Annotated in this window: 117 protein-coding genes and 3 tRNA genes (2 of these 120 cut by a window edge); 75 read left to right on the top strand and 45 right to left on the bottom strand. The window is 68.8% G+C overall.

All coding sequences use genetic code 11. The annotated features are described in order from the left end of the window. Positions 1-384, bottom strand: the 5' end (the start) of a protein-coding gene (gene earP / locus EZ216_RS05760) for an elongation factor P maturation arginine rhamnosyltransferase EarP (RefSeq protein ID WP_135248648.1). The gene continues 663 nt to the left of window position 1, outside the view; only the first 384 of its 1,047 coding nucleotides appear in the window; its start codon is at positions 382-384; its stop codon lies beyond the left edge, outside the window. Between the two features lie 22 nt (positions 385-406). On the opposite strand from earP, the gene uvrC reads away from it, so the two are divergent. From uvrC to EZ216_RS05710, 10 genes are all read left to right on the top strand, one after another. Continuing rightward, the gene (uvrC, locus tag EZ216_RS05755) at positions 407-2,452 is read left to right on the top strand and encodes an excinuclease ABC subunit UvrC (RefSeq protein ID WP_135248646.1); all 2,046 of its coding nucleotides are present in this window, start codon (positions 407-409) and stop codon (positions 2,450-2,452) included. Next, positions 2,439-2,912, top strand: a complete 474-nt coding sequence (locus tag EZ216_RS05750) for a hypothetical protein (RefSeq protein ID WP_135248644.1) — start codon at positions 2,439-2,441, stop codon at positions 2,910-2,912. The genes uvrC and EZ216_RS05750 overlap by 14 nt, the downstream gene beginning before the upstream one ends. A gap of 48 nt (positions 2,913-2,960) precedes the next feature. Then, positions 2,961-3,527, top strand: coding sequence for a CDP-diacylglycerol--glycerol-3-phosphate 3-phosphatidyltransferase (gene pgsA / locus EZ216_RS05745; protein WP_135248642.1), 567 nt, complete (start codon positions 2,961-2,963; stop codon positions 3,525-3,527). A 47-nt stretch (positions 3,528-3,574) separates the two neighbouring features. Continuing rightward, entirely contained in the window at positions 3,575-4,456 is an 882-nt protein-coding gene (locus tag EZ216_RS05740) for a DMT family transporter (protein WP_135249125.1), read from the top strand. A gap of 11 nt (positions 4,457-4,467) precedes the next feature. Beyond that, positions 4,468-5,349, top strand: a complete 882-nt coding sequence (locus tag EZ216_RS05735; protein WP_135248641.1) for an alpha/beta fold hydrolase — start codon at positions 4,468-4,470, stop codon at positions 5,347-5,349. Next, on the top strand, positions 5,349-6,434 hold the full coding sequence (locus EZ216_RS05730) for a tartrate dehydrogenase (protein WP_135248639.1): 1,086 nt from the start codon (positions 5,349-5,351) through the stop codon (positions 6,432-6,434). Before EZ216_RS05735 ends, EZ216_RS05730 begins: the two co-directional genes overlap by 1 nt. Before the next feature lie 303 nt (positions 6,435-6,737). Further along, positions 6,738-7,010 carry an HU family DNA-binding protein gene (locus tag EZ216_RS05725; RefSeq protein WP_013901776.1) on the top strand — a complete coding sequence of 91 codons (273 nt, stop codon included), beginning with the start codon at positions 6,738-6,740 and terminating at the stop codon, positions 7,008-7,010. A gap of 17 nt (positions 7,011-7,027) precedes the next feature. After that, positions 7,028-7,103 (top strand) — tRNA-Val (locus EZ216_RS05720). Between the two features lie 78 nt (positions 7,104-7,181). Then, positions 7,182-9,104, top strand: a complete 1,923-nt coding sequence (locus EZ216_RS05715; RefSeq protein ID WP_135248637.1) for a SurA N-terminal domain-containing protein — start codon at positions 7,182-7,184, stop codon at positions 9,102-9,104. 45 nt (positions 9,105-9,149) lie between these two features. After that, positions 9,150-9,225, top strand: a tRNA-His gene (locus EZ216_RS05710). Between the two features lie 91 nt (positions 9,226-9,316). On the opposite strand, the gene EZ216_RS05705 is transcribed toward EZ216_RS05710, so the two are convergent. Together EZ216_RS05705 and EZ216_RS05700 are read right to left on the bottom strand one after the other, a co-directional pair. After that, positions 9,317-9,781, bottom strand: a complete 465-nt coding sequence (locus tag EZ216_RS05705; protein WP_135248635.1) for a universal stress protein — start codon at positions 9,779-9,781, stop codon at positions 9,317-9,319. 111 nt (positions 9,782-9,892) lie between these two features. Continuing rightward, on the bottom strand, positions 9,893-10,345 hold the full coding sequence (locus tag EZ216_RS05700; RefSeq protein ID WP_135248633.1) for a universal stress protein: 453 nt from the start codon (positions 10,343-10,345) through the stop codon (positions 9,893-9,895). 129 nt (positions 10,346-10,474) lie between these two features. Here EZ216_RS05700 and EZ216_RS05695 point away from each other — a divergent pair, with 129 nt between their 5' ends. Next, complete coding sequence (locus EZ216_RS05695) at positions 10,475-11,008, top strand: flavodoxin (RefSeq protein WP_135248632.1); 534 nt, start codon at positions 10,475-10,477, stop codon at positions 11,006-11,008. Between the two features lie 74 nt (positions 11,009-11,082). Beyond that, entirely contained in the window at positions 11,083-12,093 is a 1,011-nt protein-coding gene (dmeF, locus tag EZ216_RS05690) for a CDF family Co(II)/Ni(II) efflux transporter DmeF (protein ID WP_135248630.1), read from the top strand. 346 nt (positions 12,094-12,439) lie between these two features. Here the strand turns inward: dmeF and EZ216_RS05685 are convergent, their stop codons facing one another. Further along, positions 12,440-13,417, bottom strand: coding sequence for an NADPH:quinone oxidoreductase family protein (locus tag EZ216_RS05685; RefSeq protein ID WP_135248628.1), 978 nt, complete (start codon positions 13,415-13,417; stop codon positions 12,440-12,442). A 108-nt stretch (positions 13,418-13,525) separates the two neighbouring features. Between EZ216_RS05685 and surE the strand changes: the two genes are divergently transcribed. The 5 genes from surE to EZ216_RS05660 are packed head-to-tail and all read left to right on the top strand — an operon-like array spanning position 13,526 to position 17,755. After that, on the top strand, positions 13,526-14,284 hold the full coding sequence (gene surE / locus EZ216_RS05680; protein WP_135248626.1) for a 5'/3'-nucleotidase SurE: 759 nt from the start codon (positions 13,526-13,528) through the stop codon (positions 14,282-14,284). After that, positions 14,281-15,033, top strand: a complete 753-nt coding sequence (locus EZ216_RS05675) for a protein-L-isoaspartate(D-aspartate) O-methyltransferase (RefSeq protein ID WP_135248624.1) — start codon at positions 14,281-14,283, stop codon at positions 15,031-15,033. Before surE ends, EZ216_RS05675 begins: the two co-directional genes overlap by 4 nt. 16 nt (positions 15,034-15,049) lie before the next feature. Further along, on the top strand, positions 15,050-15,940 hold the full coding sequence (locus EZ216_RS05670; protein ID WP_439126714.1) for a peptidoglycan DD-metalloendopeptidase family protein: 891 nt from the start codon (positions 15,050-15,052) through the stop codon (positions 15,938-15,940). 5 nt (positions 15,941-15,945) lie between these two features. Next, positions 15,946-16,950 carry an RNA polymerase sigma factor RpoS gene (rpoS, locus tag EZ216_RS05665; RefSeq protein WP_135248622.1) on the top strand — a complete coding sequence of 335 codons (1,005 nt, stop codon included), beginning with the start codon at positions 15,946-15,948 and terminating at the stop codon, positions 16,948-16,950. Positions 16,951-16,969: 19 nt separating this feature from the next. Beyond that, on the top strand, positions 16,970-17,755 hold the full coding sequence (locus EZ216_RS05660) for a 3'-5' exonuclease (RefSeq protein WP_135248620.1): 786 nt from the start codon (positions 16,970-16,972) through the stop codon (positions 17,753-17,755). Here EZ216_RS05660 and EZ216_RS05655 read toward each other — a convergent pair whose 3' ends face one another. Then, positions 17,756-18,172, bottom strand: a complete 417-nt coding sequence (locus EZ216_RS05655; RefSeq protein WP_135248618.1) for a VOC family protein — start codon at positions 18,170-18,172, stop codon at positions 17,756-17,758. Between the two features lie 46 nt (positions 18,173-18,218). Between EZ216_RS05655 and rlmD the strand changes: the two genes are divergently transcribed. Together rlmD and EZ216_RS05645 are read left to right on the top strand one after the other, a co-directional pair. Next, the gene (rlmD, locus tag EZ216_RS05650) at positions 18,219-19,598 is read left to right on the top strand and encodes a 23S rRNA (uracil(1939)-C(5))-methyltransferase RlmD (RefSeq protein ID WP_135248616.1); all 1,380 of its coding nucleotides are present in this window, start codon (positions 18,219-18,221) and stop codon (positions 19,596-19,598) included. Between the two features lie 171 nt (positions 19,599-19,769). Continuing rightward, positions 19,770-20,453: a hypothetical protein gene (locus tag EZ216_RS05645; protein ID WP_135248615.1), complete on the top strand. Its 684-nt coding sequence runs from the start codon at positions 19,770-19,772 to the stop codon at positions 20,451-20,453. A 65-nt stretch (positions 20,454-20,518) separates the two neighbouring features. On the opposite strand, the gene EZ216_RS05640 is transcribed toward EZ216_RS05645, so the two are convergent. Continuing rightward, on the bottom strand, positions 20,519-21,214 hold the full coding sequence (locus EZ216_RS05640) for a Bax inhibitor-1/YccA family protein (protein WP_135248613.1): 696 nt from the start codon (positions 21,212-21,214) through the stop codon (positions 20,519-20,521). Between the two features lie 125 nt (positions 21,215-21,339). Here EZ216_RS05640 and EZ216_RS05635 point away from each other — a divergent pair, with 125 nt between their 5' ends. Then, positions 21,340-21,747 (top strand): GlcG/HbpS family heme-binding protein, encoded by a 408-nt coding sequence (locus EZ216_RS05635; protein WP_135248611.1) that lies wholly within the window; start codon positions 21,340-21,342, stop codon positions 21,745-21,747. Between the two features lie 9 nt (positions 21,748-21,756). Here the strand turns inward: EZ216_RS05635 and hemP are convergent, their stop codons facing one another. The 10 genes from hemP to EZ216_RS05585 all read right to left on the bottom strand — a co-directional run bounded on the left by hemP (position 21,757) and on the right by EZ216_RS05585 (position 29,018). After that, positions 21,757-21,960 (bottom strand): hemin uptake protein HemP, encoded by a 204-nt coding sequence (gene hemP / locus EZ216_RS05630; protein ID WP_135248609.1) that lies wholly within the window; start codon positions 21,958-21,960, stop codon positions 21,757-21,759. Continuing rightward, positions 21,957-22,370: an ExbD/TolR family protein gene (locus EZ216_RS05625; RefSeq protein ID WP_135248608.1), complete on the bottom strand. Its 414-nt coding sequence runs from the start codon at positions 22,368-22,370 to the stop codon at positions 21,957-21,959. Before EZ216_RS05625 ends, hemP begins: the two co-directional genes overlap by 4 nt. Before the next feature lies 1 nt (position 22,371). Then, complete coding sequence (locus EZ216_RS05620; protein ID WP_135248607.1) at positions 22,372-23,085, bottom strand: MotA/TolQ/ExbB proton channel family protein; 714 nt, start codon at positions 23,083-23,085, stop codon at positions 22,372-22,374. A 9-nt stretch (positions 23,086-23,094) separates the two neighbouring features. Then, entirely contained in the window at positions 23,095-23,769 is a 675-nt protein-coding gene (locus EZ216_RS05615) for an energy transducer TonB (RefSeq protein WP_135248605.1), read from the bottom strand. A 79-nt stretch (positions 23,770-23,848) separates the two neighbouring features. After that, entirely contained in the window at positions 23,849-24,082 is a 234-nt protein-coding gene (locus EZ216_RS05610) for a (2Fe-2S)-binding protein (RefSeq protein WP_135248604.1), read from the bottom strand. Positions 24,083-24,182: 100 nt separating this feature from the next. Next, positions 24,183-24,734, bottom strand: coding sequence for a cytochrome b/b6 domain-containing protein (locus EZ216_RS05605; protein ID WP_135248602.1), 552 nt, complete (start codon positions 24,732-24,734; stop codon positions 24,183-24,185). Further along, positions 24,731-25,009: a PepSY domain-containing protein gene (locus tag EZ216_RS05600; RefSeq protein WP_239024275.1), complete on the bottom strand. Its 279-nt coding sequence runs from the start codon at positions 25,007-25,009 to the stop codon at positions 24,731-24,733. Before EZ216_RS05600 ends, EZ216_RS05605 begins: the two co-directional genes overlap by 4 nt. Before the next feature lie 5 nt (positions 25,010-25,014). Continuing rightward, positions 25,015-26,076, bottom strand: a complete 1,062-nt coding sequence (locus tag EZ216_RS05595; protein ID WP_135248599.1) for an alpha-hydroxy acid oxidase — start codon at positions 26,074-26,076, stop codon at positions 25,015-25,017. Positions 26,077-26,080: 4 nt separating this feature from the next. After that, on the bottom strand, positions 26,081-26,758 hold the full coding sequence (locus EZ216_RS05590) for a Fe2+-dependent dioxygenase (RefSeq protein WP_135248597.1): 678 nt from the start codon (positions 26,756-26,758) through the stop codon (positions 26,081-26,083). Positions 26,759-26,789: 31 nt separating this feature from the next. Next, entirely contained in the window at positions 26,790-29,018 is a 2,229-nt protein-coding gene (locus EZ216_RS05585) for a TonB-dependent receptor (RefSeq protein WP_338050531.1), read from the bottom strand. A 255-nt stretch (positions 29,019-29,273) separates the two neighbouring features. Here EZ216_RS05585 and EZ216_RS05580 point away from each other — a divergent pair, with 255 nt between their 5' ends. Together EZ216_RS05580 and feoB are read left to right on the top strand one after the other, a co-directional pair. Continuing rightward, entirely contained in the window at positions 29,274-29,534 is a 261-nt protein-coding gene (locus EZ216_RS05580; RefSeq protein WP_135248596.1) for a FeoA family protein, read from the top strand. Beyond that, complete coding sequence (feoB, locus tag EZ216_RS05575; RefSeq protein WP_135248594.1) at positions 29,531-31,414, top strand: ferrous iron transporter B; 1,884 nt, start codon at positions 29,531-29,533, stop codon at positions 31,412-31,414. The genes EZ216_RS05580 and feoB overlap by 4 nt, the downstream gene beginning before the upstream one ends. Positions 31,415-31,418: 4 nt before the next feature. Here feoB and bfr read toward each other — a convergent pair whose 3' ends face one another. The 4 genes from bfr to ppsR all read right to left on the bottom strand — a co-directional run bounded on the left by bfr (position 31,419) and on the right by ppsR (position 35,255). Continuing rightward, positions 31,419-31,895, bottom strand: coding sequence for a bacterioferritin (gene bfr, locus EZ216_RS05570; protein ID WP_135248592.1), 477 nt, complete (start codon positions 31,893-31,895; stop codon positions 31,419-31,421). A gap of 106 nt (positions 31,896-32,001) precedes the next feature. Next, positions 32,002-33,564: an alkyl hydroperoxide reductase subunit F gene (gene ahpF / locus EZ216_RS05565; RefSeq protein ID WP_135248590.1), complete on the bottom strand. Its 1,563-nt coding sequence runs from the start codon at positions 33,562-33,564 to the stop codon at positions 32,002-32,004. Positions 33,565-33,709: 145 nt separating this feature from the next. Next, positions 33,710-34,273 (bottom strand): alkyl hydroperoxide reductase subunit C, encoded by a 564-nt coding sequence (gene ahpC / locus EZ216_RS05560; RefSeq protein WP_135248589.1) that lies wholly within the window; start codon positions 34,271-34,273, stop codon positions 33,710-33,712. 154 nt (positions 34,274-34,427) lie between these two features. Further along, positions 34,428-35,255: a posphoenolpyruvate synthetase regulatory kinase/phosphorylase PpsR gene (gene ppsR / locus EZ216_RS05555; RefSeq protein ID WP_135248587.1), complete on the bottom strand. Its 828-nt coding sequence runs from the start codon at positions 35,253-35,255 to the stop codon at positions 34,428-34,430. A gap of 182 nt (positions 35,256-35,437) precedes the next feature. Between ppsR and ppsA the strand changes: the two genes are divergently transcribed. The 10 genes from ppsA (at position 35,438) to dnaB (ending at position 45,734) form a co-directional block, all read left to right on the top strand. After that, complete coding sequence (gene ppsA / locus EZ216_RS05550) at positions 35,438-37,831, top strand: phosphoenolpyruvate synthase (RefSeq protein ID WP_135248585.1); 2,394 nt, start codon at positions 35,438-35,440, stop codon at positions 37,829-37,831. 55 nt (positions 37,832-37,886) lie between these two features. Then, positions 37,887-38,147, top strand: a complete 261-nt coding sequence (locus EZ216_RS05545) for a DUF4212 domain-containing protein (protein WP_135248584.1) — start codon at positions 37,887-37,889, stop codon at positions 38,145-38,147. Beyond that, on the top strand, positions 38,140-40,236 hold the full coding sequence (locus EZ216_RS05540) for a VC_2705 family sodium/solute symporter (protein ID WP_135248583.1): 2,097 nt from the start codon (positions 38,140-38,142) through the stop codon (positions 40,234-40,236). The genes EZ216_RS05545 and EZ216_RS05540 overlap by 8 nt, the downstream gene beginning before the upstream one ends. A gap of 75 nt (positions 40,237-40,311) precedes the next feature. Beyond that, positions 40,312-42,000 carry an MFS transporter gene (locus EZ216_RS05535; protein WP_135248581.1) on the top strand — a complete coding sequence of 563 codons (1,689 nt, stop codon included), beginning with the start codon at positions 40,312-40,314 and terminating at the stop codon, positions 41,998-42,000. Between the two features lie 146 nt (positions 42,001-42,146). Further along, positions 42,147-42,602 carry a hypothetical protein gene (locus EZ216_RS05530; protein ID WP_135248580.1) on the top strand — a complete coding sequence of 152 codons (456 nt, stop codon included), beginning with the start codon at positions 42,147-42,149 and terminating at the stop codon, positions 42,600-42,602. A 121-nt stretch (positions 42,603-42,723) separates the two neighbouring features. Further along, the gene (rpsF, locus tag EZ216_RS05525; RefSeq protein WP_135248578.1) at positions 42,724-43,089 is read left to right on the top strand and encodes a 30S ribosomal protein S6; all 366 of its coding nucleotides are present in this window, start codon (positions 42,724-42,726) and stop codon (positions 43,087-43,089) included. Between the two features lie 16 nt (positions 43,090-43,105). After that, positions 43,106-43,399 carry a primosomal replication protein N gene (gene priB, locus EZ216_RS05520; protein WP_135248576.1) on the top strand — a complete coding sequence of 98 codons (294 nt, stop codon included), beginning with the start codon at positions 43,106-43,108 and terminating at the stop codon, positions 43,397-43,399. 12 nt (positions 43,400-43,411) lie between these two features. After that, positions 43,412-43,693 carry a 30S ribosomal protein S18 gene (gene rpsR, locus EZ216_RS05515; RefSeq protein ID WP_135248574.1) on the top strand — a complete coding sequence of 94 codons (282 nt, stop codon included), beginning with the start codon at positions 43,412-43,414 and terminating at the stop codon, positions 43,691-43,693. Between the two features lie 15 nt (positions 43,694-43,708). Beyond that, positions 43,709-44,161: a 50S ribosomal protein L9 gene (gene rplI, locus EZ216_RS05510; protein WP_135248572.1), complete on the top strand. Its 453-nt coding sequence runs from the start codon at positions 43,709-43,711 to the stop codon at positions 44,159-44,161. Between the two features lie 163 nt (positions 44,162-44,324). Further along, positions 44,325-45,734 (top strand): replicative DNA helicase, encoded by a 1,410-nt coding sequence (gene dnaB / locus EZ216_RS05505; protein WP_135248570.1) that lies wholly within the window; start codon positions 44,325-44,327, stop codon positions 45,732-45,734. 16 nt (positions 45,735-45,750) lie between these two features. Here dnaB and EZ216_RS05500 read toward each other — a convergent pair whose 3' ends face one another. The 5 genes from EZ216_RS05500 to EZ216_RS05480 form a co-directional block, all read right to left on the bottom strand. Beyond that, the gene (locus EZ216_RS05500) at positions 45,751-47,001 is read right to left on the bottom strand and encodes a DUF3443 family protein (protein ID WP_167772834.1); all 1,251 of its coding nucleotides are present in this window, start codon (positions 46,999-47,001) and stop codon (positions 45,751-45,753) included. Continuing rightward, a complete protein-coding gene (locus EZ216_RS05495) occupies positions 46,998-47,408 on the bottom strand; it encodes a DUF2844 domain-containing protein (protein WP_135248566.1) in 411 nt (136 codons plus the stop codon). Before EZ216_RS05495 ends, EZ216_RS05500 begins: the two co-directional genes overlap by 4 nt. 84 nt (positions 47,409-47,492) lie before the next feature. Beyond that, entirely contained in the window at positions 47,493-49,172 is a 1,680-nt protein-coding gene (locus EZ216_RS05490) for a PhoH family protein (protein ID WP_135248564.1), read from the bottom strand. Between the two features lie 187 nt (positions 49,173-49,359). Further along, positions 49,360-49,836: a peroxiredoxin gene (locus tag EZ216_RS05485; RefSeq protein WP_135248562.1), complete on the bottom strand. Its 477-nt coding sequence runs from the start codon at positions 49,834-49,836 to the stop codon at positions 49,360-49,362. A 92-nt stretch (positions 49,837-49,928) separates the two neighbouring features. Next, positions 49,929-50,306, bottom strand: coding sequence for an Mth938-like domain-containing protein (locus tag EZ216_RS05480; RefSeq protein WP_135248560.1), 378 nt, complete (start codon positions 50,304-50,306; stop codon positions 49,929-49,931). Between the two features lie 118 nt (positions 50,307-50,424). On the opposite strand from EZ216_RS05480, the gene EZ216_RS05475 reads away from it, so the two are divergent. The 7 genes from EZ216_RS05475 to EZ216_RS05445 are packed head-to-tail and all read left to right on the top strand — an operon-like array spanning position 50,425 to position 56,891. Next, entirely contained in the window at positions 50,425-51,651 is a 1,227-nt protein-coding gene (locus EZ216_RS05475; RefSeq protein WP_135248558.1) for a pyridoxal phosphate-dependent aminotransferase, read from the top strand. Further along, a complete protein-coding gene (locus EZ216_RS05470) occupies positions 51,648-52,958 on the top strand; it encodes a homoserine dehydrogenase (protein ID WP_135248556.1) in 1,311 nt (436 codons plus the stop codon). The genes EZ216_RS05475 and EZ216_RS05470 overlap by 4 nt, the downstream gene beginning before the upstream one ends. A gap of 18 nt (positions 52,959-52,976) precedes the next feature. Then, the gene (gene thrC, locus EZ216_RS05465) at positions 52,977-54,392 is read left to right on the top strand and encodes a threonine synthase (RefSeq protein WP_135248554.1); all 1,416 of its coding nucleotides are present in this window, start codon (positions 52,977-52,979) and stop codon (positions 54,390-54,392) included. Between the two features lie 7 nt (positions 54,393-54,399). Beyond that, positions 54,400-54,933 (top strand): molybdopterin-guanine dinucleotide biosynthesis protein B, encoded by a 534-nt coding sequence (gene mobB / locus EZ216_RS05460; protein WP_135248552.1) that lies wholly within the window; start codon positions 54,400-54,402, stop codon positions 54,931-54,933. Beyond that, complete coding sequence (locus EZ216_RS05455; RefSeq protein WP_135248550.1) at positions 54,930-56,156, top strand: molybdopterin molybdotransferase MoeA; 1,227 nt, start codon at positions 54,930-54,932, stop codon at positions 56,154-56,156. The genes mobB and EZ216_RS05455 overlap by 4 nt, the downstream gene beginning before the upstream one ends. Continuing rightward, entirely contained in the window at positions 56,153-56,404 is a 252-nt protein-coding gene (locus EZ216_RS05450) for a MoaD/ThiS family protein (protein WP_135248548.1), read from the top strand. The genes EZ216_RS05455 and EZ216_RS05450 overlap by 4 nt, the downstream gene beginning before the upstream one ends. A 1-nt stretch (position 56,405) precedes the next feature. Then, positions 56,406-56,891, top strand: coding sequence for a molybdenum cofactor biosynthesis protein MoaE (locus EZ216_RS05445; RefSeq protein ID WP_135248546.1), 486 nt, complete (start codon positions 56,406-56,408; stop codon positions 56,889-56,891). Positions 56,892-56,900: 9 nt separating this feature from the next. Here the strand turns inward: EZ216_RS05445 and EZ216_RS05440 are convergent, their stop codons facing one another. Continuing rightward, positions 56,901-57,383: a MarR family winged helix-turn-helix transcriptional regulator gene (locus EZ216_RS05440; protein WP_239024274.1), complete on the bottom strand. Its 483-nt coding sequence runs from the start codon at positions 57,381-57,383 to the stop codon at positions 56,901-56,903. Positions 57,384-57,481: 98 nt separating this feature from the next. Here EZ216_RS05440 and EZ216_RS05435 point away from each other — a divergent pair, with 98 nt between their 5' ends. After that, positions 57,482-58,447: a Bug family tripartite tricarboxylate transporter substrate binding protein gene (locus EZ216_RS05435; protein WP_135248542.1), complete on the top strand. Its 966-nt coding sequence runs from the start codon at positions 57,482-57,484 to the stop codon at positions 58,445-58,447. A gap of 4 nt (positions 58,448-58,451) precedes the next feature. Beyond that, a complete protein-coding gene (locus EZ216_RS05430; protein ID WP_135248540.1) occupies positions 58,452-59,696 on the top strand; it encodes a flavin-dependent oxidoreductase in 1,245 nt (414 codons plus the stop codon). Between the two features lies 1 nt (position 59,697). Here EZ216_RS05430 and EZ216_RS05425 read toward each other — a convergent pair whose 3' ends face one another. After that, a complete protein-coding gene (locus EZ216_RS05425) occupies positions 59,698-60,279 on the bottom strand; it encodes a hypothetical protein (protein ID WP_135248538.1) in 582 nt (193 codons plus the stop codon). Positions 60,280-60,384: 105 nt separating this feature from the next. On the opposite strand from EZ216_RS05425, the gene clpB reads away from it, so the two are divergent. The 4 genes from clpB (at position 60,385) to EZ216_RS05405 (ending at position 64,824) form a co-directional block, all read left to right on the top strand. Next, the gene (gene clpB / locus EZ216_RS05420) at positions 60,385-63,006 is read left to right on the top strand and encodes an ATP-dependent chaperone ClpB (protein ID WP_135248536.1); all 2,622 of its coding nucleotides are present in this window, start codon (positions 60,385-60,387) and stop codon (positions 63,004-63,006) included. 162 nt (positions 63,007-63,168) lie between these two features. Continuing rightward, on the top strand, positions 63,169-63,441 hold the full coding sequence (locus EZ216_RS05415) for a hypothetical protein (protein WP_135248535.1): 273 nt from the start codon (positions 63,169-63,171) through the stop codon (positions 63,439-63,441). Between the two features lie 76 nt (positions 63,442-63,517). Further along, the gene (gene acuI / locus EZ216_RS05410) at positions 63,518-64,498 is read left to right on the top strand and encodes an acrylyl-CoA reductase (NADPH) (protein WP_135248533.1); all 981 of its coding nucleotides are present in this window, start codon (positions 63,518-63,520) and stop codon (positions 64,496-64,498) included. A gap of 83 nt (positions 64,499-64,581) precedes the next feature. After that, positions 64,582-64,824: a hypothetical protein gene (locus EZ216_RS05405; protein WP_135248531.1), complete on the top strand. Its 243-nt coding sequence runs from the start codon at positions 64,582-64,584 to the stop codon at positions 64,822-64,824. Positions 64,825-64,836: 12 nt separating this feature from the next. Here EZ216_RS05405 and EZ216_RS05400 read toward each other — a convergent pair whose 3' ends face one another. Further along, a complete protein-coding gene (locus EZ216_RS05400) occupies positions 64,837-65,256 on the bottom strand; it encodes a J domain-containing protein (RefSeq protein ID WP_135248529.1) in 420 nt (139 codons plus the stop codon). Positions 65,257-65,450: 194 nt separating this feature from the next. On the opposite strand from EZ216_RS05400, the gene EZ216_RS05395 reads away from it, so the two are divergent. The 4 genes from EZ216_RS05395 (at position 65,451) to EZ216_RS05380 (ending at position 70,569) form a co-directional block, all read left to right on the top strand. Continuing rightward, entirely contained in the window at positions 65,451-65,819 is a 369-nt protein-coding gene (locus tag EZ216_RS05395; protein ID WP_135248527.1) for a hypothetical protein, read from the top strand. Between the two features lie 81 nt (positions 65,820-65,900). Continuing rightward, the gene (locus EZ216_RS05390) at positions 65,901-67,781 is read left to right on the top strand and encodes a TOL_0244 family TonB-dependent receptor (protein WP_135248526.1); all 1,881 of its coding nucleotides are present in this window, start codon (positions 65,901-65,903) and stop codon (positions 67,779-67,781) included. 11 nt (positions 67,782-67,792) lie between these two features. After that, positions 67,793-68,335 carry a TOL_0243 family YfiR-like periplasmic protein gene (locus EZ216_RS21280; RefSeq protein WP_167772833.1) on the top strand — a complete coding sequence of 181 codons (543 nt, stop codon included), beginning with the start codon at positions 67,793-67,795 and terminating at the stop codon, positions 68,333-68,335. Beyond that, positions 68,332-70,569, top strand: a complete 2,238-nt coding sequence (locus tag EZ216_RS05380) for a sensor histidine kinase, YfiR-like protein-associated (RefSeq protein WP_135248525.1) — start codon at positions 68,332-68,334, stop codon at positions 70,567-70,569. Before EZ216_RS21280 ends, EZ216_RS05380 begins: the two co-directional genes overlap by 4 nt. Before the next feature lie 6 nt (positions 70,570-70,575). Here EZ216_RS05380 and EZ216_RS05375 read toward each other — a convergent pair whose 3' ends face one another. The 3 genes from EZ216_RS05375 to EZ216_RS05365 all read right to left on the bottom strand — a co-directional run bounded on the left by EZ216_RS05375 (position 70,576) and on the right by EZ216_RS05365 (position 72,155). Then, entirely contained in the window at positions 70,576-71,040 is a 465-nt protein-coding gene (locus EZ216_RS05375; RefSeq protein WP_135248524.1) for an NUDIX hydrolase, read from the bottom strand. A 10-nt stretch (positions 71,041-71,050) separates the two neighbouring features. Beyond that, positions 71,051-71,230, bottom strand: a complete 180-nt coding sequence (locus tag EZ216_RS05370; protein ID WP_135248523.1) for a hypothetical protein — start codon at positions 71,228-71,230, stop codon at positions 71,051-71,053. A 91-nt stretch (positions 71,231-71,321) separates the two neighbouring features. Further along, positions 71,322-72,155, bottom strand: a complete 834-nt coding sequence (locus EZ216_RS05365; protein ID WP_135248522.1) for an AraC family transcriptional regulator — start codon at positions 72,153-72,155, stop codon at positions 71,322-71,324. A gap of 74 nt (positions 72,156-72,229) precedes the next feature. Between EZ216_RS05365 and EZ216_RS05360 the strand changes: the two genes are divergently transcribed. The 3 genes from EZ216_RS05360 to EZ216_RS05350 all read left to right on the top strand — a co-directional run bounded on the left by EZ216_RS05360 (position 72,230) and on the right by EZ216_RS05350 (position 75,906). Beyond that, positions 72,230-73,465: an MFS transporter gene (locus EZ216_RS05360; RefSeq protein WP_135248521.1), complete on the top strand. Its 1,236-nt coding sequence runs from the start codon at positions 72,230-72,232 to the stop codon at positions 73,463-73,465. A gap of 105 nt (positions 73,466-73,570) precedes the next feature. Continuing rightward, on the top strand, positions 73,571-75,199 hold the full coding sequence (locus EZ216_RS05355) for an AAA family ATPase (protein WP_135248520.1): 1,629 nt from the start codon (positions 73,571-73,573) through the stop codon (positions 75,197-75,199). 2 nt (positions 75,200-75,201) lie between these two features. Then, a complete protein-coding gene (locus EZ216_RS05350; RefSeq protein WP_135248519.1) occupies positions 75,202-75,906 on the top strand; it encodes a general secretion pathway protein GspB in 705 nt (234 codons plus the stop codon). On the opposite strand, the gene EZ216_RS05345 is transcribed toward EZ216_RS05350, so the two are convergent. Then, positions 75,900-76,571, bottom strand: coding sequence for a DUF1444 domain-containing protein (locus EZ216_RS05345; protein WP_135248518.1), 672 nt, complete (start codon positions 76,569-76,571; stop codon positions 75,900-75,902). The two genes, EZ216_RS05350 and EZ216_RS05345, sit on opposite strands and share 7 nt — an antisense overlap. 193 nt (positions 76,572-76,764) lie before the next feature. Between EZ216_RS05345 and EZ216_RS05340 the strand changes: the two genes are divergently transcribed. Further along, a complete protein-coding gene (locus EZ216_RS05340; RefSeq protein ID WP_135248517.1) occupies positions 76,765-77,277 on the top strand; it encodes a bactofilin family protein in 513 nt (170 codons plus the stop codon). Between the two features lie 132 nt (positions 77,278-77,409). Here the strand turns inward: EZ216_RS05340 and EZ216_RS05335 are convergent, their stop codons facing one another. The 4 genes from EZ216_RS05335 to EZ216_RS05320 all read right to left on the bottom strand — a co-directional run bounded on the left by EZ216_RS05335 (position 77,410) and on the right by EZ216_RS05320 (position 81,490). Further along, positions 77,410-78,288, bottom strand: a complete 879-nt coding sequence (locus EZ216_RS05335; RefSeq protein WP_135249121.1) for a sugar phosphate isomerase/epimerase family protein — start codon at positions 78,286-78,288, stop codon at positions 77,410-77,412. Positions 78,289-78,375: 87 nt separating this feature from the next. Next, on the bottom strand, positions 78,376-79,560 hold the full coding sequence (locus EZ216_RS05330; protein ID WP_135248516.1) for a dihydrodipicolinate synthase family protein: 1,185 nt from the start codon (positions 79,558-79,560) through the stop codon (positions 78,376-78,378). A 7-nt stretch (positions 79,561-79,567) separates the two neighbouring features. Next, positions 79,568-80,743 (bottom strand): Gfo/Idh/MocA family protein, encoded by a 1,176-nt coding sequence (locus tag EZ216_RS05325; protein ID WP_135248515.1) that lies wholly within the window; start codon positions 80,741-80,743, stop codon positions 79,568-79,570. 84 nt (positions 80,744-80,827) lie between these two features. Then, positions 80,828-81,490 carry a TetR/AcrR family transcriptional regulator gene (locus EZ216_RS05320; protein ID WP_135248514.1) on the bottom strand — a complete coding sequence of 221 codons (663 nt, stop codon included), beginning with the start codon at positions 81,488-81,490 and terminating at the stop codon, positions 80,828-80,830. Positions 81,491-81,528: 38 nt separating this feature from the next. Between EZ216_RS05320 and EZ216_RS05315 the strand changes: the two genes are divergently transcribed. Next, positions 81,529-83,232, top strand: a complete 1,704-nt coding sequence (locus EZ216_RS05315) for a thiamine pyrophosphate-binding protein (protein WP_135248513.1) — start codon at positions 81,529-81,531, stop codon at positions 83,230-83,232. Positions 83,233-83,296: 64 nt separating this feature from the next. Here EZ216_RS05315 and EZ216_RS05310 read toward each other — a convergent pair whose 3' ends face one another. Beyond that, the gene (locus EZ216_RS05310; RefSeq protein WP_135248512.1) at positions 83,297-83,743 is read right to left on the bottom strand and encodes an SWIB/MDM2 domain-containing protein; all 447 of its coding nucleotides are present in this window, start codon (positions 83,741-83,743) and stop codon (positions 83,297-83,299) included. A gap of 161 nt (positions 83,744-83,904) precedes the next feature. After that, positions 83,905-84,807, bottom strand: coding sequence for a drug/metabolite exporter YedA (gene yedA, locus EZ216_RS05305; protein WP_135248511.1), 903 nt, complete (start codon positions 84,805-84,807; stop codon positions 83,905-83,907). Positions 84,808-84,899: 92 nt separating this feature from the next. On the opposite strand from yedA, the gene EZ216_RS05300 reads away from it, so the two are divergent. Continuing rightward, positions 84,900-85,394, top strand: a complete 495-nt coding sequence (locus EZ216_RS05300) for an Lrp/AsnC family transcriptional regulator (RefSeq protein WP_135248510.1) — start codon at positions 84,900-84,902, stop codon at positions 85,392-85,394. Position 85,395: 1 nt separating this feature from the next. Here EZ216_RS05300 and EZ216_RS05295 read toward each other — a convergent pair whose 3' ends face one another. Next, the gene (locus EZ216_RS05295; protein ID WP_135249120.1) at positions 85,396-86,238 is read right to left on the bottom strand and encodes a DMT family transporter; all 843 of its coding nucleotides are present in this window, start codon (positions 86,236-86,238) and stop codon (positions 85,396-85,398) included. A 348-nt stretch (positions 86,239-86,586) separates the two neighbouring features. Between EZ216_RS05295 and aceA the strand changes: the two genes are divergently transcribed. From aceA to EZ216_RS05230, 13 genes are all read left to right on the top strand, one after another. Beyond that, positions 86,587-87,912, top strand: coding sequence for an isocitrate lyase (aceA, locus tag EZ216_RS05290; RefSeq protein ID WP_135248509.1), 1,326 nt, complete (start codon positions 86,587-86,589; stop codon positions 87,910-87,912). 149 nt (positions 87,913-88,061) lie between these two features. Beyond that, positions 88,062-88,250 carry a hypothetical protein gene (locus EZ216_RS05285; protein ID WP_135248508.1) on the top strand — a complete coding sequence of 63 codons (189 nt, stop codon included), beginning with the start codon at positions 88,062-88,064 and terminating at the stop codon, positions 88,248-88,250. Positions 88,251-88,442: 192 nt separating this feature from the next. Next, a complete protein-coding gene (gene thrS / locus EZ216_RS05280; protein ID WP_135248507.1) occupies positions 88,443-90,350 on the top strand; it encodes a threonine--tRNA ligase in 1,908 nt (635 codons plus the stop codon). Between the two features lie 83 nt (positions 90,351-90,433). Continuing rightward, on the top strand, positions 90,434-91,042 hold the full coding sequence (infC, locus tag EZ216_RS05275) for a translation initiation factor IF-3 (RefSeq protein ID WP_135248506.1): 609 nt from the start codon (positions 90,434-90,436) through the stop codon (positions 91,040-91,042). A gap of 189 nt (positions 91,043-91,231) precedes the next feature. Then, positions 91,232-91,435 (top strand): 50S ribosomal protein L35, encoded by a 204-nt coding sequence (gene rpmI / locus EZ216_RS05270; RefSeq protein WP_135248505.1) that lies wholly within the window; start codon positions 91,232-91,234, stop codon positions 91,433-91,435. Between the two features lie 19 nt (positions 91,436-91,454). Beyond that, entirely contained in the window at positions 91,455-91,811 is a 357-nt protein-coding gene (gene rplT, locus EZ216_RS05265) for a 50S ribosomal protein L20 (RefSeq protein WP_135248504.1), read from the top strand. Between the two features lie 92 nt (positions 91,812-91,903). Then, positions 91,904-92,947, top strand: a complete 1,044-nt coding sequence (pheS, locus tag EZ216_RS05260) for a phenylalanine--tRNA ligase subunit alpha (RefSeq protein ID WP_135248503.1) — start codon at positions 91,904-91,906, stop codon at positions 92,945-92,947. Positions 92,948-92,972: 25 nt separating this feature from the next. Continuing rightward, positions 92,973-95,390 carry a phenylalanine--tRNA ligase subunit beta gene (pheT, locus tag EZ216_RS05255; RefSeq protein ID WP_135248502.1) on the top strand — a complete coding sequence of 806 codons (2,418 nt, stop codon included), beginning with the start codon at positions 92,973-92,975 and terminating at the stop codon, positions 95,388-95,390. A gap of 40 nt (positions 95,391-95,430) precedes the next feature. Continuing rightward, positions 95,431-95,763, top strand: coding sequence for an integration host factor subunit alpha (locus EZ216_RS05250; RefSeq protein WP_135249119.1), 333 nt, complete (start codon positions 95,431-95,433; stop codon positions 95,761-95,763). 108 nt (positions 95,764-95,871) lie between these two features. Next, the gene (locus tag EZ216_RS05245; RefSeq protein WP_135248501.1) at positions 95,872-96,324 is read left to right on the top strand and encodes a MerR family transcriptional regulator; all 453 of its coding nucleotides are present in this window, start codon (positions 95,872-95,874) and stop codon (positions 96,322-96,324) included. 23 nt (positions 96,325-96,347) lie between these two features. Further along, positions 96,348-96,424 (top strand) — tRNA-Pro (locus EZ216_RS05240). A gap of 120 nt (positions 96,425-96,544) precedes the next feature. Beyond that, positions 96,545-97,435 (top strand): adenylate/guanylate cyclase domain-containing protein, encoded by an 891-nt coding sequence (locus EZ216_RS05235; RefSeq protein WP_135248500.1) that lies wholly within the window; start codon positions 96,545-96,547, stop codon positions 97,433-97,435. A gap of 22 nt (positions 97,436-97,457) precedes the next feature. Beyond that, positions 97,458-99,380, top strand: a complete 1,923-nt coding sequence (locus EZ216_RS05230; RefSeq protein WP_135248499.1) for a serine/threonine-protein kinase — start codon at positions 97,458-97,460, stop codon at positions 99,378-99,380. 9 nt (positions 99,381-99,389) lie between these two features. On the opposite strand, the gene EZ216_RS05225 is transcribed toward EZ216_RS05230, so the two are convergent. The 5 genes from EZ216_RS05225 to EZ216_RS05205 form a co-directional block, all read right to left on the bottom strand. After that, positions 99,390-99,941, bottom strand: coding sequence for an NUDIX hydrolase (locus tag EZ216_RS05225; RefSeq protein ID WP_135248498.1), 552 nt, complete (start codon positions 99,939-99,941; stop codon positions 99,390-99,392). Positions 99,942-100,009: 68 nt separating this feature from the next. Next, a complete protein-coding gene (locus EZ216_RS05220) occupies positions 100,010-100,705 on the bottom strand; it encodes a fumarylacetoacetate hydrolase family protein (RefSeq protein WP_135248497.1) in 696 nt (231 codons plus the stop codon). After that, a complete protein-coding gene (gene gtdA / locus EZ216_RS05215; RefSeq protein WP_135248496.1) occupies positions 100,702-101,757 on the bottom strand; it encodes a gentisate 1,2-dioxygenase in 1,056 nt (351 codons plus the stop codon). The genes EZ216_RS05220 and gtdA overlap by 4 nt, the downstream gene beginning before the upstream one ends. 16 nt (positions 101,758-101,773) lie before the next feature. Beyond that, positions 101,774-103,120, bottom strand: a complete 1,347-nt coding sequence (locus tag EZ216_RS05210; RefSeq protein ID WP_135248495.1) for an FAD-dependent oxidoreductase — start codon at positions 103,118-103,120, stop codon at positions 101,774-101,776. Beyond that, the gene (locus EZ216_RS05205) at positions 103,117-104,316 is read right to left on the bottom strand and encodes a 3-hydroxybenzoate 6-monooxygenase (protein WP_135248494.1); all 1,200 of its coding nucleotides are present in this window, start codon (positions 104,314-104,316) and stop codon (positions 103,117-103,119) included. The genes EZ216_RS05210 and EZ216_RS05205 overlap by 4 nt, the downstream gene beginning before the upstream one ends. Before the next feature lie 63 nt (positions 104,317-104,379). Between EZ216_RS05205 and EZ216_RS05200 the strand changes: the two genes are divergently transcribed. Genes EZ216_RS05200 through pgeF form a run of 6 tightly spaced genes read left to right on the top strand, consistent with a single transcriptional unit; the run spans position 104,380 to position 107,454 of the window. After that, complete coding sequence (locus tag EZ216_RS05200; RefSeq protein WP_135248493.1) at positions 104,380-104,817, top strand: MarR family winged helix-turn-helix transcriptional regulator; 438 nt, start codon at positions 104,380-104,382, stop codon at positions 104,815-104,817. A gap of 47 nt (positions 104,818-104,864) precedes the next feature. Further along, positions 104,865-105,029, top strand: a complete 165-nt coding sequence (locus EZ216_RS05195; protein ID WP_205959618.1) for a hypothetical protein — start codon at positions 104,865-104,867, stop codon at positions 105,027-105,029. Continuing rightward, the gene (locus EZ216_RS05190) at positions 105,026-105,721 is read left to right on the top strand and encodes an AzlC family ABC transporter permease (protein ID WP_135248492.1); all 696 of its coding nucleotides are present in this window, start codon (positions 105,026-105,028) and stop codon (positions 105,719-105,721) included. Before EZ216_RS05195 ends, EZ216_RS05190 begins: the two co-directional genes overlap by 4 nt. After that, the gene (locus EZ216_RS05185; protein ID WP_135248491.1) at positions 105,711-106,022 is read left to right on the top strand and encodes an AzlD family protein; all 312 of its coding nucleotides are present in this window, start codon (positions 105,711-105,713) and stop codon (positions 106,020-106,022) included. Before EZ216_RS05190 ends, EZ216_RS05185 begins: the two co-directional genes overlap by 11 nt. 26 nt (positions 106,023-106,048) lie before the next feature. Then, complete coding sequence (gene maiA, locus EZ216_RS05180) at positions 106,049-106,690, top strand: maleylacetoacetate isomerase (RefSeq protein WP_135248490.1); 642 nt, start codon at positions 106,049-106,051, stop codon at positions 106,688-106,690. Then, positions 106,690-107,454, top strand: coding sequence for a peptidoglycan editing factor PgeF (pgeF, locus tag EZ216_RS05175; protein ID WP_135248489.1), 765 nt, complete (start codon positions 106,690-106,692; stop codon positions 107,452-107,454). The genes maiA and pgeF overlap by 1 nt, the downstream gene beginning before the upstream one ends. Here the strand turns inward: pgeF and EZ216_RS05170 are convergent. Then, positions 107,386-107,676, bottom strand: a complete 291-nt coding sequence (locus EZ216_RS05170) for a hypothetical protein (RefSeq protein WP_135248488.1) — start codon at positions 107,674-107,676, stop codon at positions 107,386-107,388. The genes pgeF and EZ216_RS05170 overlap by 69 nt on opposite strands. 97 nt (positions 107,677-107,773) lie before the next feature. Between EZ216_RS05170 and EZ216_RS05165 the strand changes: the two genes are divergently transcribed. Next, positions 107,774-108,892: the 5' portion of a PHA/PHB synthase family protein gene (locus EZ216_RS05165; RefSeq protein WP_135248487.1), read on the top strand. It continues 597 nt past the right edge of the window; the window shows 1,119 of its 1,716 coding nt (coding positions 1-1,119); it begins with the start codon at positions 107,774-107,776; the stop codon falls past the right edge of the window.

Raw genomic sequence — 108,892 nt, 5'->3', positions numbered from 1 at the left:
GAGGGCGGGGCCGGCCATCACGGGCGAGGGCAGGCCGTGGCAGCGGTCCACCCACGGTTCCGCGGACAGGTATTCGAGATTGATCCACGCGGGCTGGTGGCCGGTTGCGCGGGTGCGCGCCGCGATGGCGGCCTGCACCGGCTCGTCGAGCTCGCAGCCGAAGGCTTCGATCACCGCGTCGCCGGGCAGGGCATCGCGCGCCTGGGCCCATGCGTGCACCGCCACCTGCGGGTGCCCCTGCGGCGCCATCCAGGCCAGCGCCGACGCGTCGTCCACGTACAGCCGCACCTGGTGACCCAGCGTGCCCAGCTGGGACGCCAGCCGCCAGCACACGCCGATGTCGCCGTGGTTGTCGATGACCTTGCAGAAGATGTCCCAGCGCATGCTGCCGGGATAATACGGGTCGATGTCCGCCGCGCATTCCGAACAACTGCTGGCCGAGGTGGCCGCGCTGCCGCAGCTGCCCGGTGTCTACCGCTACTTCGACGCCGAAGGGGGCGTGCTGTACGTGGGCAAGGCGCGCAACCTGAAGAAGCGCGTCTCCAGCTACTTCCAGAAGAACCACGGCGGCACGCGCATCGGGCACATGATCTCGAAGATCGCCCGCATGGAGACCACGGTGGTGCGCTCCGAGGCCGAGGCGCTGCTGCTCGAGAACAACCTCATCAAGGCGCTCGACCCGAAGTACAACATCCTCTTCCGGGACGACAAGAGCTACCCCTACCTGAAGATCCACGGCGCGCCCGACAAGGTGGGCTTCGACGACGCGGCCGCGCACGGCCCGCACAGCGCGGCCGACTTCCCCCGCGTCGCCTACTACCGCGGCGCGGTGGACCGCAAGCACCGCTACTTCGGCCCTTACCCCAGCGCCTGGGCGGTGAAGGAATCCATCCAGCTGCTGCAGAAGGTGTTCCGCCTTCGCACCTGCGAGGACACCGTTTTCGCCAACCGCACGCGGCCCTGCCTGCTGTACCAGATCAAGCGCTGCTCGGGCCCTTGCGTGAACCTGGTCGCACCCAAGGACTACCAGCAGGACGTGCGCAACGCCGAGGCTTTCCTGCGCGGCGACACGCAAACCGTGCTGGCGCAGCTGGAAAAACGCATGACCACGCATGCGGAGCGGCTGGAATTCGAGCAGGCCGCCGAATTGCGCAACCAGATGTCGGCACTGTCTAAAGTGCTGCACCAGCAGTCGGTGGACACCGGCTCCGACAAGGACGCCGACGTGCTGGCGGTGAAGGTCCAGGGCGGCAAGGCGTGCGTGAACCTGGCCATGGTGCGCGGCGGCCGCCACCTGGGCGACCGGCCTTACTTCCCGTCGCACATCGAAGACGCCACGGTGGTGCAGGATTTCGACGACGCGCAGGACGCGGCGCCATCGCAGCCGGTCGAGGTGCAGATTCTGGAGGCGTTCATCGCGCAGCACTACATCGGCGTGCCGGTGCCGCCCACGCTGATCACCAGCGTGCAGGTGTCGCGCGAGCTGATCGACGCGCTGTCCGACCAGAGCGGCGTGCGTATCACCGCCGTGCACCAGCCGCGCGAGCAGCGCCGGCTGTGGCTGGAGATGGCGCAGAAGAACGCCGACCTGCAGCTGGCGCGCCTGCTGGCGGAGGAAGGCTCGCAACAGTCGCGCACGCGCGCGCTGGTCGATTCGCTGCACCTGGAACCCGACGAGCTGGAGGGCTTCCGCGTCGAGTGCTTCGACATCTCGCACACGGCGGGCGAGGCGACGCAGGCCTCGTGCGTCGTGTACCACCACCACAAGATGCAGAACGGCGAGTACCGCCGCTACAACATCGACGGCATCACGCCCGGCGACGACTACGCCGCGATGCGGCAGGTGCTCACGCGCCGCTATTCGCGGCTGGCCGAAGTGGGGCGCGATTCGCCCGAAGCCTCGCCGCCGGATGGCGAAGCGGAAGTCCCGGCCGCGGCCGAGCCTGACACCGGAGCGGAAGCCGCGCCGAAGAAAAAGGCTTCCACGCGCGGCGGCGCGACGCGCCTGCCCGACCTGGTGCTGGTGGATGGCGGCCGCGGCCAGGTGAGCATGGCGCGCGAGGTGTTCGCCGAGCTGGGGCTGGACCTGTCGGTGATCGTCGGCGTGGAAAAAGGCGAGGGCCGCCGCGTCGGCCTGGAAGAACTGGTGTTCGCCGACGGCCGCGAGAAGGTGTACCTGGGCAAGGACTCCGCCGCGCTGATGCTGGTGGCGCAGATCCGCGACGAGGCGCACCGCTTCGCCATCACCGGCATGCGGGCGCGGCGCGCGAAGGTGCGCGTGGGCGGCAGCAAGCTGGAAGAGATCCCGGGCGTGGGCGCGAAGAAGCGCGCGCGCCTGCTGCAGCGCTTCGGCGGCATCCGCGGCGTGGCTTCCGCGGGCGTGGACGACATCGCTTCGGTCGAGGGCATCGGCCGTGAATTGGCAGAGGAGATTTACCGTGCGCTTCACTAGATGGTTCACCGCCGGCTGGGCGGCCTTGCTGGCGGCTTGCGGCTCGCAGGGGCCCGCGCCTTCCCCGGCGGTGGTGTCACCCGGCGCGCAGCAGGCCACCGTGGCGGCCGCGCATCCCACCGGGCCGTCTCGCAGCTGGGACGACTACAAGATGCGCGCCGCGCGCCGCATCCACGAGACCAGCCCTGCCGAGACCTTCGCCGGGCCCTTGCCCGATCCGCTGCGGTCCATCCCCGTGCTGCAGGTGCAGTTGAATCACGATGGCTCGGTGCGGCACATCAACGTGCTGCGCATGCCGCGCCAGTCGCCCGAGACGGTGGAGATGGCCATGCGCGCCATCCGCCGCGCCGCGCCGTTCGAACCGGTGGGCCACCTGCCGCAGCCCTGGCAGTTCAACGAGACCTTCCTCTACAACGACGACCTCAAGTTCCAGCTCCGCACGCTGGCCGAAGCGCCTTGACGCCGCGGCGGCCCATGGCGTCACGGGCGCCATGACAGAATCGCGCCCATGTTCTTCACCGTCCCCACGATCCTGACCTGGACGCGCATCGTCGCGATCCCCCTGATCGTCGGCGTGTTCTACCTGGGATTGCCGCACCCGGTGCAGAACCTGGTGGCCACGGTGATGTTCATCGTGTTCGCGCTCACCGACTGGCTGGACGGCTTCCTGGCGCGCCAGCTGAAGCAGACGTCCGCGTTCGGCGCGTTCCTGGATCCGGTGGCCGACAAGTTCCTGGTCTGCGCCTCGCTGCTGGTGCTGGTGCACCTGGGGCGGGCCGACGTGTTCGTGGCGCTGATCATCATCGGCCGCGAGATCGCAATCTCGGCGCTGCGCGAGTGGATGGCGCAGATCGGCGCTTCGCGCAGCGTGGCGGTGCACATGCTGGGCAAGGTGAAGACCACGGTGCAGATGGTCGCCATCCCCTTCCTGCTGTTCGACGGCCCGCTGTTCGGCACCATCGACACCGGCTACTGGGGTCACATCCTGATCTGGGTCGCGGCCATCCTGACCGTGTGGTCCATGGTCTATTACCTGCGCAAGGCCCTGCCCGAGATCCGCCAGCGGGTGAAGTAAGGATTCCCGTGAGCGACAACGGCCGGCAGGCCCTGCTGGTGCGGGCGATGCCCGCGGTCTTCGTCCTGATCTGGAGCACCGGCTTCATCGTCGCGCGCTACGGCATGCCGCACTCGCCGCCGATGAAGTTCCTGGCGATGCGCTACGCGCTGTCCGTGGCCTGCTTCCTCGCCTGGGCTGCGGCGGCCCGCGCCGCCTGGCCGCGCAGCCGCGCGCAGTGGGGCCACTTGGCGGTGACCGGCGTGCTGATGCACGCGGGCTACCTGGGCGGCGTGTGGGCCGCAGTGAAGGATGGCATGGGCGCCGGCCTCACGGCGCTGCTGGTCGGCCTGCAGCCGGTGCTGACGGCGTTCTGGGTTTCGGGCCGCGGTGGCGAGGTGGGGAAGCGCCAATGGGCCGGGCTGTCGCTGGGACTGGCCGGGCTGGTGCTGGTGGTCTGGCAGAAGCTCGGGATGGGCGAAGTGCATGCGCGCAACCTGATGTTCGCGCTGGTCGCGCTGCTGGCCATCACGGCGGGCACGCTGTACCAGAAGCGTTTCGTCCAGCCGTGCGACGTGCGTACCGCCAACCTGGTGCAGCTGTCGGCGGCGCTGCTCGTCACGCTGCCGGTCGCGCTGCTGGAACCGGAGGCGATGCACTGGGTGACGGAAGCGGGCGTCAACACCGAGCTGATCGGCGCCATGGCCTGGTCGGTGCTGGGCCTCACGCTGGGCGGCAGCTCGCTGCTGTACCTGCTGATCCAGCGCGGCGCGGCCACCACCGTCACCAGCCTCATGTACCTGGTGCCGCCCAGCACGGCGCTGATGGCCTGGGCGCTGTTCGGCGAGCCGATCACCGCGGCCATCGTCGCGGGCGTGGCGCTCACCGCGATCGGCGTCAGCCTGGTGGTGCGGGCGCCGGTGCCGGTGCCGATCCCCGCGCGCCGGTAGAGAATCCGCGCATGCTGGAAGGCTTCGAATCGCGGGAGTTGCAGCGGGACGGCGTGCCGCTGAGGGTGCGCCGCGGCGGCGAAGGTCCGCCGCTGTTGCTGCTGCACGGCCATCCGCAGACTTCGTGCATGTGGCACCGCGTCGCGCCTGACCTGGCGAAGTATTTCGAACTGGTGCTGGTGGACCTGCGCGGCTATGGCGATTCGGGCCGGCCGGCGGCGGGCGAGGGCAGCGCCGCGTACTCGAAGCGCGAGATGGCGCTGGACGCGCTGCACGTCATGCGATCGCTGGGGCACCAGCGGTTCGGCGTGCTGGCCCATGACCGCGGCGCGCGCGTGGCGCATCGCCTGGCGGCGGACCATCCACAGGCGGTCAGCCGCATGCTGCTGCTGGACATCGCGCCCACGCTGGCGATGTATGAGCAAACCTCGCGCGACTTCGCGCTGGCGTACTGGCACTGGTTCTTCCTGGTGCAGCCGCCCCCGCTGCCGGAAGCGCTGATCGAATCCGATCCCTCGCGCTACGTGCGCAGCGTGATGGGCGCGCGGCACGCCGGGCTGGCCGCGTTCGCGCCCGAAGCGCTGGCGGAGTACCAACGCTGCGCGGCCATTCCCGGGACAGCCGCTTCCATCTGCGGCGACTACCGCGCGTCCGCCGGCATCGACCTGGCGCACGACCGCGATGACGTCGCGGCGGGCCGCAGGCTGGACATGCCCTTGCGCGTGCTGTGGGGACAGCACGGTGCGGTGGGCCGCAACTTCGACGTGCTGGCGTTGTGGCGCGAGCGCGCATCGCAGGTCGAGGGGCAGGCGCTGCCCTGCGGCCACTACATCGCGGAGGAGGCGCCGCAGGCGCTGCTGCGCGAAGCTTTGGAATTCTTCAGGAGAACGTGATGAGCAAGAAAAGAATCGCGGTCATCGCCGGCGACGGCATCGGCAAGGAAGTGATGCCCGAGGGCGTGCGCGTGATGGAAGCCGCCGCCACGAAGTTCGGCATCGACCTGCACTTCGACCGCTTCGATTTCAGCAGCTGGGACTACTGCGAGAAGCACGGCAAGTACCTGCCCGACGACTGGAAGGACCAGATCGGCGGCCACGACGCCATCTTCTACGGCGCGGTGGGCTGGCCCGCGAAGATCCCCGACCACGTGTCGCTGTGGCAGTCGCTGCTGCTGTTCCGCCGCGAGTTCGACCAGTACGTCAACCTGCGCCCGGCGCGCCTGATGCCCGGCATCGTGGCGCCGGTGGTGCGCAAGGACGGCAGCAAGCGCGAGCCCGGCGAGATCGACATGTACATCGTGCGCGAGAACACCGAAGGCGAGTACTCGGCCATCGGCGGGCGCATGTACCCGGGCACGGACCGCGAGATCGTCATGCAGGAGACAGTGATGTCGCGCGTGGGCGTTGACCGCGTGCTGAAGTTCGCGTTCGACCTGGCTCAATCGCGGCCGAAAAAGCACCTGACCAGCGCGACGAAGTCGAACGGCATCGCCATCACCATGCCGTACTGGGACGAGCGCGTGGCCGAGATGGCCAGGGCGTACCCGGGCGTGAAGGTGGACAAGTTCCACATCGACATCCTCACCGCGCACTTCGTGCAGCGTCCCGACTTCTTCGACGTGGTGGTGGCCAGCAACCTGTTCGGCGACATCCTGTCCGACCTGGGGCCGGCGTGCACCGGCACCATCGGCATCGCGCCCAGCGCCAACCTGAACCCGGACCGCAAGTTCCCTTCGCTGTTCGAACCCGTGCACGGCTCCGCGCCGGACATCGCGGGGAAGAACATCGCCAACCCGATCGGCCAAATCTGGTGCGGCGCGATGATGCTGGAGTTCCTGGGGCACAAGGACGCGCACGACGCGGTGCTGCGCGCGATCGAGAAGGTGCTGGAGCCCGGATCGGGCGCGCCGCGCACGCCGGACATCGGCGGCACCGCATCGACCGGCGACCTGGGCAAGGCCATCGCCGCTGCCCTGTGAGAGCCACGCCGCGGCGCGTGTCGTGACAAAGTTGCGCGGCGCCGCATGCGTGGCGGGCGGCAACCGGTGGAGCCGCACCTAGAATGCGCGGCCACGCCCGTGGCGCCTGTTGTAAACCTGCGAGCCTTATTGACACGCCCCGGGGGGGTGGCTCTAATCCTCGCAGTGGCCCGCGGCCGCGCAAGCAAGTCTCCCTTCCCCTGGCATCCGGCACCGCCCGAAGGCGTGCGCCAAGGGGCGGGAGACAAAAATTTTTAAAGAGAAGACGTCCTGTCCAACTCCATCTCTCTTCGAGGGGCACCTGTGAACAAAACCGAACTGATCGAGCACATCGCGAAGCACGCCGACATCTCCAAGGCGGCCGCCACGCGTGCGCTGGAATCGATGATCGGCGCCGTGAAGACGACGCTGAAGAAAGGCGGCTCCGTGTCGCTGGTGGGCTTCGGCACCTTCGCCGTGGGCAAGCGCGCCGCCCGCAGCGGCCGCAATCCCCGCACCGGCGCACAGATTAAAATCAAGGCTGCCAAGGTGCCCAAGTTCCGTCCCGGCAAGGCGCTGAAGGATGCGCTGAACTGAAGTCGGTTAGCCCGGTGGGGTGCTTAGCTCAGCTGGTAGAGCGGCGCCCTTACAAGGCGTAGGTCGGCGGTTCGATCCCGTCAGCACCCACCACCCAAGCGAAGGCGAACGGCAAGTTCGCCTTTGTTTTTTTCCGGGGCCATGTTCCGCCCCCTTTCACTAGAGTCGCGCATGTTCGATTTCGTCCGCAAGCACAACAAGGTCATGCAGCTGCTGCTGTTCGTGCTGATCGTGCCTTCCTTCATCGCGCTCGGCGTGAGTGGCTATGACCGCATGCAGGAGAAGGGCCCGACCGTGGCCAAGGTGGACGGCCACGCCATCTCGCAGTCGCAGTGGGACAACGAGCACAAGACCGAGGTGGACCGCCTGCGCCAGCAGATGCCCAACATCGATCCCAAGCTGCTCGATTCGCCGCAGGCGCGCTACGGCACGCTGGAGCGCATGGTGCGCGACCGCGTGCTGGCCGCCGCCGCCGCCAAGGAACGCCTGACGGCTTCCGACCAGCGGCTGGCGCGTGAACTGCAGGGCAACGAGGTCATCGCCTCGCTGCGCGGTCCGGACGGCAAGCTGGACATGGCTGCCTACAAGGAAATCCTGGGCCGCCAGGGCCTGACGCCCCAGACCTTCGAAGAGCAGATGCGCAGCGAGATCGCGCAGCGCCAGGTGCTGGCCGGCGTCACCAACACGGCGCTGGCCGGGCCGGCGCAGGCCGGCGTGGCGCTGGACGCCTTCTTCGGCAAGCGCCAGATCCAGGTGGCCCGCTTCAGCCCCGCCGACTACGCGGCCAAGGTGAACCCCACGGCCGCCGAGCTCGAGGCCTACTACAAGGACCACCCGCAGCAGTTCCAGGCGCCCGAGCAGGCGAACGTCGAGTACGTGGTGCTGGACCTCGACTCGGTGAGGAAAAGCATCAACGTCAGCGAGCAGGACCTCAAGACCTACTACGAGCAGAACCGCGAGCAGCTGGCCCGCCAGGAAGAGCGCCGCGCCAGCCACATCCTGATCCCGGTCGCCAAGGGCGCTTCGCAGGCCGACAAGGACAAGGCCAAGGCGAAGGCGCAGGAACTGCTGGATGCCGCGCGCAAGGCGCCGGCTTCGTTCGCCGAACTGGCGAAGAAGAACTCCGGCGACAGCGTGTCGGCGGCCAACGGCGGCGACCTCGACTGGTCGGCGCGCGGCGGCTACGCCAGCAAGGCGCTGGAAGACGCCGTGTTCGGCCTGAAGAAGGGCGAGATGACGCTGGTCGAAACCGAGTTCGGCTGGCACGTGGTGAAACTGGACGACACGCGCGCGCCCAAGCAGCGCAGCTTCGAGGAGATGAAGCCCGAGCTGGAAGCGCAAGCTCGCAAGGAGCAGGCGCAGAAGAAGTACGCGGAGACCGCCGACGCCTTCAGCAACGCCGTGTACGAGGCGGCCGACGGCTTCAAGTCGGTGGCCGAGCGCTTCAAGCTGGACGTGAAGACCGCGCAGAACGTGCAGCGCACGCCGGCGCCCGGCGCCACCGGCCCGCTGGCCAACCCGAAGCTGCTGGGCGCGCTGTTCTCGCCCGACAGCATCGAGAAGAAGCGCAACACCGAAGCGGTGGAAACCGCGCCCAGCCAGCTGGTGTCGGCGCGCCTGGTGCAGTACAGCCCCGCGCGCACGCTGCCGCTGGCCGAAGTGCAGGACGCGGTGCGCAAGCGCGTGGTCGCGGACAAGTCGGCCGAGCTGGCGAAGAAGGACGGCGAGGAGAAGCTGGCCGCCTGGAAGGCCAACCCCGCTTCGGCCACGCTGCCGGAAAAGGTGGTGGTGTCGCGCGAGGACCCGGCCAAGCAGCCGCAGGAAGTGGTGGAGGCCGCGCTGCGCGCCGACACTTCCGCGCTGCCCGCTTTCGCCGGCGTGGACCTGGGTGCGCAAGGCTATGCCGTCGTGAAGGTGGACCAGGCCGTCGCGCGCCAGGCGCCCGCGCCGGCCGCCGCCAAGCAGGAGCAGGACCTGTACCGCCGCATGTGGACGGGCGCCGAAGCGCTGGCCTACTACAACGTGCTCAAGGACCGCTTCAAGGCGCAGATCCTGGTGCCGAAGCCGGCCGCCGCCGAAACGCCGGCCCGCTGAGCCCGGGCCGCCGCTGCGGCGCGGCTATAATCACGCGCTTCGACGGTGGCTGTAGCTCAGTTGGTAGAGTCCCAGGTTGTGATCCTGGTTGTCGTGGGTTCGAGTCCCATCAGCCACCCCAGTTTCTGACCCGCGCCCAGCGGGCGCGCCACAAGGCCCTGCGGTTCCGCGGGGCCTTTGCTTTTGCGGCGGCCATCCATGTCGCGACGTGTTCAAGCCGCCATGCGTTGCGCTTTCATCGCTTCGCGGACCACCAGCACGGGCACCGTCGCCAGCCGCAGGATCTGCTCGGCCCCGCTGCCCAGCACCAGGTGCTGGAGTCCACGCCGCGCATGCGTGCCGACCACCACCACGTCGGCGCCCCAGGCCGCCGCCTCGTCGGCGACGGCTTCGCCGAGGCGGCGGCCTTCGCGGTCCAGCAGGCGCGTGTCGTGCGGGATGCCCGCCGAAGCGCAGACCGCTGCGGCGTCATCGAGGATCAGCTGGCCGGCGATGCGCATCTCGCGCAGCATCGCGTGCGAATAGAGGAAGCCGGTCGCCCGCTCCATGCCATCGACGACGTGGACCACGCGCACGTGCGCGCCGCGGCCGCGGGCCAGCTCCAGCGCCGACACGAGCGCCTTGGTTGCGGGTGGCGAGCCGTCGCACGGCACCAGGATCCGACCGATCGAGTTCATGCGTTCTCCTCGCGCGGCGCGCCGTTCAATCGAGCACCAGCCACTTCAGGATGAGGTTCGCCACCACGGCGGCGAGCGCCACCGCGGCCATGAGCAGCAGCCAGGCCATCGTCAGTCCTTTCGCTGCTGTCCGCGCAGGACCAGCACGGGCGCGGACGCGAACCGCACGATCTGCTCGGCGCCGCTGCCCAGCAGCACGCGGCCCAGGCCGCGCCGCCCGTGGCTGCCCACGACGACGAGGTCGGCGGGCCAGGCGGCGGCCTCGCGCGCGACCACTTCGCCGAGCCGGCTGCCGGGCTCTTCGAGCAGGCGGGCGTCGCATTGCACGCCTTGCGCGGCGCATTCCGTGGCCCAGCGGTCCAGGAAGGCGCGCGCCTGCCGGCGGCTTTCTTCCACCACCTGCGCGGAGAACTCCCACGCGCTGGCGTACTCCAATTCGTCGAGCACGTGCGCCATGCGAACTTGGCCCCCGGACTCTTTCGCGAGGCCGATCGCCGCCATGAGCGCGTGCTTCGAGGACTCGCTGCCGTCCACCGGCACGAGGATGCATTGAAAGCCTGCCATACGGACCTCCTGTTTGCGTGCAGGCCCAGTCTGGTTCGCGCGGCGCGCTTGTGCCTTGATGCCGGTCAAGGAAAGCCGCGGCGCCGCTGCTAGTTTTGGCGCACGTGCATCCGGCGGCAGGAGGTTTCCGTGAACGACACCCTGGTCATCTTCTATTGCCTCGGCGGCACCAGCCGCGAGGTCGCGCACGCGCTGGCGGACGAGCAAGGCTGGGCGCTCGGCCAGGTGGTCGAGGCGAAGCCGCGCGGCGGCTGGCCAGGCCTGCTGCGCTGCGCGCTCGACACGCTGAGGCAGCGCTTGCCGCCGGTGCGCTACGAAGGCCCGGAACCGGCGGGCTTCCAGCGCGTGGTGCTGGTGGCGCCCATCTGGCTGGGCAGCGTGGCGGCGCCCATGCGCAGCTTCGCCGCGTCGGCCGGGCGGTCGTGGCGGCAATACGCCGTCGTCACGACTTCCGCCACGGGCGAATCGTCGCGGGCGGAAGCCGAGCTGGCGGCGATCCTCGGCCATGAGCCGATCGGTTGCGCCGCGTTCCACACGCGGCACGTCACGGACGGCAGCTACGCGCCGGTGCTGCAGGAGTTCGGCGGCCTGCTGGCCGGTATTGGCTACCCGGTCGCGAGGCCCCAGGCGCTTGGCGCGATCAAGCCAGCACCCGCAGGCTGAGGCTTGCCGTTTCCCGCTGGGCTTGCGTGGCCGGACGAGCTGCGAGGGCTTGGCGGCCCGGCGAAAATCCGTTCATGCACGCCCACGACCTGTCGCGCTGGACCCACGCGCACGAATTCCATGCCGGCAACACAGCGGCGGAGCGAGGTACCCGCCTCGTCATGTGGATCACGCTGGCGACGATGGTGGTGGAGATCGCCGCCGGCTGGTGGTTCAACTCGATGGCGCTGCTGGCCGACGGCTGGCACATGAGCTCGCACGCGCTGGCCATCGGGCTGGCCGCGTTCGCCTACCGCGCCGCGCGCCGCTACTCGGTGGACCAGCGCTTCGCGTTCGGCACCTGGAAGATCGAGGTGCTGAGCGGCTACACCAGCGCGATCCTGCTGGTGGGCGTCGCATTGCTGATGATCGCGGGCTCGGTCGAGCGGTTGGTGTCGCCGCAGCCCATCGCGTACGCGGAAGCTGTCGTGGTGGCCGTCGTTGGCTTGGCAGTGAACATGGTGTGCGCGCTGGTGCTCGCCCGCGCTGGGGACCACGGCCATCACCACCATGGACACGACCACCACGGCCACCATGATCACGGGCATCACCATCGCTCGCACGCGGCCGATCGCCACGGGCATGAACCCCGCCATGGACAGGCGGACCTCAACCTGCGGTCCGCCTACGTGCACGTGCTGGCCGATGCCGCGACGTCGGTGCTGGCCATCGCCGCGCTGGTCGGCGCCTGGATGTTCGGCTGGACCTGGCTGGACCCCCTGATGGGCATCGCCGGCGCCGTGCTGGTGGCCGTGTGGGCCAAGGGCCTGATGCAGCAGACCGGCGCGGTGCTGCTGGACCGCGAGATGGATCACCCGGTGGTCGACGAAATCCGTGAGGTGGTGGAAGCGGGCCCGGGCGAGCCGCGCATCGCCGACCTGCACGTGTGGCGCGTCGGCCGCGGCGCCTACGCCTGTGCCATCAGCGTGGTGACGCACAGCGACCAGGAGACGCCCGACACCATCCGCGCCCGCCTGGCGGAGCACGAAGAGGTGGTGCACGCCACCATCGAGATCAACCGCTGCTGCGCCCGGCCAGGCCGGTAGTGCATGCCGCCGGCTGGACGTCGGTGATTGTCCTGAGCCCTTCGCGGTCCATGCTGCCCCAACATCGGTACGGGACAGGAGGGCACCATGACTTTCTCGAGAAGGGCGTTCTGCGCGCTGTTGTTTGGCCTGGCGGCCGTGGAGGCGGCGCAGGCCAAGGGCAAGGGCGCCGGCCGTGGCGCGAGCCGCGGCGGAGGTGGTGGACGCGGGAGCGGCACCCGCGGAGGCGGAAGCCGCGGCAGCTGCGGATCGCGCGGTGGCCCGGGCTACCGGAAGCCGAACGGCAAGTGCGCCGGCTGGCGCGACTGACGCCCGGCGGACACCCGGGCCCCGGCGCGGGCCGGCCTCACTCGTTGACCATCACCAGCTTGCCCTTCACGCCGCGCGAGCCCATGTGGGCGTACGCCTCTTTCAGCTGCGACATGGGCATGGTGCGGTCGATGACGGGCTTGACCTTGCCTTGCGCGTACCACTTCGCCAGCTCGGCCATCATGGCTGCGTTGGCCTTGGGCTCGCGGCGCGCGAAGTCGCCCCAGAACACGCCGACGATGGACGCGCCCTTGAGCAGCGCCAGGTTCAGCGGCAGCGAAGGGATGGGGCCGGCGGCGAAGCCCACCACCAGGTAGCGGCCACGCCACGCGATGGAGCGGAACGCGGGCTCGGCGAAATCGCCGCCCACCGGGTCGTAGATGACGTCCGGGCCCTTGCCGTCGGTGGCGGCCTTGATGGCATCGCGCAGGTTGCCCTGGCTGTAGTTGATGGTGGCGTCGGCGCCCAGCGACTTGCACAGCTCGCACTTCTCGTCGGTGGAAGCGGCGGCGATGACGCGCGCGCCCATGGTCTTGGCGATCTGGATGGCGGACGTGCCCACGCCGCCCGCCGCGCCCAGGATCAGCACCGTTTCACCGGCTTTGAGCTGCGCGCGGTCCACCAGCGCGTGGTAAGAGGTGGCGTAGATCATGATGAAGGCCGCCGCGTCCACGTGCGGGAAGCCCGGCGGCAGCGGCATGCACAGGGCAGCCGGAGCGATCGTGTGGGTGCCGAAGCCGCCCGTGCCCGACAGGCACGCGACGTTCTGGCCCACCTTCAGCTGCGTCACGCCTTCGCCCACCGCCTCGACCACGCCCGCGTATTCGGAGCCCGGCACGAACGGCAGCGGCGGCTTGTGCTGGTACTTGTTCTGCACGATCAGCAGGTCGGGGAAGTTGAGGCTGGCCGCATGGATGCGCACCAGCACCTCGCCGGCCTTCGGCTGGGGCATGGGCAGTTCCTTCCACTGCAGGGCATCGACGCCCACCGGGTTCTCGCAAAGCCACGCATGCATGCCGTTCTCCTCAAATGCGAAAGCGAAAGCTGGCGATCATAGGCAGCGCGCACTGCCGCGCAGTCCCGGCGGCGACCCCACCCCTACAATCGTCCGCAGGCTGTCCGCATGAAGATCCTGCTTTCCAACGACGACGGCTACCAGGCACCCGGCCTGGTGGCACTGCACGAGGCGATCCGCGACCTGGGCGAGGTCGAGGTGGTCGCGCCCGAGCACAACAACAGCGCCAAGTCCAACGCGCTGACCCTGCATTCGCCGCTGTACGTGCACGAGGCCCACAACGGCTTTCGCTACGTCAACGGCACGCCCGCCGACTGCGTGCACGTCGCGCTGACCGGGCTGCTGGGCTACCGGCCCGACCTGGTGGTCAGCGGCATCAACAACGGCGCCAACATGGGCGACGACACCATCTACTCCGGCACCGTCGGCGCGGCGATGGAGGGGTACCTGTTCGGCATCCCCGCCATCGCGTTCTCCCAGGTGGAGAAAGGCTGGGGCCACCTGGACGCGGCGGCGGCGAAGGCGCGCGAGCTGGTGCAGCGCGTGCTGGCCCAGGGCCTGCAGGCGGAGCGTCCTTTCCTGCTGAACGTGAACATCCCCAACCGCGCGGCAGACCAGCTGGGCCCGTTCGAGGTGTGTCGCCTCGGGCGCCGCCACGCCGCCGAGAAAGTGATCTCGCAGCCCAGTCCGCACGGCCAGACCATGTACTGGATCGGCGGCGCGGGCCTGCCCAAGGATGGCGCGGAAGGCACCGACTTCCATGCCACCGCGCAGGGGCGCGTGTCCATCACGCCTTTGCAGGTGGACCTGACCGACCACGACTCGCTGGCCGATTGGTCATCGCGCGTGACGCGCTTCGCGCGATGACGAAGCGGCCTGGATTTCCCGCGCGGCTGCAGACGCCCGCCGCGCCGCCGGCGCGATCGAACGCGGCGCCCGTCGCCTCGCGTCCACTGGCGCCCAGCGGCGTGGGCATGGATTCGGAAGCCGTGCGTGTGCGCATGGTCGCCCGCCTGGCCGCCGAAGGCATCGCCGACCCGCGCGTACTGGCGGCGATGGGGCGCATCGAGCGGCATCGCTTCGTCGACACCGCGCTGGCCATCCAGGCGTACGAAGACACCAGCCTGCCGATCGGCCTGGGCCAGACCATCTCCAAGCCCAGCGTCGTCGCGCGCATGGCGGAGCTGCTGGTGCAGGGCGTGCAGGGGCGGCTGGGCCGCATCCTGGAGATCGGCACCGGCTGCGGCTACCAGGCCGCCGTGCTGGGCGAGCTGGCGACCGAGGTCTACAGCATCGAGCGGCTGCGCGGCCTGCACGACAAGGCGCGCGACAACCTGCGGCCGCTACGCCTGCCGAACGTGCACCTGCTGTTCGGCGACGGCATGCAGGGCTATGCGAAGGGCGCGCCGTATGCGGGCATCATCGCGGCCGCCGGCGGCGAGGCCGTGCCGCAGGCCTGGGTGGACCAACTGGCGATCGGCGCGCGCATCGTCGCGCCGGTGGCTTTGCCGGGCGGACGCCAGTCGCTGGTGGTGCTGGAAAAGACCGCTCGCGAGCTGCGCCGCACCGTTCTTGAGACGGTGCAATTTGTCCCCCTAAAATCCGGCATCGCTTGAAGGGATACGAAACAAGATGATGCTCACGCCCGTGCACGGAAGCAGGGGAGCCGTGCTGGTGATGGCGGCCTTGGTACTCGCCGGCTGCGCGTCGAAGACGCGCGCGCCGGCGCCGGTGGAAGACCGCAGCAGCGGGCGCACCACGTCCGCCGTCGTGGCCACCGCCGAAGCGCCGCGCGTGCTGCCCGGCGCCGAGAACGCCGGCAAGCCCGGTTACTACACGGTGCGCCCCGGCGACACGCTGATCCGCATCGGCCTGGACAACGGCCAGAACTGGCGCGACATCGTCCGCTGGAACAACATCGACAACCCGAACGTCATCGAGGTCGGCCAGGTGCTGCGCGTCGCGCCGCCCGAAACGGCGGTGGCCCGCCCGGTCGCTTCGTCTTCGGTGACGCCCGCGCCGGTGGCGTCGCAGCCGGCCAGCGCCGCTTCGTCGCCGCAGAACACGGCTTCGTCCAGCACGCCTCGCGGCACCACCACCGCGGCAGCGCCGGCCCCCGTGGCTTCGCAGCCCGCCGTGCCGCCTGAGGAGGAGATCGCCTGGTCCTGGCCCGCGCCGGGCAACACCGGCGTGCTGGCCGGCTTCGACGAGGTGAAGAACAAGGGCCTGGACATCGGCGGCAAGGCCGGCGACCCGGTGCTGGCGGCGGCCGACGGGCGCGTGGTCTACGCGGGCGCGGGCCTGCGCGGCTACGGCAACCTGATCATCCTGAAGCACAACAACACCTACCTCACCGCCTACGCGCACAACCAGACGCTGCTGGTGAAGGAAGACCAGTCGGTGCGCAAGGGGCAGAAGATCGCCGAGATGGGATCCAGCGACGCCGACCGCGTGAAGCTGCACTTCGAGATTCGGCGGCAGGGCAAGCCGGTCGACCCGGCCCGTTACCTGGCCACGAGGTAGCGGCGATGGCCAGGCGCAACGGAAAGGGCAAGCAGCTCGAACCGGATGCGGAAGGCCAAGGGGTGCCCCCCGACGTTGCAGATGAGCCGGCCGCGCCCGAGCCCGCGCGGCTGGGCGGGCGCGCGCTGGCCACCGACCTGGCGGGCGAATCCAGCGACACGCTGACGCTGTACCTGCGCGACATCCGCCGCACGGAGCTGTTCACCCCCGAGCAGGAATTCGAGACCGCCACCAGGGCGCGCGCCGGCGACTTCGACGCGCGGCAGTCGATGATCGAGCACAACCTGCGGCTGGTGGTGAGCATCGCCAAGGCCTACCTGGGCCGCGGCGTCCCACTGTCGGACCTGATCGAGGAAGGCAACCTCGGGCTGATGCACGCCATCGACAAGTTCGAGCCGGAGCGGGGCTTCCGTTTTTCCACCTATGCGACCTGGTGGATCCGGCAGTCGGTGGAACGCGCGGTGATGAACCAGGGCCGCGTCATCCGCCTGCCGGTGCACGTGGTGCGCGAACTGCAGCAGGTGCTGCGGGCACGGCGCACGCTGGAGAACGATCCCGCTTTCCAGGCTGCACGCGCGGGGTTCGCGGGCGATGGCGTTCGCGTCGAGGACGTCGCCGCGTTGCTCGGCCGAAACGTGCAGGAAGTGGCCGACCTGCTGGCCATGGCGGAGGCGCCGCGCTCGCTGGATGCCGCGCTGGACCGTTCCGAGGAGGAGCACACGCTGGCCGATTCGCTGGCCGACGAACTGGCGGCCGACCCCACGGGCGTGACCCACAACCACGAGGTGGAGAAGCTGCTGGCCAGCTGGATGGCCACGCTGTCCGAGCGCGAGAAGGAAGTGCTGGAAGGCCGCTTCGGCCTGAAGGACCGCGAGCCGGAGACGCTGGAAGTCCTGAGCGACCGCCTGGGCCTCACGCGCGAGCGCGTGCGCCAGATCCAGAACGAAGCGCTGATGAAGCTGCGGCGGCAGATGGTGCGCCACGGCATCGACCGCGAAGCGCTGTTCTAGCACTGCTACAGTGCCCGGCATGACTTGGCCGGTACTTGTTTTCGACATCGAATCCATCCCCGACATCGCGGGGTTGCACATGCTGCGCGACCCGGCGCCGGGCGCCACCGAGCTCCAGTCCTACGAGGCCTGGTGCGCGGAGCGCAAGGAGAAGGGGCAGGGCGACTTCATGCCGCTGCATCTGCAGCGTGTGCTGGTCATCAGCATTGTGTTCCGCAACGCCGAGGGCCTGCGCGTGCACTCGTTCGTCGACCGCGACGGCGCCAGCGAAGGCAAGGTGGTGCAGAACTTCTTCCAGAGCATCGAGAAGCACGTGCCGCAGCTGGTCAGCTGGAACGGCGGCGGCTTCGACCTGCCGGTGCTGCACTACCGCGCGCTGCGCCATGGCGTGGTCGCCGACAAGTACTGGGACCTGGGCGACGATGACCGCGAGTTCAAGTGGAACAACTACATCGGCCGCTACCACATGCGGCACCTGGACCTGATGGACCTGCTGGCCATGTATCAGCCGCGCGCCAACGCGCCGCTGGACGCGATGGCCAAGCTGTGCGGCTTCCCGGGCAAGCTGGGCATGGACGGCTCGCAGGTGTTCCAGGCGTACCGCGACGGCAAGCTGGACGACATCCGACGCTACTGCGAGACGGATGTGATGAACACCTACCTGCTGTATTGCCGCTTCCAGAAGATGCGCGGCGGCTTCACCGAGACCGAGTACGAGCAGGAGATCGCCTTCGTGAAGAACACGCTGGCGGAACTGGCGCCCGCCGAGGCGCACTGGCGCGAGTACCTCGACGCCTGGAGGTGATCAGCCCGCCGGCTGCAGGATCTCGTCGTAGCCGCGGCCCTTGAACTGCAGCAGGTCGATGCCGTGCCCGAAAGGGTCGGCGAGGCTGGCCATGCGGCCCCACGCGCGGTCCTGCACCGGCCTTTCCAGCACCGCACCCAGCGACACCAGCCGCGCGGCCACGGCATCGGCGTCGTCCACCACGAAGTCCAGGTGCACCGGCGTCCAGTGGCGTGCGTAGCTGCGGCGCTGCGGGTGCGCGTCGCCGATGGGCGCCGAGCCTTCGGCGTTGGCCAGCAGGTCGATCGGGCTGCCCGCGCCCAGCAGTTCGGCCCAGTCGTCGCCCAGGCGGCGGGACAACTTCAGGCCCAACCCGGCGGTGTAGAAGTCGATGCCGCGTTGCAGTTGGGGCACGTCGATGCAGATGCGCAGGTCCATGGTGGCGCCTCCAGGGCCGCGAGTATCACCTGAGACAATCGAGGGCATGAAAGACAAGGAAAGCGTCCCCGCAGACCGGCTGGCCGTGGACGCGCTGGACCTGGAAGCGCAGGGCGTGGCGCGCCGCGAAGACGGCAAGGTGGTGTTCATCGACGGCGCGCTGCCGTTCGAGGTGGTCAGCGCGCAGGTCATGCGGCGCAAGAACAACTGGGAGCAGGCGAAGCTGGTGGAAGTGCACCGCGAGTCTTCGCAGCGCGTGCGGCCGCAATGCCCGCATTTCGGGCTGCACGAAGGCGCCTGCGGGGGCTGCAAGATGCAGCACCTGCACCCCGCCGCGCAGGTGGCGATGAAGCAGCGCGTGCTGGAGGACAACCTCTGGCACCTGGGCAAGGTGAAGCCCGAGCTGGTAATGCGCCCGATCGAAGGGCCGGCCTGGGGCTACCGCTGGCGTGCCCGCTTCTCGGTGCGCCACGTGCGCAAGAAGGAAACCGTGCTGGTCGGCTTCCACGAGCGCAAGAGCCGCTACGTGGCCGACATCCGCGAGTGCCACGTCGTGCCCGGGCACGTCAGCGACCTGCTGCTGCCGCTGCGGGCGCTGATCGGCTCCATGGATGCCATCGAGACCTGCCCGCAGATCGAGCTGGCTTGCGGCGACGAGGTCACGGCGCTGGTGCTGCGGCACCTGGAGCCGCTGAGCACGGGCGATCTCGCCAAGCTGCGGGCGTTCGCGCAGGAACACCCCGGCGTGCAATGGTGGCTGCAGCCGAAGGGCCCCGACACCGTGCGGCTGCTGGACGAGGGCGGCCCCGCGCTGGGCTATTCGCTGCCGGAGTTCGGCATCGACATGCCTTTCCGCCCCACCGATTTCACGCAGGTCAACCCGCACATCAACCGCGTGCTGGTGTCCACCGCGTTGCGCCTGCTCGACCCGCGACGCGACGAGCGCGTGATCGACTGGTTCTGCGGACTGGGCAACTTCACGCTGCCGCTGGCCACGCGTGCGCGCGAGGTGCTGGGCATCGAAGGCAGCGAGGCGCTGGTGGCGCGCTCGCGGCAGAACCTGGCGCTGAATGCCGCTCGCCGGCCGCTGGCGCCGACGACGTTTGCCGCGCGCAACCTGTTCGAGATGGCGCCGGAGCAGCTGGTGGCCGACGGTGCGGCCGAAAAGTGGCTGGTGGACCCGCCGCGCGAGGGCGCTTTCGCGCTGGCGAAGGCGCTGGCCGACCTGCACCAGCAGGCCGGGGCGGAAGGATGGCAGGCGCCGCGCCGCATCGTGTACGTGAGCTGCAACCCGGCCACGCTGGCACGCGATGCGGGGCTGCTGGTGCACCAGGCGGGCTACCGGTGCACGGCGGCGGGCGTGGTGAACATGTTCCCGCACACGGCGCACGTGGAGAGCATCGCGGTGTTCGAGCGGGCGGACTGAGTCCCGCACTGTCGGGGCCGCCACCGGCCCTGTGCGGCATTCGTGCCGCATGGGAGGGGCCAGGCGCGGAATTTTCACGATCGGGAAAACTGAGGATGTCATGCAATTGCATGACCGTCGCAGCGTGCGGAGAAGACCGCCGATGATCCATGCCCATCCCAGGGGCCTGAATTGAAGTTCCACCACAAGCGGACGCTGGTCGTCCTCGCGACCGCGATCTGTCTCGCCGCACCCGCTCACGCCTTCGGCCCGCTCGCGGGCATCCTCATCAACTACGCCAAGCAGGCGCTCAAGGAAAAGCTGATCTCGTATGCCAAGGGCAAGGCGAGGGAAGCGATCGCCGGAGCCTTGGGGGACGTTCCCGGCGCGGGCGCTCTCGGCGCCATCGCCCCTGGCCTTCTTGGCGGGATGGCACCTCGCCCCACCTTGTCCAAGGAAGCCCAGGCCGCTCTCGAGACTGCCGGTGTCTTCGACAAGAACGCGAAGCCGCCGACGGAGGAGGAGTGGAAGGAGTTCGAGCAGACGATGGCGAGGATGGCCACCGCGGGAGGGCCGGACGCCGAGATGCCCGACCTGGCGGCCATGCGGGCGAACTTGAAGGAGCACCCGGAGCTCGCCGGGATGGTGCGCGCATTGTTCGGCCAGATGCACGCGATCCGCACCGAGCAGGAACGCATGGCGCAGCTCTACGAACAGATGCCGGAAGACCAGCGGCAGGAAGTCGTCGCCGAGCTGGTGAAAACCGTCCGGGAGGCGCCCGCCGCCGATCAGCCGCAGATGAAGCTGGTGCTGGAAAGCGACGCGCTCGGTTGGCCGGAAGACCTGAAGGAGCGGGTGCTGGCGGCGTCGAAATAGCGCGGATCACCGCGCGCCAACAAAAAGGGGCCCGAAGGGCCCCTTTTTGTTGGGAAGCCAGCGCGTCAGTCGCGGTCGCCGCCGAACACGCCCAGCAGCACCAGCAGGCTCTGGAACACGTTGTACGCGTCCAGGTACAGCGCCAGCGTGGCGCTGACGTAGTTGGTCTCGCCGCCGTCGACGATGCGCTTCAGGTCGTACAGCATGAAGCCGCTGAAGATGGCGATGGCCAGCACGCTGATCACCAGCATGCCGGTGCTGGAGCCGACGAACACGTTGATGATGGCGCCGATCATCAATGCCAGCGCGCCGACGAACAGGAACTTGCCGAAGCCCGACAGGTCGCGCTTGATCACGGTGGACAGGCTGGCCATGACGAAGAACACGCCGGCCGTGCCGCCGAACGCCGTCATGATCAGGCTCGGGCCGTTGCGGAAGCCCAGCACCATCGCGATCAGGCGCGAGAGCATCAGGCCCATGAAGAAGGTGAAGCCCAGCAGTACCGCCACGCCGGCAGGCGAGTTCTTGGTCTTCTCGATCGCGAACATGAAGCCGAAGGCGCCGATCAGGAAGACGGCGAGCCCCAGGCCGCCCGTCATGCGGGCCGTGATGCCGGTGGCCACGCCGATCCAGGCGCCGAGCACCGTGGGGACGAGGCTGAGTGCCAGCAGCCAGTAGGTGTTGCGCAGGACGCGGTTGCGCTCCTCGACGGAGGGCTGCGCATAGCCATAGCCGGAAGGGGTGACGATCTGCTCGTTCATGCGGAAGCTCCTTTTCCTTGAACGTTGTTTTGGACAAAAGGATTCTAGGAGGGTTCCTGCCGGATGCCGCAAGCAAAAACCCTTCGCGGTGGGGCTATGCTGGCGGCTTTTCCCGCCGCTGCGCCATGAAAACCAAGCACGTACTCGAACTGGCCGACGTCAAGGCCGTCGCCGCCGCCGCCGAAGCCGAAGCCCTGAAGCACCAGTGGGCCGTCTCCATCGCCGTCGTGGACGACGGCGGCCACCTGCTGTGGCTGCAGCGCCTGGATGGCGCGCCGGCCATTTCGTCGCACATCGCCCCCGCCAAGGCGAACACGGCCGCCATGGGCCGGCGCGAAAGCCGGGTGTACGAGGAGGTGATCAACGGTGGACGCGTGTCTTTCCTGAGCGCGCCGCACCTGCAGGGCATGCTGGAAGGCGGCGTGCCGATCATCAAGGACGGCCAGTGCATCGGCGCCGTGGGCGTCAGCGGCGTGAAGTCGACCGAAGACGTGCAGATCGCGCGCGCCGGCATCGCGGCGCTGGGCCTGTAGCGGGCCGCGCTACTTGGTGAGGATCAGCTTGCCCAGGCGGGTGGCCTGCAGGCGGTAGACCTCGCCGTTGTGGCGGATCTCCACGCAGCGGCCGCCGCGCAGCAGCTCGGTGCTGTCCAGCTGCTGGCGGTGGACGTTCGACGCCAGCGTGCCATGCGCCGGCTGGCCGGCGTGCTCCAGCGGCCGCGCCAGGATGCCGGTGGGCGCCGTCATGGCGTGCGGGGCTCCGTGATGAACCCGATCTTGTGCAGCCCGGCCTGCTGGGCGGCGGCCATGGCCACCGCCACCTTTTCGTAGCGCACCGCCTTGTCGCCGCGGATGTGCAGTTCCGGCTGCGGGTTCTTGGCGGCCTCGGCGGCCAGCAGCCCGGGCAGTTCGGCTTCCGTCACCTGGCGCTCGTTCCAGAAGTAGTCGCCCTGCGCGTCGACCGACAGCCGGATGGTTTCCGGCTTCATGTCCTGGGGCTGGTTGGTCGCGCGCGGCAGGTCGATGTTGACCGAGTGCTTCATCACCGGGATGGTGATGATGAAGATGATGAGCAGCACCAGCATGACGTCCACCAGGGGCGTCATGTTGATTTCGTTCATCACCTCGTCGGTGTCGTCCTGGGTGCCGAACGCCACGTCAGGCCCCCTTCTTCATGGACACCACGTTGGTGGCGCCGGTGGACGTGACGCGCGCGCCGGTGAGGAAGTAGGCGTGCAGGTCGTGCGCGAAGCGGTTCAGCTTCATGATGACGGCCTTGTTGCCGCGCACCAGCGCGTTGTAGCCGAGCACCGCGGGGATGGCCACCGCCAGGCCCAGCGCCGTCATGATCAGCGCCTCACCGACCGGGCCGGCCACCCGGTCGATCGTGGCCTGGCCGGCGGCGCTGATGGACAGCAGCGCGTGGTAGATGCCCCAGACCGTGCCGAACAGGCCGACGAAGGGCGCCGTGGAACCCACCGACGCCAGCACGGCTAGGCCCGCCTGCAGGCGCGCGGTGGATTCGTCGATGGAATTGCGCAGGCTGCGCGTGAGCCAGTCGCTGATGTCCAGCGAGTCGTGCAGCTGCGGCTGCGCGTGGTGGTGCGCCGTGGCTTCGCGACCTTCGGTGGCCAGCGCGCGGAACGGGTTGCCGGCGTCGGCATCGAGCTTGTTCACGCCGTCGGCGAAGTCGGCGCTGTGCCAGAAGCTCTCGGTCTGGCGCGCCTGCGAGGTGAAGCGGCGCAGGTCCAGGGCCTTGATGATGATGACCATCCAGGACGCGAGCGACATCGCCAGCAGCAGGATGGCGACGCCCTTGGTGACGATGTCACCTTGCGACCAGAGGTGGGCCAGGCCGAAATCGGGATTCATGTTGCTTCTCTATTCCAGTACGAAATTGACGGGCGCGTCCTTCCACATGGCCTGGGGCACGCCGTTGACGGTCCCGGGCTTGTAGCGGCACTTCATGACGTAGTCGAGCGCGGAGCGGTCCAGCCGGTCGAAGCCGCTGGACTTCTTCAGCTCGGCGCGCTGCGGCAGGCCGTCGGCCCCGATCAGCACGCGCACGACGACGCCGCCTTGCTCACCCAGGCGCCTGGACAGCGGCGGGTACACGGGCGTCGGGTTGTTCAGGTAGTCGGCGTCGCTCGAAGGCAGCTCCAGCCGCGGCGGCGCCGGGGGCGCGGGCGGTGCGGGTGGAGCAGGCGGCGCCGGAACGGGCGCCACCGGTGCGGCGACCGCAGGTGGTTGCTCGAGGGCGACGGGTGCGTTCGGGCTGGGAGGCGCGGGCACCGGGATGGGCCTGGGCCGCGGTGCCTGCTGCACCTTCTGGACCTTGGGAGGCGCCGGCGCCGGGGGAGGCGGCGCGGGCGGTTCGACCTTGGGTGCGGGCGGCGGGACGATCTGGCTGAGCATCTCCACCGGGACGACGATTTCGACAGCGCGGCGCAGCAGGCCGGCGTTCAACGCCCACAGGCCGCCCACGTGCAGCAACACGACGCCCCCGGCGATGACGGCGTTGCGTCGCGAAGGATTGACGGAGCGAGACGAAGGCATCGGCACAGCGGAAGGAAACGACGGGATCGCCAGCGGGGTCAGCGCCTGAGCACCCACCAGGCGCCCAGCAGCACCAGGATCAGGCTTGCGCCGAGGGTTGGGAGGAAGCCCATTCGGTCGTGCCTTCCGCGGCCAGCGCGGCCACCGGGCGGGTGGCGGAGCATTGCGCCACGATATCGCGGGCGCAGCCTTCGCATTGTCCGCATTGCGAAGCGACGCCCAGTTCGAACTGGATGTCGTCGAAGTCCATCCCGGCACGCGCATGGCGGGCGATCTCTCGGTCGGAAACACGGCGGCAGACGCAGACGATCATGGCTTGGACGGGTGAAGGGTGGCGATCAGTGTGAGTTGATTATAAATGCGAATCTTTCGCATTTGCAATGCCTATGATGCGAAGGGGTTTGCCGGCGACTTCAGGCGACGTCGCCGGGCCCGGCGGCCGGCTTCTCACCGCTGAGCATGGCTTTGACCAGCTTTTCCCGGTGTTGCCGGGCCGTCAGCGCCACCCCTGCCAAGTGCAGCACCACCAGCGCGAGCGTCGACCAGCCCAGCACTTGGTGCGTGCGATCCAGCCAGGCCTCGCCCCAGAAAGCGTCGGTGGTGTAGAGCCAGCCCGTGAAGCCCAGCAGGGCGATGCAACCCCACAAGGTCAGCGCCATCCATCCACCCAACGGGTTGTGGCCCAGGTAGCGAGGCGCTGCGCCCCGGGCGACTTGGACGGCGTAGGCCCAGGTCGCCCGCGGCGAGCGCACGAATTGCGAGAAGCGGGCGTAGCGGCCGCCCGCGAAGCCCCACACGATGCGCAGCGCGACGAGCGCGAGCGCGACATACCCGAGGGGTTCGTGCCACCGCATCCCGATCGCGGTGGTGATCCACGCTGCGGCGCAGGTGGCGGCCAGCGACCAGTGGATGCAGCGCACCGCCCGGTCCCACACGCGGGTGGCACCGGCGGGCGTGGCGGTCACTTCTGCTTGACCTCGCCGACCAGCTCGAAGGTCTTGGGGTTGTAGAACTTCTCGGCGCGCTGGTTCTTCTCGTCGAAGCCGTAGACCTCGTAGCAGCCGTTCTCGGTCTTCACCTGGCGGACCTTCTTCCAGCCATCGGCTTCCAGCTTCTTCTGCAGCGCCGTCTGCGGCTGCCACTCGGCCTTGGGCACGTCGCACTTGAATTCGCCGTGCGCGAACGCGGCGGCAGACAGGGTGAGGGCCGCGACAGCGGCAGCAAGTTGGTTCAGTTTCATGGTCTTCATTGGTTGGGGGAGAAAACAGGGGGTTCCGCGCGGACGCGGGCGAGGTCGGCGCAGCCGCACAGGGCCATCGCCATCTGCAATTCGTCGCGCAGCAGCCGCAGCGCATGCGCCACGCCGATCGCGCCGGAATGGGCCAGGCCCCAGACGGCGGGGCGGCCCACCAGCACGGCCTGCGCGCCCAGTGCCAGCGCCTTGAGGATGTCGGCGCCACGGCGCAGGCCGCCATCGACCAGCACCGGCGCGCGGCCGCCGACGGCTTCCACCACGCCGGGCAGGACAGTGGCGGTGGCTACCGCGCCGTCGAGCGTGCGGCCGCCATGGTTGGAGACGATCACGGCCGCCGCGCCGCGCGCCACCGCCTCGCGCGCATCGGCATGGTGCAAGACGCCCTTGACCACCACCGGCAGGCGGGTGCGGCCGCAAAGCCACTCCAGTTCGGCCCAGGTGGGCGCGGTGGCGCAAAGCGTGTCGAAATCGGCGTCGCCGGAGGAGGGCGGCAGGTTGGGCGTGGCCAGGCCGGCAGGTAGGCGGAAGCCGGCACGCACCGGCGAATCCACTGTCAGCACCAGTGCCTCGAACCCGCACGCCTCGGCGCGGCGCACCAACCCTTCGACGATGCCGCGATCGGCCTGCCAATACAGCTGGAACCACAGCGGCCCGCGGCCCGCGTCCTCGCGCACGGCTTCGGCCACGGCCTCCATCGCCACGCCGGCTTGCGTGCTGAGCACCATGCCGGCTTCCTGCGCGGCGGCGGCCATGGCGATGCCGAGTTCGCCGTCGCGGTGCGCCAGCTGCTGGAAGGCCACCGGCGCTACCAACAGCGGCCAGGCCATGGATCGGCCCAGCAGCGTGGTGCGTGTGTTCAGGCCGGCCAGTGGTGCCAGCACCCGTGGGCGTAGCGCGATGGACTCCCAGGCCGCGCGGTTGTTGCGCTCGGTGAGGCCGTCGCCCGCTGCACCGCACAGGTAGCTCCAGGCGGCCGGATCGAGCGCGGCGCGTGCATGCCTTTCGTGGTCCGCGAGACTCGCAAGATCGGTCGGCAGCGGCTGGATGTCCATGGAGTCAGGTCTCCGACCACATGCGCAGCAGGTTGTGGTACGTGCCGGTGAGCGCCACTGTCGACTCGTTGTCGCCACCCTGCTGGCGCAGTACGGTCAGCGCCTGATCGAATTCGAGCAGGAGGCGCCGTTGCGAGTCGCTTCGCACCAGGCTCTGCACCCAGAAGAAGCACGCGAGCCTGTCGCCGCGAGTCACGGGCTTCACCTCGTGCACCTGCGACGCGGGGTAGAGCACCGCATGGCCCGCGGGCAGTTTCAAGGACTGCTGCCCGTCGGGGCCGTGCAGTACCAACTCTCCGCCTTCATAGTCGGCGGGGTCGCTGAAGAAGACGGTGCACGAAAGATCGGTGCGCACGCGCAGGCCGTTTTCGGCGAAGCGCACGGCGCTGTCGACGTGCGGCCCGTAGTGGTTCGACTGGCCGCCGTAGCGGTTGAAGCGCGGCGGGAAGATGCGCGCCGGCAGCGCCGCCGACAGGAACATCGGCGACGCGTCCAGCGCCTGCAACACCATCGCGCTCAGTTCGCGCGCCTCGCGGCAGTCGCGCGGCATCTGCGTGTTGTTCTTGGCCTGGGCGGCCTGGTCGCCGGCGCTGTCGCGGCCGTCTTTCCAGGGCGCGTTCGCCAGGACGGCCCGGGCTCTTTCCAGGGCCCGGGCATCCAGCAGGGGAAAGGTCAGGAGCATGGCGGCGGCTTTGCTCGTTTGGATCGATGCGTCAGAACTTGACGCCCAGGGACACCTGGAGCAGGCGGCCCGCGCCGGGAACGTAATGGCCCCGGTACAGGGAATCGGCGTAGTACTTGTTCGTGACGTTGATGAGGTTCGCCTTCAGCACCATGTCGGGCGTGAACGCGTATTCGGTCATCAGGTCGGCGGTGACGAAGCTCGGGGCTTCCCACGCCGGCGCGGTCACGTCCGCGGGCGACTGCTTGCTGCGGAAGTTGATGCCGCCACCCACGCGCCATTGCGGCGTCATCTGGTACGTGGTCCACACGGTGCCACTGTGACGCGGCGAAAGGCCGGGGCGGTCACCCACGCGGTTGCCCACGGTGTTGACGGTGGCGGCGGCGTCGTCCACGCGGGCGATGGGCATCCACTGGTAGGAGCCGTACACCTCCCACTTGGGCGTGAGGCGGCCGGAAGCGTCGATCTCGATGCCGGCGGAATGGCGCTTGCCGGACAGCAGCAGGCGCGTGGCGGCGGAGTCGGGGTCGGTGTTGCGTTCGTTCAGCTTGGTGCTGTGGAACACGGCGAAGCGCGAGAAGAAGCGCTTGTCGGCCGATTCCCAGGTGCCACCGAACTCGATGTTGCGGCTCTGCTCGGGGTCGGTGTTGGCCGACAGCGCGTTGTACGAGTACGTGTCGCCCGAGGTGTTGAACGACGTGCCGTAGGAGAAGTGGAAGGTGGTCCGGTCGTTGTACTGGTACAGGACGCCGACGCGCTTGCTCCAGTCGCCGATGGACTGCTCGTAGTTCGTCGTGGTCACCGGGCCCGGGGCCGCGTTGGGGATGGCGTTCGCCCGGTACTTGCCGCGCATGTGGTCATAGCGCAGGCCGCCCAGCAATTTCCATTGCGGCGCGATCTGCACCAGGTCCTGCGCGTACACGCCGATGGCGTTGTTCACGAAGTCATTGCTGTCGCGCAGCACGCGCAGGCCCTCGTTGACCGACGCGCCGTCGCCGGGCGTGCCGGCGCGGGTGTTCGGCTTGGTGAGGTCAACGCCGCCCTGCGCGGCGGCACGAGCGGCGTACACGTTCTTCTCTTCGCGCGAGAAGTCGATGCCGGTGGTCAGCTGGTGCTTGAAGCCCAGCGCGTTGAACCTGGCGCTGAGGTCGCTTTGCGCCTGCAACACGTCCATGTCCTGGATCTTCAGCTGGGTGCCGCGCGAGAACACGGTGTCGGGGCCGAAGTTGGTGAGGGCTGGCGCCTGGCCGCCTGGTTGCAGCCCGTTGGCCGCGAAGCGGATGGTGCTGGCGCGCTGGTCGCGGGTGAACGACCCCTTGCGCACGATGGTCCTGACCTCCGCGTCGGAGCTGAAGCGGTGCGTGTGCGCCAGCGTGGCGATCTTGGCGCTGCTGTCGTTGTAGTCGCTGGCCATGCCGAAATAGTCGGTCGGCTTCAGGCCCTTGAGGATGGTGTTGGCGGCGGTGGTGTCCGACGCCCTGGGCTTGATCCACGGCAGGCCGTAGTTGATGCCGTTGTGATTGTCCAGCCAGTACAGCTGCGCCAGGAACTCGTCGGGCGTGTCGATGCCGAAGCGGTAGCTGCCGGACAGGCCCTTCTTGTCGACGCTGGACCCCGAGCCGTTGTTGTCGGCCTTGTTGACCATGCCCGTGATGCGCACGGCCGAGTTCTCGCCGGTGCGTTTGTTGATGTCGCCGGTGACGCGGCGGTAGGCGTGGCTGCCGAGGGTGGTGACGACTTCGTTCTCGTCCATCAGCTGCGGGATTTTGCTGACCTGGTTGACGGCGCCGCCGGTGGAGCCGCGGCCGAACAGCATCGAGGCCGAGCCGCGCAGCAGCTCCAGGCGGTCGAGGTTGAACGTGTCGCGGTCGTAGAACGCCGGGTCGCGCATGCCGTCGAGGAAGATGTCGCCGGTGGTGGCGAGCGAGAAACCGCGCAGGCGAATGTCCTCTTCACCGCCCTCGGCCGCCTGGAACGTGACGCCGGCCGTCTGGCGCAGCGCGTCCTTGACGGTGTCGATGTTGCGGTCGTCCATCAGTTTCTCGGTCACCACGCTCATGGACTGCGGGATGTCCTTGAGGTCCTGGGTGCCCTTGCCGATGTTGGTCGTGGTGGTGCGCAGGTCATCCTTGCCGCGCGGCGCCTCGGCCTTCTCGCGCACGGTCACCGGTGCCAGCTTGCCATCGGCGGGCGCCTGCGCGGTGGTCTGGGCCCAGCTGCCGAGCGAGGCGGCCAGCATCATGGCGCCCAGCGGCAGCACGGGGGGCTGCAGTCGAGTGGTTGGGGCAGGCGCTGCGGCCGCGTTGCGGACCTCAGCGCGGCGTTTCGCGCGCGCGGTTGCGTTCTTCTGAGCCAAGTTGGCCTCCGTAGCTTGTTTTCGGGATCGGAAACAGAGGCTGGCTTGGCGCGCGAACGCCCGGTGGCTGGCCGGTATCCAGAAACCAGTTTAACGCAAACGAGAATCCGTCTCATTTAAACTCCGCACTTTCACCACGAAGAGTTGTCTGGAGCACACATGACGGATGCCGCCACGCTGGACCGGGTGCCGCTGCATCGCCCCTATACCGTGCGCGCCGTGCGGGCCGCGGAGGGCGTGCCGGAGCGCGCGCGTCAGCTCGAAGAGATCGGCTTCTTCGCCGGCGAGCAGGTGATGCTGATGGCCAGGGGCTTCCCGGGCGGCGATCCACTGGTGGTGCGAGTCGGTCAATCGACCTTCGCGCTGCGCGGGGTGGAGGCGGCGTGCGTGCAGGTCGAACCTTCGGGGCCCGCGGCATGAACGAAGCCGTCATCCACTTCCATCCCGCCGGCAAGCTCGCGGCGCTGGTGGGCAATCCGAACGCCGGCAAGACCGCGCTGTTCAACCGGCTGACCGGCAGCCGGCAGAAGGTCGCCAACTACGCCGGCGTGACGGTCGAACGCAAGGAAGGGCGCCTGCAGCTCGACGGCGACAAGACCGTGCGCGTGCTCGACCTGCCCGGCACCTACAGCCTGCATCCGCGCTCACCCGACGAGCGCGTCACCTGCGACGTGCTGCGCGGCCAGGCCGTCGGCGAGAAGCGCCCGGACCTCGTGGTGTGCGTGGTCGATGCGACCAACCTGCGGCGCAGCCTGCGGCTGGTGCTCGGGGTCAAGCGCATGGGGCTGCCTTGCGTGGTGGCGCTGAACATGGTGGATCTCGCTGCCAGCCGCGGTATCCGCATCGACGCCGACGCATTGGCCGGGGAGCTCGGCGTGCCGGTGGCGCAGACCGTCGCGATCGACGGCGACGGCGACGCCGCGCTGCGTGACCTGCTGCAGCGGCCCGACGTCTGGCGCCGGCCCGACGCGGCAGCCGTCGACGCGCCCGTGGCGGACTCCGACCAGCCCGACCACGAGACCGTGCGCGCCATCCTGCGGCGGCTGAACCTCGACCACGTCGCGCCACACCTTCCCAGCGATCGCATCGACCGCGTCGTGCTGCATCCGGTGTTCGGGCCGCTGCTGCTCGCGGTGCTGCTGTTCTTCATGTTCAACGCGGTGTTCGCGTGGGCGACGCCCATGATGGACGCGATCAAGGCGGCCACCGGCTGGGTCGGCCAGGTGATCACCGGTCTGCTGCCCGAAGGCGTGCTGCGCAGCTTCCTGGTGGACGGACTGGTCGCGGGCGTCGGCGGCGTGATCGTGTTCCTGCCGCAAATCCTGATCCTGTTCCTGTTCATCCTCGTGCTCGAGGAATCGGGCTACCTGCCGCGCGCGGCCTTCCTGCTGGACCGGCTGATGGGCGGCGTGGGCCTGTCGGGCCGCTCGTTCATCCCGCTGCTCTCCAGCTTCGCGTGCGCCATCCCCGGCATCATGGCCACACGCACGATCGCGAACACCCGCGACCGCCTCGTCACCATCATGATCGCGCCGATGATGACCTGCTCGGCGCGGCTGCCCGTGTACGCGCTGCTGATCGCCGCGTTCATCCCGCAGCGCAAAGTGGGGCCCGGCCTCGAACTGCAAGGCCTGGTGCTGTTCGGCCTGTACGTCGCGGGCGTCGTGGGTTCGTTGGCGGTGGCCTGGGTGCTCAAGCGATTCGCCGGCGGCGGCGAAGTGCGCGCGCTGATGATGGAGCTGCCCAGCTACCACATGCCTCGCGCGCGCAACGTGCTGATGGGGCTCTGGCAGCGCGCGCAGATCTTCCTGCACCGTGTCGGCGGCGTCATCCTGACGCTGACCGTGCTGCTGTGGGCCCTTGCCAGCTTCCCCGGCCCCCCGGAAGGCGCGACCGGTCCTGCCATCGAATACAGCATCGCGGGCATGCTGGGCAAGGCGCTCGCCGTGGTGCTGGCGCCGATCGGCTTCAACTGGCAGATCAGCATCGCGCTGGTGCCCGGCATGGCCGCGCGCGAAGTTGCGGTCAGTGCGCTGGGCACCGTCTACGCGCTGTCAGGCGAGGGCGATGCGGCCAATGCGCTGACGCCGCTCATCGCGCAAAGCTGGAGCCTGGCGACGGCGCTGTCGCTGCTGGCGTGGTACGTCTTCGCGCCGCAATGCCTGTCGACGCTGGCGACGGTGAAGCGCGAGACGGGCGGCTGGAAGTGGCCACTGGTGATGGCGGGCTACCTGTTCGCGCTGGCGTACATCGCGGCTTTCATCACGTACCGCGCGGCGGTGGCGCTGGGCGCCGGCTGAGCGTTCAGCCCGGCTCGCCCATCGCCGACTGCAGGTAGTTCTGCAGGCCGACCTTGCCCAGCAGGTCGATCTGCGTCTCCAGCCAGTCGATGTGCTCCTCGGTGTCCTCGAGGATGGTTTCGAGAATCTCGCGCGAGACATAGTCGCGCACAGTTTCGCAGTGGGCGATGCCTTCTTTCAGCTCGGCTTGCGCGCCGCGCTCGCTGCGCAGGTCGCAGTCCAGGATCTCGGGCACGGTCTCGCCGACCATCAGCTTGCCCAGGTCCTGCAGGTTGGGCAGGGCGTCCAGGAAAAGGATCCGCTCCATCAGCTTGTCGGCGTGCTTCATCTCGCCGATGGATTCCTCGTATTCCTTCTTGGCCAGGCGGTCGAACCCCCAGTGCTTGTAGATGCGGTAGTGCAGGAAGTACTGGTTGGTGGCGGTCAGCTCGTTCTTCAGCTGGGCCTGCAGGTGGCGGATGACGCCGGGATCGCCTTGCATTGTTCTTCTCCTGTTCGCGGAAGCGGCGATTCTCTCGCGATTGCACTTCACACGGCCGCATGCCCACACGCACGCGGTTGGCGTGCGTGTGAGAAGCGTTCGCGTTTCAGGCGGGCGCGCTGCTGCGGATCAGGTGGTCGAAAGCGCCCAGAGCAGCCTTCGCGCCGTCGCCGGCGGCGATGATGATCTGCTTGAACGGCGTCGTCGTCGCGTCGCCCGCGGCGAACACGCCGGGCACCGATGTCTGGCCTTTGGCGTCGACCACGATCTCGCCGTGGCGCGACAGTTCGATCGAACCCTTGAGCCACTCGGTGTTGGGCACCAGCCCGATCTGCACGAACACGCCTTCCAGCTCGACGCGCTGGTCCACGCCGGTCGCACGGTCCTTGTAGACCAAGCCATTGACCTTCTGGCCGTCGCCGGTCACCTCGGTGGTCTGCGCGTGGAGGATGGCCGTCACGTTCGGCAGGCTGGCCAACTTGCGCTGCAGCACCGCGTCGGCGCGAAGCTGGTCCGCGAATTCGATCAGCGTCACGTGCGCCACGATGCCCGCCAGGTCGATGGCGGCTTCCACGCCGGAGTTGCCCCCGCCCACCACGGCCACACGCTTGCCCTTGAACAGCGGGCCGTCGCAGTGCGGGCAGTACGCCACGCCCTTGTTGCGGTACTGGTCCTCGCCGGGCACGCCCAGCTTGCGCCAGCGCGCACCCGTCGACAGGATCACGCTGCGAGCCTTCAGCGCCGCGCCGTTTTCCAGCTCGATTTCGATCAGGTCGCTGCCTGCCTTCAAGGCCTTGGCGCGCTGCAGGTTCATGATGTCCACGTCGTAGTGGCGCACGTGTTCTTCCAGCGCCAGCGCGAACTTCGGCCCTTCGGTTTCCTTCACCGACACGAAGTTCTCGATGCCCAGCGTGTCCAGCACCTGGCCACCGAAGCGTTCCGACGCGATGCCGGTGCGGATGCCCTTGCGAGCGGCGTACACAGCCGCCGCGGCGCCCGCGGGGCCGCCGCCGACGATCAGCACGTCGAACGGGTCCTTCGATGCGATCTTCTGCGCTTCACGTTCGCCCGCATTCGCGTCGACCTTGGCGAGGATCTCTTCCAGCGTCATGCGTCCGCTGCCGAACATCGTGCCGTTCAGGAACACGGTGGGCACGCCCATGATCTGCCGCTGCTCCACTTCGTCCTTGAACTGCCCGCCTTCGATCATCGTCGTCTTGATGCGCGGGTTCTGCACCGCCATCAGGTTCAGCGCCTGCACCACGTCCGGGCAGTTGTGGCAGGTGAGCGAGACGTACACCTCGAACTCCAGGTCCTGGTCCAGCGAACGGATCTGATCCAGCAGCGCCTGTTCCACCTTGGGCGGATAGCCGCCCACCTGCAGCAGCGCGAGCACCAGCGAAGTGAATTCGTGGCCCATGGGCAGGCCGGCGAATCGCGGGCCATGGTTCTCGCCGGGGCGGTTGACCGCGAACGAAGGGACGCGATGCGGGCCCGCTTCGCGCGTCTCGCTGATCTTCATCAGCGGGGACGCTTCGGCGATGTCGCGCAGCAGCGCCCGCATGTCGCGCGAGGCTTGCGAGTCGTCGATGACGGCCGTGATCTCCACCGGCTGCGAGATGCGCTGCAGGTAGGCGGCCAGCTGGGTCTTCAGTTGGGCGTCGAGCATGGGGACTTCCTGAGTTGGGTGCCGAATGAAAAAGGCCCGGGGCGTGATGCACCCGGGCCCATTCGCGTGCCACCGCGGAACCGGCTTTGCCGGGCCGCAGGTGGCGCCCCTTGAGGGGAGGCGCCGAAGGCGCTTCGGGGTGGTCTTAAATTTTGCCGACCAGGTCCAGCGAGGGCTTCAGCGTCTCGCCGCCTTCGTTCCACTTGGCGGGGCACACTTCGCCCGGGTGCGAGGCGACGTACTGGGCGGCCTTCACCTTGCGCAGCAGGTCGGCGGCGTCGCGGCCGATGCCTTCAGCGGTGAGTTCGACGGCCTGGATCACGCCCTGCGGGTCGACGATGAAGGTGCCGCGGTCGGCCAGGCCTTCTTCCTCGCGCAGGTTCTCGAAGTTGCGCGTGATGGCCAGCGTGGGGTCGCCGATCATCGTGTACTTGATCTTGCGGATGGTGTCCGAAGCGTCGTGCCACGCCTTGTGCGTGAAGTGCGTGTCGGTGGACACGGAGTAGATCTCCACGCCCAGCTTCTGGAATTCGGCGTAATGGTCGGCCACGTCGCCCAGCTCGGTGGGGCACACGAACGTGAAGTCGGCGGGGTAGAAGAAGAACACCGCCCACTTGCCCAGGACGTCCTGGTCGGTCACGGGAATGAACTTTCCTTCCTTGAAGGCGGTGGCCTTGAACGGCTTGATCTTGGTGTTGAGAACGGACATTTCTGCTTTCCTCTATCGCTGAGTTGAAGTCGATCAGTGAACGCTATGAATGATAGGGCCTGCGGCGCGTGATCCGAATGGATTCCGGCTATGCCCCCCATTGGCCCGGGCTATGCCCATCGGCAGCAGAGGCAATGGCGAGGCGCGAAGCCTGCTAGTACTCCAGCCGCTCGGGCCGGATCTCCTGCAGGATGGTGGTGGCGATCTCTTCGATCGACTTGGTGGTCGTCGACAACCAGCGGATGCCGGCGCGCCTCATCATCGCTTCCGCCTCGGCCACTTCCATGCGGCAGTTGTCCAGCGCCGCGTAGCGCGAGCCCGGACGCCGCTCGTTGCGGATTTCCGCCAGGCGTTCGGGCTGGATGGTCAGCCCGAAGATTTTCTTGCGATGCGCCGCCAGCGCGCTGGGCAACTGCTGGCGCTCGAAGTCTTCCGGGATCAGCGGGTAGTTGGCCGCCTTCAGGCCGTGCTGCATGGCCAGGTAGAGCGACGTCGGCGTCTTGCCGCTGCGGCTGACGCCCACCAGGATCACGTCGGAGCCATCGAGGTCGCGGTTGCTCTGCCCGTCATCGTGCGCCAGGCTGAAGTTGATGGCCTCGATGCGGTCGTGGTACTCCTTGCTCTTGCTCACGTCGGAGAAACGGCCCACGCGGTGGTTGGACTTCATGCCCAACTCGATCTCCAGCGGGCGCACGAAGGTGCCGAACATGTCCAGCAGCATGCCCCGGCAGCCTTCCTCGATGACCTGCAGGATCTCCACGTTCACCAGCGTGGTGAACACGATGGGCCGGCGGCCTTCCATTTCGGCCACGTGGTTGACCTGCCGCACCACCTGGTGCGCCTTGTCCACGGTGTCGATGAAGGGCAGCCGCACGTGCCGCGGTTTGAACTCGAACTGCGCCAGGATGGCGTTGCCGAACGTCTCGGCCGTGATGCCGGTGCCGTCGGAGATGAAGAACACCGTGCGGGTATGGGTCGCCATTGGGGGAGTGCCTTCGGGCCGGTGCAAGGCCATGAAGGCGGCCCGCATGCCTACAATTTGCGCCAATTATCCGCGCCGCCCATGCGTCCAGGCCCATTCGAACAAGACCAAAGCCGAACCGCAGCGCCGCGCCATGCGCGCCGCTGGAGCGCAGACCCGCTTTCAACTTCTGGAGCTTCCCCATGTCTGCCCTGTTCAGCGCGACCGCCCTGGTCGTACCGTTTGAGAACCTGAGGATGACCGACGTCGAGGCGGTCGGCGGCAAGAACGCCAGCCTCGGCGAAATGATTTCGCAGCTGCCGCAGGGTGTGCGCGTGCCCACCGGGTTCGCGACCACCGCCCACGCGTTCCGCCAGTTCCTTGCCCACGCGGGCCTGGCCGAGCGCATCCACAAGCGGCTGTCCACCCTGGACACGGATGACGTCCGTGCGCTGGCGGCTGCGGGCGCCGAGATCCGCGGCTGGGTGGAAGCCCAACCGTTCCCGGCCGACCTGGAAAAGGAAATCCGTTCGGCTTTCGAGACGCTGTCCGCCGGCAACGCCCAGGCCAGCTTCGCCGTGCGCTCCTCCGCCACGGCCGAAGACCTGCCCGATGCCTCGTTCGCGGGCCAGCAGGAGACTTTCCTCAACGTGGTCGGCATCGACGACGTGCTGCACAAGATGAAGGAGGTGTTCGCCTCCCTCTACAACGACCGGGCCATCAGCTACCGCGTGCACAAGGGCTTCGCCCACGCCGACGTGGCGCTGTCCGCGGGCGTGCAGCGCATGGTGCGCAGTGACATCGGCGTCGCCGGCGTGATGTTCACCATCGACACCGAATCGGGCTTTTCCGACGTCGTGTTCATCACTTCCAGCTACGGCCTGGGCGAGACGGTGGTGCAGGGCGCCGTGAACCCGGATGAGTTCTACGTCCACAAGCCCATGCTGCAGGCCGGCAAGAAGGCTGTGATCCGCCGCAACCTGGGTTCCAAGCTGCTGCAGATGGTGTTCTCCAGCGCCGAGGAGAAGAAGGCCAGCGGCAAGCTGGTCAGGACGGCCGACGTGCCGCTGGAGCAGCGCAACCGGTATTCGCTCACCGACGAAGACGTGGAGCAGCTGGCCCGCTACGCGCTGGTCATCGAGAAGCACTACGGCCGCCCCATGGACATCGAATGGGGCAAGGACGGCACCGACGGCCAGCTCTACATCCTGCAGGCGCGCCCCGAGACGGTGAAAAGCCAGCAGCAGGGCAAGGCCGAGACGCGCTACAAACTCAAGGGCAAGGGCACCGTGCTGGCCGAAGGCCGCGCCATCGGCCAGAAGATCGGCACCGGCCCCGTGCGCCTGGTGCACAGCATCTCCGAGATGGACCGCGTGCAGGCGGGCGACGTGCTGGTCACGGACATGACCGACCCGAACTGGGAACCGGTGATGAAGCGCGCCAGCGCCATCGTCACCAACCGCGGCGGGCGCACCTGCCACGCGGCCATCATCGCGCGCGAACTCGGCATCCCCGCCGTCGTCGGCTGCGGTGACGCCACCGACCTGCTGAAGGACGGCACTCTCGTGACCGTCAGCTGCGCGGAAGGGGACACCGGCTTCATCTACGACGGCCTGCTGGAAACCGAAGTCAGCGAGGTGCAGCGCGGCGAGATGCCTGCCATCCGCACCAAGATCATGATGAACGTGGGCAACCCGCAGCTGGCGTTCGACTTTGCGCAGCTGCCCAACGAAGGCGTGGGCCTGGCGCGCCTGGAGTTCATCATCAACAACAACATCGGCGTGCACCCGAAGGCCATCCTCGATTACCCGGGCGTGGATGCCGACCTGAAGAAGGCCGTGGAATCGGTGGCGCGCGGGCACGCTTCGCCCCGCGCGTTCTACGTCGACAAGGTCGCGGAAGGCGTGGCCACCATCGCCGCGGCCTTCTGGCCCAAGCCGGTGATCGTGCGGCTGTCGGACTTCAAGAGCAACGAGTATCGCAAGCTGATCGGCGGCAGCCGCTACGAGCCGGAGGAAGAAAACCCGATGCTGGGCTTCCGCGGCGCGGCGCGCTACGTCAGCGGCGAGTTCTCCGAAGCGTTCGCGATGGAGTGCGAGGCGCTGCGCCGCGTGCGCACCGACATGGGCCTGACCAACGTGCAGGTGATGGTGCCCTTCGTGCGCACGCTGGGGCAGGCCGAGCGCGTCACGCAACTGCTGGCGCAGCATGGGCTCAAGCGCGGGCAGGACGGGCTGAAGGTCATCATGATGTGCGAGGTGCCGAGCAACGCCATCCTGGCGGAGCAGTTCCTCGAACACTTCGACGGCTTCTCCATCGGCTCCAACGACCTGACGCAGCTGACGCTGGGCCTGGACCGCGACTCGGGCCTGGAACTGCTGGCCGCCGACTTCGACGAGCGCGATCCGGCCGTGAAGGCGATGCTGTCGCGCGCCATCGCGGCCTGCCTCGCCAAGGGCAAGTACGTCGGCATCTGCGGGCAGGGTCCCAGCGACCATCCGGACTTCGCGAAGTGGCTGGCGGACGAGGGCATCGCGTCGATCTCGCTCAACCCCGACAGCGTCATCGCCACCTGGCAGCAGCTGGCGCAGGGCTGAAGTCCTCAGGCAATCCCTGACGCGCTCCGCAGGCGCGGGTGCGAAGATCGCGCGGATGACTTCGCGTCCGCCCGCCCTGGAACGCCACGACCCGCGCGTGCTGGCGCTGAAGGCCGCGCTGCTGCTGGTCTGGGCGGCCGTCACCTTCGGCGTGGGCTGGTTCGCGCGCGACCTGCAGTTCAGCGTCGGCGCGTGGCCGTTCGGCTACTGGATGGCGGCGCAGGGCGCGCTGCTGGTGTTCATCGCCATCGTGGCGGGCTATGCCTGGGCCATGAACCGGCTCGCGCCCGAAGACGCCGAGCTGTCCGATGGCTGATCCCGCGGGCTTCGCCGCCTACAAGCGCCGCCTGCACCGCAAGCTGGCCGCCTTCGTGGCCGGCCTGCTGGCGGTGCTGTCGCTGCTCGCCTGGGCGGAACAGCACGGCCTTTCGCGCTTCTGGCTGGGGCCCATCTTCATCTTCATCAGCGTGATGGTCTACGCCATCATCGGCATCGCGGGGCGCACGAGCGATCCCGAGGAGTACTACGTCGCGGGGCGCCGCATCCCGGCCATGTACAACGGCATGGCGGCCGCCGCCGACTGGATGAGCGCGGCGTCGTTCATCAGCCTGGCCGGGGGGCTGTACCTGCAGGGCTTCGCGGGCACGGACATGCAGCCGGGCGGGCTGGCGTACGTGCTGGGCTGGAGCGGCGGCTTCTGCCTCGTCGCGCTGCTGGTGGCGCCGCACCTGCGGCGGTTGAACCTGTACACGGTGCCGGACTACTTCAGCGTGCGCTACGGCGGCCGCTGGCCGCGCATCATCGCGGCGGTGTCGGCGGTGCTGTGCTCGTTCGTCTACGTGGTGGCGCAGATCTACGGCATCGGCCTGATCGCGTCGCGCCTGACGGGCGTGCAGTTCGAGATCGGCATCCTGCTGGGCCTGGGCGGCGTGCTGCTTTGCTCCTTCCTCGGCGGCATGCGTGCCATCACCTGGACGCAGGTGGCGCAGTACGTCGTGCTGCTGCTCGCTTTCCTCATCCCCGTGTCCTGGCTCGCCTACAAGCAGCTGGGCAACCCCATGGCGCCGCTCGTCTACGGCACGCAGATCCAGAAGATCTCCGAGCTGGAGAAGAAGCTGGAGCAGGACCCGGCGGAGCGGCGCGTGCGGGAAGTGTTTCTGCAGCGCGCGAAAGATTACGAGCGCAAGCTGCAGGACATCCCCGCAGCGATGCAGGCCGACCGGTCCGCCGCGCAGGCGCGCGTCCGGCAGCTGAAGGCGCAGGACGCCGACTCGGCGGACATCGTGCAGGCCAACCGCGCATTGACCTCGCTGCCGAAGGACGAGGCTTCCGCGCGCGAGTCGTGGACCCGCGCGATGCAGGAGAACTACGAGCGCGCGCGTCCGCTCGGGGGCGTGCCCCGCCAGGCCGAACCTTTCGCCGGCGATCCGCAAGGCACCCCCGCGCAGCGCGAGGCCTTCAATACCTCGCGCCTGAATTTCCTCGCCCTGATGTTCTGCCTGATGGTCGGCACGGCGGGCCTGCCGCATCTGCTCACGCGCTACTACACGACGCCCACCGTGGCCGAGGCGCGCGCGTCGGTCGCGTGGTCGCTGTTCTTCATCGTGCTCGTGTACGTCAGCGCTCCGGCGCTGGCGGCGCTGGTGAAGTTCGAAGTGATGAACAACCTGGTGGGCAGCAGCTTCGACGCGCTGCCGTCGTGGATCGCGCAGTGGTCGCGCGTGGACCCTTCGCTGCTGTCGGTGCAGGACGTCAACGGCGACCGCATCCTGCAGTGGGGCGAGATCCGGCTGGGCGCCGACATCATCATGCTGGCCACGCCGGAGCTGGGCGGCCTGCCGTACGTGGTGTCGGGGCTGGTGGCAGCGGGCGGTCTCGCGGCGGCGCTGTCCACGGCAGACGGCCTGCTGCTGACGATCAGCAACGCGCTGGTGCGCGATATCTACTGCCACGAGATCAACCGCGAGATCAGCCCCGAATACCGCGTCATCCTGTCGAAATTCGCGCTGCTGGCGATGGCGCTCGTGGCGGCCGCCGTCGCCTCGGTGAAGCCGGCGGAGATTCTGCCGCTGGTGGCCGCCTCGTTCTCGCTGGCGGCTTCGGCTTTCGTGCCCGCGATGGTGCTGGGCATCTTCTGGCGCCGCGCCAACGCCGCGGGCGCGGTGGCCGGCATGGCGTGCGGGTTGGGCGTGACGATCTACTACATGGCCGTCAATGCGCCGTCGGTGCGCGCCTTCTTCGCCATGCCGCCGGGTGCGAGCCTGTGGTTCGGCATCCAGCCGATTTCCGCCGGGGTGTTCGGCGTGCCTGCAGGGGTTGTCGCCACCGTGCTGGCCAGTTGGCTGTGGCCGGCCCGGGAGTCGCGGGCAGATCCTAGGGATATCCCTAGGGCGGCTGGCTTCTGACGTCAGTTTGACGTCAGACCATCGCCCAAGACTCTTCTGTGCGCTCCATGGGCGCTCAACCACAAGGAGACATCTATGGCGACAGCAACGGCGGCGGCCGGCAAGGCCTCTGCGCAGCCGATGACGAAGGAGGAGAAGAAGGTCATCTTCGCCTCGTCGCTTGGCACCGTGTTCGAGTGGTACGACTTCTACCTGTACGGATCGCTGGCGGCCATCATCGGCGCCCAGTTCTTCTCGGGGCTGGACCCGACGTCCGCGTACATCTTCGCGCTGCTGGCGTTCGCGGCCGGCTTCCTGGTGCGGCCGTTCGGCGCCATCGTGTTCGGCCGCCTGGGCGACATGATCGGCCGCAAGTACACCTTCCTGGTCACCATCCTGATCATGGGCGCGTCCACGTTCATCGTGGGCTTGCTGCCGGGCTACAAGGCCATCGGCATCGCGGCTCCGGTGATCCTGATCGCGCTGCGGCTGCTGCAGGGCCTGGCCCTCGGCGGCGAGTACGGCGGTGCGGCGACCTACGTCGCCGAACACGCGCCGCATGGCAAACGTGGCGCGTACACGGCGTGGATCCAGACCACCGCGACGCTGGGCCTGTTCCTGTCGCTGCTGGTGATCCTGGGCGTGCGCGAGGGCATGGACCCCAAGGCCTGGGCCGAGTGGGGCTGGCGCATCCCGTTCCTGATCTCCATCTTGCTGCTGGCCATCTCGGTCTGGATCCGTCTGTCGCTCAACGAGTCGCCGGCTTTCCAGAAGATGAAGGCCGAAGGCAAGACCTCCAAGGCGCCGCTGGCGGAATCGTTCGGCCAGTGGAAGAACCTGAAGATCGTGATCCTGGCGCTGCTGGGCCTGACCGCCGGCCAGGCCGTGGTCTGGTACACGGGCCAGTTCTACGCGCTGTTCTTCATGACCACGATCGCCAAGGTCGACGTCACCACCGCCAACCTGCTGATCGCGGCATCGCTGCTGATCGGCACGCCGTTCTTCATCGTGTTCGGCGCGCTGTCCGACCGCATCGGCCGCAAGCCGATCATCATGGCCGGCTGCCTGCTGGCCGCGGTGACCTACTTCTACGTCTTCCCGATGCTGCTGCAGTACGCCAACCCGGCGCTGGTGGAAGCGCAGCAGAAGACCAAGGTGGTGGTGACGGCCGACCCGAAGGAATGCTCGTTCCAGGGCAGCCCCATCGCGCGTGACATCGACTTCCGCACGACGTGCGACATCGCCAAGCGCTCGCTGGCGCAGGCCTACATCCCGTACGAGAACAAGGCAGGCTCCGGCCCGGCCACCATCTCCATCGGCGACAAGGTCTTCACCGCGCCGGTGGGCGTGCTCAACGAGGGCAAGCACGGGTTCAACGCCGAAAGCGGCAAGGCCATCGGCGACTTCCGCAAGCAGGTGAGCGACGCCGCGAAGGCCGCGGGCCTCACGGCGCCGGCCGACAAGGCCAAGATGAACACCGGCATGGTGCTGGCCATCCTGGTCTACCTGGTCATCCTGGTGACCATGGTGTACGGGCCGATCGCCGCGATGCTGGTGGAACTGTTCCCCACGCGCATCCGCTACACCTCGATGAGCTTGCCGTACCACATCGGCAACGGCTGGTTCGGCGGCTTGTTGCCGACCACCACGTTCGCGATGGTGGCGGCCACCGGCGACATCTTCTACGGCCTGTGGTACCCGGTGGTGGTCGCGGCCGGAACCTTCATCATCGGCATGCTGCTCGTGCGCGAAACCAAGGACGTGGACATCTACGCCCGCGACTGAGCATGGTGCTTTGGCGCACGTTGCGCCTCCCCAAAAGCCCGCCTCCGGCGGGCTTTTTCATGCGCCTAGGAGATATCCCTAAACAGTGAACGCCGAGTCAATGACATTCTGGTTACACCTGCGGCCGACGCAGGAAGGAAGGCCGAATGTCCGTTGCCAAGACAGAACTGGGTCAGCAGGTCATCAAGGACCGGTCCGTCCAGCTCACGCCGCGCCAGCGCTCGGCGCTGATCCTGGTGGACGGCAAGCGCTCGCGGGCGGAGCTGCTGTCCGCCATGGCCACGGCGGGCATCGCCAGGGAAGACTTCGACCGGCTGTTCGAACTGGGCCTGCTGAAGGAGACGGCTGCCGCTGTCCCCGTCGCGGCACCGGCGCCTTCGGCCGGTGGGGAAGGACAGCGCACGCCGCAGGAACGCTACGCCCAGGCCTATCCCATCGCCACCCAGCTCACGGCCAGCCTGGGTCTGCGGGGTTTCCGGCTGAACCTGGCCGTGGAAGCCGCCGGCAGCTACGAAGACCTGCTGGCGCTGGCGCCGAAGATCAAGGATGCCGTCGGCGCCGACCGTTTCGCACCGCTGGGCGCGGCGTTGGGCGGCCGCTGAGGACGCTGCGCGCCGGTTCGCTATAATCGTGGGCTTTGCCTTGCCGCACTCCGTCTGACGCCGGGGGCGGTTGCCCGCCACGGAGCAATCCAGCCGAGTGGCCCATCCTGAAGGAGAGTCCATGCGTCACTATGAAATCGTGCTGCTGATCCACCCGGACCAGAGCGAACAGGTTCCGGCCATGCTGGAGCGCTACAAGGGCATGATCACCGCCGGCGGTGGCAAGGTGCACCGCGTCGAGGACTGGGGCCGCCGCCAGCTGGCCTACCAGATCAACAAGCTCGCCAAGGCGCACTACCTGTGCATCAACATCGAAGCCGGCCAGGACGTGATGGGCGAGCTCGAGCACGCCTTCCGCTTCAACGACGCCGTGCTGCGCCACCTGACCGTGGTCAAGAAGAAGGCCGAAACCGGCGCGTCTTCGATGATGAAGACGGTCGAGCGCGAGGAAGCTCGCAAGGCCCAGCAGGCGGAGTACCAGTCGTAAGGCGGCCGTACCGCGGGTGAACCGGGTCGCGCTCACCGCGCACATCGCCGAGGCCAGCGCATTGCGCTACACCCCGGCGGGACTGCCGGCCCTGGATTTCCGGCTCGAGCACGAGTCGCAAGTGCAGGAAGCCGGGCAGGCCAGGCAGGTGAAGGCGGCGATCCGCGCGGTGGCGATCGGCAGCCTGGCGGAAACGCTGGCCCGACAGCCGATCGGCAGCCGATGGACCTTCACCGGTTTCCTGGCCACCCCGCGCAACGGCAAGCACCCCGTGCTCCACATCCAGACGTTCGAACCAGACCAGATTTAAGGAAGGCACACCATGCCCGGTTTCAAGAAATTCAACAAGGACAAGCGCCCGAAGCGCAACAGCCAGTCGCTGCTGTTCAAGCGCAAGCGCTTCTGCCGCTTCACCGTCGCCGGCGTCGAGGAAATCGACTACAAGGACGTCGACACCCTGCGCGACTTCGTCGCCGAGAACGGCAAGATCATTCCGGCGCGCCTGACCGGCACCCGCGCGATCTACCAGCGCCAGCTCAACACCGCCATCAAGCGCGCGCGCTTCCTGGCCCTGGTCCCGTACTCGGACCAGCACCGCATCTAAGCGAGGGGGACAACCATGCAGGTCATTCTTCTGGACAAGGTCGTCAACCTGGGCAACCTGGGCGAGATCGTCAAGGTCAAGGACGGCTACGCCCGCAACTTCCTGATCCCCTCGGGCCGCGCCCGCCGCGCCACCGAGCAGGCCAAGGCCGAATTCGAAGCCAGGCGCGCCGAGCTGGAAAAGGCCGCGGCCGCCAAGCTGGCCGAATCGCAGGCGCAGGGCGAGAAGCTCGCCGGCACCACGCTGAAGCTCACGCAGAAGGCCGGCGTCGATGGCCGCCTGTTCGGCTCGGTCACCAACTACGACATCGCCGAGGAGCTGGGCAAGCAAGGCTACAAGGTCAGCAAGGCCCAGGTGCGGCTGCCCAACGGCCCGATCAAGACGGTGGGCGATTCCACGGTCAGCGTCGCGCTGCACACCGACGTCGTGGTCGACATCAACATCACGGTCTACGGCGAAACGGCGTAAGCCCAGCCGCTCCGACCCTAAAAGACCGGCCTCGCGCCGGTCTTTTTTCTTGGGCGCGCCGCCATACAGGGCTGCCCACCGCTTCTCCACAGGTTCCCCCCAGCGTTTCCGCTGGACGCCAACCACCCGCCCGGGGATGATCCCCGGCGAAGAAGAGCTCCCGATGTCCGCCGTCCTCACTCCGATCAACGACGATTTTTCGCGCGGCGACCGCCAGGTCAGCCAGCTGCGCGTGCCGCCGCATTCCGTGGAAGCCGAGTCCAGCGTGCTGGGCGGCCTGCTCATCGACAACGGCGCCTGGGACCGCGTGGGCGATCTGCTGACCGACGGTGACTTCTACCGCTACGAGCACCGCCTGATCTACGCGGCCATCGGCGCGCTGGTGAATGCCTCGCGTCCCGCCGACGTCATCACGGTCTATGAGCACCTGCAGAGCCTGGGCAAGGCCGAGGAGATTGGGGGCCTCGCGTACCTCAACGCCCTGGCGCAGTACGTGCCCAGCGCCAGCAACGCCCGCCGCTACGCGGAGATCGTGCGCGAGCGCTCCATCCTGCGCAAGCTGGTGTCTGCCGCGGACGAGATCGCCACCAGCGCGTTCAACCCGCAGGGCAAGGGCGTGGACGTCATCCTGGACGAAGCCGAGCAGAAGGTGTTCAACATCGGCGAGGAAGGCTCGCGGATGAAGCAGGGCTTTCAGGGCATGGAGAGCCTGGTGGTGCAGCTGCTGGACCGCGTGCAGGAGATGGCGGACAACCCGAACGACATCACGGGCGTGCCCACCGGTTTCCTGGACCTGGACCGCATGACGTCGGGCATGCAGTCGGGCGACCTGATCATCCTGGCCGCGCGACCCTCGATGGGCAAGACCTCGCTGGCCATCAACATCGCAGAGCACGTGGCGCTGAACGAAGGCCTGCCGGTCGCGGTGTTCTCCATGGAAATGGGCGCATCGCAGCTCGCCGTGCGTATCGTGGGCTCCATCGGCCGCATCGACCAGACGCACCTGCGCACGGGCAAGCTCAGCGACGACGAGTGGCCGCGCCTGACCGAAGCCATCGAGCGCCTGCGCAATATCTCCCTGCACATCGACGAGACGCCGGGCCTCACCGTGAGCGAGCTGCGCGCCAACGCGCGGCGGCTGGTGCGCCAGTGCGGCGGCAAGCTGGGCCTGATCGTCATCGACTACCTGCAGCTGATGAGCGTTTCGTCGGGCATGAGCGACGAGAACCGCGCCACCGCGGTCGGAGAAATCTCGCGCGGCCTGAAGGCCCTGGCCAAGGAGCTGGGCTGCCCGGTCATCGCGCTGTCGCAGCTGTCGCGCGGCGTGGAATCGCGCACCGACAAGCGTCCCATGATGAGCGACCTGCGCGAATCGGGCGCCATCGAGCAGGACGCCGACGTCATCATGTTCATTTACCGCGACGACTACTACAACAAGGACTCCAAGGAGCCCGGCGTCGCCGAAGTGATCATCAGCAAGCAGCGTAACGGCCCCACCGGGACCGTGAAGCTCGCCTTCCTGAAGCCGCTGACCAAGTTCGAGTCGCTGGCCGCGGGCATGGGCGACTTCTAGCCGCCCACGCCTTCCATCAGTACGCCCAGTAGGGGCCCGGTCCGGCCGGCGTCGCCGCGCCCGACCGGGCCGTGAACACCGTGCGGCCGAAGAAGAACGGCAGGCCCCAGTCGAAGCTGCCGGCCAGGCCGCCGCCGACGCTGCCCGCGATGGACGCTGCGCCCGCGTCCGAACGGATGGCGGTGACGCTCTCGACGCGGAAGTTCACGGTTCCCGTCGTCCCGTTGAGGCCCGTGTTGACCGCCGACAGGGCCGTCGTGCTGCCCGGGCAGTAGAAGTCGCCGCAGGTGGGGAAGGTGCTGTCGTTGAAGAACAGGCCATTGGACCCGCTGTCGATGAATCCCGAGCGTGTCGCGCCCTTGTAGGTGGTGGTGAAGTTTCCGTTGCCGTCGGCCGTGTAGACCGACGCGCTGCCCAGCGCATTGTTCGCCTGCGTGCCGATGCCGAAGATCAGCCAGCCCGTCGCGACTTTCGCGCCGCCTTCGGGCACATCGGGCAGGACGATCCCCACGCCGTTGGTGTTGGCGCTGGCGAACTTCGCCACCGGATTGGTCACCTGCGAGGCCAGGGACAGTGCCGCGGAATTGCAAACCGCGCCGGTGCAATTGAAATAGACGTTGGGCGCGACGCTCAATGAGCATCCGGGGCAGTCCTCGGTGGCGAAGCCCACCCCCAGGATGCCCTTGGCGCCCTGGCCCGCGCCGATGTCGAACCCGCGGGACCGGCATGACACCGGGATCGACGGGCCCGTGACCGCGGGATCATCCACCACCTGCACCGGCAGGTTGGCCGCGACTTCACCCCCCAATTTCACGTCGGCACGCCGCACCGAGCCCCACGAAAAGCCGCTGGCGAACTGCATGCATTCCCACGCGTTGCCGCCACCCACCGGTTCGGCGGGCAGCACAACGCCCGCAGGGACAGCGGAGGCCGCGATGCGAAGACCGCTGGAGCCGGTGTCGACCACGACGTGGTCGATGTCCACGCAGGTGGCGGAGCCCGGCGCGCACACGGTCACCGTGACGAAGGGCGAGTTGACCGCGCTGCCGTCCGTGCCGTTGTCCACGCGGATCTGGACGACGTTGCTGCCGGCGATCGTGGCGGCGGCCACGCTGTCGACGCCGGCGGCGCCACCGGGGGGCGCCGTGCTGTCACCACCACCGCCGCCGCCACCGCCGCCGCAGGCGGCGATCACGAGGGCCGAAGCACCGGCCGCGAAAGCGGCCAGCCAGCGCTGCGCACGGGGAAGGGTGCGGGCGCCGCTCACTGCATCACCTTGGGGTCGAAGCCGGCGGGCAGCCGGGGCGGCAGCCAGGCGCGCCCTTCGAAGGCGCCCATGCGGCCGGTGGAGCGGATGACCACGTCCGTGCGGTCGATCGCCAGCGCGGATCGGCTGCGGCTGGCGGGCGCCGAGGCCAGCGCGTCGAACGACTGGCCCAGCAGCTGCTGCAGATCGGGCAGGTAAGGACCCGACCACGACACGGCGAACACCGCGCCGCTCGAATCCACGTATTCGCGCACGGTGGTGCCGCTGTCCAGGCGGCGCTCGGCGACGGAGTAGCTGGTGCCCGCGACTGGCGTGCGCGTGGCGCCGGCGGACGGCGCTTCGCCGAGCGTGGCCCAGGCGGCGCCGGCGGCGGCCAGCAGCAGGCTGGCGGCGATCAGGTGTTTCATCGTTGGCTAAGCAGGAGTCAGGCGCCTAGCTTAGCGGCTCGTGCGCCCGCCGGGCGGCGGGCGCAACCGAACGCAACGGTGTCGCTAGAGCACTTCGCTGGCGAAGTCGGCCAGGCGCGAGCGCTCGCCGCGCGCCAGCGTGATGTGGCCGCTGTGCGGCCAGCCCTTGAACTTGTCGACCGCGAAGGTCAGGCCCGAGGAGCCTTCGGTGAGGTAGGGCGTGTCGATCTGCGCCAGGTTGCCCATGCAGATGATCTTGGTGCCCGGGCCCGCGCGCGTGATCAGCGTCTTCATCTGCTTGGGCGTGAGGTTCTGCGCCTCGTCGAGGATCACGTACTTGTTGAGGAACGTGCGGCCACGCATGAAGTTCATGCTCTTGATCTTGATGCGGCTCCTGATCAGCTCGTTGGTGGCTGCGCGGCCCCACTCGCCGGCGCCGGTGTCGGTCTTGGCCAGCACCTCCAGGTTGTCGTCCAGCGCGCCCATCCAGGGGCCCATCTTTTCTTCTTCCGTGCCCGGCAGGAAGCCGATGTCCTCGCCCACGCTCACCGTGGCTCGGGTCATGATGATCTCGGTATAGCGGCGCTCGTCCAGCACCTGCGTCAGCCCCGCGGCCAGCGCCATCAGCGTCTTGCCGGTGCCCGCCGTGCCCGTGAGGGTGACGAAGTCCACCTCGGGGTCCATCAGCAGGTTCATCGCGAAGTTCTGCTCGCGGTTGCGCGTGGTGACGCCCCAGACGGCGTTCTTCAGGTGGCCGTAGTCCTTCAGCGTCTTCAGCACCGCGGTCTTGCCGCGGATCTCGGTGACGCGGGCATACAGGCTGGGCTCGCCGGGCGCCTCGAAGTAGACGAACTGGTTGATGTGCAGGCTGGGAACGATGGGCCCGGTGACGCGGTAGAAGGTGCTCTGGCCGCTTTGCCAGCTTTCCACCGTCTTGCCGTGCTTGGCCCAGAAGTCCGCCGGCAGCGCGAGCGCGCCGGAGTACATCAGCTCCAGGTCGTCCAGCGTCTTGTCGTTGCGGTAGTCCTCGGTCGCCAGGCCCAGCGCGCGCGCCTTCACGCGCATGTTGATGTCCTTGGACACCAGCACGACCTCGCGCGGCTTGTGCATCTCGCCCAGCGCCTGCACCACGCCCAGAATCTGGTTGTCGGCCTTGCCTTGCGGCAGGCTGATGGGCAGGTGGTTGGCCAGGGCCTGCGTCTGGAAGAACAGGTTACCGCCGGCCTCGGGATGGCCGGTGGAATTGAGCTTCAGCCCCGCGCTGATGTCGGCGCCCTGCGCGCCGGCCAGCGCGTCCAGCGAGCGGCTGGCCTGGCGGGCGTTGCGCGCAACTTCGGTCGTGCCCCTCTTGTGGCCGTCCAGCTCCTCCAGCACGATCATCGGCAGGAAGATGTCGTGTTCCTCGAAGCGGAACAGGCACATCGGGTCGTGCATCAGCACGTTGGTGTCCAGCACGAACAGCTTGGACGGGCCGGACGGCCTGGCCTTCTTGCGCGCGGGCTCGGGGGCCGGGCGGCGCTTCGCGGCGGGGCGCTCCTGCACCTCGGCGGCTTCTTCCTGGAACGCGGCCGGGTGGAACGCCTCGCGCTCGCCACCACCGCTTCGCGGGTCGAAGTCCTCGACCTGCGGGTGCTCAGCGACCGGATGGTCGGCGCCGTGGGCCTCCGATTTTCGGGCCGACTTGTGCGAGGACCGGGCCGGGGCGTCGTAGGCCTCGGGCGGGAGCAGGGCGGCGCGTTTGGAGGGGGCGGGAGGCAGCGGCATAGGCGAGGAAATTCCCGGAACGAAGGACCATGAAACGAAAAAGCCGCCTGGCGAGCCCGGCGGCTTTCTCTGGGGATGCGGTGTCGACGCGAAGCGCCGGAATCAACTGCATGAGGCCATTATGCACATCGGCCCCGGCGCGACCATGACCGGCCGCCGCGTGTTGTTGCCAGACGTCACCGACAGTTCAGGCGGCCTTCTTCAGCAGCTTCACGGCCTTGAGCACCTCGTCGACGTGACCGGGCACCTTCAGGCCGCGCCACTCCTGCTTGAGGATGCCGTCGGCGCCCACCAGGAAGGTGCTGCGCTCGATGCCCTTGACCTTCTTGCCGTACATGATCTTGTTCTTGACCACGCCGAACATGTGGCACATCTTCTCTTCGGTGTCGGCGATCAGCTCGAAGGGCAGCTCCAGCTTGGCTTTGAAGTCCTCGTGCGACTTCATGTTGTCGCGCGAGACGCCGAACACGGTGGCGCCGGCCTTCACGAAGTCCTTGTACTTGTCGCGGAACTGCATGGCCTCGGTCGTGCAGCCGGGCGTGTTGTCCTTGGGATAGAAGTACAGCACCACGACCTGGCCCAGGTGCGATGTATTGCTGACCTTGATGCCGCCCGTGGCGTTCGCTTCAAATTCGGGGAGGGGCTTGTTGACAACGATCGCCATGGATTTTGTACTCGTGTGACAGGAATGCCCGGGGGCTGCGCGGGCCAGTCGCAACCCGAGATTTTACCTGATTCGCCCCACGAGGGCGCCGCTCAGCCAGGCTGTTCCAGCAGCAGCGCCGCGGCCACCCGGCGGCCTTCCTGCGCGAGCACGTTGTACGTGCGGCAAGCCGCCGCCGTGTCCATGGTCTCGACACCGATGCGCGCCTGCACCAGCGGCCGCAGCCAGGCCGCCTTCGGGAAGCGGATGCGGCCGCCGCTGCCGAAGATCACCACCTCGGCGTCCAGCTTCGCCAGGCGCTCGAAATGCTGCGGGCCCAATGCCTCGTAGCTCGGCAGTTCCCAGTCGAACCGCTCACCTTGCGAGCTGATCACCACGCTGTGCGTGATGCGCTCTGTGCCCACGCCCACCCACCCCGGGCCGTAGCCGGTGATGGCCTGGACGTCGAAGCGGTCCGGCTGCAGTTTCATGCTGGATTTCGAAGGAAGCCTGGGCGTTGCGGCAGGGCGGCGAGCCCAACCGAGTGTGGTCAAATTATAGGTTTTCACCCTTGACAACGCCGCTGGGGTGCCATCCCGAGGAGGGGTTTTGAAGACCGTCCGCAAATCCGCCAAGCTGGCCAACGTGCTGTACGACATCCGCGGTCCCATCATGGACGCGGCCCGCCAGATGGAAGAGGAGGGGCACAAGATCATCAAGCTGAACATCGGCAACCTCGCCGTGTTCGGCTTCGACGCCCCCGAAGAGATCCAGCAGGACATGATCCGCAACCTGCCCAACTCGGCGGGCTACACGGACAGCAAGGGCATCTTCGCCGCCCGCAAGGCGGTGATGCACTACACGCAACAGCAGGGCATCAAGGGCGTCACGCTGGACGACGTGTACCTGGGCAACGGCGCCAGCGAACTGATCGCCATGGCCACCAACGCGCTGCTGGACGACGGCGACGAACTGCTGCTGCCTTCGCCCGACTACCCGCTGTGGACCGCGGCCACGTCGCTCTCGGGCGGCACGCCGGTGCACTACCGTTGCGACGAGGCGCGCGACTGGCAGCCCGACCTGGCCGACCTGCGCGGCAAGATCACGCCGCGCACCAAGGGCATCGTCGTCATCAACCCGAACAACCCGACCGGCGCGCTGTACCCGACCGAGACGCTGAAGCAGATCGTCGCCATCGCGCGCGAGCACGGCCTCGTGATCCTGGCCGACGAGGTGTACGACAAGGTCCTGTACGACGACGTGAAGCACACGGCCATCGCCAGCCTGTCCGAGGACGTGCTGACGCTGACGTTCAACTCGCTGTCCAAGAGCTACCGCAGCTGCGGCTACCGCGCCGGCTGGATGGTGGTGTCGGGCGACAAGCGCCAGGCCACCGACTACATAGAGGGCCTGACCATGCTCTCGAACATGCGCCTGTGCGCCAACGTGCCCGGCCAGTACGCCGTGCAGACCGCGCTGGGCGGCTACCAGAGCATCAACGAGCTGATCGCCCCCGGCGGGCGCCTGCGCCGCCAGCGCGACCTGGCGTACGAGCTGATCACCGCCATCCCCGGCGTCACCTGCGTGAAGCCGCAGGCCGCGCTCTACATGTTTCCCCGGCTGGACCCCAAGGTCTACCCGATCGCGGACGACCGCCAGTTCTTCCTCGAAGTGCTGCAGGAAACCCGCGTGATGCTGGTGCAGGGCTCGGGCTTCAACTACCCGGACAACCAGCACTTCCGCATCGTGTTCCTCCCCCACGAGGACGACCTTCGCGAGGCGATCAACCGCATCGCGAAGTTTCTCGACTCCTATCGCAAGCGACATACCTCATGAAACCCATCCAGGTCGGCCTGCTCGGCATCGGCACGGTCGGCAGCGGCGTCTTCAACGTCCTGCGCCGCAACCAAGAGGAAATCCAGCGCCGCGCCGGGCGCGGCATCGAGATCGGCATGGTCGCGGACCTCGACACCGCGCGCGCGCAGTCCGTCGTGGGCAGCGGCGTGAAGGTGGTGAAGGACGCGCGCGAAGTCATCGCCAATCCTGACATCGACATCGTCGTCGAGCTGATCGGCGGCTACGGTATCGCGCGCGAGCTGATGCTGGCCGCCATCGCGGCGGGCAAGCACGTGGTCACCGCCAACAAGGCGCTGCTGGCCGTGCATGGCACCGAGATCTTCGCGGCCGCGCACCAGCGCGGCGTGATGGTGGCCTTCGAGGCCGCCGTCGCGGGCGGCATCCCCATCATCAAGTCCCTGCGCGAAGGCCTGACCGCCAACCGCATCGAGTGGATCGCCGGCATCATCAACGGCACGACGAACTTCATCCTGTCCGAGATGCGCGACAAGGGCCTGGACTTCGACGTGGTGCTCAAGGAAGCGCAGCGCCTGGGCTACGCCGAAGCCGACCCGACCTTCGACATCGAAGGCGTGGACGCGGCCCACAAGGCGACCATCATGAGCGCCATCGCGTTCGGCATCCCGGTGCAGTTCGACAAGGCCTACGTCGAGGGCATCACCAAGCTGGCCGCGCAGGACATCCGCTACGCCGAGCAGCTGGGCTACCGCATCAAGCTGCTGGGCATCACCAAGCGCGCCACCAAGGGCATCGAGCTGCGCGTGCACCCCAGCCTGGTGCCCGCCAGGCGCCTCATCGCCAACGTCGAAGGCGCGATGAACGCGGTGGTGGTGCAGGGCGACGCCGTCGGCACCACGCTGCACTACGGCAAGGGCGCGGGCAGCGAGCCCACCGCCAGCGCCGTCATCGCCGACCTGGTGGACATCACGCGGCTGCACACGGCCGACGCCGCGCACCGCGTGCCGCACCTGGCTTTCCAGCCCGACCAGATGAGCAGCGAAGCCGTGCTGCCCATGGACGAGGTGGTCACCAGCTACTACCTGCGCCTGCGCGTGGCCGACGAAGCCGGGGTGCTGGCCAAGGTCACCGGCCTGTGTGCCGACGCAGGTGTGTCCATCGACGCCGTGCTGCAGCGCGAAGCGGGCGAAGGCGAGCGGCAGACCGACCTGATCATCCTCACGCACAACGTGCGCGAAGGCACAATGAACGAGGTCATCGGCCGCATGCAGGCGCTGCCCACCGTGCTGGCGCCCATCGTGCGCATCCGCAAGGAAGAACTGGCCTGACGGCCTGAGTTGGCGCCCATGCTGTACCTCTCCACGCGCGGCCACCCGGACCGCAAGCGCTTCTGCGAAATCCTGCTCGAAGGCCTGGCGCCCGACGGCGGCCTGTACCTGCCCGAGAGCTATCCGCGGGTGGATGCCGCCACGCTGCAGAAATGGCGCGGCCTGCCTTACCACGAGCTGGCGTTCGAGATCCTCTCGCTGTACATCGACGACATCCCCGCGGCCGACCTGCGCGCCATCTGCGCGAAGACGTACACGGCGCAAGTGTTCGGCACGAAGGAGATCGTGCCGCTGAAGCAGCTGGAATCCGGGCTGTACCTCGAAGCGCTGTCCAACGGCCCCACGCTGGCCTTCAAGGACATGGCCATGCAGCTGCTGGGCAACCTGTTCGAGTACGAGCTGGGCCGCCGCGGCGAGCAGCTGAACATCCTGGGCGCCACCTCCGGCGACACCGGCAGCGCGGCCGAGTACGCCATGCGCGGCAAGCAGGGCATCCGCGTCTTCATGACGTCGCCGCACGGCCGCATGAGCCCGTTCCAGCAGGCTCAGATGTTCAGCCTGCAGGACCCCAACATCCACAACCTCGCCATCGAGGGCGTGTTCGACGACTGCCAGGACATCGTCAAGGCGGTCAGCAACGACCTGGACTTCAAGCGCCGCCTGCGCATCGGCACCGTGAACTCCATCAATTGGGCCCGCCTGGTCGCGCAGGTCGTCTACTACTTCGCCGGCTGGTTCCAGGCCACGGCGGAACCGGGCCAGAAGGTGAGCTTCGCCGTGCCCTCGGGCAACTTCGGCAACATCTGCGCCGGCCACGTGGCCCGCATGATGGGCCTGCCCATCGAGACGCTGGTGCTGGCCACCAACGAGAACGACGTGCTCGACGAGTTCTTCCGCACCGGCGTGTACCGCGTTCGGACGGGCGCAGACACCCACGAGACGTCCAGCCCGTCGATGGACATCAGCAAGGCCAGCAACTTCGAGCGCTTCGTCTTCGACCTGCTCGGCCGCGATGGCGCGCGCACGCGCTCGCTGTTCGGCGAAGAGCTCGCCAAGGCCGGCCGCTTCGACCTGGGCAGCGACCCCGCGTTCGCGCAGGCGCGCCGGCGCTTCGGCTTCGCCAGCGGCAAGAGCACGCATGCCGACCGCCTGGCCACCATCCGCGACACCTGGCAGCGCCATTCGGCGATGGTGGACACGCACACCGCCGACGGCCTGAAGGTCGCGCGGCAGCACGCGAAAGCCGGCGTGCCGATGATCGTGCTGGAGACGGCGCTGCCGGTGAAGTTCGCCGCCGCCATCGTCGAGGCGCTGGGCCGCGAACCCGAGCGGCCCGCGAAGTTCGACGGCATCGAGAAGCTGCCGCGGCGCGTCACCGTGCTGCCGCCCGACGTGCAGCGCGTGAAGGCGTACATCGAACAGCATTGCGCCTGAGCCCGCCATGAAGGTCGTCGCATTCGCCGGCTACTCCGGCTCGGGCAAGACCACGCTGATGGAGCGCGTCATCCCGGCGCTGCGGCTGCGCGGCCTGCGCGTCTCCGTGGTCAAGCACGCGCACCACAGCTTCGACATCGACCATCCCGGCAAGGACACCTTCCGCCACCGCGAGGCCGGCGCGTTCGAGGTGGTCGTCGCTTCCAACCGCCGGCTGGCGCTGATGCGCGAGTTCGAGCGCGATGCCCAGCTCAGCGTGCACCAGCTGATCGCCGAGCTGTACGACGGTGTCGACTGGGTCATCGTCGAGGGCTTCAAGGAAAGCAACCTGCCCAAGGTCGAGGTGTGGCGAGCCGACAGCGCCCAACCGGCGCGCTACCCCGTGGACGACTTCGTGGTGGCCATCGCCACCGACTCGCCCGGCCGGTTGCCCGAAACGACCCTGCGGCCCTTGCTTCCACTCAATGATCCCGATGCGGTGGCGCAGTGGCTGGTCGACAATGGCGACCGCTTCGACTACATCGCCGAGAGATACACATGAACGCGCGAGCGCCGCTGCGCTCCCTGGACGACGCGCTGGCCGACCTGCTCGGCCATGCGCACGCGCTTGGACGCACGGAAGAAGTCGCGACTTTCGACGCCGATGGCCGCGTGCTGGCCGAAGACCTGGTGTCCGCGCTGCAGGTGCCGCCGCAGGACAACAGCTCGATGGACGGCTACGCCGTGCGCCGCGGCGAGATCGCGGAAGAAGGCGTGGTACTGCCGGTCAGCCAGCGCATTCCCGCGGGCCAGGCCGCGCAGCCGCTGCTGCCCGGCACCGTGGCGCGCATCTTCACCGGCGCGCCGGTGCCCGAAGGCGCCGACGCCATCGTCATGCAGGAAGACACGGAAGCGGTGGGCGACAGCGCCGTGCGCATCCGCGCCGTGCCCGCCGAAGGGCAGTGGATCCGCCGCAGCGGCGAGGACGTCACGCGTGGCTCGGTCATCCTCCGTGCGGGCCAGCGTCTGGACCCGGCGAGTTGCGGTCTCGCGGCCGGCATAGGCCGTGATCGCCTGCGTGTCGCCGCGCGCCCGCGCGTGGCGCTGTTCTCCACGGGCGACGAGCTGGTCATGCCCGGCACCGTGCCGCCGGAACAGATGCGTCCCGGCGCCATCTACAACTCCAACCGTTTCTTCCTGCGCCAGCTGCTCGCGCGCCTGGGCTGCGAGGTGGGCGATCTGGGCATCGTGCCCGATCGCCGCGAAGCCACTCTGGAAGCGCTGCGCGAAGCCTCGAAACACCACGACCTGATCCTCACCAGCGGCGGCGTGTCGGTGGGCGAGGAAGACCACGTCAAGCCGGCCGTGCAGCAGCTGGGCTCGCTGGACCTGTGGCAGATCGGCATGAAGCCGGGCAAGCCGTTCGCGTACGGCCGCATCGGTGAATCGCATTTCATCGGCCTGCCGGGCAATCCCGTGTCCAGCTTCGTCACCTTCGTGCTGCTGGTGCGCCCGTTCCTGCTGAAGCTGCAGGGCGCTTCGCGCGTGCAGCCGCCGGAGCAATGGCTGCCGGTGCACTTCGATTGGCCGAAGGCCGACAAGCGCCGCGAATTCATCCGCGTGCGGCGCGATGCCGAAGGCGGGCTGGCGCTGTTCCCCAACCAGAGTTCGGGCGTGCTCACCTCCATGGCTTGGTGCGACGGCCTGGCCGACATCCCGGCGGGCAAGACGTTCGCGCGCGGCGACCGCGTGCGCTTCCTGCCGCTGGCGGAGCTGGTCGCATGAAGGTCCGCCTGCGTTACTTCGCCTCGGTGCGCGAAGCCATGGGCCGCGGCTCGGAAGAGCGCGACACCGGCGCTGCCACGCTCGAAGCGCTGCGCAGCGAACTGCGCTCGCTCGGCGAGCCGTATGCCCAGGCCCTGGGCGACAAGGCCGTGCGCATGGCGCTGGACCAGGTGATGGCCGAAGCCGGCGACCAGCCGCTGCGAGAGGGCTGCGAAGTGGCGTTCTTTCCGCCCGTCACCGGGGGCTGACATGGCCGCGGCGCGCGTCTCCATCCAGGCCGCCGATTTCGACGTTTCCGCCGAGCTCGCCGAGCTGCGCCGCGCCGACCTGCGCGTGGGCGCGGTGTGCAGCTTCGTCGGCACCGTGCGGCAGAAGCATCCCGACGGTTCGCCCGAGGTGCTGTCGCTGGAGCTGGAGCACTACCCCGGCATGACCGAGAAAGCCATCGAGGCGATGATCGACGAGGCGCAGCGCCGCTTCGACATCCATGCCGCCCGCGTGGTGCACCGGGTCGGACTGCTCGCGCCCGGCGATCAGATCGTGTTCGCCGCCGTCACCTCGGCCCACCGCGGCCAGAGCTTCCAGGCCTGCGAGTTCCTGATGGACTACCTGAAGACGCAGGCGCCGTTCTGGAAGAAGGAGCGCACGCCGCAGGGCGAGAAGTGGGTGGATGCGCGAGTGGCCGACGACGAGGCCCTGGCGCGCTGGGGCATCCGCGCGGGCAACGCCGGCTAGGCCGGCGGCTCAGCGCGCGGGCGGAACGAAAGCCGCGCGGGCGTCGTCTTCCAGTTCGCCGGTCAGCAGTTGCAGCAGCTCGATCAGCTGTTCCTGCTGCTCCCGGTCCAGTGGCGCCATCAGCCGGCGGTAAGCCTTCTCCGCCGGCTTCTGCGCTTCGGCCAGCACGCGCTCGCCTTCGGGCGTGAGCAGCACCGAGACGTTGCGCTTGCCTTCGGCCGACTCGCGCGCCACCAGGCCGCGGGCTTCCAGGCCGCGCAGCACGCGGAGCACCGTCACCTTGTCGAAGCCCAGCGCGCGCGCCAGCGTGGACTGGCCCAGCCGCGGGTGCGCGCGCAGCACCGTCAGCACGCCAAACTGCGCGGGCGTGAGCTGCTGGCCCCGGCATTCGTCCTCGAACACCGCGGCGGAGATCTGGTGCGCACGGCGCAGCAGGAAACCGGGGCGGGCATACAGGCGCGAGAGCGTGGCGGGGTTCTTGGAGGTCGGCAAGGCGGAAGGAACTCGGCTAGGGAATGCGTGGATTGTGCCTCGCCGCCCCGGCGTCCATAATGGTTAGCATGCAAACGCAATCCATCGGTGGAGATGCCATGCGCCGACGTACCGTCCTCGGGCTGGCCCTGGCCGGCATGACCGTGAGCGCGGGCGCCCAGCCGGCTGCCGGCAGCGGCCAGTCCCTGCGCCTGATCGTGCCGTTCACGCCCGGCACCGGCATCGACCTGATCGCCCGCACCATCGGCCCGAAGCTGTCGGAGAGGCTGGGGCGGCCGGTGGTGGTGGACAACCGCGCGGGCGCGTCGGGCAACATCGGCACCGAAGCCGTGGTGCGCTCCGCGCCCAACGGCGGCACGCTGCTGGTCAGCGTGAACACGCTGGTGATGAACCGCGCGCTGTACCCCAAGCTGCCGTTCGACCCGGTGAAGGACCTGGTGCCGGTGTCGCTCACCAGCTGGGGACAGCTGCTCCTGGTGACCAACCCGAGCTCGGGTTGGCGCACCGCGGGTGACTTGATCAAGGCCGCGAAGGCGCGGCCGGGCCGCATCAACTACGCCAGCCCAGGCGTCGGCACGCCTCACCACCTGTCGATGGAATTGTTCAAGGCCGCCAACGGCATCTTCCTCACGCACATCCCGTACCGCGGCACCGCGCCGGCGGTGACGGACCTGCTGGGCGGCCAGATCGAACTCGGTTTCCTCCCCATCCACGTGGCGCTGCCGCACATCCGCTCGGGCCGCCTCGTGGCGCTGGGCATCGGCAGCGACAAGCGCCACCCGCTGGTGCCGCAGGTGCCCACGCTGGAAGAGGCGCACGCGGGCAAGGTGAACGTGGACATGTGGTACGGCGTCTTTGCGCCGCCCGGCACGCCGGCCGACTTCGTCGCGCGTCTCAACCGCGAGCTGAAGGACATCCTCGCGATGCCCGAGGTGCGCACCGCGTTCGAGACGCAGGGCATGGACCCCGCCAGCAGCACGCCCGAGGAGTTCCGCCGCCTGGTGGAGACGGACGCCAACCGCTGGGCCGAGCTGATCCGGGCCCAGGGCATCACCGCGGAATAAACGGATGCGCATCGCCATCGTCGGCGGCGGCATCGGCGGGCTCGCGCTCGCGCTGTCCCTGCACCGCCACGGCATCGCTTGCGATGTCTACGAGACCGTGCCCCAGGTGCGCGAGATCGGCGTCGGCATCACGCTGCTGCCGCACGCCATGCGCGAACTCGCCGCGCTGGGCCTGGACAAGCAGGCCGAAGCCGAGGGCATCGAGAACCTCGAGAGCGTGTTCTTCAACCGCTGGGGCCAGTTCGTCTACCGCGAGCCGCGCGGCCGCCACGGCGGCTATGCGCTGCCCGAAATCGGCCTGCACCGCGGAAAGCTGCACCGCATCCTGTACGAAGCCGTGCTCGAGAGGCTGGGGCCGGGCGCGCTGCACCTCGACCACCGCTGCGCCGGCGTGGAGCAGGACACCGCCGGCGTCACGCTGCGGCTGCAGGCCAGCACCGGGGCGCCGCGGCCCGCCGCGCGCGCCGACCTGCTGGTGGCCTGCGACGGCGTCAATTCCGCCGTGCGGCGCGAGTTCTATCCGCGCGAGCAGCTGGCCTTCGCCGGCATCAACACCTGGCGCGGCGTCACCGTGCACGAGCCCATCCTCACCGGCAAGAGCTACCTGCGCATCGGCTCCATCGACACCGGCAAGATGGTCATCTACCCCATCGTCGACAACGTGGACGGGCAGGGCCGCCAGCTGGTGAACTGGGTGGCCGAGATCCGCCGGCCCGGCTCGCCGATGAACGACTGGAACAAGCCCGGCCGGCCGGAAGACCTGCTGCCGCTGTTCCAGGACTGGCGCTTCGATTGGCTGGACGTGCCCGGCCTCATCCGCGGCGCGGCGCAGATCTTCGAGTACCCGATGGTGGACCGCGATCCGGTCGACCGCTGGACTTTCGGCCGCGTCACGCTGCTGGGCGACGCCGCGCACCCCATGTACCCGCGCGGCTCCAACGGTTCGGCGCAGGCGTTGATCGACGCGCGCGTGCTGGCGGCGGAGCTCGCGGCCGGCGGCGACCCGGTGCAGGCGCTGGCGCGCTACGAGCAGCAGCGGGTGCCCGCCACCGCGAAGATCGTGCAGGCCAACCGCACGGTGCCGCCGGACGCCATCATCATGCGGGCCGATGAGCTGAGCGGAGGGCGGCCCTTCGCGGGCAGCATCGACCAGCTGGTGAGCGCCGACGAGCTGAAGCGCATCTCCGACGACTACAAGCGCGTCGCCGGCTTCGCGCTGGAAACCGGGGGCGGCGTCAAGGCGGGTTGATTCAGTTGAGGTAGCGGGGGCGGTCGCCGCCGTCGCCCGTGCCGGGCTCGGCAGGTTCCGCGGCCGTGGGCGGCGCCGCGAAGTTGTCGCGCCACTGCGAACGCGCCAGCGCCTGGTCCAGCAGGTGCATCAGGCCCTGCGTCAGCTTGGGGTCCAGCTCCAGCTGGAAGCCGCGCGGCTTGTCGCCGCCGCTGACCGAAGCGCGCTCGTTGAAAGCCAGGCGCAGGCGGCCGCTGCCCAGCGGCGTGGCGTCCACGTCGGTCACCAGCAGCGGCTCGTTGCCCAGCGGCAGGGTGGGCTTCTCCTCGTACGGCGTCTCGAAGTCGGCGCCCTGCAGGAACTCCTCCTTGCGGAACTCGGTCACCATCTTCTTGAGTTCGTCGTCGGCGGAAGCCAGGACGCTGCCGGCGGCTTCCATGCGGATCAGCTGGTCGGTGTTCAGCTTGGTGAGCAGCGGCCACAGGCCCGACATCAGGCGGCGGGTGAGCCACATGCGCATCTCCTCGCCGCTGGTGCTGTTGACCTTCAGCAGGACGCGGTCCTGCTCGGCCTGGTAGTTCACCGACAACTGGTGGATCTGCATGGGGGTTGATTTTAGTCAGCCCATCCGGGTGCAGCCGCTGGGCTGCGACACTTGAAAACCTGTGGGCAAGCCTGACATGCTTGGCATTCGGAGAACGACCAGAACATGAGACTCGACAAGCTCACGACCAAGTTCCAGGAAGCCCTGGGCGAAGCCCAGAGCCTGGCGCTGGCCAACGACCACGCCTACATCGAACCGGAACACCTGCTGGTGGCCATGCTGCGGCAGGAAGACGGCCCGCGCGCGCTGCTGCAGCGCGCCGGCGTCAACGTGCCCGGCCTGCTGGCCGCCGCCGAAGGCGCGATGCACAAACGCCCGCAGGTGCAAGGGCAGGAACAGGTGCAGGCCGGCCGCGACCTCGTCACCACGCTGCAGGCGGCCGAGAAGGAAGCGCTCAAGCGCGGCGACGAATACATCGCCAGCGAGATGTTCCTGCTGGCCATCGCCGACAGCAAGGCCGACATCGGCCGCATCGCGCGCGAGAACGGCCTCACGCGCAAGTCGCTGGAATCCGCCATCGACGCCGTGCGCGGCGGCCAGAAGGTGGACAGCGCCGAAGCGGAAGGCCAGCGCGGCGTGCTGAAGAAATACACCATCGACCTCACCGAGCGCGCACGCATCGGCAAGCTGGACCCCGTGATCGGCCGCGACGAGGAGATCCGCCGCGCCATCCAGGTGCTGCAGCGCCGCACCAAGAACAACCCGGTGCTGATCGGCGAACCGGGCGTCGGCAAGACCGCCATCGTCGAAGGCCTGGCGCAGCGCATCGTCGCGGGCGAAGTGCCCGAGACGCTGAAGAACAAGCGCGTGCTGTCGCTGGACATGGCGGCGCTGCTGGCCGGCGCGAAGTACCGCGGCGAGTTCGAGGAGCGCCTGAAGAACGTGCTGAACGAGCTGGCCAAGGACGAGGGCCGCACCATCGTCTTCATCGACGAACTGCACACCATGGTGGGCGCGGGCAAGGCCGAAGGCGCGATGGACGCGGGCAACATGCTCAAGCCGGCGCTGGCGCGCGGCGAACTGCACTGCGTGGGCGCGACGACGCTGGACGAATACCGCAAGTACATCGAGAAGGACGCCGCGCTGGAGCGCCGCTTCCAGAAGATCCTGGTGGGCGAGCCCAGCGTGGAAGCCACCATCGCCATCCTGCGCGGGCTGCAGGAGAAGTACGAGGTGCACCACGGCGTGGAGATCACCGACCCTGCCATCGTGGCCGCGGCCGAACTCTCGCACCGCTACATCACCGACCGCTTCCTGCCCGACAAGGCCATCGACCTGATCGACGAGGCCGCGTCCAAGATCAAGATCGAGATCGACTCCAAGCCCGAGGCCATCGACCGCCTCGACCGGCGGCTGATCCAGCTGCAGATCGAGCGCGAGGCGGTGAAGAAGGAGAAGGACGAAGCTTCGCAGAAGCGCCTGTCGCTCATCGAAGGCGAGATCACGTCCCTGCAGAAGCAGATCGCCGACCTGGAAGACATCTGGAAGGCCGAGAAGGCGCAGGCCCAGGGCAGCGCGCAGGTGAAGGAAGAGATCGACAAGGTCCGCTTCCAGATCGAGGAGTTCAAGCGCAAGGCCGACTTCAACAAGGTCGCCGAGCTGCAGTACGGCAAGCTGCCGGAGCTGGAGCGCAAGCTGAAGGAGGCGCAGGACGCCGAGAACGGCAAGGCCAAGGCCGGCAAGCCGCAGCTGCTGCGCACGCAGGTGGGCGCCGAGGAGATCGCCGAAGTGGTGGCGCGTGCCACCGGCATCCCGGTGTCCAAGCTGATGCAGGGCGAGCGCGAGAAGCTGCTGCAGATGGAAGACAGGCTGCACCAGCGCGTGGTGGGCCAGGACGAGGCGATCAGCGCGGTGGCCAACGCCATCCGCCGCTCGCGCTCGGGCCTGTCGGACCCCAACCGGCCCACGGGTTCGTTCCTGTTCCTCGGCCCCACCGGCGTGGGCAAGACGGAGCTGTGCAAGGCGCTGGCGAACTTCCTGTTCGACAGCGAGGAGCACCTGATCCGCGTCGACATGAGCGAGTTCATGGAAAAGCACTCTGTGGCCCGCCTGATCGGCGCGCCCCCGGGTTACGTGGGCTACGAGGAGGGCGGCTATCTCACCGAAGCCGTGCGCCGCAAGCCGTACAGCGTGATCCTGCTCGACGAGGTGGAGAAGGCGCACCACGACGTGTTCAACGTGCTGCTGCAGGTGCTGGACGATGGCCGCCTGACCGACGGCCAGGGCCGCACCGTGGACTTTAAGAACACGGTGATCGTGATGACCAGCAACATCGGCTCGCCGATGATCCAGGCGATGGCCGGCCGGCCGTACGAAGAGGTGAAGGACGCGGTATGGGACGAGCTGAAGAACCACTTCCGCCCCGAGTTCCTGAACCGAATCGACGAGACGGTGGTGTTCCACGGCCTGGACGCGCAGGACATCGCGCGCATCGCGCAGATCCAGCTGAAGGTGCTGGAGCAGCGGCTCGCCAAGATGGACCTTACGCTGCAGGTGTCGCCGCCGGCGCTGGAGGAACTGGCCAAGGTGGGCTTCGACCCGGTGTTCGGTGCGCGGCCGCTGAAGCGGGCGATCCAGCAGCGCATCGAGAACCCGCTCTCGCGGCTGATCCTCGAGGGCCGCTTCCCGCCCAAGAGCGTGATCCCGGTCGACGTGGACCCGGTGCGCGACCCCGGCGTGTTCCACTTCGGCGCGCGCGAGCAGCCGAAGGAAACGGCCACCGCGTGACACGAGCGGCTTCGATGAAAGGCCTCATGCCGCCCCGGCATGGGGCCTTTCATTTGCCGCGCCGCGGAGTAGCCGACGCTGCGAAAGGTTTCTCGCCCCGCTCGCTTGCCCCTCGTGGCTCACGGCCTCACACTGGCCTTTCACTCTTGCACTGAAGCCGCCATGTCCGCTCTCTTCGTGTTCCTGCTGCGCGTGTTCGCCTTCGTCGCCGGCCTGGTGATGGCCGCGAGCCTCGCCGTTGCTGCCGCGCTGGGCCTGGTGGCCTGGTTGCTGCACGCGGGCTGGGCGCGCTTGACGGGCCGCCCCGCGCGCGTGGACCTGCGTTTCTTCCGCGGCGGCTTCGTGCCGCGCCGCCATCCCGCGCCCGTGTACGTGCCCTCGGGCCTGCCGCGCCGCGGCCACCGGCCCGACGTCAGCGACGTCGATCCCAAGTAAGGCGCGCGGCGTACGGCCGCGCTGCGCCGGCTCCGGGGCTCCGCTATCCTGCGCGGGCTGACTGGAGGTACCCACCATGTTCAACGCGCTGGTGCTCGACAAGGCACGCGAGTTCTCCGCTTCCGTGCGCGAAGTGGATGACGCGTTCCTGCCCGAGGGCGACGTCACCATCGAGGTCGCGTGGTCCACGCTCAATTACAAGGACGCGCTCGCCATCACCAATCGCTCGCCGATCGTGCGCAGCTGGCCCATGGTGGCAGGCATCGACGGCGCGGGCGCCGTGGTGCAAAGCTCTTCGCCGCTCTGGCGTGCCGGTGACGTGGTGCTGCTCAACGGTTTCGGCGTCGGCGAGACGCACAAGGGCTGCCTCGCGCAGCGCGCGCGCCTGAAGGGCGAGTGGCTGGTGCGGCTGCCGCCCGCGTTCTCGCCGCGGCAGGCCATGGCCATCGGCACCGCGGGCTACACCGCGATGCTGTGCGTGCTGGCGCTGGAGCGGCACGGGCTGAAGCCGGGGCAGGGCGACGTGCTGGTGACCGGTGCGACCGGTGGCGTGGGTTCGATCGCGGTGGCCTTGTTGTCCGCGCTGGGTCATCGCGTGGTCGCCGCCACCGGCAAAGCGTCCGAGCACGAATTCCTGCGTGGTTTGGGCGCGGCCGACATCATCGACCGCGCGGAACTCTCCGCGCCGGGCAAACCGCTGCAGAAGGAACGCTGGGCGGCGGTGGTCGACGCCGTCGGCAGCCACACGCTGGCGAATGCTTGCGCCCAGACACGTTACGGCGGCGCCGTGACTGCCTGCGGCCTGGCGCAAGGCATGGACCTGCCGGCGACGGTGGCGCCTTTCATCCTGCGCGGCATCAGCCTGCTGGGCGTCGACAGCGTGATGGCGCCGATGTCGTTGCGCGAGCAGGCGTGGGCGCGCCTCGCGCGCGACCTCGACGTGCGCAAGCTGGAAGCGATCACCAGCGAGATCCCGCTGTCGTCGGCCATTGAGCAGGCGCAGCGGCTGATGGCCGGGCAGGTGCGCGGCCGGCTGGTGGTCGACACCGCCGCCTGATACGCCGCGTCACGAATCGGGGTGAACCCCTGTCCGCCAGCCCGCGCGCGGCCGCGTTGTGGTGGCGGAAAGGCAGGTGGTTCATGCTCGTCCAGTGCACCCTGATGGCGCCCGCCGAGGCGCAGGCTTTCGAGGCCGCCATTCGCGCCAGCGGGCGCGACCCTCGCGTGTTCCGCGCGCAGGTCTTCGAAGCCGCCAACGATCCTTCGCCGTGGCGCCGCGTGCACGTGGTGGCGCCGCGGGCTTCGGCGCAGTACGAAGCCAGTGAAGGCGTGGCGTGGACGGAAAGCTTCGCGCGCCACCTGGCGCGCGGTTTGTTCGGTTGAGGGCGTGCGCGCCTAGCGCGAAGGCTTGGCGGCCAGCTGGTGCTGGGCGGCCGCCGTCGACGACACCGACGTGCGATAGACCACCGTCCCTACCGTGGCCAGCGCCACCGCCATCGTCGCTGCCACCAGGCCCCACGGCCAGCCGGCTTCGAAGCGGGTGGGCTGGGCGGCTTGCGCGGCGGCGTCGGCCCGCAGGCGGGCTTCCTGAGCGCGCAGCCACTGGTCGTAGCTTTCGCGGCGCTGCGGATGCGACAGCACGGCCCACGCCTCGTTGATGCGCGCCATTGCGGCTTCGGCCAGCGCGTCGCCGGCGTGGCGGTCGGGGTGGTTCTGCTGCGCGGCCTTGCGATAGGCGCGGCGCAGCTCTTGCGGGGCAGCGTCGCGCGGCACCCCGAGGGTGTCGTAGTGGCTGTTCGGGACGTCGGAGCGCATCGGTCGCAAGGTGGCTTGGCGTTGCGTGTGGCTGCTACGGAAAGTGTAGCTTCGCCACGGCCGCGCGCGAAGCTGCGCGCGCTTCAGGCAGCGCCGCGGGCGGCGCGTTTACAACACTTCGCGCGGCGGCGTCCTACGCGGCCGCGTGCCCGCCGGCCCGACCATTCGCCTCGCCCGAACACGTGGAGAAGCCGATGGCATTGCCGGACACCGCCCCTTCGCTGGCGCTCGACGCCCGGCGCCAGGACTCGCACTGGAGCCGCGCGTTCCGCGGCGAGCCGTACTTCCGCGCGGGCCGCGAGTACGAGGATTACGCGCCGGCCTACTGCGTGGGCTACGTCGGCTACGCGCAGTACGGCGGCCGCTTCGAGGACGCGCTGCGCTCGCTGTGGGCCAACTGGGAGCGCATCCGCGGCGCTTCGCGGCTGACGACGGAGGAAGCCTTGCCCGCCTTCCGCGCCGCGTGGGACCGCGTGGAGGCGCAGGAAGCGCTGGCCGGCCGCATGCTCGCAGCGCAGGCGCAGGCCGTCCACGCCGCGGCGGCGCAGGGAGCCGGCACGTAGGACAACGCCGACAAATTGCCCAGCTGGACCGCCGGACGGCCCAGCTGCTCCTAACATCGGCTCCCGACGGGGGGAGCACCGATGACAAGCAAACCAGCAATGGCGCTGCTGGCCGCGGCGATGACCGCGGGCGCCGCCCAGGCGCAACAGACCGCCACTGCGACCCAGCTGGCCGACCTCACGCTCGAGCAACTGGGCAACCTGGAGATCACGTCCGTTTCGGGACGCGCGCAAAGCCTGCAGCAGGCCGCCGCTTCGGTGTACGTGATCACCGCGCAGGACATCCGCCGCTCGGCGGCCACCAGCCTGCCCGAGGCCTTGCGCCTGGCGCCCAACCTGCAGGTCGCGCAGACCAGCGCCGGCCAGTGGGCCATCAGCGCGCGCGGCTTCCAGGACACGATCTCCAACAAGCTGCTGGTGCTGGTGGACGGCCGCACCATCTATTCGCCGCTGTTCGCGGGCGTGTTCTGGGACGCCAACGACGTGGTGCTGGAAGACGTCGACCGCATCGAGGTGATCAGCGGGCCCGGCGGCACGCTGTGGGGCGCCAACGCGGTCAACGGCGTGATCAACATCGTCACGCGGCCCGCGGCCGAAACGCAGGGCGTGCTGGCTTCGGCGACGCGCTCGGCGCACGGCGGGCGCGAGAGCGTGCGCTGGGGAACAAGGCTGGGTGAACGCACGAACGTGCGCGCCTATGCGCAGGCCGTGGACCGCGGCGCGACGCAGCTGCCTTCGGGCGCGCCGCTGGCCGACGGCTCGCAGCTCCACCAGGCGGGCTTCCGTTCCGACTGGGCGGCCGGCAACCAAAGCCTCACCGTGCACGGCGACTTCTACGAAGGCGGCCCCGACCCGGCCAGCAACCTTGCGCCCAACGTGCGCGGCTACAACCTGCTGGCGCGCTGGGACAGCGAAACCGCGGGCGGCTCGCCCTACCAGGTGCAGGCTTATGTGGACTCGTACGACCGCGATGACCCGCTGGTGTTCCGCACGAGCGCACGCACGGTGGACCTGCAGTTCACGCACGATCCCAGGCTGGCGTTCGGCCAGCTGCTGTGGGGCGTGGGCCACCGGCAGTCGCGCGACGACAACCAGGCCACGCCCATCGTCGCCTTCCTGCCCGCGAGCCGCACGCTCACGTGGACCAACGTCTTCGCGCAGTACCAATGGCCGCTCGCGGACAAGCTGCAGGCCACGGCCGGCGTGAAGCTGGAGCGCAACTCGTACACCGGCACCGAGGTCCTGCCCAGCCTGCGCGTGGCCTGGCTGCACTCGCCGCAGGCCACCACCTGGGCGGCGGTGTCGCGCGTGGTGCGCGCGCCGGCGCGCATCGACCGCGACTTCTTCTTCACCTTGGGTGGAACACTGGCCATCGCGGGCGGACCGAACTTCGAGTCGGAAACCGCGAACGTGTTCGAGATCGGCCATCGCGCGCAATTGGGAGGGGGCGTCACCGCATCGGCGACGCTCTTCCGGCAGGACTTCCACGGCTTGCGCGCGGGCGTGCCCGGCCAGCCGCTGCCGCTGACGGTGGAGAACCTGGTGCAGGGCCCGGTGGACGGCCTGGAAGCCTGGGGCCAGTGGCAGGTCAACGATGCATGGCGCCTTTCCGCCGGCTACCTGGGCCTGCACAAGAACCTGCGCTTCAGCGGGGGCCTGAGCCCGGCGACACGTTCGTTCCCCGGCCTGGGCAACGACGCGCGCTCGCAGGTCTCGCTGCGCTCCAGCCTCAACATCGGCTCGCGCACGGAATTCGACATCACGGTGCGCCACGTGGGCGAGCTCACCGACCCGCGCGTGGCGGGCTACACCTCCGTCGATGCGCGCCTCGGCTACCAGGTGTCGCCGGCGCTCAGGCTGTCGATCCTCGGCACCAACCTGCTGGACCGCCGCCACGTCGAGTTCTCCGGCGGCAGCGAGATCCGCCGCACCGTCTACCTGCAGGCATCCTGGCAGCTGTGATCCCGGTTCCGATGCCCACCCGCCGCAGGACGCTGGTCCTGCTTGCAGCCGCCTGCGCGGGGCCCGCCGCATGGGCGCAGGGCGCCGCGCGCGAGAGCGCCGTGAAGGCGGCTTTCCTCTACAAGTTCGGCGCGTTCGTCGAGTGGCCCGCGGGCACTTTCGCGAAGCCGGACGACCCGCTGGTGATCGCGGTGCTGGCCAGCGAAGCGATCGCTGCCGACCTGGAGCAGATCGTGGCCAGCCGCCCGGCGGAAGGCCGGCCCGTGGCCGTGCGGCGCGTGCGCGAAGGCGAGCCGCTGGCCGGTGCGCACGTGCTCATGGTCGGCGGCAGCAGGGAGGGGCGCTTGCGCGAAGCGGCCGCGGCGGCGCCGGGGCCGGTGCTCGTGGTGGCCGAGCGCGACGATGCGTTGCGCAGCGGCGCGGTGCTCAACTTCGTGACGGACGGCGGGCGCGTGCGTTTCACCGCGTCGCTGCCCGCGGCGGAGCAGCGCAACCTGCGCCTTTCGGCCCGCCTGCTGGCCGTGGCGCAAACCGTGGAGGGCCGTGCCCGGTGATACGCAGCGCCCGCTCCATCCGCACCAAGCTCAACGTCATCCTGGTGGCGACCACCGTCGCCGCGCTGCTGCTGGCCGCCCTGGCGCTGCTCGCCGTGGACCTGCGGCGCGGCCTCGTCGACACCGAGCAGGACATCGTCACGCAGGCCGACGTCATCGCGCTGGCCAGCGCGCCGGCGCTGGCTTTCGCCGACCCGCGCGTCGCCGCCGAGAACCTGGCCGTGCTGCGCGCGCGCAGCAGCGTGGTGGCCGCGGCGCTGTACGACGACACGGGCAAGGTCTTCGCCATCTACCGGCGCGACGAAGCCGACGCCTTGGCCGTGCCGCCGCGCGCGCAGCGTGCCGGCGTGGCGCTGGAAGGCGACTGGGCCGTGGCCTGGCGGCCGGTGATGTCGGGCCGGGAACGGGTGGGAACGATCTGGCTCGAAGTGCGCCACGACCGTGTGCGCCGCACGCTGGAGTACCTGGGCCTGCTGGCGCTGGTGCTGGGCGGCAGCCTGGTGGCGGCGCTGCTGCTGTCCAACCGCCTGCAGCGCACGCTGGTGGCGCCCATCCTGGCCATCCGCGAAGTGGCGCGCCAGGTGCTGCGCGGCGAGACCGGCAACCTGCGCGCGGTGCGTACCAGCGACGACGAAGTGGGCGAGCTGGTGGACGCGTTCAACGCCATGCTCGACGAGCTGGGCCGCCGCGCGGGCACGCTGGAAGCGGCCAACCAGGCGCTGCGCGCCAGCGAGGCGCGCTACCAGCTGGCGGTGCGCGGTTCGGCCGCGGGGCTGTGGGATTGGGACATGCCCGCGGGCACGATGTTCTATTCGCCGCGCTTCAAGGCGCTGCTGGGCTACACCGACCAGGAGTTCCCCGACCGCCCCGACTCCATCTCCAGGGTGCTGCATGCGGACGACCGCCCGGTGGTGGCGCAGGCGCTGCGCGCCCACCTGCGCGACCGCCAGCCTTACCAGGTGGAGTGCCGCCTGATGGACAACGCCGGCCGCTGGCGCTGGTTCTTCGTCGCCGGCGCGGCGCTGTGGGACCCCGCGGGGCAGCCGTTCCGCATGGCCGGTTCGGTGGTCGAGGTCACCGAGCGCAAGCACGCCGAGCAGGTGCTGCAGGACGCCAACCGGGCCAAGGACGAATTCATCGCGACGCTGGCGCACGAGCTGCGCAACCCGTTGGCGCCCATCCGCACCGGGCTGGAGATCCTGAAGAAGGACAAGGCCAACGGGCCGGTGTCCGAGCGCGCGCGCCAGACCATGGAGCGGCAGCTGGTGCACATGATCCGGCTGATCGACGACCTGCTGGACATCTCGCGCATCAGCAGCGGCAAGATCCGGCTGGAGGTCTCTCGCATCCGGCTGCGGCCGGCGGTGGACAGCGCGCTGGAGATCAGCCGGCCCGCCATGCAGGCCGGCGGCCATTCGCTGCAGGTGGACTGGCCCGAGGACGACATCGAGCTGATGGGCGACCCCACGCGCATCGCGCAGGCGCTGGGCAACCTGCTGAACAACGCGGCCAAGTACACGCCGCCGGACGGCCAGGTCGCGCTGCGCGTGCGGCGCGAAGGCGACTGGGTGGTGCTGGACGTCGAGGACAACGGCGAAGGCATCGCCGCCGACATGCTGGAGACCATCTTCACGCTGTTCTCGCAGGTGCGCAGCACGATCGACCGCGCGCAGGGCGGCCTGGGCATCGGCCTGTACCTCGTGCGCAGCCTGGTGACGCTTCACGGCGGCTCCGTGGTCGCCGAAAGCGCCGGCGCGGGGCAGGGCAGCCGCTTCACCGTGCGCCTGCCCTGCCTGCCGGCGCTGCCGCATGCGGAGCCGCCGCGCGAACAGGCCGAAAGCGGGCCGCAAGCCGCGGGGCTGAAGGTGCTGGTGGTGGACGACAACATCGACGCCGCCGAGACGCTGGCCACCGTGCTGCAGATGGCGGGCTGCGAAACGCGCCTGCTGCATGAAGGCACCCACGTGCTGGACGGAGCGCAGGCGTTCGGGCCCGACATCATCCTGCTGGACATCGGGCTGCCGGGCCGCAGCGGCTACGAGGTGGCGATGCAGCTGCGCCAGGTGCCGCGCTTCGCGCGCACGCCGCTGGTGGCCATCACGGGATGGGGCGCGGAAGGCGACCGCCAGCGCGCGCAGGCGGCCGGCTTCGACCACCACCTGACCAAGCCCATCGACTTCGCGCAGCTGGAGCCGCTGCTGCGCGATGCGGCGCGCACGCGCGCTTCCACCTGACCGCGTTCAGCCGGCTTCGCGCAGCGCCTGCGCCAGGCGGTCCAGGAAGGGTTGCTGCGCGGGCAGCAGCTTGGGGCGTGCTTCGTCCAGCGTGAACCAGGCGACGCGGTCCACCTCGGCGAACTGCTGCAGGCGGCCGGAGCGCGGCGGCCATTCCACCTCGAAAGTGCTGGAGCGCAGCTGCGCGGGATCGAAGTCGCCCGCGAAGGCCCAGGCCTGCACGCGCTTGCCGCTTTTCATGCGCACCTCGCCGAGGTCGCCGAAGGGGCCTGAGGGGCAGTGGCCGGTCTCTTCCCCGAACTCGCGGCGCGCGCCCGCCAGGGCGTCTTCGCCCTCGGTCAGCTCGCCCTTGGGCAGCGTCCACGCGCCTTCGTCCTTGCGGGCCCAGAACGGGCCGCCGGGATGCGCCAGCAGCACCTCGGGCCCGCGCGGGCCCAGGCGGTACATCAGCAGGCCGGCGCTGCGGGCCATGCGCCTCGTGTCATTCGTGGGCCGGCTCTTCGCCGTCGGTCTCGGCGCGCTGCTGCCGTTCCTCGTGCTGCGAGATCACGTGCCGCAGCGCGCTGGCCGCGCCTTCGCCCGAACGGCGGCCGGGCGGCTGTTCGCCCGGTGCGCGGGCGGCGCCGTCCTGCGATTCAGTGCCTTGCTGCGGGGGCTTCACGTCCAGGTCCTCTGCTTGTCTAGGTCCATTGAAGCGCGGCGGCACGAGCTCAGCAGTCAGTGCAAGCCCAGCCGTGATGTAGGACGCATCCTCACGCCGCGGCACGGGGCTGGAAATGGCGGGGCGGCTGCCCCATCGCGCCCTTGAACATGGCGCTGAAGGCGCTCTCGCTGGCATACCCGGTGGCGGCCGCGACCTGGTGCACGGCCAGGCCGCGCGCCAGCAACGGCAACGCGTGCGCGAGGACCGCCTGCTGCCGCCATTGCTGGTAGCCGGTGCCGAGCTCGGCCTGGAACAGGCGGGCCATCGTGCGCTCGCTGGCGCCGACGTCGGCGGCCCATTCCGCCAGGCTGGCGCGCTGGCCCGGCGAGCGCAGCACCGCTTCGCACAGCGCGCGCAGGCGCTTGTCGCCGCCGGGCGCCGGCAGCGGGACGCCCAGCGATTGCGGGTCGGCCTGGCGCAGTTCCTCCAGCACCAGCCCGCTGAGCAGCTGCTCGCGATGCCGCGTGAGGTCCTGTTCGTCCAGCGCCACGACCAGCTCGCGCAGCAGCGGCGAGACGCGCAGCACGCGGCACCCGGTCCAGCCCGGCGGCGTGACGGACGCGTGCAGGTACAGCGTGCGGAATTCGGCGCGCTCCAGCACGTGCACCGCGTGGCGCGCGCCGGGCGCGATCCACACCGCGCGCGAAGGCGGAACGATGTACGTCACTTCCTCGCGCTCGCCGCCGCCGCGCTCGGACGTGACCTGCAGCACGCCGGTGGCGCAGTACGCCAGCTGCGCCCACGCGTGCCGGTGCGGATCGAAATGCGTGTCGGCCGGCATGGACCGCGCGCGCACGCGCACAGGGCGCGCGGGCGTGGGCCGGAAAAGCTCGGCGTCACCCAGCGGCTGGGGCAGGGAAGGGCGGATCAGCACGGTGGCCATTTTGGCTGAAAATCACATGAAGCTGACCAACCGTCGCATTCCGGAATCGGCGGCGCAACCGTAGCATCGGTGGCATGACCGCTGTTTCCGCCACCAACGCCACCCTCCCGCCGCTTCGCCAGGACGCGGGCGTCATCGGGCTGGTCGGGCTGGCGCACCTGATCAGCCACTTCAGCCAGCTGCTGCTGGCGCCGCTGTTCCCGTGGCTGAAGGACGCGCTCAACGCCAGCTACGTCGAGCTGGGTTTCCTGATGACGATCTTCTTCGTCACTTCTTGCGCGGTGCAGGCGGCTTCGGGCTTCCTGGTGGACCGGCACGGGCCGCGGCCGGTGCTGTTCGCCGGGCTGGCGCTGGTGGGCACGGCCGCCTTCGGCTTCGCGGCCAGTACCAGCTACTGGATGATGGCCGGCTTCGCGGTGGTGGCGGGCCTGGGCAACGGCGTGTTCCACCCGGTGGACTACACGCTGCTGAACAAGCGCGTGAGCGCCAAGCGCCTGGGCCACGCCTACAGCGTGCACGGCATCACCGGCAGCCTGGGCTGGGCGCTGGCGCCGGCGCTGATGGTGCCGCTGGCCATCGCGTATTCGTGGCGCGTGGCGCTGGCCACGGCCGGCGTCCTGGCGTGGGCCGTGCTGGTGGTGCTGCTGTCGCAGCGCCACCAGCTCGCGCTGCCGCGCACCGCGCCGGCGCAGTCCCATTCGAGCAAGGCGCCTGAGGCGACCTTCGACTTCCTGCGCATCCCGGCGGTGTGGATGTGCTTCGCGTTCTTCTTCGTCTACGCCGTGGTGCTGTCGGTGGTCCAGGCTTTCGCGCCGGAGGCCGCGCGCCACCTGCACGACGTGCCGGTCGCGCTGGTCGCCGGGTGCCTGACGGTCTACATGGTGTGCAGCGCGGGCGGCATGGTGCTGGGCGGTTTCCTGGCCGCCGACCCCACCCGCTGCGAAAAGATCGTCGCCGCGGGCTTCGGCATGGCCGCGGTGGTGGCACTGGTCATCGGCCTGGCGCCGCTGCCGGCGCTGGCCATTCCCGTGATGTTCGGCGCCATGGGTTTCGCCAGCGGCCTGGCCGGGCCCTCGCGCGACCTGCTGGTCAAGCGCTCCACGCCGGAAAACGCCAGCGGCCGCGTGTTCGGCATCGTGTACTCGGGCCTGGACATCGGCCAGGCGGTGGCCCCGCTGCTCTTCGGCAGCCTGATGGACCACGGTCATTACACCGGCGTGTGGCTGGGGCTGGTGGCCGCGCAGGCGCTGCTGATCACCAGCGCGTTCAACGTGCGCAAGGCCCGGCGCACGGCGCTCGCGCCGGCCTGATGACGAATGACCTCGGCGCGTCGCGCCTCCATGACGAATGACTGCCATCCGTCATTGAGCGCGCAGCGCGAGGTCGTTGGTCATTCGCGAGGTATCCTCGCGCCCATGTACGCGCCGTACTTCGGTCTGTCGCAGGAGCCGTTCTCCATCGCGCCGGACCCGCGATACCTTTTCATGAGCGAGCGCCACCGCGAGGCGCTGGCCCACCTGCTGTACGGGCTGGGCGGCGGCGGCGGCTTCGTGCTGCTCACCGGCGAGATCGGCACCGGCAAGACCACCGTGTGCCGCCTGTTCCTGGAGCAGGTGCCGCCGGACTGCGACGTCGGCTACATCTTCAATCCCAAGCTCACGGTGCCGGAGCTGCTGCAGTCGGTCTGCGACGAGTTCCGCCTGCAGGTGCCGCGCCGCGCCGACGGCAGCGCCACCGTCAAGGACTACCTCGACCCGCTGAACGCCTTCCTGCTGCAGTCGCATGCGCGGGGCCGCCACAGCGTGCTGATCATCGACGAGGCGCAGAACCTCTCGGCCGACGTGCTGGAGCAGCTGCGCCTGCTGACCAACCTGGAGACCAGCGAGCGCAAGCTGCTGCAGATCATCCTGATCGGCCAGCCGGAACTGCGCGACCTGCTGGCGCAGCCGCAGCTGGAGCAGCTGGCGCAGCGCGTGATCGCGCGCTACCACCTCGACGCGCTCACCGCGCGCGAGACGGAGCAGTACGTGCGGCACCGCCTGGAAGTGGCGGGGCTGGCGCGCGCCTTTCCGTTCGAGCGCAAGGCGCTGCTGCGCATCCACGAACGCACCGGCGGCGTGCCGCGCCGCATCAACCTGCTGTGCGACCGCGCGCTGCTGGGCGCGTACTCGCGCGGCGAGCCGGCGGTGACGCCCAAGGTGGTGGACCAGGCGGCGCGCGAAGTGTTCGGCGACAAGCCGCGCGCGGTGCCGCGCAGCTGGCAGCCTGCAGCCGTGCTGGGCGCGGGTGTGCTGGCCGGTGCCGGCGCGGCGGCATTGTTCCTGGGCATGAGGTCGCCTGAGCCTGCGGCTGTGCCGGCTGCGACCGGCGCGCCCGCGCAGGCCGCATCGGTCGCCGCGGCACCCGCTGTCGCCGCCGCTTCCGCTCCTGCCAGCGCGGTCGTCGCCGTGGCGGCAACGCCCGCAGTGCCGCCCACGCTGTACCGCGACGAGAAGCAGGCCTGGCGCGCGCTGGCCAAAGCCTGGAACGCCGATGCGGCCGAGGGCGACCCTTGCCCGGCCCTCGCACGCGACTCGCTGCAATGCTTCACGCGCACGGTGCCGCTGGCGATGGTGCGGCAGCTGGACCGGCCGGGCATCGTGACGCTCGACGCCGCCAGCGGCCGGCCTTCGTACGCGGTGCTCACCGCGCTGAGCGACAAGGCAGCCACGCTGTCCGCCGGCGGCGGCACGCAGACCGTGACGCTGGGCGCGCTGGCTTCGCGCTGGAACGGCGAATGGGCGACGCTGTGGCGCGCGCCGGCGGGATTCGACGCGCGCGCGCCGGAGCGCGAGAACCCGTCCCTCACGCGGTGGGTGGAAGCGCAGCTGGCGAAGTCGCTCGACGCCGAACCCGCGGACGCCAAGACGCCCTGGCGCGCGCGCCTGCGCAGCTTCCAGCTGTCGCAAGGCCTGCCCGCCGACGGCGTGCTGGGGCCGCTAACTTTCATGCAACTCAATCGCAGCGCCGGCGTGGACGAGCCGCGCCTGCGTCCGGTGCCCTGACCATGTCGTACATCCTCGATGCCTTGCGGAAAGCCGATGCGCAGCGCGACCGCCAGCGCCTGCCGGGCCTGCAGGCCCAGCCCATGGCCACCGCGGACACGACACGCGAATCCTCGACCATGGGTTACGCGATCGGCGGCGTGCTGCTGGTGGGCGTGGTGTCGGCCGGCGCGGCGTTCTGGCAGGGCTCGCGCAATGACGAACCCATGCGGACCGCTGCTGCGCCCATGACCGCACCCGCAGCGCCGGCCGCGGCACTCGTGCCGCCCGCGCCGTCGCCGGTGGCCGCGGAACCGGCGCGCACCATCGTGCCGGCGGCGCCGATCGTGGTGGAAGTGCCTCCCGCACCACGTGTCGCGCGCGCCGCGGCATCCGCGGCGGCTGTGGCGAAGGCTGCTTCCGCGCCGACCGCAGCTGCGGCGCAGGCGGCACCGCAAGCAGTCCCGCAGGCAGCGCCGGCATCCGCGGCGAAGGCACCTGCTTCCGCCGCGCCCGCCGCCGTGGCCCAGGCCGCGCCGCCCGGCGTGCCCGCCATCGCGGTCACCGGCGGCGTCTACTCGCCCAGTCCGGCACAGCGCATGCTGATCGTCAACGGGCAGGTGTTCAACGAAGGCAGCGAAGTCGCGCCCGGCGTGACGCTGGAGCAGGTGCAACGCGGCCGCGCGGTGCTGAACTTCCGCGGGCAGCGCTGGACGGTGGCTTACTGAGCCTGCAGCGGCGGCTGGAACAGCGACCAGCGGCCATCCTGGAACAGGTACAGCGCCGACGACACGCGCGTGCGGCGCGCGGCGGCGTAGAGCGCGGGCGCGCTGAAGCGGAGCGCCAGCACCGCGGTCTCGTCGCTGGCCGGCGCGAACAGCAGGCCGCCGCGCTGCGGCACCGCCACCACCACGCCGCCGGGATGCAGCGCTTCCTGCGCCTGCCAGAAGGCGCGGTCCAGGAAGTAGCTGCTGTTCAAGTCGTCGGCGCGGCCGGTCACCTGCATCAGGCCGCCTTGCCAGGGCCGCACCACCGGCTCGCCGTACGTGCGGCGCAGGTTGTCGACGGCCAGGCGCACCGCTTCCTCGGGTTGCAGGTGCAGGCGATCGAGGTCTTCGGGCGACGCGCTTTGCAGGTCCGCGGGGCCGTCGAAGACCAGGCGGATGTGCATGTCGCCGACATAGCGGAACCAGCTGGTGGCCAGTTCCACGTCGCGGCCGTCGGGCATCTGCGCGCGCACGGGGCCGTACGGCTCCAGCACCTCGCGCGGCAGCTGCGTGCCGACGGCCGATTCGCGCAGCACCACGATCAGGTTGGGCGCGTTCGTGTCGAACGTCTGCGCGAAAGCGTGCGTGGCCAGGGCCCACGCGGCCAGTGCGATGAATCTGCGCATCCCCTCCACCTCCGATGCACGCATGGTGCGCACGCACCACGCATGCGGCAAGGCCCGTTACACGAACCGTTGCGCGCGCGCTGCTCGCATGTGAGTGAGTAAACGGTTACGGAACTTGCGCCGAAGCTGATGCGTGTAAGCAGCCTCATCCATATTCTTCGAGCCTCTTCAACACCACTGACGAGGTATCGCGATGGCCCTGCAGTCCCCCTTCTTCAACAACGGCAAGCGCGAGGACGTGCGCCCGAACACCCCGAACGGCGCCGCTGTGGCCGCCGCCTCGGCGCCCACGGCCCCGGCCGCCAACAGCGGCAGCGCTTCCGTCGTGGAAGGCGAGGCCAAGCTGACCGTCGGCCCCAACATCAAGCTCAAGGGCGTCGAGATCACCGACTGCGACACGCTCGTCGTTGAAGGCTCGGTCGAGGCCACCATGGACTCGCGCATGATCCAGATCAGCGAGCGCGGCTCGTTCAAGGGCTCGGCCGAGATCGACGTCGCCGAGATCCGCGGCTCCTTCGACGGCAACCTGACCGTGCGCCAGAAGCTGGTGATCTACGCGACCGGCAAGGTCACGGGCCGCATCCGCTACGGCAAGGTCGTGATCGAAGAGGGCGGCCAGCTGTCCGGCGAGATCGAGTTCGGCGCCACGCCCGCGGCCTCTTCGCCGACCGCGCGTCCCGGCACACCGAAGCTGCAGGTCGCCTGAGGCCGGGAACGCCCGTACGCGAAGGTCGCGAAAGTATCGCGAAGGACGCCAAAGTGAAAAGGGAATCCTTCGTGGATTCCCTTTTGCGTTTCTCGCGGGTCTTTCGCGACCTTCGCGTACGGGAGTCCCTCGTCAAACCACGCTGCGGTGCCGCGCGATGCAGGTGTCCAGCGTTTCGGCCGCCTCGCGCCGCCACCAGTTGCCGGTCGAGAAGATCTCCACCTCGCTGTAGCCGGCGAAGCCCTGGCCTTCGACCCAGCCGCGGATGAGCGGGATGTCGATGACGCCGTCGCCCATCATCCCGCGGTCGTTCAGCAGGTCGGTGGTGGGCGTGAGCCAGTCGCAGACGTGGAAGGCGAGCAGGCGCTTGTTGCCCGCGCGCTGGATCTGCTGCTGCAGCTTCGGGTCCCACCACACGTGATACACGTCCACGGCGACGCCCAGCGCGCCGCTCTTCGACGGGTCCAGCGCGTCGCAGATGTCCAGCGCCTGTTCCAGCGTGTTCACGCACGCCCGGTCGGCGGCGTACATCGGGTGCAGCGGCTCGATGGCCAGCGGCATGCCGGCGGCGCGCGAGTGCTCCAGCAGCCGGCCGATGCCATCGTGCACCTGCTGGCGCGACAGCGCGATGTCCTTGTGCGCGGCCTTGCCGGCCAGCGCGCCGGGCAGGGCACCCACCACCAGCACCAGGCAGGCGGCGTTCAGTTCGCGCGCTTCGTCCAGCGCGCGGCGGTTGTCGTCGTCGGCGGCACGCAGGCCCGCGTCGTCCGTCGCGGTGAACATGCCGCCGCGGCAATAGCCCGAGAGTTCGAAGCCGTGCGACTTCACCAGCTTGGACACGTTGGCCAGTCCCGCGGCCGCGACCTGGTCGCGCCAGGGCGAGATGGCGCGGACGCCGCGCTTCGCGCACAGGTCCAGGATGTCCGGCAGCGGCAGGTCTTCGCCGCGGCTCTTGCGCAGCGTGGCGGTGTTGATCGACAGCCAGCGGTGGTCGGCGGAGAAGTCGCGCATGAGTGGGCTCAAGTGGTTGTCATGGCGGGCTTGACCCGCCATCCATCACGGGGAGGTGGATCCCGGCGTTCGCCGGGATGACAGGGTTCATTCGACGCCGTGAACGGCGAGCAGCGCCTTCGTGCGCGACACGGCCAGCTCCGGCTGCTCCAGCAGGTTGGCAGCGTCGGCCAGGCGGAACAGCTCGGCCAGGTGCGGCAGGCTGCGCGTGCTTTGCTGGCCGCCCACCATCGTGAAGTGCGACTGGTGCCCGTTCAGCCACGCCAAGAACACCACGCCCGTCTTGTAGAAGCGGGTGGGCGCCGCGAAGATGTGGCGCGACAGCGGCACCGTGGGACCGAGGATGGCGTGGAAGCGTTCCAGGTTGCCTTGTGCCAGCTCGCCCAGCGCGGCGCTGGCGGCCGGCGCGATGGCGTCGAAGATGCCCAGCAGCGCGTCGCTCTTGCCGTGCGTGGGCTCGCTGCCGTAGCCGTCGCCCGCGATCAGCTCGGCGTAGTTGAAGTCGTCGCCCGTATACATGCGCACGCCGGCCGGCAGGCGGCGGCGCATCGCGATCTCCTGGACCTTGTCCAGCAGCGAGATCTTGATGCCGTCCACCTTGGCCGCGTTGGCGGCGATCACGCCCAGCGCGGTGTCCATCGACGCCGCGGTGTCCTTGCCGCCCCAGTAGCCGGCCAGTGCCGGGTCGAACATCTCGCCCAGCCAGTGCAGGATCACCGGCTGCTTCGCCTGCGACAGGATGCGGTCGTACACGCGTTCGTAGTCGGCGGGACTCTTCGCCACGCGGGCCAGCGCGCGGCTGGCCATGATGATCAGGCGGCCGCCCAGCTTCTCGATGGCGGCCATCTGCTCTTCGTAGCCGCGGATCACGTCGTCGACCGACTTCACCTCGTCGATGTTCAGGTGGTCGGTGCCGCAGCCCGAAGCAACGAGCGCCCCCGGAACGTCTTTCGCGGCATCGAGCGAGCGGCCGATCAGCTCCAGCGAAGCCTTCCAGTCCAGGCCCATGCCGCGTTGCGCGGTGTCCATCGCCTCGGCCACGCCCAGGCCCAGCGACCACAGGCGGCGGCGGTAGGCGATGGTGGTGTCCCAGTCCACCGCGGCCGTCAGCCACGGGTCGACGGCGGCCAGCGGGTCGGCCACGACGTGCGCGGCCGAGTAAGCGATGCGGTTGAACTTCACGCCCTGCGCGGGGCGTACGGGCTCGGTGCCGCGCAGGCGGTAGCTTTCCAGCGAACCGGCGGCGGTGGGGAGTTTCAGCGTCAGTGCCATGCCGGCCTCACACCTTCAGCGCGGGCACGTCGACCCAGCGGCGTTCCTTCCACGACTGCAGCGCGGCTTCCACCAGCTGCACGCCCTTGGCGCCTTCGGGCAGCGTCCACTTGTATGGCGCGTTCTCGACGACGTGGCGGATGAAGGCTTCCCACTGGATCTTGAAGCCGTTGTCGTACAGCTGCGAGTCCGGCACTTCCTGCCACTGGTCGAAGAAGTTCATCGTCTGCTTCACGTCGGGGTTCCACACCGGGCGCGGCGTGGTGACGCGGCTTTGCGCGCGGCACTCCTGCAGGCCGGCGACCGCGGAACCGTGCGTGCCGTCCACGTGGAAGGTCACCAGGTCGTCGCGGCGCACGCGCGTGGCCCACGACATGTTCAGCTGCGCGACGATGGGCTCCCCATCGAAGCCGGTGAGCTCGGCGATGGCATACGCGGCATCGTCGGCGGTGGCCTGGTATGGCTTGCCGTTCTCGTCCCAGCGCTGCGGGATGTGGGTGGCGCCCAGGCAGGTGATGGACTTCACCTCGCCGAACAGGTTGTCCAGCACGTAGCGCCAGTGGCACATCATGTCCAGGATCATCCCGCCGCCTTCCTCGGCGCGGTAGTTCCAGCTGGGGCGCTGGATGGGCTGCAGGTCGCCTTCGAACACCCAGTAGCCGAATTCCAGCCGCAGCGACAGGATGCGGCCGAAGAAGCCCGCGCGGCGCAGCATGTCCAGCTTGCGCAGGCCGGGCAGGAACAGCTTGTCCTGCACCGCGCCGTGCTTCAGGCCCTTTTTCTCGCCCGCTTCCTGCGCCAGGCGCGCGATCTCCACCGCTTCGTTCAGGTTGGTGGCGATGGGCTTCTCGCAGTACACGTGCTTGCCGGCGCGCAGCGCCTTGGCCAGCAGCTGCGGACGCATCTGCGTGGTGCCGGCGTCGAAGAACACCGTGTCGTCGGGATTGGCGAGCGCCTTGTCGAGGTCCGTGCCCCAGCGTTCGATCTTGTGGGCGCGCGCGAGCTGCTCGATCTTCTCGGCGTTGCGGCCGATGAGGATGGGATCGGGCATCACCTTGTCGCCGTTGGACAGCGTGACGCCGCCCTGGTTGCGGATGGCGACGATGGAGCGGATCAGGTGCTGGTTCATGCCCATGCGCCCGGTGACGCCGTGCATGATGATCCCCAGACGTTGCGTGGCCATGGGCGGGTCTCCTGCTTTAATTCACTGAATGGTTAATTATAGGTAAGCCGCTTCCCCGCGCAAGCCCGGGAGACGCGCGCCAGCTCAGCCGATCAGCACGTAGCCCAGGATGACGTCGCACATGTGCGAGAGGCGCTCCTGGCGCGCCTTCACCGACAGCAGGTCGCGGCCGAAGATGGCCGAGAGCGTGTGGTTGTTCGAGAGGTAGAAGTACGACAGCCCCGCGATGGAGATGTACAGCTGCATCGGGTCGACGCCGCCGCGGAACTTGCCGTCGCGGCGGCCGCGTTCCAGGATGCGCGCGAGCATCTCGATCAGCGGCGAGTTCAGTTCGCGCGCGCGCTTCGATTCCTGCAGGTGCCGCGCCTTGTGCAGATTGGCGCTGTTGAGCAGCGTGAGGAACTCCGGGTGCTGCAGATAGTAGTCCCAGGTGAATTCCACCAGCTTGCGCAGCGCTTCGGCCGGCTGCAGTTCCTGCAGGTTCAGCTGCTGCTCCGCCTGCCGGATGTCGCGGTACGACTGTTCCAGCACCGCCTGGAACAGCGCTTCCTTGTCCTCGAAGTAGTAGTAGATCAGGCGCTTGTTCAGCGCGGCCCGTTCGGCGATGCGGTCCATGCGCGCGCCACCGAGCCCGAACTCGGCGAACTCGTCGCGGGCCGCCGCTAAGATGGTGCTCTGCGACCGGTCCGCATCGCGCACCTTCTCTTCCGCGGCAGGTGCCGCCTCCCGCCGGCTGGTCCGATTCATCGTTTGATAATTCACTTCCTGGTTAATAAAGTCAAGCCATGGCCACTGAGCGCGCGTCCCGCATCGCCGGGCACCTGATTGTCGAATGCCTGGCCGAGCAGGGCGTGACCCACGCTTTCGGCGTGCCGGGCGAAAGCTACCTGGCGGTGCTGGACGGCTTCCACGAATTCCGCGAGCGCATCGAGTTCGTGATCTGCCGCCAGGAGGGCGGGGCGTCGTTCATGGCCGAGGCGATCGGCAAGCTCACGGGCCGGCCGGGCGTCTGCTTCGTCACCCGCGGCCCGGGCGCGACCAACGCTTCCATCGGCGTGCACACGGCGTACCAGGACTCGACGCCGATGGTGCTGTTCGTCGGCGACGTCGCATCGGACCAGCGCGACCGCGAGGCTTTCCAGGAAGTGGACTACGCCAACTTCTTCGGGCCCAGCACCAAGGGAATGGCCAAGCGCGTGGAGCGCATCGACGACCCGGATCGCATCCCCGAGTACGTGTCGCGCGCCTTCGCCACCGCGATGAACGGCCGCCCCGGTCCCGTCGTGCTGGTGCTGCCCGAAGACATGCTGGTGAAGCCGGTCACCGCGCGGCCGCTGGCGCGCGTGGAACCGGCGCAGGCCTGGAGCGATCCCGGCGCGCTGCGCACGCTGCGCGAGATGCTGCTGGCTTCGAAGCAGCCTTTCGTCATTGCGGGCGGCGGCGGCTGGACGCCGCAGGCCGCGCAGGCGCTGCAGCGCTTCGCCGAAAACTGGAAGCTGCCGGTGGGCAACGCCTTCCGCTTCCAGGACACCTTCGACAATCACCACCCGCTGTACGCCGGCGACGTGGGCATCGGCATCAACCCGAAGCTGGCGCAGCGCGTGCGCGACGCCGACCTGATCCTGGCCATCGGCCCGCGCCTGGGCGAGATGACCACCTCGGGCTACACGCTGCTGCAGCCGCCGAAGGCGAAGCAGAAGCTGGTGCACATCCACGGCAGCGCCGAGGAGCTGAACCGCGTCTACCAGGCCGACCTGGCGATCAACGCCACCATGAACGCCGCGGCGCGCTCGCTGGAAGTGCTGGCGGCACCGCCGGAAGTGCCGTGGCAGGCGTGGACCGAGGCGGCGCACGCCGACTACGAAGCCAACCTGGTGCCGCAGAAGCTGCCGGGCGACATCGACATGCCGGCCATCGTGGCGTCGCTGCAGAAGCACCTGCCGGCCGACGCGGTGCTGACCAACGGCGCCGGCAACTTCGCCAGCTGGGTGCACCGCTTCTTCCGCCACCACGGGCTGGCCAAGGGGCACAAGACGCAGGCGGCGCCGACGGTGGGTGGCATGGGTTATGGCGTGCCGGCGGGCATCGCGGCGAACCTGGTGACGGGGCGCACGGCCTTCACCATCGCGGGCGACGGCGACTTCCTGATGAACGGGCAGGAGCTGGCGACGGCGGCGCAGTACGGCGCCAAGTCGATCATCGTCGTGCTGAACAACGGCATGTACGGGACGATCCGCATGCACCAGGAGCGCGAGTACCCCGAGCACGTGCACGGCACGCGGCTGGCCAACCCGGACTTCGCGGCACTGGCGAAGGCGTACGGCTACGAAGGCGTGCGCATCACGAAGACGGCGGAGTTCGAGCCGCAGTTGCTGGCGGCGCTGGAACGCAAGCAGGGCACGCTGATCGAGGTGATGCTGGATCCGGAAGTGATCACGACGCGTGGCACGCTGAGTGCCATCCGCGAGGCTGCGCTGAAGAAGCGCTGAGGTTCGCGCGGGCAAAGAAAAAGGGCTGCGTGAGCAGCCCTTTTCATTTGGCGCGAAGCTTGTCTTACTTGACGTGCTTGCCGATCAGGCCGGCCATCTCGAACATCGAGACTTGCGCCTTGCCGAAGATCTCCTTGAGCTTCGCATCGGCGTTGACCATGCGCTTGTTCACGGAGTCCTGCAGCTTGTTCTTCTTGATGTAGGCCCACAGCTTGCTGACCACTTCGGTGCGGGGCATCGGGCTGTTGCCCACCACCGCGGCCAGGGCCGGGCTGGGGGTCAGGGGCTTCATGAACGCCGCGTTCGGGGTGCGCTTCTTCGCGGGGGCCTTGGCGGCCTTCTTCGCGGGGGCAGCCTTCTTGGCGGGCGCGGCCTTCTTCGCCGGGGCCTTCTTCGCAGCGGCCTTCTTGGCCGGTGCGGCCTTCTTCGCCGGAGCCTTCTTGGCGACGGCCTTCTTCGCCGGAGCCTTCTTCGCGGGGGCCTTCTTAGCCGCTTTCTTCGCAGTTGCCATGACTTGATTTCCTTCTAGAAGTTAAGTGATCGCCAGAGGGAAAAATGCCAGCACTCCCTCTGACAGGGCGGATGCTAAGGGAGAAAAACGCCGTTTCCAAGGGGAAACGGCGTTTTTTCGCTGGGCGCTGTTGCTTTTTTCCAGTGGTTTTCGCTGGGAAATCAGTCCCCGGACGCCTTCGCCTTGCCCGCGAAGATCAGCACCACGCCGGTGAGGATCACCGCGCACGCGCCCCACTCGTGGCCGCTGACGGTTTCGCCGCCTGCCGCGATGCCCAGCACGAGCGCGATGACGGGGTTCACGAAGGCGTAGCTCGTCGCAAGAGCGGGGGACGCGTGGCCCAGCAGGTACAGGTAGGCGCTGAAGGCGACGAGCGATCCGGCGAGCACGAGGTAGGCCCACGCGGCGGCGGCCAGCGGCTGCGGCGGCCACTGCGGCTGTTCACCCAGCACGAGAGAAACCAGCATCAACGCCGCGCCACCGCACAACATTTCGCTCGCGAAGCCCGGCGCGCCGGGGGCCAGCGGCAGCCGCGTGGTGGAGAGCACGGAGCCCAGCGACCATGCGAGTGTCGCGCCGGCCATGCACGCGATGGCCGTCGGCGACGCATGGAAGCTGGCGCCGCTCACCAGCAGCAGCACGCCCGCCACGCCCACCACCATGCCGGCCAGTTCCATCCGCCCGGGCTTCAGCCCGAACAGCAGGCCCCAGCCGCACACCAGCATGGGCACCACCGCGATGAACGCGGCCACCAGGCCGGAACCCACGTGCTGCTCGGCGGTGGCGGTCAGGCCCATGCCGCCGCCCAGCATCAAGGTGCCGATGAAGGCCGCATGCAGCCACTGGCGCCGGGTGGGCCAGGGCCCGCCGCACGTGCCCACCCACGCCATCAGCAGCGCGCCCGCGCACAGGAAGCGCGTGCCCATCTGGAAGAACGGGGGAAAACTGGCCAGCGCCAGCCGGATCGCCAGGTACGTGGAGCCCCAGACCAGGTAGCAGGCCAGCAGGGCCGGGACGAGGAGGTTGGGGCTGGCGCCCGCGCGCAGGACGGTGCTGTTGCTCATGGGCGGGCATCGTAGAAGGCCGGTGCCTGCAGGGCCATGCACAATCCAAGGTCCTGCCGTCACGGCGCCCTTGTTTTTGAAGGTTGAAGGCCATGCTGACCGAAGTTTCCGGAATCGACAGCTACGACAGCCGCATCCTGCAGGAGTTGCAACGCGACGCGCGCATCAGCATGGCGGAGCTGGGGCGCCGGGTGCACCTCAGCCAGCCGGCGGTGACCGAGCGAGTGCGCAAGCTGGAACTGCAGGGCGTGATCCGCGGCTACCGCGCGGTGGTGGACTACCAGCGCCTGGGCTACGGCATCCGCGCGCTGGTGCGCGTGGGGCGGGTGGAGTACGCGCGGGTGGTCAAGCTGATCGAGCAGACGCCGGAGGTGGTGAACGCGTTCAACGTCACCGGCGAGGACAGCTGGATCCTGGAGATCGCGGTGATCGACGTCGAGCACCTGGACGCCGTGGTCACCCGGTTCTGCATCCTGACCGAGACGTCGACGTCGATCGTGCTGAACATGCCGCGGGAGAACGCGACGGTGCTGCCGGCGCGGCGCGAGAACATCAAGCCGGCCATCCGCAAGGTGACCGGCAAGTGACCTATCGCCGCGAGGGCAGGGTGGCCAGCAGCACGCCGGCCAGGGCCAGTGAGAACGCGATCGCCTGCACGGTGCCGAAGGGCTCGCCCAGCACGAGCACGCCCACGGCGGCCGCCGACACCGGCAGCATCACCGTGAAGACGCCGCCCAGCGCCGCCGGTACGTGGCGCAGGCCCGTCATCCACAGCCAGACGGTCCAGACGCTCGCCGCCAGCGAGTAGAAGGCCAGCAGCAGCCAGGTGCCCGCGCGCACGGCGGCGAAGTCGAAGCCGATGGCCTGGTACAGCCCGAAAGGCGTGACCAGCACGAAACCCCACAGGTTGACGATGGCCGTGATCCGCTTGGCGCCCAGCGCGCCGGTGAGCTTCTTGCCGATGACCGAGTACGCCGCTTCGCAGATGACGGCGCCGAACACCAGCAGGTTGCCCAGCAGCGCATGCGGACCCGACGCCGTGGCGCCTTGCGCCGAGGCCAGCAGGGCGATGCCGGCGGCTGCGCAACCCACGGCGGCCCACACCCGGGGCGCGATGCGTTCGCGCAGGAACACCCAGCTCATGATGGCGACCACTGCGGGGATGGCGGCCATGATGACGCCCGCCGACACGGCGCTGGTCAGGCTCACGCCGGTGAGCATGCAAAGCGAGAACAGGAAGTTGCCGAGGAAGGACTCGAGGAACAGCAGCCGCTTCGTCTGCGCGGTGAGCGGCGCTTCGTTCGCGGGGCGGCGCAGCCAGTGCAGCATGCTGGCGCCGCCGATGCCGAACCGCATCCACGCGAGCAGGAACACCGGCAGGGCCGCGACGAGCGGCTTGGAGAGCGCGACGTAGCTGCCGACCAGCGACATGCTGAGGGCGAGGCAGGCGAAGGCGAGGAGTCTCTGGGAAGGCACGGGGCGCGAAAAGCGCGAATCTTGCCTCAGCGCTTCGGTGCGGTTGCCGGGGCATTTCATCGCGACGCAAATGCGTTTCTCATTATGAAAATGATGCATGTTGCGGCGCGGAAAAATTTCCCAATATGAGATATGAAATCTCGCATTGAGAAATAAAGTACCTAACTTGTTGTCCTGCAAAGAGAAAAATCTAGTCTTCTATAAGACACAAGATGAACCGGAAGTCTTCTACAAGACTTAAAGTCACTTCCAACGGCGGTCTCCCGCCGCACCGGTTCCAAACCAACCTACGGAGTGAACGCAATGAGCAACTGGACGCACCTCAGCCGCGAGCAACAGATCGCGCAACTGGAGAAGGACTGGGCGGAGAACCCCCGCTGGAAGGGCATCAAGCGCGGCTACAGCGCCGCCGACGTGGTGCGCCTGCGCGGCTCGCTGCAGGTGGAGCACACGCTGGCCAAGCGCGGTTCCGAGAAGCTGTGGAACCTGATCAACACCGAACCCTTCGTCAACTCGCTGGGCGCGCTGACCGGCAACCAGGCCATGCAGCAGGTCAAGGCCGGCCTGAAGGCGATCTACCTCTCCGGCTGGCAGGTGGCGGGCGACGCCAACAGCAACGGCGAGATGTACCCCGACCAGTCGCTGTATTCGGTGGACTCGGTGCCGAAGGTCGTGAAGAAGATCAACGCCACCTTCGCGCGCGCCGACCAGATCCAGTGGAGCGAAGGCAAGGGCCCCGGCGACGAGGGCTACCTCGACTACTTCGCGCCCATCGTGGCGGACGCGGAAGCCGGCTTCGGCGGCGTGCTGAACGCCTTCGAGCTGATGAAGGCCATGATCGAAGCGGGCGCCGCCGGCGTGCACTTCGAAGACCAGCTGGCCGCCGCCAAGAAGTGCGGCCACATGGGCGGCAAGGTGCTGGTGCCCACGCGTGAAGCCGTGTCCAAGCTGGTGGCCGCGCGCCTGGCCGCCGACGTGATGGGCACGCCCACCGTGCTGCTGGCCCGCACCGATGCGGAGGCCGCCGACCTGGTGACCAGCGACGTCGACGAGAACGACAAGGCATTCTTCACCGGCGAACGCACCGTCGAGGGCTTCTACCGCAGCCGCAACGGCGTGGAGCAGGCCATCAGCCGCGGCCTGGCCTACGCCGAGTACGCCGACCTGATCTGGTGCGAGACCGGCACGCCGGACCTGGCCTTCGCCAAGCAGTTCGCCGACGCCATCCACGCGAAGTTCCCGGGCAAGCTGCTGGCCTACAACTGCTCGCCTTCGTTCAACTGGAAGAAGAACCTGGACGACGCCACCATCGCCAAGTTCCAGAAGGAACTGGGCGCCATGGGCTACAAGTTCCAGTTCATCACGCTGGCCGGCTTCCACAGCCTGAACTACTCGATGTTCAACCTGGCCTACGGCTACGCGCGCAACAACATGAGCGCGTTCGTCGAGCTGCAGCAGGCCGAGTTCGCCGCCGCCGAGAGGGGCTTCACCGCGGTGAAGCACCAGCGCGAAGTGGGCACCGGTTACTTCGACGCGGTGACGACCACGATCGAGAAGGAAGCCTCGACCGCGGCCCTGAAGGGGTCGACCGAGGACGCGCAGTTCTTCGAGGAGAAGAAGGCCGCCTGAAGGCGTCCCGGGGAGACAACGGACGGGCCCTTCGGGGCCCGTTTCGTCTTTTTTGGCACACATCGGCGCGGTGGGGGCGGCGATTCCTCGGTTGTCGCTGCCGGGCTCGCCTTGTAGAGTGGGCTGGTTGCAACGGCGGGAGAGGCACCATGACGACCGAGAAGACTGGCGCGTTCGACGCCACCATGCTCAACGCACAGCGCTGCTCCGAGTGCGGCGGCACCGGCGAGTTGCGCATCGAGAGCGAGAACATCACCGAGGATTTCGAGGTCGAGAAGCAGACCGTCATCACCCAATGCCCGCGCTGCGGCGGCAAGGGTTGGGTGCAGGGCGGTTAGAATCGGGGCTTTCGCCACCAGCAAGAGTGAGAAAGGCAGCTTCGGTTATGACACCGCGAACTACTCCGCAAGGAACGGCCCGTTGATGGCCGCGTAGTCGCGCGCACCGAAGAAGCAAACCCCGATTCAAAGCAAAAGCGCGGCTACAGGCCGCGCTTTTTGTTTTTCCGCATCCGCTGGAGCTTGCACGACATGATTTCCATCACGCTTCCCGACGGCTCGCGCCGGGAGTACCCGGGCCCGGTTTCCGTGGCCGACATCGCCGCTTCCATCGGTACGGGCCTGGCCAAGGCCGCCATTGCCGGCAAGGTGAATGGCAAGGTGGTCGACACGGCCTTCACGGTGGACCAGGACGCGCCTGTTTCCATCATCACGGCCAAGGACCCCGAGGGCCTGGACGTCATCCGCCATTCGACGGCGCACCTGCTGGCCTATGCCGTCAAGGAGCTGTTCCCCGACGCGCAGGTCACCATCGGCCCGGTGATCGAGAACGGCTTCTACTACGACTTCTCGTACAAGCGGCCCTTCACGCCGGAGGACCTGCAGGCGATCGAAAAGCGCATGGGCGAGCTGGCGGCCAAGGACGAGCCCGTGCAGCGGCGCGTGCTGCCGCGCGACGAGGCCGTCGCGTACTTCAAGTCCATCGGCGAGCAGTACAAGGCCGAGATCATCGCCAGCATCCCGCAGGGCGAAGACGTGTCGCTGTACCGCGAGGGCAGCTTCGAGGACCTGTGCCGCGGCCCGCACGTGCCCAGCACGGGCAAGCTGAAGCACTTCAAGCTCATGAAGGTGGCCGGCGCCTACTGGCGCGGCGACCACCGCAACGAGATGCTGCAGCGCGTGTACGGCACGGCCTGGGCCACGAAGGAAGAGCTGCAGCAATACCTGCACATGCTGGAAGAGGCCGAGAAGCGCGACCACCGCAAGCTGGGGCGCGAACTGGACCTGTACCACACCGAGGACGTCGCGCCGGGCGTGGTGTTCTGGCACCCCAAGGGCTGGGCCGTGTGGCAGCAGGTGGAGCAGTACATGCGCCAGGTCTACAAGGACACGGGCTACCTGGAAGTGAAGGCCCCGCAGATCCTGGACCGAAGCCTGTGGGAGAAGACGGGCCACTGGCAGAACTACCGCGAGAACATGTTCACGACGGAATCGGAGAAGCGCGACTACGCGCTCAAGCCGATGAACTGCCCCGGCCACGTGCTCATCTTCAAGTCGCATCTGCGCAGCTACCGCGACCTGCCGCTGCGCTACGGCGAGTTCGGCCAGTGCCACCGCAACGAGCCTTCGGGCGCGCTGCACGGCATCATGCGCGTGCGGGGCTTTACGCAGGACGACGGGCACTCGTTCTGCACGGAAGACCAGATCCTGGACGAATGCGTGGACTACACGGCGAAGCTGCAGGAGGTCTACCGCGACTTCGGCTTCACCGACATCCTCTACAAGGTGGCCACGCGGCCGGACAACCGCGTAGGCTCCGACGCGCTGTGGGACAAGGCCGAGCATGCCGTCATGGAGGCACTGCGCCGCTCGGGCGTGGACTTCGTGATCTCGCCCGGCGAGGGCGCGTTCTACGGCCCCAAGATCGAATACACGCTCAAGGACGCGCTGGGCCGCCACTGGCAGTGCGGCACGATGCAGGTGGACTTCAACACGGCCGAGCGCCTGGGTGCGGACTACGTCACGGAAACCAGCGGCCGCGCCCACCCGGTGATGCTGCACCGGGCCATGGTCGGCAGCCTCGAGCGCTTCATCGGCATGCTGGTGGAACACCATGCCGGCGCGCTGCCCGCCTGGCTGGCGCCGGTGCAGGTCGCCGTGCTGAACATCACGGACGGACAGGCCGACTACGCCCGGGAGGTTGCAAAAACTCTGCAAAATCAAGGGTTTAGGGTTGAGCTCGACCTGCGCAACGAGAAAATCACGTATAAAATACGGGAGCATTCGATGCAAAAGCTGCCCTACATCCTGGTCGTGGGCGACAAGGAGAAGGCAGCAGGTGCCGTCGCAGTGCGTGCCCGGGGCAACCAGGACCTCGGCGCGATGTCCCTCCAGGCTTTCTCCGGGAAGCTTGCAGCGGACGCCGCCAGCAAGAGCTGATTTCCACCGAAGTCCAGCTGTCGCCAAGGGCATGAACTGGGGCGGCTTCGCCACTGGCAACAGTGGCTTTTCGTTTTTGAAGGATCCAGACCATCGCTACTGACTTTCGCGACCGCCGCCAACGCGAGGAACGCAAGCACCGCCTGAACCGGGAAATCATGGCCCCGGAAGTCCGCCTCTCCGGGCCGGAAAACGAACCGCTGGGAATCGTCAGCCTGCAGGAGGCCCTTCGCATGGCCGGCGAGCTGGACGTTGACCTGGTTGAGATTGCCGCGACCGCCAACCCGCCCGTGTGCCGGTTGATGGACTACGGCAAGTTCAAGTACCTGGAGCAGAAGAAGGCCGCGGAAGCGAAGTCCAAGCAGAAGGTCATCGAGGTCAAGGAAATCAAGTTCCGCCCGGGCACCGACGACGGTGACTACAACATCAAGATGCGCAACATCCGGCGCTTTCTTGAGGAGGGCGACAAGTGCAAGATCACGCTGCGCTTCCGCGGTCGCGAGATCACGCACCAGGAGATCGGGATGGCGCTGCTGCAGCGCATCCGCGACGAGCTGGGCGACACCATCCTGGTGGAGCAGTTCCCCAAGCTCGAAGGCCGGCAGATGGTCATGATGATCGCGCCGGGCCGCAAGAAGGCGGGCAGCGCTGCCAAGCCCGCCACCGAGGCCGCAGGGGCGGCCACGGCGTAAGAGGAGTTCACAGATCGCATCGGTTGGTCGCCGGCGCGGTCCGGTGATGGGAAGGCTTTGTGCCTTCCCGCGGCGCTTCGGCGCCGATCAGTGGAGAGCCGCAAGGCTCTCCGCACAAGTGGCTCGGGGCCATCAAGACGCGAAGGATTCGCGGCGCCTCACGAGCACAAGGAGAGAAGGAGCATTCACATGCCCAAGATGAAGACCAAGAGCAGCGCGAAGAAGCGCTTCCGCGTCCGTCCCGGCGGCACCGTCAAGCGGGGCCAAGCCTTCAAGCGTCACATCCTGACGAAGAAGACCACCAAGAACAAGCGCCACCTGCGCGGCCCGACCGCCGTCCATGAGACCAACATGGGTCACATGGCGCAGATGCTGCCGTTCGCCGGCCTGTAATCGGACAAGGAGAAAACACATGCCTCGCGTCAAACGTGGTGTGACGGCTCGCGCCCGTCACAAGAAGGTCCTCGCCCTCGCCAAGGGTTTCCGCGGCCGCCGCGGCAACGTCTTCCGCGTCGCCAAGCAGGCGGTGATGAAGGCGGGCCAGTACGCCTACCGTGACCGCCGCCAGCGCAAGCGCGTCTTCCGCCAGCTGTGGATCGCGCGTATCAACGCCGCGGCCCGCGCCAACGGCCTGACGTACAGCCAGTTCGCCAACGGCATCCGCAAGGCCGGCATCGACATCGACCGCAAGGTCCTGGCCGACATCGCCGTGCACGACCCGGCGGCTTTCGCCGGCATCGTGAACCAGGTCAAGGCCAAGCTGGCCTGATGTCTCACGGTGGGCGCCGCATCCGCGGCGCCCGGACCAACCCACTGGAACGGGGCTAGGGCTGGCAGGCACTGGCCCCGTTTTTCATTCGCATGAGCAACGAACTGGATTCCGTCGTCGAGAGCGCGCGCAGCGCGTTCGCGCAGGCCCGCACGCCCGCTGAGCTGGAGAACGCCAAGGCGCAGTTCACCGGCAAGGCCGGCCGCATCACCGAGCTGATGAAGGGCCTGGCGGCCCTGCCGGTGGAAGAGAAGAAGGCCCGCGGCGCGGCCATCAACGTGGCCAAGCAGGCGATCGAGGCGGCGCTGAACGAGCGCCGCCAGGCGCTGGCCGACGCCGAACTGCAGGCGCAATTGCAGGCCGAGGCGCTGGACGTCTCGCTGCCCGGCCGCGTGCGCGAGCCCGGCGGGCTGCACCCCGTCAGCCTGACGATGGAGCGCATCGAGCGCATCTTCGCCAGCATGGGGTTCGACGTCGCCGACGGCCCCGAAGTCGAGAGCGACTGGCACAGCTTCACCTCGCTGAACAACCCGCCCAACCACCCCGCGCGCTCGATGCAGGACACGTTCTACGTGGACATCGACGGCGAGGACGGCATCCCCTACAACCTGCGCCCGCACACCAGCCCGATGCAGGTGCGCTACGCGCAGCAGCACGTCAAGAAATACGCGGGCCGCCAGATGCCCGAGATCCGCGTCATCGCGCCGGGCCGCACGTACCGCGTCGACAGCGACGCCACGCACTCGCCAATGTTCCACCAGTGCGAAGGCCTGTGGCTGGGCGAGAACGTGAGCTTCAAGGACCTGAAGGTCGTCTTCACCGACTTCTGCCGCACGTTCTTCGAGAGCGACGACCTGGCGCTGCGCTTCCGTCCCAGCTTCTTCCCGTTCACCGAGCCCAGCGCCGAGATCGACATCCAGTTCCAGAGCGGTCCGCTGGCCGGCCGCTGGCTGGAAGTGGCCGGCTCCGGCCAGGTGCACCCGGCGGTGGTGCGCAACATGGGGCTGGACCCCGAGAAGTACATCGGCTTCGCGTTCGGCATGGGGCCGGACCGCCTGACCATGCTGCGCTACGGCGTGAGCGACCTGCGTCTGTTCTTCGACGGCGACGTCCGCTTCCTGCGCCAGTTCCGCTGAACCACCGCGAGCCGAAACCGACATCATGCAATTCCCCGAGTCCTGGCTGCGCGAGTTCTGCAACCCGCCGCTGGCCACGAAACAGATCGCCGACGTCCTGACCATGGGCGGGCTGGAGGTCGAAGACCTGCGTCCCGTCGCGCCCCCGTTCACCAAGGTGGTGGTGGGCGAGATCAAGGAAGCCGTGCAGCACCCCAACGCCGACCGCCTGCGCGTGTGCCAGGTGGACGTGGGGCAGGGCGCGCTGCTCAACATCGTCTGTGGCGCGCCGAACGCGCGCGTGGGCATCCGCGTGCCGACGGCGCTGGTCGGCGCCGAACTGCCGCCGGGCGACGACGGCAAGCCTTTCGCCATCAAGCTGGGCAAGCTGCGCGGCGTGGAAAGCCAGGGCATGCTGTGCTCGGCGCGCGAGCTGAAGCTTTCCGAGGACCATGCCGGGCTGATGGAACTGGCAAGCGACGCGCCTCTCGGGAAGGACGTGCGTGAAGTGCTGGACCTCGACGACCAGGTCTTCACGCTCAAGCTCACGCCCAACCTGGCGCATGCGCTCAGCGTGTATGGCGTGGCGCGCGAGCTTTCGGCGCTGACCGGCGCGCCGCTGGTGCAGCCGAAGTTCGAACCCGTGCAACCGAAGAACGACGCGAAGCTGGCGGTGAAGGTGTCGGCGCCCGACTTGTGCGGCCGGTTCTCCGGCCGCGTGGTGCGCAACGTCGACACCAAGGCGAAGACACCGCAGTGGATGGTCGATCGCCTGGCCCGCTGCGGGCAGCGCAGCGTCACGGCGCTGGTGGACATCTCCAACTACGTGATGTTCGAGTTCGGCCGTCCCTCGCACATCTTCGACTACGACAAGATCCACGGAACGTTGGACGTGCGCTGGGGCAAGCCGGGCGAGCAGCTCAAGCTGCTGAACGGCAACACGATCACGGTCGACGAGAAGGTCGGCGTGATCGCCGACGACAAGGAAGTCGAGTCGCTGGCCGGCATCATGGGCGGCGACGCCACCGCGGTGTCCGACGACACGCGCAACGTGTATGTCGAGGCGGCGTTCTGGTGGCCGCAGGCCGTGCAGGGCCGATCGCGCCGCTACAACTTCTCCACCGACGCGGGCCACCGCTTCGAGCGCGGTGTCGATCCCAGCCTGACGGTGGAGCACATCGAGCACATCACGCGCCTGATCCTGGAAGTCTGCGGCGGCGAAGCCGGCCCGATGGACGACCAGGTGTTGTCGCTGCCCGAGCGCAAGCCCGTCACGCTGCGCGTGGCGCGCGCGTCCAAGGTGATCGGCATGCCGCTCACCGCGAACCCGTGCCTGGATGCGTTCGAGAGGCTCGGCCTGCCGGCGCAGTCGAACGGCGAAACCATCGTCGTCACGCCGCCGCCGTACCGCTTCGACCTCGCGATCGAGGAAGACCTGATCGAGGAAGTCGCGCGCATCGTCGGCTACGAGCACCTGCCCACCACGCCGCCGCTGGCGCCCATCACCGCCAAGCTGCCGCCGGAGGGCCGCCGCTCTGCGTTCGCGGTGCGGCGCCTGCTGGCCGCCCTGGGCTACCAGGAGACGATCAACTTCAGCTTCGTCGAGGACAGCTGGGAGCGCGACCTGGCCGGCAACGCCAACCCGATCAAGCTGCTGAACCCCATCGCCAGCCAGATGAGCGTCATGCGCTCATCGCTGATGGGCTCGCTGCTGCAGGTGCTGAAGTTCAACCTGGACCGCAAGGCCGAGCGCGTGCGCGTGTTCGAGATCGGCCGCGTGTTCCTGCGCGACGCTTCGGTCGCCACCGGCGACACCACGGTGCGTGGCGTCCGCCAGCCGATGCGCGTGGCCGGCCTGGCCTACGGTGAACCCGATGGCCTGCAGTGGGCGCGCAAGGCGCCGGGGGCGGACTTCTACGACGCCAAGGGTGACGTCGAGGCGCTGCTGGCGCCGCGCCAAGCGGAATACCGCGCCGCCACGCACCCCGCCATGCACCCGGGCCGCTGCGCGGAAGTGATCATCGACGGCGTGTCCGCCGGCCACGTGGGCGAACTGCATCCGCGCTCGCGCCAGGCCTGGGACTTGCCGCATGCGCCGGTGCTGTTCGAACTGGACCTGGGCCAGGTGCTGGCGCGCGACGTGCCGGTCTTCACGCCGGTGCCGCGCTTCCAGCCGGCCGAGCGCGACATCGCCGTGATCGTCGCCGACTCGGTGACGCATGCCGCGCTGATGGAAGCGATCCACGGCGCCGATACCGGTGGCCTGTTGCGCGACGCGTTGCTGTTCGACGTCTACAAGCCCAAGCAGGCGACGGCCGGCATGGCCGCGGGCGAGAAAAGCCTCGCCGTGCGCTTGACGCTCGCCAGCCCCGACGCCACACTGACCGAGGACCAGATCGAGGCTGCCGTGCGCGCCGTGGTCGGCCGGGTCGCCACGCAGCTGGGTGGCCGCCTGCGGGGTTAGGGAGGAGTCGATGCTCACAACAACAAAGGAAGAGGCGACGATGGGGTTCACGGTGGAGAGCCTGGAGACGCCGGCGCTGACCAAGGCGCAACTGGCGGAACTGCTGTTCGAGCAGATCGGGCTGAACAAGCGCGAGTCCAAGGACATGATCGACGCCTTCTTCGACCTCATCTCCGGCAGCCTGGTCGAAGGCAAGGACGTGAAGATCTCCGGCTTCGGCAACTTCCAGATCCGCACCAAGGCCCCGCGTCCCGGCCGCAACCCGCGCACCGGCGAGACCATCCCGATCAAGGCCCGCCGCGTGGTCACCTTCCACGCCAGCCACAAGCTCAAGGAACAGATCCAGGGCCAGGGCTCGGGCGACGCCGCCTGAGCGGCACGCTCACGACAGCAGCGCCTCGCTCGGGCGGCGCATCGCGCTTTGCGCCCGAAGCGGTCTTAGAGTAACCTAGCAGCTTTCCCTCCTAGCGCATTGATTTCAGTGGAGAAAGCACTTCCTGCCATCCCGGCCAAGCGCTACTTCACCATTGGTGAGGTCAGCGACCTGTGCGGCGTCAAGCCGCACGTGCTGCGCTATTGGGAGCAGGAATTCACGCAGCTGCGGCCCATGAAGCGGCGCGGCAACCGGCGCTACTACCAGCACCACGAGGTGCTGATGATCCGCCGCATCCGCGACCTGCTCTATGACCAGGGCTTCACCATCAGCGGCGCGCGCAACAAGCTGCAGGAGATCGTGCAGGGCGAGCGCGACAAGCGCCGCAATGGCGAAGTGATGCTCGAAGGCGTGGAGGTGATCGAAGCCTTCGACTCGCAGTTGCCCGACGACTTCGAGGACAGCACGCCGGGGCCCGAAGACAGCGCCGTTTCCGAGAAGCTGCTGCTCGTGCGGCGCGAACTGTTCGAGATTCGCGACTTGCTCTCGTCGGGCCACTGATCCGCGGGCTATAATGGCGGGCTCGGCGTGTAGCGCAGCCTGGTAGCGCACTTGCATGGGGTGCAAGGGGTCGCGAGTTCGAATCCCGCCACGCCGACCATTCTTACCAGCGTTCCCTCCAGAACGCTTCATCGTTCAAGCAACGGCACAGGGCCGGCGCGACAACCGTCGCGCCGGCTTCTTTGTTTCCGGCTGAGCTGGCGCATACAATCCCCGCCACATGGCCACCGTTGTTTTTGCTGACCTGGTCGGAAGCACCGGCATCTTCGAGCGCCTCGGCGACGAGACTGCCGGCCGTTTCGTCACCCAGCTGACGACGGCGCTTTCGCGCAGCTTCGAGCAGCACCGCGGCCGCGTCGTGAAGCTGCTCGGCGACGGCCTGTTCGTGGTGTTCCCCGACGAGTCCGATGCCATCGCGGCCTGCGTCGGCATCCAGAAGCGCCTGCAGGAAACGCCGGTCTATCCCGGTGGCACCGGCAAGGCGGTGCAGATGCAGATGGGCGTGGAATCCGGCGAAGTGGTCGAGATCGAGGGCGACTGCTACGGCGACGCCGTCAACAGCGCCGCCCGCCTGGCCGACCTGGCCGGCGCCGAGCAGATCCTCACCACCAATCGCGTTCGCGAGTCGCTCAACGCCGAACTGCGCGGCAAGCTGCGCAGCCTGGGCCCGATGTTCCTGCGCGGCAAGAACGAGCAGACCGAGGTCTACCGCGTGCAGTGGCAGCCCGAGCGCGACGCCGACGCCACCATGATGGGCGCGTCGATGTTCAAGGCCATGCCCAACGCGCACCTGGAACTCACCGGCGCGGGCCAGACCCTGCGCATGGATCCGCACGGCACCTCCCTCACGCTGGGCCGCGCCGCCACCGCCAACCTGTCGCTGAACGATTCGCGCGTCTCGCGCGTGCACGCCACGGTCGACTGGAAAGGCGGCCACTTCATCCTCAGCGACCAGTCCAGCTTCGGCACCTGGGTGTACATGGGCGGCGGCAACACGCCGCTCGTGCTGCGCCGCACCGAGTGCTACCTGGTGGGCAACGGCCTGATCACCCTGGGCTGCGAGCGCGAAGCCGAAGCCGCCCCCCGGGTGGAATTCGCCGTCATCGCCTGATAGCGCGCGGCAGGGCTGGCACGTGCATCCGAAGAAGCTGGGCCGCTACGAGCTGGTCCGGGTGCTCGGCAAGGGCGCCATGGGGGTGGTCTACGAAGCCCGCGATCCCAACCTCGACCGCCGCGTCGCCATCAAGACCATCATGGTCGACGCGCTCGGCTCCGCCGCCGGCAAGGAATACGAGGAGCGCTTCCGCGTCGAGGCGCGCTCCGCCGCGCGGCTGCTGCATCCCAACATCGTCACCGTCTACGACTCCGACCGCGACGGCGACACCGCCTTCCTGGTCATGGAATTCGTCGAGGGCGACGACCTGAAGCAGCACCTGGACCGCGGCGAGCTGTACCCGCCGGGCCAGGCCCTTCACCTGATCACCGACATGCTGGCGGCGCTGGACTTCGCGCACCGCCAGGGCGTCGTGCACCGCGACGTCAAGCCCGCCAACCTGCTGCGCGAGCCGGGTGGCCGCCTGAAGCTCACCGATTTCGGCGTGGCCCGCATCGCCGGCGAAGCCACGCGCACGCAAGGCAGCATGATCGGCACGCTGAAGTACATGGCGCCCGAGCAGGTGCAGGGCCTGAAGGTCGACTCGCGCGCCGACCTGTTCTCCGCCGGCGTGCTGGCCTACCAGCTGCTCACCGGCGCGCGGCCGTTCGACGGCGACAACGATTTCTCCATCATCCACCAGGTGCTGGGTCACGAGCCGCCGCCGCCCAGCGCGGTCGTGCCCGGCCTGCCGCGCACCGTCGACACGGTGATGGCTCGCGCGCTGGCCAAGGACCGCGAGCAGCGCTTCCAGACGGCGGACGATTTTTCGAAGGCCTTGCAGCAGGCCTTCGAGGGTGTCGACCTCGGCGCGCTGGGGGCGCCGCCCCCGCAGCCGGTGAACGTGGCGGCCCAGCCTTCGATGCCGCTGCGCCGCGCCGAGACCATCCCCGGCGCGCCGATCACGCAGGAACTGGAACTGGAGTACTGGCGCGACGTGCGCGACGCCACCGATGCGCGCGAACTGGAAGGTTTCCTGGCCCGTTTCCCCGAAGGCATCTACGCCGACCTGGCGCGCCGCCGGCTGGAACGCCTGCAAGGCGCCGACAACGATCCGGAACGCACCATGCTGCGCGGCATGACGCTGCCGCCCAACCAGGTGCCGGCAGTGCCCGTGCCTGTCCGGCGCTCGGGCACCTTGCCGGGGACATCCGTACCGGCGATCGCCCCCGCCATCCAGCAGGAAGCTGAAGTGCCTGCGCCGGCCTTGACGCAGGCCGAGCCTTCATTGGTGGAAGCGCAGCCCGAGCCTGCCGCGGCGCCCGCGCCGTCTCCTGCATCCGCCAGATCACCTGCGGCCGCTGCACCCAAGAAATCCAGGGCACCCCTGTGGGCCGGCGTGGCCGCGGTCGCTGTCATCGCGATTGGCGCGGCCGCCTGGTCGGCGCGGCCGCGCGCGCCAATCGAGGCCGTGCCTGCCGCGGCACCCGCTGTTCCGCCGGTGGAAACGGCTTCGGCCGCGGTCGTCCCCGCGAGCGCCGCGGTGCCCTCTGCCGCCTTGCCCGCGAGCGCCGCGATGTCCGCGGCCAGCGTCGCCGCCATGCCTGCCAGCGCCGCGTCCGCGGCACGCGCCCCGGCATCGCGCGCAGCGGCGGCGAAGGCGCCGTCGCCCGCTCGCAGGGCTTCCGCTGCTTCGGCTGCGACCATCGTGCAACCCACACCGCAACCTGCGTCCACGCCTGCGGTACCGGAGCGCAAGGCCGATGAAGCGCAGTCCGCCAACCGGCAGTCGGCGCAACGCGTCGTCCCGCCCGGCGAAACGTGCAAGGACAGGATCTTCCTGGCGAAGGAACTGTGCCTGCAGAGCGAATGCGCCAAGCCCGGCTTCGCCAGCTACCCCGCGTGCATCAAGCTCAGGGAAGACGCTCGCCTGCGCGAGGAAAGCAACAAGATCCGCAACTGAGCGCCAGGCTCAGCTCACCACGAGGTTGTGCACGCCGAAGTGCCCGCGCCGGCGGTCCTCGAAGTAGCACAGCAGCGTCTCGCGCACCGTCTTGAAGGCGATCTCCTCCCAGGGGATCTCGTCTTCCGCGAACAGCTTCGCCTCGATGGTCTCGTGCCCCGGATCGAAGCGGTCGCTGAGCAGCCGCGCGCGGTAGTACAGGTGCACCTGGCCCACGCGCGGCACGCTGATGACGGTGAGCAGATCCTCCATCTGCACGTCGGCGCCGGCTTCCTCGTCGGTTTCGCGCGCGGCGCCTTCCGCCGTGCTTTCGCCCAGTTCCATGAAACCCGCGGGCAATGTCCACTTGCCCCAGCGCGGTTCGATGTTGCGCTTGCACAGCAGCACCTTGTCGCCCAGGTACGGCACGGTCCCCACGACGTTCAGCGGGTTCTCGTAGTGGATGGTGCCGCAGGCCGGGCACACGGCGCGCTCGCGCGTGTCGCCGTCATCGGGCACGCGGTAGGCCACCGATGCGCCGCAGTTGCGGCAATGCTTGATCGGGGTGCGGAACGGCGGCATGCGGGAAGTTTAAACAAGCAAAAGCAAAGGGCTCCCGGCAAGGGGAGCCCTTCGTGCGTGCCTGCGCCTCAGCCGATCTTCACGCGCAGCTTCTCCAGCCCGCCCACGCCGCCTTCCAGCGTGTCGCCGCTCACCACCGCGGCCACGCCTTCGGGCGTGCCGGTGTAGATCAGGTCGCCGGGCGCCAGCTCCCAGGCCGCCGACAGGTGCTCGATGATCTCGTCCAGGTTCCAGATCAGCTTGGTGACGCTGCTGCGCTGGCGGTCCTTGCCGTTCACCTGCAGCCAGACTTCGGCGTTGTCGATGTCACCGGCCTGCGCGGCGGGCGTGATGGGGCCGATGGGGGCCGACTGCTCGAACGACTTGCCGATCTCCCACGGGCGGCCTTGCTTCTTCATCTCGCCCTGCAGGTCGCGGCGCGTCATGTCCAGGCCCACGGCGTAGCCCCAGATGTGCTTGCGCGCGTCGGCGGCCTTGATGTTCTTGCCGCCCGTGCCGATGCATGCGACCAGCTCGATCTCGTGGTGCAGGTCCTTGGTGAGGCTGGGGTAGGCGATGGTGCCGGTCTCGCCGGCGGCCACGGGCACCACGGCGTCGGCGGGCTTGAAGAAGAAGAACGGCGGCTCGCGGCCGGTGAAGCCCATCTCCTTGGCGTGTTCGACGTAGTTGCGGCCGACGCAGTACACGCGGCGCACCGGGAACTTCTCGCCGCGGCCCACGACGGGCACCGAGACCTGGGCGGGTGCGTTGATGACGAAACTCATGACAACCTTTCTTCGCGATGGATGGCCAGCGCCTGCTGCACCGGCCGGTCAGAGAAACTGAAAAGCACGCAACCGGCCTGCGACGCGAGCCGGGCAGTGTGCCATGAAGGTACGACGAAATGGTCGCGCGGACCGAACTCGAAACGCCGGCGCTGGCCGCCCCATTCGATGTCCACGCTGCCCGTGCCTTCGACCACGCTGTACACCGCGCCGTCGGTCTGGCGCCAGCCCTGGCCGTCGAATCCCGCAGGCAGCTTCTGCATGAACGTGGCCATGGTGGGCATGGGCGAGCCGCCGGTCAGCGGGTTGACGTAACGCAGCTTCACGCCGTCGTACGCGTCGACGGGCGCGTCGCGCTCCAGGCGGTCCAGCGCTTCGCGGCTGCGTTCGTACGGGTAGCTGAAGATCGGCGAGGTCGCGCCGAAAGGCGCCTCGTGCCGCACCGGCGCCATGTTGTGGCCGTAGCGCGCGAAGCTGGTGCCTTCGCCGCGCGTCACCTGCTGCGACTTCGCCTGGCTGTTCTCGGCGAAGCCGGCGTCGAAGAACCGGATCATCGGGATGTCCAGCCCGTCCAGCCACACCACGGGGCCGTCGGCTTCGCTGCCGTGGTCGTGCCAGGTCCAGCTGGGCGTGATGATGAAGTCGCCGGGATGCATGCTCGTGCGCTCGCCGTCCACCGCGGTCCATGCGCCGCTGCCTTCGACGATGAAGCGCAGCGCGCTCTGCGTGTGGCGGTGCGCCGGCGCGATTTCGCCGGGCAGGATCAGCTGCAGCCCCGCGTACAGCGATTGCGTGATGGCCGACTGGCCGCGCAGGGCCGGGTTCTCCAGGATCAGCACGCGCCGCACGGCTTCTTCGGCCGTGATGGCTTCGCCCGCACGCATCAGGAACGGGCGCACCTCGCCGTACTTCCAGTGCGCGGGCACGCAAGGCGTGGCCGGCCTGGGCGGCACCAGCGCGTGCAGCACCTCCCACAGCGGCGTGAGGTGGTGCGGGTCCATGTCGCGGTACAGCTGCTGGCGGGTGAGCAGGGCGTTGTCCGGAGCGTTCATCGCGGTCTCCTTCGTTTCAGTCTTCGCGGCCCAGCCAGGCGCCTTGCGCCTCCAGCCGGGCCTGCAGTTGGCGCACGTCCACTTTCTCCGCGGCCACGCCGGCCTGCAAGGCCAGGTGCGCGGCGGCGCCGGCGGCTTCGCCCATGACGAAGCAGGCACCGGTGACGCGGGCGGCGGATTGCGCTTCATGCGTCATCGACGCGCAGCGGCCGGCCACCCACAGGTTGTCGAAGCCGGGCGGCACGGTCATGCGGTAGGGCAGGTGGTTGAAACCGCGGCTTTCGGGGATCTTCGGCCAGCGGAATTCCACGTCGCCTTTCTTGTGCAGCTCCAGCGGCCAGCCGTTCACGCCGACGGTGTCGTCGAAGCTGGCGCAGTCGAGCACGTCACGCTCGGTCAGCTGGTACAGGCCGTTCACGCGGCGCGTCTCGCGGATGCCCACTTGCGGCGCGATGTCCACGATGTACGAGCGCTCGAAGCCCGGAACCTCGCGCAGGAAGCCGGCCACGTCGGCGATCTGCTTCCGGCCCAGGAGTTCGGCTTGCGTGAGCTCGTCCGCATCCGTGCCGTCGATGGCGTTGCCTTCGGCGTTGGCCAACTGCGTGAGGTTCACGCGCCATTCGATGCCGCTCTTCTGCGGCCGCACGATGGGGGTTTTGCGCGGGAAGCGCCAGCGGCCTTCGGCCTCGGCCTGCTGCATCAGCTTGGGGATCACTTCCCACGCCGAGCCCGCGCGCTGCGGGTCGATGCCGTTGATGCGGAACATCGTCGAGGGATAGAGGAAGCTGCCCGCACCGTCGCCTTTCTCGAACGACGCGCCTGCCCACGCGGCCAAATCACCGTCACCGGAAGCATCGATGAACGTGCGGCCCAGGATGGCTCGCCGTCCGGACTTGGTCTCCACCAGCAGGGCGCCGACGCGGCGCTGCGAATCCATGACGGCGCCCGCCGCCAGCGCATGGAAGAACAGGTGCACACCAGCCGACTGCATCAGCTGGTCGGCCGCGACCTTGTACGCCGCCGTGTCGTACGCCTGCGCGACGGTCTTGCCGAACAGCGCATGCGGCGTGTTGAGGCCGCCCAGGCGGTCGATGCGCTCCAGCAGTTCGGTGGCCACGCCGTGCACCACGCGCCGGATGTCGCCATGCACGTTGGCGTGCAGCCCGCAGAAGTTGGTGACGCCGGCCGCCGTGCCCATGCCGCCGAGGAAACCGTAGCGCTCGACCAGAAGGGTGGAACGGCCCGCCTTTGCGGCCGACACTGCCGCCGCCATCCCGGAGGGGCCGCCGCCCAGCACGACCACGTCGTACTCACCGTAGACGGGTGTCTGCCGCGCGGGCTCGGTGATCGTGCGCGCGCTCATGCGAACAGCCGCTTTGGGTCGATGCCGTCGTACATCCATTTGAGGCCCGCGAAGCCGGCCGATTCCTGGCCGCTCTGGAACAGGCGGTTGCGCAGTTCGCGCGTGACGCCGCCGGCATGGTAGATGTCGCCGTAGAAGCGCGCGGTGAGCTGCACGCGGCCGGTGCGCAGGTAGCGCGCGCGCTGGTACAGCTGGAAAGCCTGCCCGAAGTCGCCGCCTCCTGCGTGCTGCAGCGCCTCGCCCAGCACCACCGCGTCCTCGATCGCCTGGCCGGCGCCCTGCGCCAGGTACTGCAGCATCGGGTGCGCCGCGTCGCCCAGCAAGGTGACGCGCCCCTGCGTCCAGTTGGCGACCGGCTCGCGGTCACACAGCACCCACATCTTCCAGGTCTCGATCTTGCCGAGCAGCTCGCGCACCTGCGGCACGGCCTCGGCGAAACGCTCCGTGAGTTCGGCCGTGTCGCCGAAGGTGTTCCAGCCTTCGTCGTATTTGTTGCTGTGGAAGACGGCGACCAGGTTGAACAGCTCGCCGCGGCGCAGCGGGTAGTGCACCAGGTGCGTCTTCTCCCCGCCCCACAGCACCACGTCGTCGTGCCACAGGTGCCGGGGCACGTCCCCGCGCTTGAGCACCGCGCGGTAGGCGATGTGGCCCGACACGCGCGGCTTGCCGTCGCCGACCACCGCTTCGCGAACGCGGCTCCATAGGCCGTCCGCGCCGATCAGCGCGGCACCGGCGATGACTTCCCCACCGGCCAGCTTCACGCGCACGCCGCTGCCGTCCTGCTCGAAGGATTCCACCTTGGCCGAGGTGCGCAGCGTCACGCTGGGCAGGGACTTCACGGCATCGAGGAACACCTGGTGCAGGTCGGCGCGGTAGATCACGCCGTAGGGAAAGCCGTAAGCCGCGATGGCCGTGGGCCCGAGCGCGACGCGCACCACCTTTTCGCCGGTGCGCACGTCGTTCATGCCCAGGCCGGGCGGGAAGTACGCGACCTGGTTCACCGCGGCGGTGAGGCCGAGGTACTCGAACATCCGGAAGATGTTGGGGCCCAGCTGGATGCCGGCGCCGATCTCGCCGAAGGCGGCGGACTGCTCCAGCACGGTGACCGGGCGGCCCTGGCGGCCCAGCACGTACGCGGCCGCCAGGCCGCCGATGCCGCCGCCGGCGATGATCACGGGAGGGAGTGAAGAGGCCATCAGATGCTAAGCATACATATCAATTCGGGCCCGGGCAACGCGGGTGATCGCTACACTCGCCGCATGCCCAAGAGCTTCGACTTCCAGCAGGCGCCCGGCCACCTGATCCGGCGCGCGCACCAGGTGGCCGTGGCCATCTTCATGGAAGAGACCGATGGGCAGGACGTCACGCCGGTGCAGTTCGCCATCCTGAACGCGCTGATGGACGTGCCGGGCGAGGACCAGGTCACGCTGGCCGCGCATGTCGCGTTCGACGCGGCCACGTTCGGCTCGGTCATCGGCCGGCTGGAAGCGAAGGGGTGGGTCCGGCGCGAGCCCGACGCGGCTGACCGGCGCCGCAAGCTGCTGTGGGTGACCCGGGAAGGCGAAGCCGCCGCGCTGGCGATGAAGCGCCGCGTGGCCCGCGCGCAGAAGCGCATCCTGGGACCGCTGTCGGCGACGGAGCAACAGCAGCTGGTGGGCCTGCTGACCAAGCTGGTCAGCGGGCACGGCCAGACCTGATCAGGAACAATGCGCTGCCGTTCGCACCGGCGTCGGCCATGCTGCCGATGCAATCCACCCTGGAGCAGGACGCGATGAAGCGGGGCGAGGGCGCGCGGGCGCTGGCCGTGGAGCGCATCGAGGTGACGCAGATGGACCTGCGCCACGCGCTGGAGTGGCGCAGCGAGACCGAGCGCGTGATGCCGGCCATCCGCCTGGTGGTCGGCGAGTGAGCTCAGCGCCGGTCACGTTCACGCGCGAGGGCGTCTGGCGCGGCTTCCTGCTCGCGCAGCCGCTGGCGCCTGGCGTCGCGCTTTATGCACTGGTGTTCGGTGCACTGGCCGGCGAGCGCGGCCTCTCGTGGCTGCAGGCTGTGCTGATGAGCGTGTTCGTGTATTCGGGCAGCGCGCAGCTGGCCGCGCTGCAAGTGTGGAGCAGCGAGGCGTCCGTGCTGCCGCTGATCGTCACCATCCTCGCGATCAATGCGCGCTACGTGCTGTATGGCGCATCCATCCAGCCGTGGCTGTCGCAGGCGCAGCGGCGCCACGCCTATGCGTCGCTCTTCGTGCTGGGCGACGGCAGCTGGGCGCTGGCGATGCGCGAGCACGCGGCGGGCTACCGCGACGCCGGCTTCATCTTCGGGTCGGGGCTGGCGGGCTTCCTCCCATGGATCGGCGGCACGCTGGTGGGGCAGTTGCTCGCCAGCAGGATGCCGGATCCGCGCGCATGGGGACTCGACTTCATGCTGCCGGCGTTCGCCGCGGCCATCGGCATTTCGCTGTGGCGCGGCAAGGCCGATTGGGCGCCGCTGGCCTGCGCGGTCGCGGTGGCATTGCCGCTGCAGCTGCTGGCGCCCAGCGGCTGGACCATCGTGCTGGCGGGCCTGGCCGCCGGCATTGCGGGAGCGTTGCGCCATGGACGGTGACGTGACGTTCTATCTCGCGCTGCTCGGCATGGCGCTGGCTTCGTATGCCTGCCGCGTCGCCGGCTACCTGCTCATGGGCTGGCTGCAGATCACGCCGCGGCTGGAGTCGGCGCTGCGCGCGATGCCCATCGGCGTGATGACAGGCATCGTCGCGCCTTCGATCGCGGCGGGCCGTCCGCCCGAGCTCGCGGGACTGGTCGTGGTCGGCGTGGTGATGAAGCTCACCGGCAGCGACCTCGCGGCCGCCGTGGCGGGTGCGGCCACCGTTGCCGCCGGCCGCTGGCTGCTCGGCTCGCACTAGCCGCGCGTGCGGCTATGCTCGCGCGCATGAAGCTGCACAACTACTTCCGCTCCTCGGCGTCGTTCCGCGTGCGCATCGCGCTGGAACTCAAGGGCCTGTCGTACGAGTACGTCCCGGTGCACCTGGTGAAGGGCGAGCACAAGCAGGGCGAGTTCGCGGCGAAATCGGCCAACGGGCTGGTGCCGATGCTGGAGCTGGACGGCGGCGAACGGCTCGCGCAGTCCATGGCCATCATCGAGTACCTGGACGAGACGCATCCCGAGCCGGCGCTGCTGCCGAAGGACGCGCTCGGCCGCGCGCACGTGCGCTCGCTCGCGCAGTCGATCGCGTGCGAGATCCACCCGCTGAACAACCTGCGCGTGCTGAAGTACCTGGTGCGCGAGATGAAGGTGGACGAGGAAGCCAAGAACACCTGGTATCGCCACTGGGTGCGCGATGGCCTGCTGGCCTTCGAGCGCGAACTGTCGCAGCTGCCGCAAGGCACGTACTGCTACGGCGACACGCCCACGCTGGCCGACTGCTGCCTGGTGCCGCAGATCTTCAACGGCAAGCGGTTCAACGTGGACTTCAGCGGCATGGACCGCACCATGGCCGCGTTCGATGCCTGCATGAAGCATCCGGCATTCCAGAAGGCCCAGCCTTCCAACTGCCCCGACAACGAGCCCTGATGCAGGAAAGTTGGCTCACGCCCGATTGGCCGGCGCCGCCCAACGTGCGCGCGCTGTGCTCGCTGCGCGCGGGCGGCGTGTCGCAGGGACCGTATGAAAGCCTGAACCTTGGCGACCACGTCGGCGACGACGCGGCCGCGGTCCGCGAGAACCGTGCGCGCTTCGCGGCGCGACTGCAGTCGCGGCCGGTGTTCCTGCAGCAGGTGCATGGCACGGGCGTCGTCGAACTGAAAGCCGCCACGCCCGACGCGACTTCCGCCGACGCATGCTGGACGCGCGAGCGCGGTGTCGCCTGCACGATCATGGTGGCGGACTGCCTGCCCATCCTGTTCGCGGACCGCGAAGGGCAAAGCGTCGCGGCCGCGCATGCGGGCTGGCGCGGCCTGGCCGGTGGCGTGATCGAAGCCGCGTGGAATGCCTTCGCGCAGAGCCTCGGCGTGACGAAAGCCGAAGCGCTCGAGCGAACGCTCGTGTGGCTGGGGCCGTGCATCGGCCCGGCCGCTTTCGAAGTCGGCGACGACGTGCGGCAGGCGTTCGGCGCCGAAGCCGCCGTGGCCGGCCGCTTCCAGCCACACTCGCCAGGCAAGTGGCTCGCGAACCTGCCGCGGCTCACGCGCGACCGTCTTGCCGCGATCGGCATCGAGCAGGTCCACGGCAACGACGGCGGCGCCGATTGGTGCACCGTCTCCAACCCCTCAAGGTTCTTTTCGCACCGGCGCGACCGGGTCAGCGGACGTTTCGCCGCCGCCGCCTGGCTCGCCTGAATCGCGGGCCGCTTGCGCCTGCTGTTCAGCTGCGGCCGCGCGCTCGCGCATCGCCTGCTTGCGGGCGGGGGTGCGCATGATGTACACCACCAAAGCCACGGGGCCGGCGCCATACAGCAGGAAAGTGAAGATGGCACCGAGCACGGAGCCGTTGCTGTTGGTGGCTTCCGCCACCGCCATCATGAGTGCGACGTAGAGCCAGGCAATGACGACCAGGTACATGGGTGCGAGTGGAAATGTTGCAGTGCAACATGATCCATGGAATACTTGGTGATAACCCTAGGGATACAGCCTGGGACCACAACAACAGGAGACAAGCATGCATTCTGAAGCGGATTGGTCCGCCGCGGCCCATCAGTTCCAGCAGAACCTGAGCGACGGCTGGCAGAAAGCGATGCAGGCGTTCGCTGGCGGCAAGCCGCTGGCCGGTTTCGAAGGCCTGCACCAGTTGCCGTCCAACCCGCTGGCCGCCATCACGTTCGCGCCCGACAAGCTGGCGGCCGTGCAGCAGGCTTACCTCAAGGAAGCCGCCGAGCTGTGGAACCACGGCATCGCCGGTGCCGCCGCGGGCGACAAGCGCTTCGCTTCCGAAGCCTGGGGCACCAATCCCGTCGCCGCGTTCAGCGCCGCCGCTTACCTGCTCAATGGCCGCACGCTGCTGGGCCTGGTGGAAGCGGCCGACACCGATGCCAAGACCAAGGCGCGCCTGCGCTTCGCGGTGGAGCAGTGGATGGCCGCCACGGCGCCCAGCAACTTCCTCGCGCTGAACGCCGAAGCGCAGAAGAAGGCGCTGGAAACGCGCGGCGAAAGCATCGCCAGGGGCATGCAGAACCTGCTGGCCGACATCCAGCAGGGCCACGTCTCTATGACCGACGAAAGCCAATTCGAAGTCGGCCGCAACGTGGCCACCACCGAAGGCGCGGTGGTGTTCGAGAACGAGCTGTTCCAGCTGATCGAATACAAGCCCACGACGGCCAAGGTGTACGAGCGTCCCTTCCTCGTCGTGCCGCCCTGCATCAACAAGTTCTACATCCTGGACCTGCAGCCGGAGAACTCGCTGGTGAAGTACCTGGTGGACCAGGGCCACCGCACCTTCGTCGTCAGCTGGCGCAACCCCGACGCGTCGCTGGAAGACAAGACCTGGGACGACTACGTCGAGGAAGGCGCGCTGCAGGCGATCGAGGCCACGCGCGAGATCACCGGTGCCAAGCAGATCAACGCGCTGGGCTTCTGCGTCGGCGGCACCATCCTGGGCACCGCGCTGGCGGTGCTGGCCGCGCGCGGCGAAAAGCCGCTGGCTTGCGCCACCTTCCTCACCACGCTGCTGGACTTCAGCGAGACCGGCGTGCTGGACCTGTTCATCGACGAGAACTTCGTCAAGTTCCGCGAGATGCAGATGGGCAAGGGCGGCCTGCTCAAGGGGCAGGAACTGGCGTCC

It is taken from the genome of Ramlibacter humi, from assembly GCF_004681975.1.
Taxonomy (GTDB): Bacteria; Pseudomonadota; Gammaproteobacteria; order Burkholderiales; family Burkholderiaceae_C; genus Ramlibacter; species Ramlibacter humi.
The sequence above is the reverse complement of the archived record's forward strand: the minus strand, read 5'-3'. Positions and strand labels throughout refer to the sequence as shown.

Excerpts from the sequence above, each read along its gene's own strand:
- uvrC (WP_135248646.1), top strand. The coding sequence starts at position 407 with ATGTCCGCCGCGCATTCCGAACAACTGCTGGCCGAGGTGGCCGCGCTG.
- pgsA (WP_135248642.1), top strand. The coding sequence starts at position 2,961 with ATGTTCTTCACCGTCCCCACGATCCTGACCTGGACGCGCATCGTCGCG.
- EZ216_RS05740 (WP_135249125.1), top strand. The coding sequence starts at position 3,575 with ATGCCCGCGGTCTTCGTCCTGATCTGGAGCACCGGCTTCATCGTCGCG.
- EZ216_RS05735 (WP_135248641.1), top strand. The coding sequence starts at position 4,468 with ATGCTGGAAGGCTTCGAATCGCGGGAGTTGCAGCGGGACGGCGTGCCG.
- EZ216_RS05730 (WP_135248639.1), top strand. The coding sequence starts at position 5,349 with ATGAGCAAGAAAAGAATCGCGGTCATCGCCGGCGACGGCATCGGCAAG.
- EZ216_RS05715 (WP_135248637.1), top strand. The coding sequence starts at position 7,182 with ATGTTCGATTTCGTCCGCAAGCACAACAAGGTCATGCAGCTGCTGCTG.
- EZ216_RS05705 (WP_135248635.1), bottom strand. The coding sequence starts at position 9,781 with ATGAACTCGATCGGTCGGATCCTGGTGCCGTGCGACGGCTCGCCACCC.
- EZ216_RS05700 (WP_135248633.1), bottom strand. The coding sequence starts at position 10,345 with ATGGCAGGCTTTCAATGCATCCTCGTGCCGGTGGACGGCAGCGAGTCC.
- dmeF (WP_135248630.1), top strand. The coding sequence starts at position 11,083 with ATGCACGCCCACGACCTGTCGCGCTGGACCCACGCGCACGAATTCCAT.
- EZ216_RS05685 (WP_135248628.1), bottom strand. The coding sequence starts at position 13,417 with ATGCATGCGTGGCTTTGCGAGAACCCGGTGGGCGTCGATGCCCTGCAG.
- surE (WP_135248626.1), top strand. The coding sequence starts at position 13,526 with ATGAAGATCCTGCTTTCCAACGACGACGGCTACCAGGCACCCGGCCTG.
- EZ216_RS05675 (WP_135248624.1), top strand. The coding sequence starts at position 14,281 with ATGACGAAGCGGCCTGGATTTCCCGCGCGGCTGCAGACGCCCGCCGCG.
- EZ216_RS05670 (WP_439126714.1), top strand. The coding sequence starts at position 15,050 with ATGATGCTCACGCCCGTGCACGGAAGCAGGGGAGCCGTGCTGGTGATG.
- rpoS (WP_135248622.1), top strand. The coding sequence starts at position 15,946 with ATGGCCAGGCGCAACGGAAAGGGCAAGCAGCTCGAACCGGATGCGGAA.
- EZ216_RS05660 (WP_135248620.1), top strand. The coding sequence starts at position 16,970 with ATGACTTGGCCGGTACTTGTTTTCGACATCGAATCCATCCCCGACATC.
- EZ216_RS05655 (WP_135248618.1), bottom strand. The coding sequence starts at position 18,172 with ATGGACCTGCGCATCTGCATCGACGTGCCCCAACTGCAACGCGGCATC.
- rlmD (WP_135248616.1), top strand. The coding sequence starts at position 18,219 with ATGAAAGACAAGGAAAGCGTCCCCGCAGACCGGCTGGCCGTGGACGCG.
- EZ216_RS05640 (WP_135248613.1), bottom strand. The coding sequence starts at position 21,214 with ATGAACGAGCAGATCGTCACCCCTTCCGGCTATGGCTATGCGCAGCCC.
- EZ216_RS05635 (WP_135248611.1), top strand. The coding sequence starts at position 21,340 with ATGAAAACCAAGCACGTACTCGAACTGGCCGACGTCAAGGCCGTCGCC.
- hemP (WP_135248609.1), bottom strand. The coding sequence starts at position 21,960 with ATGACGGCGCCCACCGGCATCCTGGCGCGGCCGCTGGAGCACGCCGGC.
- EZ216_RS05620 (WP_135248607.1), bottom strand. The coding sequence starts at position 23,085 with ATGAATCCCGATTTCGGCCTGGCCCACCTCTGGTCGCAAGGTGACATC.
- EZ216_RS05615 (WP_135248605.1), bottom strand. The coding sequence starts at position 23,769 with ATGCCTTCGTCTCGCTCCGTCAATCCTTCGCGACGCAACGCCGTCATC.
- EZ216_RS05610 (WP_135248604.1), bottom strand. The coding sequence starts at position 24,082 with ATGATCGTCTGCGTCTGCCGCCGTGTTTCCGACCGAGAGATCGCCCGC.
- EZ216_RS05600 (WP_239024275.1), bottom strand. The coding sequence starts at position 25,009 with ATGAAACTGAACCAACTTGCTGCCGCTGTCGCGGCCCTCACCCTGTCT.
- EZ216_RS05595 (WP_135248599.1), bottom strand. The coding sequence starts at position 26,076 with ATGGACATCCAGCCGCTGCCGACCGATCTTGCGAGTCTCGCGGACCAC.
- EZ216_RS05590 (WP_135248597.1), bottom strand. The coding sequence starts at position 26,758 with ATGCTCCTGACCTTTCCCCTGCTGGATGCCCGGGCCCTGGAAAGAGCC.
- EZ216_RS05580 (WP_135248596.1), top strand. The coding sequence starts at position 29,274 with ATGACGGATGCCGCCACGCTGGACCGGGTGCCGCTGCATCGCCCCTAT.
- feoB (WP_135248594.1), top strand. The coding sequence starts at position 29,531 with ATGAACGAAGCCGTCATCCACTTCCATCCCGCCGGCAAGCTCGCGGCG.
- bfr (WP_135248592.1), bottom strand. The coding sequence starts at position 31,895 with ATGCAAGGCGATCCCGGCGTCATCCGCCACCTGCAGGCCCAGCTGAAG.
- ahpF (WP_135248590.1), bottom strand. The coding sequence starts at position 33,564 with ATGCTCGACGCCCAACTGAAGACCCAGCTGGCCGCCTACCTGCAGCGC.
- ahpC (WP_135248589.1), bottom strand. The coding sequence starts at position 34,273 with ATGTCCGTTCTCAACACCAAGATCAAGCCGTTCAAGGCCACCGCCTTC.
- ppsR (WP_135248587.1), bottom strand. The coding sequence starts at position 35,255 with ATGGCGACCCATACCCGCACGGTGTTCTTCATCTCCGACGGCACCGGC.
- ppsA (WP_135248585.1), top strand. The coding sequence starts at position 35,438 with ATGTCTGCCCTGTTCAGCGCGACCGCCCTGGTCGTACCGTTTGAGAAC.
- EZ216_RS05545 (WP_135248584.1), top strand. The coding sequence starts at position 37,887 with ATGACTTCGCGTCCGCCCGCCCTGGAACGCCACGACCCGCGCGTGCTG.
- EZ216_RS05540 (WP_135248583.1), top strand. The coding sequence starts at position 38,140 with ATGGCTGATCCCGCGGGCTTCGCCGCCTACAAGCGCCGCCTGCACCGC.
- EZ216_RS05535 (WP_135248581.1), top strand. The coding sequence starts at position 40,312 with ATGGCGACAGCAACGGCGGCGGCCGGCAAGGCCTCTGCGCAGCCGATG.
- EZ216_RS05530 (WP_135248580.1), top strand. The coding sequence starts at position 42,147 with ATGTCCGTTGCCAAGACAGAACTGGGTCAGCAGGTCATCAAGGACCGG.
- rpsF (WP_135248578.1), top strand. The coding sequence starts at position 42,724 with ATGCGTCACTATGAAATCGTGCTGCTGATCCACCCGGACCAGAGCGAA.
- rpsR (WP_135248574.1), top strand. The coding sequence starts at position 43,412 with ATGCCCGGTTTCAAGAAATTCAACAAGGACAAGCGCCCGAAGCGCAAC.
- rplI (WP_135248572.1), top strand. The coding sequence starts at position 43,709 with ATGCAGGTCATTCTTCTGGACAAGGTCGTCAACCTGGGCAACCTGGGC.
- dnaB (WP_135248570.1), top strand. The coding sequence starts at position 44,325 with ATGTCCGCCGTCCTCACTCCGATCAACGACGATTTTTCGCGCGGCGAC.
- EZ216_RS05495 (WP_135248566.1), bottom strand. The coding sequence starts at position 47,408 with ATGAAACACCTGATCGCCGCCAGCCTGCTGCTGGCCGCCGCCGGCGCC.
- EZ216_RS05490 (WP_135248564.1), bottom strand. The coding sequence starts at position 49,172 with ATGCCGCTGCCTCCCGCCCCCTCCAAACGCGCCGCCCTGCTCCCGCCC.
- EZ216_RS05485 (WP_135248562.1), bottom strand. The coding sequence starts at position 49,836 with ATGGCGATCGTTGTCAACAAGCCCCTCCCCGAATTTGAAGCGAACGCC.
- EZ216_RS05480 (WP_135248560.1), bottom strand. The coding sequence starts at position 50,306 with ATGAAACTGCAGCCGGACCGCTTCGACGTCCAGGCCATCACCGGCTAC.
- EZ216_RS05470 (WP_135248556.1), top strand. The coding sequence starts at position 51,648 with ATGAAACCCATCCAGGTCGGCCTGCTCGGCATCGGCACGGTCGGCAGC.
- thrC (WP_135248554.1), top strand. The coding sequence starts at position 52,977 with ATGCTGTACCTCTCCACGCGCGGCCACCCGGACCGCAAGCGCTTCTGC.
- mobB (WP_135248552.1), top strand. The coding sequence starts at position 54,400 with ATGAAGGTCGTCGCATTCGCCGGCTACTCCGGCTCGGGCAAGACCACG.
- EZ216_RS05455 (WP_135248550.1), top strand. The coding sequence starts at position 54,930 with ATGAACGCGCGAGCGCCGCTGCGCTCCCTGGACGACGCGCTGGCCGAC.
- EZ216_RS05450 (WP_135248548.1), top strand. The coding sequence starts at position 56,153 with ATGAAGGTCCGCCTGCGTTACTTCGCCTCGGTGCGCGAAGCCATGGGC.
- EZ216_RS05445 (WP_135248546.1), top strand. The coding sequence starts at position 56,406 with ATGGCCGCGGCGCGCGTCTCCATCCAGGCCGCCGATTTCGACGTTTCC.
- EZ216_RS05435 (WP_135248542.1), top strand. The coding sequence starts at position 57,482 with ATGCGCCGACGTACCGTCCTCGGGCTGGCCCTGGCCGGCATGACCGTG.
- EZ216_RS05430 (WP_135248540.1), top strand. The coding sequence starts at position 58,452 with ATGCGCATCGCCATCGTCGGCGGCGGCATCGGCGGGCTCGCGCTCGCG.
- EZ216_RS05425 (WP_135248538.1), bottom strand. The coding sequence starts at position 60,279 with ATGCAGATCCACCAGTTGTCGGTGAACTACCAGGCCGAGCAGGACCGC.
- clpB (WP_135248536.1), top strand. The coding sequence starts at position 60,385 with ATGAGACTCGACAAGCTCACGACCAAGTTCCAGGAAGCCCTGGGCGAA.
- EZ216_RS05415 (WP_135248535.1), top strand. The coding sequence starts at position 63,169 with ATGTCCGCTCTCTTCGTGTTCCTGCTGCGCGTGTTCGCCTTCGTCGCC.
- acuI (WP_135248533.1), top strand. The coding sequence starts at position 63,518 with ATGTTCAACGCGCTGGTGCTCGACAAGGCACGCGAGTTCTCCGCTTCC.
- EZ216_RS05405 (WP_135248531.1), top strand. The coding sequence starts at position 64,582 with ATGCTCGTCCAGTGCACCCTGATGGCGCCCGCCGAGGCGCAGGCTTTC.
- EZ216_RS05400 (WP_135248529.1), bottom strand. The coding sequence starts at position 65,256 with ATGCGCTCCGACGTCCCGAACAGCCACTACGACACCCTCGGGGTGCCG.
- EZ216_RS05395 (WP_135248527.1), top strand. The coding sequence starts at position 65,451 with ATGGCATTGCCGGACACCGCCCCTTCGCTGGCGCTCGACGCCCGGCGC.
- EZ216_RS05390 (WP_135248526.1), top strand. The coding sequence starts at position 65,901 with ATGACAAGCAAACCAGCAATGGCGCTGCTGGCCGCGGCGATGACCGCG.
- EZ216_RS21280 (WP_167772833.1), top strand. The coding sequence starts at position 67,793 with ATGCCCACCCGCCGCAGGACGCTGGTCCTGCTTGCAGCCGCCTGCGCG.
- EZ216_RS05375 (WP_135248524.1), bottom strand. The coding sequence starts at position 71,040 with ATGGCCCGCAGCGCCGGCCTGCTGATGTACCGCCTGGGCCCGCGCGGG.
- EZ216_RS05365 (WP_135248522.1), bottom strand. The coding sequence starts at position 72,155 with ATGGCCACCGTGCTGATCCGCCCTTCCCTGCCCCAGCCGCTGGGTGAC.
- EZ216_RS05360 (WP_135248521.1), top strand. The coding sequence starts at position 72,230 with ATGACCGCTGTTTCCGCCACCAACGCCACCCTCCCGCCGCTTCGCCAG.
- EZ216_RS05355 (WP_135248520.1), top strand. The coding sequence starts at position 73,571 with ATGTACGCGCCGTACTTCGGTCTGTCGCAGGAGCCGTTCTCCATCGCG.
- EZ216_RS05350 (WP_135248519.1), top strand. The coding sequence starts at position 75,202 with ATGTCGTACATCCTCGATGCCTTGCGGAAAGCCGATGCGCAGCGCGAC.
- EZ216_RS05345 (WP_135248518.1), bottom strand. The coding sequence starts at position 76,571 with ATGCGCAGATTCATCGCACTGGCCGCGTGGGCCCTGGCCACGCACGCT.
- EZ216_RS05340 (WP_135248517.1), top strand. The coding sequence starts at position 76,765 with ATGGCCCTGCAGTCCCCCTTCTTCAACAACGGCAAGCGCGAGGACGTG.
- EZ216_RS05335 (WP_135249121.1), bottom strand. The coding sequence starts at position 78,288 with ATGCGCGACTTCTCCGCCGACCACCGCTGGCTGTCGATCAACACCGCC.
- EZ216_RS05330 (WP_135248516.1), bottom strand. The coding sequence starts at position 79,560 with ATGGCACTGACGCTGAAACTCCCCACCGCCGCCGGTTCGCTGGAAAGC.
- EZ216_RS05325 (WP_135248515.1), bottom strand. The coding sequence starts at position 80,743 with ATGGCCACGCAACGTCTGGGGATCATCATGCACGGCGTCACCGGGCGC.
- EZ216_RS05320 (WP_135248514.1), bottom strand. The coding sequence starts at position 81,490 with ATGAATCGGACCAGCCGGCGGGAGGCGGCACCTGCCGCGGAAGAGAAG.
- EZ216_RS05315 (WP_135248513.1), top strand. The coding sequence starts at position 81,529 with ATGGCCACTGAGCGCGCGTCCCGCATCGCCGGGCACCTGATTGTCGAA.
- EZ216_RS05310 (WP_135248512.1), bottom strand. The coding sequence starts at position 83,743 with ATGGCAACTGCGAAGAAAGCGGCTAAGAAGGCCCCCGCGAAGAAGGCT.
- yedA (WP_135248511.1), bottom strand. The coding sequence starts at position 84,807 with ATGAGCAACAGCACCGTCCTGCGCGCGGGCGCCAGCCCCAACCTCCTC.
- EZ216_RS05300 (WP_135248510.1), top strand. The coding sequence starts at position 84,900 with ATGCTGACCGAAGTTTCCGGAATCGACAGCTACGACAGCCGCATCCTG.
- EZ216_RS05295 (WP_135249120.1), bottom strand. The coding sequence starts at position 86,238 with ATGTCGCTGGTCGGCAGCTACGTCGCGCTCTCCAAGCCGCTCGTCGCG.
- aceA (WP_135248509.1), top strand. The coding sequence starts at position 86,587 with ATGAGCAACTGGACGCACCTCAGCCGCGAGCAACAGATCGCGCAACTG.
- EZ216_RS05285 (WP_135248508.1), top strand. The coding sequence starts at position 88,062 with ATGACGACCGAGAAGACTGGCGCGTTCGACGCCACCATGCTCAACGCA.
- thrS (WP_135248507.1), top strand. The coding sequence starts at position 88,443 with ATGATTTCCATCACGCTTCCCGACGGCTCGCGCCGGGAGTACCCGGGC.
- rpmI (WP_135248505.1), top strand. The coding sequence starts at position 91,232 with ATGCCCAAGATGAAGACCAAGAGCAGCGCGAAGAAGCGCTTCCGCGTC.
- rplT (WP_135248504.1), top strand. The coding sequence starts at position 91,455 with ATGCCTCGCGTCAAACGTGGTGTGACGGCTCGCGCCCGTCACAAGAAG.
- pheS (WP_135248503.1), top strand. The coding sequence starts at position 91,904 with ATGAGCAACGAACTGGATTCCGTCGTCGAGAGCGCGCGCAGCGCGTTC.
- pheT (WP_135248502.1), top strand. The coding sequence starts at position 92,973 with ATGCAATTCCCCGAGTCCTGGCTGCGCGAGTTCTGCAACCCGCCGCTG.
- EZ216_RS05250 (WP_135249119.1), top strand. The coding sequence starts at position 95,431 with ATGGGGTTCACGGTGGAGAGCCTGGAGACGCCGGCGCTGACCAAGGCG.
- EZ216_RS05235 (WP_135248500.1), top strand. The coding sequence starts at position 96,545 with ATGGCCACCGTTGTTTTTGCTGACCTGGTCGGAAGCACCGGCATCTTC.
- EZ216_RS05225 (WP_135248498.1), bottom strand. The coding sequence starts at position 99,941 with ATGCCGCCGTTCCGCACCCCGATCAAGCATTGCCGCAACTGCGGCGCA.
- EZ216_RS05220 (WP_135248497.1), bottom strand. The coding sequence starts at position 100,705 with ATGAGTTTCGTCATCAACGCACCCGCCCAGGTCTCGGTGCCCGTCGTG.
- gtdA (WP_135248496.1), bottom strand. The coding sequence starts at position 101,757 with ATGAACGCTCCGGACAACGCCCTGCTCACCCGCCAGCAGCTGTACCGC.
- EZ216_RS05210 (WP_135248495.1), bottom strand. The coding sequence starts at position 103,120 with ATGAGCGCGCGCACGATCACCGAGCCCGCGCGGCAGACACCCGTCTAC.
- EZ216_RS05205 (WP_135248494.1), bottom strand. The coding sequence starts at position 104,316 with ATGGCCTCTTCACTCCCTCCCGTGATCATCGCCGGCGGCGGCATCGGC.
- EZ216_RS05200 (WP_135248493.1), top strand. The coding sequence starts at position 104,380 with ATGCCCAAGAGCTTCGACTTCCAGCAGGCGCCCGGCCACCTGATCCGG.
- EZ216_RS05195 (WP_205959618.1), top strand. The coding sequence starts at position 104,865 with ATGCAATCCACCCTGGAGCAGGACGCGATGAAGCGGGGCGAGGGCGCG.
- EZ216_RS05185 (WP_135248491.1), top strand. The coding sequence starts at position 105,711 with ATGGACGGTGACGTGACGTTCTATCTCGCGCTGCTCGGCATGGCGCTG.
- maiA (WP_135248490.1), top strand. The coding sequence starts at position 106,049 with ATGAAGCTGCACAACTACTTCCGCTCCTCGGCGTCGTTCCGCGTGCGC.
- pgeF (WP_135248489.1), top strand. The coding sequence starts at position 106,690 with ATGCAGGAAAGTTGGCTCACGCCCGATTGGCCGGCGCCGCCCAACGTG.
- EZ216_RS05170 (WP_135248488.1), bottom strand. The coding sequence starts at position 107,676 with ATGTACCTGGTCGTCATTGCCTGGCTCTACGTCGCACTCATGATGGCG.